Source organism: Paenibacillus agaridevorans, assembly GCF_018604145.1.
GTDB lineage: Bacteria > Bacillota > Bacilli > Paenibacillales > Paenibacillaceae > Pristimantibacillus > Pristimantibacillus agaridevorans.
Window position 1 is genome coordinate 3,675,001 of the sequence record NZ_CP075889.1, and the last position, 115,343, is coordinate 3,790,343.

Annotated in this window: 91 protein-coding genes and 1 riboswitch (2 of these 92 only partly in view); of the genes, 24 read left to right on the forward strand and 67 right to left on the reverse strand. The window is 52.9% G+C overall.

All coding sequences use genetic code 11. The features are described 5' to 3' along the window. Positions 1 to 541: the 3' portion of an endonuclease/exonuclease/phosphatase family protein gene (locus KJW29_RS15570; protein ID WP_214630471.1), read on the forward strand. 242 nt of this gene lie to the left of the window's left edge; the window shows 541 of its 783 coding nt (coding positions 243-783); its start codon lies off the left edge, out of view; it ends in the stop codon at positions 539 to 541. 43 nt (positions 542 to 584) lie between these two features. Further along, positions 585 to 1,547, forward strand: a complete 963-nt coding sequence (gene glsA, locus KJW29_RS15575; protein ID WP_108991800.1) for a glutaminase A — start codon at positions 585 to 587, stop codon at positions 1,545 to 1,547. A gap of 48 nt (positions 1,548 to 1,595) precedes the next feature. Here the strand turns inward: glsA and KJW29_RS15580 are convergent, their stop codons facing one another. From KJW29_RS15580 to fabI, 4 genes are all read right to left on the reverse strand, one after another. Further along, entirely contained in the window at positions 1,596 to 2,666 is a 1,071-nt protein-coding gene (locus KJW29_RS15580; protein WP_214630472.1) for an S-layer homology domain-containing protein, read from the reverse strand. A gap of 273 nt (positions 2,667 to 2,939) precedes the next feature. Further along, positions 2,940 to 3,848, reverse strand: coding sequence for an ArsR/SmtB family transcription factor (locus tag KJW29_RS15585; protein WP_214630473.1), 909 nt, complete (start codon positions 3,846 to 3,848; stop codon positions 2,940 to 2,942). Positions 3,849 to 3,950: 102 nt separating this feature from the next. Beyond that, a complete protein-coding gene (arfA, locus tag KJW29_RS15590) occupies positions 3,951 to 5,465 on the reverse strand; it encodes an arabinosylfuranosidase ArfA (protein WP_214630474.1) in 1,515 nt (504 codons plus the stop codon). 207 nt (positions 5,466 to 5,672) lie between these two features. Further along, positions 5,673 to 6,434, reverse strand: coding sequence for an enoyl-ACP reductase FabI (fabI, locus tag KJW29_RS15595; protein WP_181376455.1), 762 nt, complete (start codon positions 6,432 to 6,434; stop codon positions 5,673 to 5,675). A 205-nt stretch (positions 6,435 to 6,639) separates the two neighbouring features. Here fabI and KJW29_RS15600 point away from each other — a divergent pair, with 205 nt between their 5' ends. Both KJW29_RS15600 and KJW29_RS15605 read left to right on the forward strand, forming a co-directional pair. After that, the gene (locus KJW29_RS15600; protein WP_214630475.1) at positions 6,640 to 8,103 is read left to right on the forward strand and encodes an MFS transporter; all 1,464 of its coding nucleotides are present in this window, start codon (positions 6,640 to 6,642) and stop codon (positions 8,101 to 8,103) included. A gap of 74 nt (positions 8,104 to 8,177) precedes the next feature. After that, positions 8,178 to 9,641 (forward strand): SpoVR family protein, encoded by a 1,464-nt coding sequence (locus tag KJW29_RS15605; RefSeq protein WP_214630476.1) that lies wholly within the window; start codon positions 8,178 to 8,180, stop codon positions 9,639 to 9,641. Between the two features lie 68 nt (positions 9,642 to 9,709). On the opposite strand, the gene KJW29_RS15610 is transcribed toward KJW29_RS15605, so the two are convergent. Then, a complete protein-coding gene (locus KJW29_RS15610) occupies positions 9,710 to 10,105 on the reverse strand; it encodes a hypothetical protein (RefSeq protein WP_143810447.1) in 396 nt (131 codons plus the stop codon). Between the two features lie 253 nt (positions 10,106 to 10,358). On the opposite strand from KJW29_RS15610, the gene KJW29_RS15615 reads away from it, so the two are divergent. Beyond that, a complete protein-coding gene (locus tag KJW29_RS15615; protein WP_246608736.1) occupies positions 10,359 to 10,880 on the forward strand; it encodes a WGxxGxxG-CTERM domain-containing protein in 522 nt (173 codons plus the stop codon). 73 nt (positions 10,881 to 10,953) lie between these two features. On the opposite strand, the gene KJW29_RS15620 is transcribed toward KJW29_RS15615, so the two are convergent. The 3 genes from KJW29_RS15620 to KJW29_RS15630 form a co-directional block, all read right to left on the reverse strand. After that, entirely contained in the window at positions 10,954 to 11,466 is a 513-nt protein-coding gene (locus KJW29_RS15620) for a YhcN/YlaJ family sporulation lipoprotein (RefSeq protein ID WP_214630477.1), read from the reverse strand. A gap of 90 nt (positions 11,467 to 11,556) precedes the next feature. Beyond that, positions 11,557 to 12,561, reverse strand: a complete 1,005-nt coding sequence (locus tag KJW29_RS15625; RefSeq protein ID WP_214630478.1) for a globin-coupled sensor protein — start codon at positions 12,559 to 12,561, stop codon at positions 11,557 to 11,559. Positions 12,562 to 12,732: 171 nt separating this feature from the next. Then, entirely contained in the window at positions 12,733 to 14,628 is a 1,896-nt protein-coding gene (locus KJW29_RS15630; RefSeq protein WP_214630479.1) for a PrkA family serine protein kinase, read from the reverse strand. A 241-nt stretch (positions 14,629 to 14,869) separates the two neighbouring features. Here KJW29_RS15630 and KJW29_RS15635 point away from each other — a divergent pair, with 241 nt between their 5' ends. Next, positions 14,870 to 15,595, forward strand: coding sequence for a DUF2161 domain-containing phosphodiesterase (locus tag KJW29_RS15635; RefSeq protein WP_214630480.1), 726 nt, complete (start codon positions 14,870 to 14,872; stop codon positions 15,593 to 15,595). Here the strand turns inward: KJW29_RS15635 and KJW29_RS15640 are convergent. From KJW29_RS15640 to trmL, 3 genes are all read right to left on the reverse strand, one after another. Continuing rightward, positions 15,579 to 16,775, reverse strand: a complete 1,197-nt coding sequence (locus tag KJW29_RS15640; RefSeq protein WP_214630481.1) for an aminotransferase-like domain-containing protein — start codon at positions 16,773 to 16,775, stop codon at positions 15,579 to 15,581. The two genes, KJW29_RS15635 and KJW29_RS15640, sit on opposite strands and share 17 nt — an antisense overlap. Before the next feature lie 357 nt (positions 16,776 to 17,132). After that, on the reverse strand, positions 17,133 to 17,381 hold the full coding sequence (locus KJW29_RS15645; protein WP_179215969.1) for an AbrB/MazE/SpoVT family DNA-binding domain-containing protein: 249 nt from the start codon (positions 17,379 to 17,381) through the stop codon (positions 17,133 to 17,135). A 145-nt stretch (positions 17,382 to 17,526) separates the two neighbouring features. Then, the gene (gene trmL / locus KJW29_RS15650; RefSeq protein ID WP_214630482.1) at positions 17,527 to 17,994 is read right to left on the reverse strand and encodes a tRNA (uridine(34)/cytosine(34)/5-carboxymethylaminomethyluridine(34)-2'-O)-methyltransferase TrmL; all 468 of its coding nucleotides are present in this window, start codon (positions 17,992 to 17,994) and stop codon (positions 17,527 to 17,529) included. A 289-nt stretch (positions 17,995 to 18,283) separates the two neighbouring features. Between trmL and KJW29_RS15655 the strand changes: the two genes are divergently transcribed. Beyond that, positions 18,284 to 19,003: a response regulator transcription factor gene (locus tag KJW29_RS15655; protein ID WP_214630483.1), complete on the forward strand. Its 720-nt coding sequence runs from the start codon at positions 18,284 to 18,286 to the stop codon at positions 19,001 to 19,003. A gap of 89 nt (positions 19,004 to 19,092) precedes the next feature. Here KJW29_RS15655 and serC read toward each other — a convergent pair whose 3' ends face one another. The 15 genes from serC to thrS form a co-directional block, all read right to left on the reverse strand. Then, positions 19,093 to 20,178, reverse strand: a complete 1,086-nt coding sequence (serC, locus tag KJW29_RS15660) for a 3-phosphoserine/phosphohydroxythreonine transaminase (protein WP_214630484.1) — start codon at positions 20,176 to 20,178, stop codon at positions 19,093 to 19,095. Between the two features lie 195 nt (positions 20,179 to 20,373). Beyond that, entirely contained in the window at positions 20,374 to 21,798 is a 1,425-nt protein-coding gene (gene glnA / locus KJW29_RS15665; protein ID WP_214630485.1) for a type I glutamate--ammonia ligase, read from the reverse strand. A gap of 233 nt (positions 21,799 to 22,031) precedes the next feature. Continuing rightward, positions 22,032 to 23,093: a 3-deoxy-7-phosphoheptulonate synthase gene (gene aroF / locus KJW29_RS15670; protein ID WP_087572415.1), complete on the reverse strand. Its 1,062-nt coding sequence runs from the start codon at positions 23,091 to 23,093 to the stop codon at positions 22,032 to 22,034. Between the two features lie 394 nt (positions 23,094 to 23,487). Continuing rightward, the gene (locus tag KJW29_RS15675; protein WP_214630486.1) at positions 23,488 to 24,477 is read right to left on the reverse strand and encodes a 4-hydroxy-3-methylbut-2-enyl diphosphate reductase; all 990 of its coding nucleotides are present in this window, start codon (positions 24,475 to 24,477) and stop codon (positions 23,488 to 23,490) included. A 54-nt stretch (positions 24,478 to 24,531) separates the two neighbouring features. After that, positions 24,532 to 26,070 carry a sensor histidine kinase gene (locus KJW29_RS15680; RefSeq protein WP_214630487.1) on the reverse strand — a complete coding sequence of 513 codons (1,539 nt, stop codon included), beginning with the start codon at positions 26,068 to 26,070 and terminating at the stop codon, positions 24,532 to 24,534. A 3-nt stretch (positions 26,071 to 26,073) separates the two neighbouring features. Beyond that, entirely contained in the window at positions 26,074 to 26,766 is a 693-nt protein-coding gene (locus KJW29_RS15685) for a response regulator transcription factor (protein WP_214630488.1), read from the reverse strand. 103 nt (positions 26,767 to 26,869) lie between these two features. Beyond that, a complete protein-coding gene (locus KJW29_RS15690) occupies positions 26,870 to 28,528 on the reverse strand; it encodes a S1C family serine protease (protein ID WP_214630489.1) in 1,659 nt (552 codons plus the stop codon). 246 nt (positions 28,529 to 28,774) lie between these two features. Continuing rightward, the gene (locus KJW29_RS15695) at positions 28,775 to 29,188 is read right to left on the reverse strand and encodes a YugN family protein (RefSeq protein ID WP_214630490.1); all 414 of its coding nucleotides are present in this window, start codon (positions 29,186 to 29,188) and stop codon (positions 28,775 to 28,777) included. Positions 29,189 to 29,248: 60 nt separating this feature from the next. Further along, the gene (locus tag KJW29_RS15700) at positions 29,249 to 29,914 is read right to left on the reverse strand and encodes a response regulator (protein ID WP_214630491.1); all 666 of its coding nucleotides are present in this window, start codon (positions 29,912 to 29,914) and stop codon (positions 29,249 to 29,251) included. Next, positions 29,911 to 30,945, reverse strand: a complete 1,035-nt coding sequence (locus KJW29_RS15705) for a sensor histidine kinase (protein ID WP_214630492.1) — start codon at positions 30,943 to 30,945, stop codon at positions 29,911 to 29,913. The genes KJW29_RS15700 and KJW29_RS15705 overlap by 4 nt, the downstream gene beginning before the upstream one ends. A gap of 10 nt (positions 30,946 to 30,955) precedes the next feature. Next, complete coding sequence (liaF, locus tag KJW29_RS15710) at positions 30,956 to 32,020, reverse strand: cell wall-active antibiotics response protein LiaF (protein ID WP_214630493.1); 1,065 nt, start codon at positions 32,018 to 32,020, stop codon at positions 30,956 to 30,958. Positions 32,021 to 32,243: 223 nt separating this feature from the next. After that, positions 32,244 to 33,626, reverse strand: coding sequence for a methyl-accepting chemotaxis protein (locus KJW29_RS15715; protein ID WP_214630494.1), 1,383 nt, complete (start codon positions 33,624 to 33,626; stop codon positions 32,244 to 32,246). Positions 33,627 to 33,794: 168 nt separating this feature from the next. After that, complete coding sequence (locus KJW29_RS15720; RefSeq protein ID WP_179215971.1) at positions 33,795 to 33,962, reverse strand: hypothetical protein; 168 nt, start codon at positions 33,960 to 33,962, stop codon at positions 33,795 to 33,797. Between the two features lie 58 nt (positions 33,963 to 34,020). Further along, on the reverse strand, positions 34,021 to 34,542 hold the full coding sequence (locus KJW29_RS15725; RefSeq protein ID WP_214630495.1) for a 3D domain-containing protein: 522 nt from the start codon (positions 34,540 to 34,542) through the stop codon (positions 34,021 to 34,023). A 66-nt stretch (positions 34,543 to 34,608) separates the two neighbouring features. After that, positions 34,609 to 36,543 (reverse strand): threonine--tRNA ligase, encoded by a 1,935-nt coding sequence (gene thrS, locus KJW29_RS15730; RefSeq protein ID WP_187101246.1) that lies wholly within the window; start codon positions 36,541 to 36,543, stop codon positions 34,609 to 34,611. A 36-nt stretch (positions 36,544 to 36,579) separates the two neighbouring features. On the opposite strand from thrS, the gene KJW29_RS15735 reads away from it, so the two are divergent. Continuing rightward, the gene (locus tag KJW29_RS15735) at positions 36,580 to 36,780 is read left to right on the forward strand and encodes a hypothetical protein (RefSeq protein ID WP_214630496.1); all 201 of its coding nucleotides are present in this window, start codon (positions 36,580 to 36,582) and stop codon (positions 36,778 to 36,780) included. Between the two features lie 236 nt (positions 36,781 to 37,016). On the opposite strand, the gene KJW29_RS15740 is transcribed toward KJW29_RS15735, so the two are convergent. Next, complete coding sequence (locus KJW29_RS15740) at positions 37,017 to 37,952, reverse strand: putative sporulation protein YtxC (protein WP_108991823.1); 936 nt, start codon at positions 37,950 to 37,952, stop codon at positions 37,017 to 37,019. A gap of 173 nt (positions 37,953 to 38,125) precedes the next feature. Between KJW29_RS15740 and KJW29_RS15745 the strand changes: the two genes are divergently transcribed. Together KJW29_RS15745 and KJW29_RS15750 are read left to right on the forward strand one after the other, a co-directional pair. Further along, entirely contained in the window at positions 38,126 to 38,752 is a 627-nt protein-coding gene (locus tag KJW29_RS15745) for a TetR/AcrR family transcriptional regulator (protein ID WP_214630497.1), read from the forward strand. Then, the gene (locus KJW29_RS15750; protein ID WP_214630498.1) at positions 38,733 to 39,515 is read left to right on the forward strand and encodes an alpha/beta fold hydrolase; all 783 of its coding nucleotides are present in this window, start codon (positions 38,733 to 38,735) and stop codon (positions 39,513 to 39,515) included. The genes KJW29_RS15745 and KJW29_RS15750 overlap by 20 nt, the downstream gene beginning before the upstream one ends. Positions 39,516 to 40,220: 705 nt before the next feature. Here KJW29_RS15750 and mqnC read toward each other — a convergent pair. The 5 genes from mqnC to metA form a co-directional block, all read right to left on the reverse strand. Next, on the reverse strand, positions 40,221 to 41,357 hold the full coding sequence (mqnC, locus tag KJW29_RS15755; RefSeq protein ID WP_214630499.1) for a cyclic dehypoxanthinyl futalosine synthase: 1,137 nt from the start codon (positions 41,355 to 41,357) through the stop codon (positions 40,221 to 40,223). 146 nt (positions 41,358 to 41,503) lie between these two features. Beyond that, entirely contained in the window at positions 41,504 to 42,739 is a 1,236-nt protein-coding gene (locus tag KJW29_RS15760; RefSeq protein WP_214630500.1) for a glycerate kinase, read from the reverse strand. A 162-nt stretch (positions 42,740 to 42,901) separates the two neighbouring features. Further along, the gene (locus KJW29_RS15765; RefSeq protein WP_214630501.1) at positions 42,902 to 43,780 is read right to left on the reverse strand and encodes an NAD(P)-dependent oxidoreductase; all 879 of its coding nucleotides are present in this window, start codon (positions 43,778 to 43,780) and stop codon (positions 42,902 to 42,904) included. 363 nt (positions 43,781 to 44,143) lie between these two features. Beyond that, positions 44,144 to 45,304, reverse strand: a complete 1,161-nt coding sequence (locus KJW29_RS15770; protein WP_214630502.1) for an aminotransferase class I/II-fold pyridoxal phosphate-dependent enzyme — start codon at positions 45,302 to 45,304, stop codon at positions 44,144 to 44,146. A gap of 148 nt (positions 45,305 to 45,452) precedes the next feature. Continuing rightward, entirely contained in the window at positions 45,453 to 46,370 is a 918-nt protein-coding gene (gene metA, locus KJW29_RS15775; RefSeq protein WP_214630503.1) for a homoserine O-acetyltransferase MetA, read from the reverse strand. An 87-nt stretch (positions 46,371 to 46,457) separates the two neighbouring features. Further along, a riboswitch (SAM riboswitch) is annotated at positions 46,458 to 46,563 on the reverse strand. A gap of 420 nt (positions 46,564 to 46,983) precedes the next feature. Between metA and corA the strand changes: the two genes are divergently transcribed. The 4 genes from corA to KJW29_RS15795 all read left to right on the forward strand — a co-directional run bounded on the left by corA (position 46,984) and on the right by KJW29_RS15795 (position 50,474). Further along, positions 46,984 to 47,919, forward strand: a complete 936-nt coding sequence (corA, locus tag KJW29_RS15780; protein WP_187101256.1) for a magnesium/cobalt transporter CorA — start codon at positions 46,984 to 46,986, stop codon at positions 47,917 to 47,919. 190 nt (positions 47,920 to 48,109) lie between these two features. After that, on the forward strand, positions 48,110 to 49,012 hold the full coding sequence (locus KJW29_RS15785; RefSeq protein ID WP_087572389.1) for a LysR family transcriptional regulator: 903 nt from the start codon (positions 48,110 to 48,112) through the stop codon (positions 49,010 to 49,012). Between the two features lie 11 nt (positions 49,013 to 49,023). Beyond that, on the forward strand, positions 49,024 to 49,833 hold the full coding sequence (locus KJW29_RS15790) for a histidinol-phosphatase (protein WP_087572388.1): 810 nt from the start codon (positions 49,024 to 49,026) through the stop codon (positions 49,831 to 49,833). Positions 49,834 to 50,165: 332 nt separating this feature from the next. After that, positions 50,166 to 50,474 (forward strand): winged helix-turn-helix transcriptional regulator, encoded by a 309-nt coding sequence (locus KJW29_RS15795; RefSeq protein WP_281426364.1) that lies wholly within the window; start codon positions 50,166 to 50,168, stop codon positions 50,472 to 50,474. 63 nt (positions 50,475 to 50,537) lie between these two features. Here KJW29_RS15795 and KJW29_RS15800 read toward each other — a convergent pair whose 3' ends face one another. The 5 genes from KJW29_RS15800 to KJW29_RS15820 form a co-directional block, all read right to left on the reverse strand. Beyond that, positions 50,538 to 51,107: a PadR family transcriptional regulator gene (locus KJW29_RS15800; protein WP_214630504.1), complete on the reverse strand. Its 570-nt coding sequence runs from the start codon at positions 51,105 to 51,107 to the stop codon at positions 50,538 to 50,540. 4 nt (positions 51,108 to 51,111) lie between these two features. Continuing rightward, positions 51,112 to 52,680, reverse strand: coding sequence for an MDR family MFS transporter (locus KJW29_RS15805; RefSeq protein ID WP_214630505.1), 1,569 nt, complete (start codon positions 52,678 to 52,680; stop codon positions 51,112 to 51,114). 285 nt (positions 52,681 to 52,965) lie between these two features. Further along, a complete protein-coding gene (gene sdhB / locus KJW29_RS15810) occupies positions 52,966 to 53,730 on the reverse strand; it encodes a succinate dehydrogenase iron-sulfur subunit (protein WP_087572385.1) in 765 nt (254 codons plus the stop codon). 21 nt (positions 53,731 to 53,751) lie between these two features. Next, positions 53,752 to 55,506, reverse strand: a complete 1,755-nt coding sequence (sdhA, locus tag KJW29_RS15815; RefSeq protein ID WP_214630506.1) for a succinate dehydrogenase flavoprotein subunit — start codon at positions 55,504 to 55,506, stop codon at positions 53,752 to 53,754. 25 nt (positions 55,507 to 55,531) lie between these two features. Beyond that, positions 55,532 to 56,203 carry a succinate dehydrogenase cytochrome b558 subunit gene (locus tag KJW29_RS15820; RefSeq protein ID WP_087572383.1) on the reverse strand — a complete coding sequence of 224 codons (672 nt, stop codon included), beginning with the start codon at positions 56,201 to 56,203 and terminating at the stop codon, positions 55,532 to 55,534. 219 nt (positions 56,204 to 56,422) lie between these two features. Between KJW29_RS15820 and KJW29_RS15825 the strand changes: the two genes are divergently transcribed. Further along, positions 56,423 to 57,325, forward strand: a complete 903-nt coding sequence (locus tag KJW29_RS15825; protein ID WP_087572382.1) for a LysR family transcriptional regulator — start codon at positions 56,423 to 56,425, stop codon at positions 57,323 to 57,325. Between the two features lie 145 nt (positions 57,326 to 57,470). After that, positions 57,471 to 59,093 carry a CPBP family intramembrane glutamic endopeptidase gene (locus KJW29_RS15830; protein WP_214630507.1) on the forward strand — a complete coding sequence of 541 codons (1,623 nt, stop codon included), beginning with the start codon at positions 57,471 to 57,473 and terminating at the stop codon, positions 59,091 to 59,093. A gap of 44 nt (positions 59,094 to 59,137) precedes the next feature. On the opposite strand, the gene uvrC is transcribed toward KJW29_RS15830, so the two are convergent. Continuing rightward, the gene (gene uvrC, locus KJW29_RS15835) at positions 59,138 to 60,988 is read right to left on the reverse strand and encodes an excinuclease ABC subunit UvrC (protein WP_214630508.1); all 1,851 of its coding nucleotides are present in this window, start codon (positions 60,986 to 60,988) and stop codon (positions 59,138 to 59,140) included. Between the two features lie 193 nt (positions 60,989 to 61,181). On the opposite strand from uvrC, the gene KJW29_RS15840 reads away from it, so the two are divergent. Both KJW29_RS15840 and ant(6) read left to right on the forward strand, forming a co-directional pair. After that, positions 61,182 to 61,328, forward strand: coding sequence for a YqzM family protein (locus KJW29_RS15840; protein WP_087572379.1), 147 nt, complete (start codon positions 61,182 to 61,184; stop codon positions 61,326 to 61,328). A gap of 102 nt (positions 61,329 to 61,430) precedes the next feature. Further along, positions 61,431 to 62,282 (forward strand): aminoglycoside 6-adenylyltransferase, encoded by an 852-nt coding sequence (gene ant(6) / locus KJW29_RS15845; protein WP_214630509.1) that lies wholly within the window; start codon positions 61,431 to 61,433, stop codon positions 62,280 to 62,282. Between the two features lie 47 nt (positions 62,283 to 62,329). Here ant(6) and KJW29_RS15850 read toward each other — a convergent pair whose 3' ends face one another. The 7 genes from KJW29_RS15850 to KJW29_RS15880 form a co-directional block, all read right to left on the reverse strand. Then, a complete protein-coding gene (locus KJW29_RS15850) occupies positions 62,330 to 62,590 on the reverse strand; it encodes a YezD family protein (RefSeq protein WP_214630510.1) in 261 nt (86 codons plus the stop codon). Between the two features lie 55 nt (positions 62,591 to 62,645). Further along, on the reverse strand, positions 62,646 to 63,524 hold the full coding sequence (gene cysW / locus KJW29_RS15855; protein ID WP_087572376.1) for a sulfate ABC transporter permease subunit CysW: 879 nt from the start codon (positions 63,522 to 63,524) through the stop codon (positions 62,646 to 62,648). Positions 63,525 to 63,592: 68 nt separating this feature from the next. Continuing rightward, on the reverse strand, positions 63,593 to 64,426 hold the full coding sequence (cysT, locus tag KJW29_RS15860) for a sulfate ABC transporter permease subunit CysT (RefSeq protein ID WP_214630511.1): 834 nt from the start codon (positions 64,424 to 64,426) through the stop codon (positions 63,593 to 63,595). A gap of 41 nt (positions 64,427 to 64,467) precedes the next feature. Next, on the reverse strand, positions 64,468 to 65,577 hold the full coding sequence (locus KJW29_RS15865; RefSeq protein WP_214630512.1) for a sulfate ABC transporter substrate-binding protein: 1,110 nt from the start codon (positions 65,575 to 65,577) through the stop codon (positions 64,468 to 64,470). Positions 65,578 to 66,319: 742 nt separating this feature from the next. Beyond that, positions 66,320 to 67,276 carry a primosomal protein DnaI gene (dnaI, locus tag KJW29_RS15870; RefSeq protein ID WP_214630513.1) on the reverse strand — a complete coding sequence of 319 codons (957 nt, stop codon included), beginning with the start codon at positions 67,274 to 67,276 and terminating at the stop codon, positions 66,320 to 66,322. A 49-nt stretch (positions 67,277 to 67,325) separates the two neighbouring features. After that, a complete protein-coding gene (locus KJW29_RS15875) occupies positions 67,326 to 68,852 on the reverse strand; it encodes a replication initiation and membrane attachment family protein (protein ID WP_214630514.1) in 1,527 nt (508 codons plus the stop codon). Positions 68,853 to 68,958: 106 nt separating this feature from the next. Then, entirely contained in the window at positions 68,959 to 69,258 is a 300-nt protein-coding gene (locus KJW29_RS15880) for a YuiB family protein (RefSeq protein ID WP_087572365.1), read from the reverse strand. A 167-nt stretch (positions 69,259 to 69,425) separates the two neighbouring features. On the opposite strand from KJW29_RS15880, the gene hemQ reads away from it, so the two are divergent. After that, positions 69,426 to 70,172, forward strand: coding sequence for a hydrogen peroxide-dependent heme synthase (gene hemQ / locus KJW29_RS15885; RefSeq protein ID WP_214630515.1), 747 nt, complete (start codon positions 69,426 to 69,428; stop codon positions 70,170 to 70,172). Between the two features lie 54 nt (positions 70,173 to 70,226). Here the strand turns inward: hemQ and KJW29_RS15890 are convergent, their stop codons facing one another. Next, positions 70,227 to 71,339 carry a GntR family transcriptional regulator gene (locus KJW29_RS15890; protein ID WP_214630516.1) on the reverse strand — a complete coding sequence of 371 codons (1,113 nt, stop codon included), beginning with the start codon at positions 71,337 to 71,339 and terminating at the stop codon, positions 70,227 to 70,229. 156 nt (positions 71,340 to 71,495) lie between these two features. Between KJW29_RS15890 and KJW29_RS15895 the strand changes: the two genes are divergently transcribed. Continuing rightward, complete coding sequence (locus KJW29_RS15895) at positions 71,496 to 74,225, forward strand: alpha-mannosidase (RefSeq protein WP_214630517.1); 2,730 nt, start codon at positions 71,496 to 71,498, stop codon at positions 74,223 to 74,225. A gap of 77 nt (positions 74,226 to 74,302) precedes the next feature. After that, entirely contained in the window at positions 74,303 to 74,425 is a 123-nt protein-coding gene (locus tag KJW29_RS36495; protein ID WP_281426366.1) for a hypothetical protein, read from the forward strand. A 591-nt stretch (positions 74,426 to 75,016) separates the two neighbouring features. Here the strand turns inward: KJW29_RS36495 and KJW29_RS15900 are convergent. From KJW29_RS15900 to KJW29_RS15925, 6 genes are all read right to left on the reverse strand, one after another. Further along, positions 75,017 to 76,036, reverse strand: a complete 1,020-nt coding sequence (locus KJW29_RS15900) for an S-layer homology domain-containing protein (RefSeq protein ID WP_214630518.1) — start codon at positions 76,034 to 76,036, stop codon at positions 75,017 to 75,019. 19 nt (positions 76,037 to 76,055) lie between these two features. Continuing rightward, positions 76,056 to 80,417, reverse strand: coding sequence for a galactose-binding domain-containing protein (locus KJW29_RS15905; RefSeq protein ID WP_214630519.1), 4,362 nt, complete (start codon positions 80,415 to 80,417; stop codon positions 76,056 to 76,058). 72 nt (positions 80,418 to 80,489) lie between these two features. Beyond that, positions 80,490 to 81,599 carry a hypothetical protein gene (locus KJW29_RS15910; protein ID WP_214630520.1) on the reverse strand — a complete coding sequence of 370 codons (1,110 nt, stop codon included), beginning with the start codon at positions 81,597 to 81,599 and terminating at the stop codon, positions 80,490 to 80,492. Positions 81,600 to 81,655: 56 nt separating this feature from the next. Beyond that, the gene (locus tag KJW29_RS15915) at positions 81,656 to 83,380 is read right to left on the reverse strand and encodes a type 2 periplasmic-binding domain-containing protein (protein ID WP_214630521.1); all 1,725 of its coding nucleotides are present in this window, start codon (positions 83,378 to 83,380) and stop codon (positions 81,656 to 81,658) included. 116 nt (positions 83,381 to 83,496) lie between these two features. Next, complete coding sequence (locus tag KJW29_RS15920) at positions 83,497 to 85,104, reverse strand: response regulator transcription factor (protein ID WP_214630522.1); 1,608 nt, start codon at positions 85,102 to 85,104, stop codon at positions 83,497 to 83,499. After that, positions 85,079 to 86,851, reverse strand: a complete 1,773-nt coding sequence (locus KJW29_RS15925; RefSeq protein ID WP_214630523.1) for a sensor histidine kinase — start codon at positions 86,849 to 86,851, stop codon at positions 85,079 to 85,081. Before KJW29_RS15925 ends, KJW29_RS15920 begins: the two co-directional genes overlap by 26 nt. Positions 86,852 to 87,077: 226 nt before the next feature. Here KJW29_RS15925 and KJW29_RS15930 point away from each other — a divergent pair, with 226 nt between their 5' ends. Both KJW29_RS15930 and KJW29_RS15935 read left to right on the forward strand, forming a co-directional pair. Continuing rightward, the gene (locus tag KJW29_RS15930; protein WP_246608848.1) at positions 87,078 to 87,962 is read left to right on the forward strand and encodes an ABC transporter permease; all 885 of its coding nucleotides are present in this window, start codon (positions 87,078 to 87,080) and stop codon (positions 87,960 to 87,962) included. A 27-nt stretch (positions 87,963 to 87,989) separates the two neighbouring features. After that, positions 87,990 to 88,868 carry a carbohydrate ABC transporter permease gene (locus KJW29_RS15935; RefSeq protein WP_214630525.1) on the forward strand — a complete coding sequence of 293 codons (879 nt, stop codon included), beginning with the start codon at positions 87,990 to 87,992 and terminating at the stop codon, positions 88,866 to 88,868. Positions 88,869 to 89,452: 584 nt separating this feature from the next. On the opposite strand, the gene KJW29_RS15940 is transcribed toward KJW29_RS15935, so the two are convergent. The 10 genes from KJW29_RS15940 to KJW29_RS15985 form a co-directional block, all read right to left on the reverse strand. Beyond that, positions 89,453 to 90,685 (reverse strand): glycoside hydrolase family 88 protein, encoded by a 1,233-nt coding sequence (locus KJW29_RS15940; protein ID WP_214630526.1) that lies wholly within the window; start codon positions 90,683 to 90,685, stop codon positions 89,453 to 89,455. 63 nt (positions 90,686 to 90,748) lie between these two features. Beyond that, complete coding sequence (locus KJW29_RS15945; protein ID WP_214630527.1) at positions 90,749 to 91,792, reverse strand: Gfo/Idh/MocA family protein; 1,044 nt, start codon at positions 91,790 to 91,792, stop codon at positions 90,749 to 90,751. 44 nt (positions 91,793 to 91,836) lie between these two features. After that, positions 91,837 to 92,850: a zinc-dependent alcohol dehydrogenase gene (locus KJW29_RS15950; RefSeq protein WP_214630528.1), complete on the reverse strand. Its 1,014-nt coding sequence runs from the start codon at positions 92,848 to 92,850 to the stop codon at positions 91,837 to 91,839. 35 nt (positions 92,851 to 92,885) lie between these two features. Further along, positions 92,886 to 93,983 carry a sialate O-acetylesterase gene (locus KJW29_RS15955; protein ID WP_214630529.1) on the reverse strand — a complete coding sequence of 366 codons (1,098 nt, stop codon included), beginning with the start codon at positions 93,981 to 93,983 and terminating at the stop codon, positions 92,886 to 92,888. A 30-nt stretch (positions 93,984 to 94,013) separates the two neighbouring features. Further along, positions 94,014 to 94,634, reverse strand: coding sequence for an S-layer homology domain-containing protein (locus KJW29_RS15960; RefSeq protein WP_214630530.1), 621 nt, complete (start codon positions 94,632 to 94,634; stop codon positions 94,014 to 94,016). Positions 94,635 to 94,766: 132 nt separating this feature from the next. Then, on the reverse strand, positions 94,767 to 100,436 hold the full coding sequence (locus tag KJW29_RS15965; RefSeq protein WP_214630531.1) for a cohesin domain-containing protein: 5,670 nt from the start codon (positions 100,434 to 100,436) through the stop codon (positions 94,767 to 94,769). Positions 100,437 to 100,452: 16 nt separating this feature from the next. Further along, positions 100,453 to 103,887, reverse strand: coding sequence for a heparinase II/III domain-containing protein (locus KJW29_RS15970; RefSeq protein ID WP_214630532.1), 3,435 nt, complete (start codon positions 103,885 to 103,887; stop codon positions 100,453 to 100,455). Between the two features lie 123 nt (positions 103,888 to 104,010). Continuing rightward, positions 104,011 to 105,525 (reverse strand): ABC transporter substrate-binding protein, encoded by a 1,515-nt coding sequence (locus KJW29_RS15975; RefSeq protein WP_214630533.1) that lies wholly within the window; start codon positions 105,523 to 105,525, stop codon positions 104,011 to 104,013. Between the two features lie 75 nt (positions 105,526 to 105,600). Further along, positions 105,601 to 106,497, reverse strand: coding sequence for a carbohydrate ABC transporter permease (locus KJW29_RS15980; protein WP_246608737.1), 897 nt, complete (start codon positions 106,495 to 106,497; stop codon positions 105,601 to 105,603). 20 nt (positions 106,498 to 106,517) lie between these two features. Further along, complete coding sequence (locus KJW29_RS15985) at positions 106,518 to 107,411, reverse strand: ABC transporter permease (RefSeq protein WP_246608738.1); 894 nt, start codon at positions 107,409 to 107,411, stop codon at positions 106,518 to 106,520. A gap of 249 nt (positions 107,412 to 107,660) precedes the next feature. Here KJW29_RS15985 and KJW29_RS15990 point away from each other — a divergent pair, with 249 nt between their 5' ends. Further along, positions 107,661 to 110,048 (forward strand): AraC family transcriptional regulator, encoded by a 2,388-nt coding sequence (locus KJW29_RS15990; RefSeq protein ID WP_214630534.1) that lies wholly within the window; start codon positions 107,661 to 107,663, stop codon positions 110,046 to 110,048. An 84-nt stretch (positions 110,049 to 110,132) separates the two neighbouring features. On the opposite strand, the gene KJW29_RS15995 is transcribed toward KJW29_RS15990, so the two are convergent. From KJW29_RS15995 to nagA, 5 genes are all read right to left on the reverse strand, one after another. Beyond that, positions 110,133 to 110,969, reverse strand: a complete 837-nt coding sequence (locus KJW29_RS15995; RefSeq protein ID WP_214630535.1) for a PepSY domain-containing protein — start codon at positions 110,967 to 110,969, stop codon at positions 110,133 to 110,135. A 572-nt stretch (positions 110,970 to 111,541) separates the two neighbouring features. Further along, complete coding sequence (locus KJW29_RS16000) at positions 111,542 to 112,288, reverse strand: PepSY domain-containing protein (protein WP_214630536.1); 747 nt, start codon at positions 112,286 to 112,288, stop codon at positions 111,542 to 111,544. Between the two features lie 157 nt (positions 112,289 to 112,445). Continuing rightward, a complete protein-coding gene (locus KJW29_RS16005) occupies positions 112,446 to 113,870 on the reverse strand; it encodes a sensor histidine kinase (RefSeq protein WP_214630537.1) in 1,425 nt (474 codons plus the stop codon). Further along, positions 113,867 to 114,586 (reverse strand): response regulator transcription factor, encoded by a 720-nt coding sequence (locus tag KJW29_RS16010; protein WP_214630538.1) that lies wholly within the window; start codon positions 114,584 to 114,586, stop codon positions 113,867 to 113,869. The genes KJW29_RS16005 and KJW29_RS16010 overlap by 4 nt, the downstream gene beginning before the upstream one ends. A 150-nt stretch (positions 114,587 to 114,736) precedes the next feature. Next, positions 114,737 to 115,343, reverse strand: the 3' portion of a protein-coding gene (nagA, locus tag KJW29_RS16015) for an N-acetylglucosamine-6-phosphate deacetylase (protein ID WP_214630539.1). 593 nt of this gene lie beyond the right edge of the window; the window shows 607 of its 1,200 coding nt (coding positions 594-1,200); its start codon lies beyond the right edge, outside the window; the stop codon is at positions 114,737 to 114,739.

Sequence of the window (115,343 nt, forward strand, 5' to 3'; positions counted from 1 at the left end):
CTGCGCGATCTATTACGACAAACGTCAGCTCGCCTTGCTTGAAGAAGGACAATTCTGGCTGTCGGAGACACCCGGGCTACCTTCCGGGAAAGCTTGGGACGCCGATTATCCCCGATTCTGCACCTGGGCTCGGCTGGAATCCGTTCATCATTCCGGAAATCAGCTTTATCTCTTTAATACCCACTTCGACCATATCGGCGAGATGGCCCGCGCCCGAAGCGCACAGCTGATTCTGGACAAGATCGTTGACATCATCCAACCTTCCGAAGCCCCTTGCATCCTGACCGGCGATTTGAATTGTCACCCCAATGATGCCGCTATCCGCTTGTTGGCCGAACAATTAACCGACGCTTATGGCGCCATTACCGAACCCTTAGGACGGACCTTCCACGCATTCGAGGGGGGGACCCCGGGCGAGCCGATCGATTATATTTTTACAAGCCCTAATGTGACGGTAGAGGAGACCAGCATCATAAGAAGCAAAATAAACGGTCGATATCCTTCCGACCATTACCCTGTCGTCGCGAAGCTCTCATTCTAATTCATTAGCGAATGCACCCCATTAACAAGGAGGCTCCATTTTTATGAGCAGTACGAACTTACCACATCAAAGCGAGGAGCTCGAACGACTTCGCGCTTTGTTGCCGGGCTGGGTGAAAACAAGCAAAACGATGTGCCAGGCCGGCAAAGTGGCCTCCTATATCCCGGAGCTGTCCAAAGCTCCGGCGGATGCGCTTGGCATTCATGTCATCGACTTTTCCGGCAATTCCGTAACTGCTGGCGATTGCGGACTGTCCTTTACGATGCAAAGCATATCCAAAGTATTTACCCTGCTGCTTGCCTTGATCGACCGGGGTCCGGAGATCGTATTCGACAAGGTGGGGATGGAGCCGACGGGCGACAACTTTAATTCCATGCTGAAGCTCGAGCTGGTACAGCCGAGCATTCCTTTTAATCCGCTTATTAACGCTGGAGCGATTGCCATATCGTCTCTGATCGGGGGTGACGGTCCCGAAGAGAAGTCCGAACGCGTTCTGCGGTTTTTCCGTCGGTTAGCTGGCAACCCGGAACTTGCCTACGATCTCGACGTCTACCGCTCGGAGGCGCTCAGTGCCGATCTAAATCGCTCCATGGCCTATTTCCTCAAAGATAAAGGCGTCTTGAAGGGAAAGGTCGACGACGTCCTCGACGTTTACTTCCGCCATTGCTCCATAGCCGTTACCTGCAGCGATCTGTCCCGAATGGCGCTAGTGCTTGCGAACGACGGAACGGACCCCCTGTCCGGCGAGGTGCTGATCCCTCGCAGATACGTCCAGATCGCCAAAACCTTCATGGTGACTTGCGGCATGTACAACGCCTCCGGACAATTCGCGATCGAGGTGGGCCTGCCAGCCAAGAGCGGCGTCGCCGGCGGCATTTTAACCCTCGTTCCGGGTCGATACGGCATTGGCATCGTCGGGCCATCGTTAAATCCGAAGGGCAACAGCATCGCGGGCGTCCATCTGCTGGAGACCCTATCCCAGTCCCTTGACTGGAGCCTTTTCTAGAATAAAAAACCTCTCGCCCAAACAAATCGGGGTGAGAGGTTTTTTGCATTATTCTTCGAAGATGGCGTATACCTTCCAGGAGCCGTCTTCGGTTTTTTTCATGTAATAATGGCCATCGCTTGATACGGTCTCCGCCTGTTGCTGTCCATCGTATGCATATTTGAACAACCAGGAGCCGCCCGTCGACTTTACGATGGCATAACGGTCGGAGGCGGATACCAGCTCGATGCTGCGTTCCCCCGTCTCCTCGACGCTGATGGCAATGCCGTCGCCGACGAGTTCCTTCATTCCCTCAATATATTGCTCCAGCGAGGTGAGCTGGAATGCCGTATATTGTTTCCCCAGCAAGGACGACAGTCCCTCCAGTTCACCTTGATTAATGGCTGCAAGCTCCGCTTCGTCCGCAGTCAGAATAACGGATTTGAGCTGCTCGAAGCTTGGCAGATCGCCGTCCTGCTGATTTAAAGCCCTCTGAAGCATGACGACGGCCTCCGCTCGCTTCGCATGTTGAAAGGGCTTGAATTCAAGCTCCGTTATGCCGTTTACGATGCCTGCCCGGCTCGCTGATGCAATGGCATCGGCTGCGAAATAATCGCTGGCGGGAACGTCCTCAAATGGCGCAGCCTCCGATTCCGCTCCATCCTCTGTCTCCATCACGTCCGGGAAAGCGCGAACGACCATTGCCGCAATTTCGCCGCGTTCAATGAGCTGATCCGGTTTAAATTCAGTCGTTGTTATGCCGTTTACGATGCCCAGCGAGCTCGCGATTTGCACAGAATCGGCGTACCACTCCTCCGACGGAACATCCTGGAAAGCAGCCTGCGCTTTATCGCTCTTTAGTCCCAGCGAGCGTACGAGCAGCGTTACGAATTCCGCCCGGGTGATGCTCTGCTCCGGCCTGATCTCTACCTCGCCTTCGTCCGTGCGATATCCTTTTAGAAGATCGGCCACGACGAAGTTGTCGAGCTCCCGGTAAGCCCAATGGTTTTCTATATCGACGGGAAAATACATTTCAAGGGTATGCTCTGGAGCCGCGCTTGCAGCCGCAGGCAATATCGATGCAGCAATAAGCATCCCTGCCGCCAAAGCGACTGTGCCTTGCTTCATTGATTTTTTCATAACGAAGTCCTCCTTCAACTGCAGGATTGTTGATTCCTTAATTGCGAGTTCAAAAAGTTCGGTTTTCAGCACCGAGAAGATGGAATGAAAGTAGAAACTGAGGAGCGGAGCGTAGTGGAAGCTACGTGAGCATCGGAAGTTTCGCTTGCGTTCCATATTCGATGTCGAGTATGCTTCTTGGCATACTTCGTGATCAAAAGCGGACTTTTTGAACAACCTCTAAAGAAGGATATCAGAATCCGCAAGGCAGGACTACAGGGAAATACAGGTCGTTTATTCCGAATAGAACACTTTGAAAATAATATCCTGATTGTAATTGCCAAAGCCGCTTCCGAATAAAGTAACGCCGCCTACATGCTCGGCATCCGGCTGAACGCCGATACGGAACGTCCATTGGTTCCGATGCAGGGCGATCTCTCCCAGCGTCACGTTCGACATTCGCTGCCCGTCGATGTACGTCCCGTCCTCCTGTATCCGAATCAGCTTTAGCAGTCCGTATTGATTGACGGACTCAGGCCACCAGCTGGGCGAGAACTTCCCTCGTTTGTTCCCATAGTCGCCAGGGCTCGTCCATGTGCCAAGCTCGCATGTATTCAGTTGGAAGCTAATATCGGAAGGCCAATGCTCATTGACGCCCGGCGCCTCGGAGCCGATCTCGAGCATAATCTCAAGTGCCTCCGGCTGTTGGGAGGTCAGCAAATAATTCGGTATTTTGTATTCCACAAAGCCATGTCCGAACCATAAGATGCCCGCGTTCATTCGTTCGGGATCCAGGAAGTATCTTGGATCGTCGAATTGGCCGATAAAGTTCTCTTTCGTGGCGATGCCGCATGTCGGATGAATGTCGCATTCCGTATAATGGCCGATCGGAATCATGGTCTCATGCGATTTCATCGCTTGATCACGCTTGTGCGGGAGCTCGATTCGTATGTTTTGCTCCGCCAGCTCGCACATCTTGTGGGTGCCGCCATCCTTGCGCACCATGCGCGTATGCAATAATCCGGCAGCCTCGAGCTTCCGGATGTGCATCGTGACAATGGCGCTGCTCAGGCCAAGCGCAGCGGCTATATCTTTGACGTTCATGGCCTCCGCCGAAAGCAAATTCAATATCGCAAGCCGCACTTCGGAAGCCAGCGCTTCGTATAACGGCAGCCACTTCGCATCCGTATTCGCCTGTATCATCTATCCAATCCCATCCTTCCGCTTGCTACTATCATACAACAAAAGAGGACGGATAAGCAGCATCCCGGCTCCTTCTCCGTCCCCGTGAGAGTCGTCATTCAATTAGGATTGCAGTTTCAGGCGAATAACGTTCCATGACGCTTTGTTCAAAATGCTCTCCAGCTTGCCGCTCGCGTCCATTGTCGACCGTCCATCGGCATGGGGCTGCACTTGGTCAGGACGATGCTCCGTATTCGTCGCAAGCAGATCGTCGTTCTCGAGGACGATGTGCTCTACGATCGATGCCGCGCCGAAGCTTCTCAGATCGATTTCGAACGGAATCGCTTCCTCCAGCGAGCGGTTTACGGCGAACACAGTCACTTCGCTCTTTTCTTCGTTGTAGACGGCGACGGATTCTACGTACGGCACATCCGTGAAGTCTGCGCTGTCATACTTCGGCGATTGAATGAGCGGCACAAGCACTTGACCGCGTCCAAACACGCTTGCATGCATGTAAGGATAATAGATCGTCTGCTTCCATGCGGGACCGCCATTACGCGTCATAATAGGCGCGATGACGTTGACGAGCTGCGCCATGCAGGCCATCTTGACGCGATCCGCGCGCTTTAACAGGCTGATCAGCATACAACCGACAACAAGCGCGTCTTCGTGCGTGTAGACATCCTCGAGCTGCGGCGGAGCGATCGACCATGGGTCCAGCTTTCTGTCGTGATCGTGAGAATGGAACCATACATTCCATTCGTCGAAGGAGAGATGAATCTTTTTCTTGCTCCGCTTCTTCGCTTGCACGTAGTCGGCCGTAGAAATGACCGTATGGATGAACTGGTCCATGCCGACGGACTGGGCCAGGAAGTTTTTCGCGTCGCCCTTCTGATTGCCGAAATATTGATGGATCGATAAATAATCGACTGTATCGTAAGCGAGATCCAGTACCGTAGCTTCCCATTCCGGGAACGTCGACATCGTCCGGCTGGAGCTTCCGCAAGCGACCAGCTCGATGCCTGAATCGACAAGCTTCATCGTCTTGCCCGCTTCGTTGGCGAGACGTCCGTATTCTACCGCCGTCTTGCTGCCGATCTGCCAAGGTCCGTCCATCTCGTTGCCCAGACACCAGGTCTTTACGGCATGCGGCGTTTCATATCCGTGCGAACGTCTCAGATCGCTCCAGTAAGAACCCGATGCATGGTTGGAGTATTCCACCAGATTGCGGGCATCGTCGATGCCGCGCGTCCCGAGGTTGACCGCCATCATGGCTTCCGTACCCGCCTTGCCGCACCAGTCCATGAATTCGTTGAAGCCGATCCAGTTCGGCTCGATCGTCCTCCATGCCAGCTCCAGCCGTCTAGGACGATCCGCTACGGGACCGACTCCGTCTTCCCAATTGTAGCCTGATACGAAATTGCCCCCCGGATAACGGACGATAGGCACCTGCAGTCCCTTCACCAGCTCAAGCACGTCCTTCCGGAAGCCCTGCTCGTCCGCGTCGGGATGTCCCTCTTCATATATGCCCCCGTATACGGCTCTGCCCAAGTGCTCAATAAACGAACCGTATATCCGATCGTCTACCTGTCCGATTATAAAGTCTTTGTCCACTATCATCTTCGCCCGTTGAGTCATACCTGTTCCCTCTCCTTCGTTCAAGTTCAAGTTCAAGTGAGTTGATAGCTCTATTAAACTACATCATATGAATTAATTCAACAGCTAATTTTAACTATTATGAATTCATATTTTAATTAATCCATTTGAAAGATAATTGCACGTTCTCCTCGCAAAAAAACCATCAACCTTATGGTCAATGGTTCTAGGCGTAGCGGCGGAACCGCTTCAACCGATGATATGATAGCCGGCATCGACGTGAAGAACTTCGCCGGTAACCGCTCTGGACAATGGACTGAGCAAAAACAGAGTGGCATCGCCAACCTCGTCCTGATCGATATTCCGTCTGAGCGGAGCCTTCTGCTGGATCGTCGACATTATATCGTTGAAGCCCGATACCCCCTTGGCTGCGAGCGTTCGAATCGGTCCCGCGGATACCGCGTTCACGCGAATGCCGAATTGACCCAGATCCTCTGCCAAGTAGCGAACGCTGGCTTCCAGCGACGCTTTGGCCACGCCCATGACATTGTAATTGCGCACGACCCGTTCTGCTCCAATATAGGATTGAGTCACGATGCTGCCTCCTTCGCTCATCCACTTCCTCGCTTCGCGGGCCACGGCAACGAGCGAATATGCGCTGGCGTCCTGGGCAAGAAGGAAACCTTCGCGAGACGTATTGGCATATTCCCCCTTTAACTCATCCTTGTCCGCGAATGCAATAGAATGCGCGACTCCATGGATGATCCCAACGCGCGCCCCTATTGCGTCGAAGGCAGCCTGTATGCTGGCGTCCTCCGAAATATCGCAGCTTACGGTCATAAGCGGCTCAATGCCCTCCTCCTCCAGCAGCTGGGACAGCTTCTGAAAGGAACGTTCCTTCCGGTAGGTAAAGATGAGGCTCGCTCCTGCTTTATAAAGCGATCTGGCGATGCCCCATGCGATGCTTCTTTCGTTCGCTACGCCCATAACGACTATATTTTTGCCCGTCATCCAATTGCTCAATGCGATCACCTCGGATAAGTTATATGCTTGAAATTAGCACCTGGACTTAGTACCAGATACCAATTTATAAATATTGAACTTATCTTATCAATCTTTAACGTTTGGTGTCAATCCGCACTTTGTCAACAAACCGGAGGAGGAAGGTGATAGAATAGGTGCATCCATTCATTATTAACAGCTGAGGAGATTGCTCATGAAGATTCATCCGATTACCATTCTGCGCACGACGGGCCTGCTCGACGGAATATCGCTGCTCTTGCTGCTTGCCGTTGCCATGCCATTAAAATATGTATGGGGACATGACGAAGCCGTGACCGTCATGGGTAGCGTGCATGGCGGCATATTCGTCTTGTACGGACTCTCTATTTTGTATGCCGCCCTGAAAGTGAGATGGAGCTTGTTATGGCCGCTTGCCGCATTCGCCGCTGCCTTCGTTCCGCTCGGCAACTTTGTATTGGACTGGCAGCTCAAAAAAGCTCAGTCGAAATATGCCGTGGGATCGATCAACGTTACGCTGCTCGTATACAGCATCGTGTTCTTCTCATTCTTCGACTTGTTTGCGCAGTTGCCCGTCATGAGTACGTTCGCCACTTCGGTAGGGGCCAGCGCCTTCGTAGCCGGATTCGTCATCGGCTTGTATTCCTTGTCCAATACGATCGGCAACATTCTGTCCGGCTTTTTGACGGACAAGCTCGGCCCCTTCCGAATGCTCATGGTCGGCTTGCTCTTGTCCAGCGGGGCGCTGCTGCTCTACCATATCGTCGACAGTCCTGCTTTGCTCATCGCCGTCCGCATTATACACGGCTTCGTCGCCGGTTTGATCGTCCCTGCCGCCTTTACCTTTTCCGCCAACACGACGGCTGGCAACGAACAAGGCAAGAAGGTCGCTATTACCGGCACCTTCGTCGGCTTGGCGGCCATTGTCGGCCCCGCTTTCAGCGGGATTACGGCAAGCAAGACGTCCGTGCCGTTCGTGTTTGCTTGCGTCGCGGCGCTTGGCCTGCTGCTTACCGTGCTATCCGCGCTGTTCCTCAACCATTTAAAGTCGGCGCCGAACAAACAAAGCGATGGCGCTCTAACGCGGCAAGCAAGACCGTTTATTAACGCAGGTATCGCGAAGGCTTATGCCGGCGCCTTCTTCCTCATGTTTTCTCAAGGCGTAATCGCCTACCTGCTGCCGCTCCATGTCCAATCGCTGGGGTACGACTCAAGGTTAAGCGGAACGCTGATGAGCGTGTTCGGCATCGTTGCCGTACTCGTGTTTGTCCTGCCGACCAATCGAATCTTCGACCGGGTCCCTCCTGCCGTTACGATGGCTGTCGGAGTGGGACTGATGGGCGTCAGCCAACTGCTCATCGGACCATCCTCTTCTTCGCTTGCCCTGTATGGCGTTATGTCATTGTACGGCATTGGTTTCGGTTTCTTGTTCCCGTCCATTAACACGATGCTGATCCGCTCGACGCCGTCCGGACGAAGAGGAAGAGCCTACGGCTACTTCTACGCCTTTTTCTCGCTCGGCGTCGTGGCGGGCTCCTCTACGCTAGGATGGTTGTCCCTGGGCATACAGCAAGGGTTTTTGCTGACCGGATTTATTTTATTGGCGGTAGCCGTTATATCAGCCGTTGGCAAACGGAGCGAGCAGGCGCTCGGTTCCTAGAATCGCTTCATAACTTCTCCCCCGTCCACATAAGTATGGTATGAACCGTATTTCGGAATCCGGAGGGATATTTCATGAAACAAGAGGAGATTCGCGAGCTCGAACGAGCCATCGATGAAATAACGGAGATCGCCCAAGGTTTCGGTCTCGATTTTTATCAGATGAGGTACGAGATTTGTCCGGCCGACATCATCTATACTTTCGGAGCGTACGGCATGCCAACCCGCTTTAGCCACTGGAGCTTCGGCAAAACTTTTAACAAGATGAAGATGCAATACGATTTTGGCCTTAGCAAAATATACGAGCTCGTCATTAACTCCAATCCTTGTTATGCCTTCCTGTTGGACGGCAACTCTCTCATCCAGAACAAGCTGATCGTCGCCCACGTGCTGGCGCACTGCGATTTCTTCAAGAACAACGCCAGATTCGGAGTCTCCAACCGCAACATGGTCGAAAGCATGTCCGCCACGGCCGATCGGATCCATCAATACGAGATGCAATACGGCTCGGAAGCGGTGGAGAAATTTATCGACGCGATCCTCGCGATTCAAGAGCATGTCGACCCAACCCTTATCAAGCCCTATCAACTGGACAAAAAAAGGTACATCGAGATGAGCAATAAGGAGTTGGAATCCTCCACTGCCAAAGCTTCCGCTTCCGCAAGCGGGGGATCCTTCGACGATCTGTGGGACCTCGATACGGAAGCAGTCGCGGCTGCAGCGGCGGAGGCTGAAGCGAGAGCCCTGGAGGCAAAGCGGTTCCCTCCGCGGCCGGAGAAGGACATCGTCTGGTTCATCGAAGAATATTCGACCGTTCTGGAGGATTGGCAGCGCGATATTCTGACCATGCTGAGGGACGAGATGCTGTACTTCTGGCCCCAGCTCGAGACAAAGATCATGAATGAAGGCTGGGCTTCCTACTGGCATCAACGCATCATCCGCGAGATGGATCTGACAAGCGAGGAGACGATCGAATTCGCCAAGCTTAATTCTTCCGTCGTCGTACCGTCCCGCCATAGCCTGAATCCGTATTATCTCGGCCTAAAAATATTCGAGGACATCGAGCGCCGTTGGGATAATCCAACGAAAGAGGAACAAGAGCGGTTCGGCCGCGTGCCCGGCAGGGGAAGGGAGAAGATGTTCGAGGTGCGCGAGCTCGACTCCGACATCTCCTTTCTGCGCAATTACTTGACCAAGGAACTGGTCGATGAGCTGGACCTGTATATTTTTGAGAAGAAGGGGCCGGAGTGGAAAATTACGGATAAATCCTGGGAAAACATCCGCGAACAGCTCGTTTACTCCAAGGTGAACGGCGGTTTCCCCTCCCTTATGGTGAAAGACGGCGACTTCAACCGCGTCGGAGAATTATACCTCACTCATCAGTACGAGGGGACGGAGCTGGATCTCAAATACGTGGAGCGCACGCTTCCTTACGTCGTGCAGCTGTGGGGCAAAAACGTTCACTTGGAGACGTTTGTGGAGGATAAAAAAATCGTGTTTAGTTGCGACGGAAAAAAAACGAGCCGAAAATTCGTTTAATGCGAAAGGAGCAGTCTCGCGGGTCGGCAATCGACCTTTGAGGCGGCTCCTTTTATTTGCTTTGCCGTCTATTGAACCTCGACCGGCTTTTTTTTCGTAACGTGAAGATCGCCGGTATATAGATGGACGAACACTTCGTTAATGCCCGTACGGGTAAATGTGTAGTCTGTCTTAAAAGTGTTGTCTCCGGCAAACTCGGCATCAACGATTTCGGTCTCATCGCCGACGCGGATCTCGAAGGAAACGGTCGCCGACTTATCCAGCTCGATGCCCGTGAATTGTCCGGCCAGCTTTACTGCTTCGTTCCCTTTGGCAGGCGCCGGATCCGTCGTGACCGCAACGTCCACCGAGGCGGGATCGACGGAAGAAGCCGAGCCTCCCGAAGAGCATGCGGTCAGCGCCGCAAACAGCACGAGAGCCAGCAGTACAGGAGTAATTCTAGAGATGGGATTCGATGTCATCATGCACCAGCTTTCCAAATTGAAGTTCTGCTCCTATCTTACCATCATCGCCGGCAGCTTCGCATGCCTCCTACGGGCTATAGCTATGAACAACGAGTGAACATTGTCCGAATCGCCGCATTATGCCATGTATAAGCAAGGTCCGACCGCAAATACTTCCCATGGCAGAAGTGCTCCAATCGCGGGATAGCGACAGCGACTTTCGCCCAAGCTACTCATGAACCAATACTCCCATTTAGAAAGGATGTTTACGTTCATGAAGAAAGCAGGCCTGTTCGCAGCATTATTGACATGTTTCACATTGGCTTTCGCGGCGCCGACCGCGGATGCCAATCGCTACGAGGGTATCGAGCCAAGCGGTAACGCCAATATGAACGCCACTCGCTACAATGGCACAGAAACGATCGGGGAAGAAATGCGGGAAGGCTACAACAACATGAAGACTGGCATGCAGCGTGCGACGAACCGGGTTGAATACGACGTCGAACGCGCCGCTAACAGCGTGGGGAACGGCATGAATCGCGCCATGAACCGTGCCGAGACGGACGTGAACCGTGCAACCAATCGAGTCGAGAACGGCGTCCGCACCTATGATACACGAACTGATCATGGAACGGTCAACAATCGTTACCGTGCCATGAACACAACGAACAACGGCTACCGCGCTACCGCGACGACAACAACCAATCGCGGCTGGAGCTGGGGCTGGTTAGGTCTGCTGGGCTTGTTTGGCCTTGCCGGCATGAGAAGCCGGGATCGGGAACGCGATCGGGCGTAATGACGAAACGAAAAGCCTCCATAACCGCGCAGCCGCGGTTATAGAGGCTTTCTTCCTTCATAATGCGTGCTTGTTACCGCTTGATGTGCTGCGGCTTAATCATCGTTCGGGCGATCTCGTCGGCGATTGCGGAAATTTCGTCGTTCATCGCAATCGACTGCATCCCGTATTGGCCGCCGTTTCGATTCGCGCTTCTCACCCGTTCCACCAGCGATTCATCCGAGGTCACATAATAATCGTATTCCGGATATTGCCACAACAGCTGGGACATCACCTGCTTTTCGACGATACGGCGCTTGCCGGAATCGTCCACCGATAAGCCGACCACAACTGTGTCGCCATTTAACGCGACGATTGCTCCCTCGACACCCGGCACCTGCTCGGCGATCCGCGTCAATTGTTCGCTCCCAACCCTTGCCGTACCGTTCTGCGATCGTAAACCAAGCGGACCTATTCCTTTCGTTGCTTCCGGGCTCCTGGCCCCATAGCCGTCCCTCCGCTCCGGCGCCGTATCCCCGCAGCCGCTTTGCAGAGCGAGAATACCGAATAGAAGCAAGACGTACATCCCGTTTCTCCAAGGCATCATGGATTCATCCACCTCCGTCGTATGCTCTTAACATTCGCAGAGAGGGATGGAAATTATACATGACTTTCCTTACATCCAAAACGGCTGTTTCTAATCCGCCCTAAGACTTTTTAAATCCTGCGTAACTTTATCAACCATATGAACGAAGGAAGCAAGCTCCTCCGACAACGCCGCCTGATTGCGCGCTTGCTCCGAGGTCTGCTCCGACTCCCGCCGGACCTCTTTCAGCTTCTTGTCGATTTCCTCCAGCTTCTGCCCAATCCCCTCCATAGCGTTACGGGATGAAGCAGCCAGCTTGCGAACCTCGTTCGCAACGACTTCGAATCCGCGTCCGTGCTCGCCGGCCCGCGCCGCTTCGATCGCAGCATTTAGACCAAGCAGATGTGTCTGATCCGACAAGCCGCGGATTAGAATCCCCATCTCGCTAATGCCGTCAAGCTCGCCACGCAGCTCCTCAAGCAAAATATGCGATTTATCTTGAGATTGCGAAGTCGATATCGCGGTCGTCGCAATTTGATTCGCGCCTTCGTCGAGCTCTGTTATCAATGATGCCAGCTCCTGCACGGCTCCCGTAACTGTCGTTAGCATGGAGGCACGGTCGTCTGCAAGATCCTGGATTTTGACCTGCTCGTGCATATTGTAGGCTTCGAGTACGAATTGCGAATCCAGATTGAACATCTTGGTCATTGCGAACACAATCTGCTGCCACCGATCTGGCAAAGCTTGTCTCAACACATCGGTCGCGATATCCAGATAAATCATGTAAGTACCTAAATACCAGTCCGTCGTAAGTCCAATTCGCGAGTGCACGGCTCCGATCCGGATCCGATTTTCAATGTAAGCGTCGTCAACCCCGCCGTCGGCAAGCGACAGCCAATAAACGCGTTGCGTTTCTTTTAATCTATCTACAGTGCTGACCCTTTCGATTATGGCAACCAGTTCCGGCTCTTTCCCAATCCTGTCGTAGAAGCGGTCGACGACTTGCTTGACGACTTCCTCGAAGATTGGCCGACAGCCCTTCAACAATTGCAGATCCAACTCCGTAATTCCGGTAAAATCCAATTGTTTGCGACGTACAGCATTTACTTGTATCAATATACACGGCTCCTCTAATGTAATGCGATCACTCCTATTATATCGGCATCCGACAAATTTCTGTAGAGAATATTTGAGATTAAGTTCAACTTTCTTGACGACGGACAGCCTCTACCCTCGCTTATGGAGAAGGTAAAGGCTGCGTATAGGAATATTAAATCGGAGGACTACTTATCGATTCAACAGGCTTCCCACATAGCGCAAGAGCTCATTCGCGCAGACCGGGCAATAGGAATGTTCGTCGATAAGCCGCTTCGATACCTCGTTAATGCGCTTAAGCTGGCTTTCATCCGGCGTTTTGGTCGATGTCGTAATCTTTACAATATCCTTCAGATCGGTAAACAGCTTCTTCTCCACCGCTTCGCGGAGACGTTCGTGACTTGTAAAGTCAAACTTCCTTCCCTTTCGGGAATAGGATGAGATACGAATAAGAATTTCCTCGCGGAACGCCTTCTTCGCGTTCTCCGATACGCCGATTTGCTCCTCGATGGAACGCATGAGACGTTCGTCGGGATCAAGCTCCTCTCCCGTAAGGGGATCCTTGATCTTCGCCCAATTGCAATAAGCTTCGATATTGTCGAGATAATTCTCGAACAAGGTACGGGCGGATTCCTCGAACGAATAGACAAACGCTTTCTGAATCTCCTTCTTGGCGAGACCGTCGTATTCCTTGCGCGCGATGGAGATAAAGTTTAAGTAACGCTCGCGTTCTTCCTTCGTTATGGATGGATGCTGATCCAGTCCTTCCTTTAAGGCGCGCAGCACGTCGAGCGCGTTAATGCACTGCATATCCTGCTTGATCAAGGCACTCGATATCCGGTTGATGACATAGCGGGGATCGATGCCCGACATGCCTTCTTCGGCATACTCGTTTTGCATTTCCTTCAAATCCGCTTCCTTAAAACCCTCGACCTCCTGGCCGTCGTACATCCGCATCTTTTTGACGATATCCATTCCCTGCTTCTTCGTTTCCTTCAGCCGCGTCATAATGGAGAAGATCGCGGCCGATTTCAGAGCGTGGGGCGCGATGTGGATATGTTTCATGTCGCTCTGCGAGATCAGCTTGTCGTAAATCTTTTCTTCCTCCGACACCTTGAGATTGTAAGGAATCGGCATGACGATCATCCGGGATTGCAGCGCTTCGTTTTTCTTATTGCTGATAAACGCCTTGTACTCCGATTCGTTCGTATGAGCGATGATAAGCTCGTCGGCGCTGATGAGCGCGAAGCGGCCGGCTTTGAAGTTGCCTTCCTGGGTTAGGGAGAGCAGGTTCCACAGAAACTTCTCATCGCATTTCAGCATCTCCTGGAACTCCATCAGGCCCCGGTTCGCTTTGTTAAGCTCGCCGTCGAAACGGTAGGCCCGCGGATCGGATTCCGACCCGTACTCCGTTATGGTGGAGAAGTCGATGCTGCCCGTAAGGTCCGCGATATCCTGCGATTTGGGATCCGACGGGCTAAATGTACCTATACCGACCCGGTTGTCTTCCGATATAAAGACGCGTTCCACCATAACGTTTTCGATATGTCCGCTGTATTCCGTCTGGAGCCTCATTTGGCAGGACGGGCATAGATTGCCTTCGATCCTTACGCCAAGCTCCTTCTCGATCTCCTGCCTCAGCTCCTGGGGAATGAGATGAAGCGGATCCTCGTGCATCGGACATCCTTTAATCGCATAGACGGCGCCACGCTGCGTTCGCGAGTAACGTTCCAGACCTTTTTTAAGCATGGTCACGATCGTCGACTTGCCGCCGCTGACCGGTCCCATCAAGAGAAGAATCCGCTTGCGTACATCCAGCCTCCTTGCGGCAGAATGGAAGTACTCCTCCACCAGCTTCTCTACCGCTCGGTCCAGACCGAATATTTCCTGTTCAAAAAATTTATAAGTCTTGCGCCCTCCAGCTTCCTCGACCCCGTACGATTCGATCATTTCATACACGCGCGAATGCGCGGTCATTGCCGGGGAGGGATCCTGCCTGAGAAGTTCAACGTATTCTTTGAAGCTCCCAGTCCATGCCAGCCTCTCGCTCTCCGCCTGGTATTCGGATATTCGTTTGAAAATGTCCATGCCGTGTCTCCTCCCATCGCTTCCAATCTCCGCTATTCCTTCTCCGCTCGGGAAACATTTCCGCGCCAGCCGCCTTGTAGTCCAACATTTTGTGAAGTATTAAATACCTATGCTTATTTCACCTGGAAATTGACCATTATTTTGTTTGCCGCTCCGCAAATAATCGACAAGTTGCCGCAAGCCCCTGTTATAATAAGGAGATACGCAGATGCCGGAGCCTACCGGAAGGAGTTGGGTAATAATGGCAGTTATAAAGGAAGAGGAATTGTATCCTCCTATTAAACGTTATTACGAAGCGAGAGGATATACGGTGAAAAGCGAGGTGATGCATTGCGACCTGGTCGCCATTCATCCCGAGCGCGACGACACTGTCATCGTCGAAATGAAAAAGACGTTCAACCTCGCCTTGCTTCTGCAAGGGGTTGAACGTCTTCGGCTCCATGCCGACGTCGTGCTGGCCGTAGAACGCAATCGCAAAAAAAGCGGCGCCGTCAATCAACGATTCGGCGACTTGACGGAGCTGTGCCGGATGCTTGGTCTCGGTCTGATGACCGTCACTTTCTATAAGACAAAAGCTCCCGTCATTGAAATGTTATGCGATCCTGGCGATCCTCCTGTTCGAGGCGCAAGGCATCGCAAGCGGGATCGGCTGCTCACCGAATTCAGGGAACGCAGCGGCGACTACAACGTTGGCGGTTCCACAGGCCGCAAGCTTGTGACTGCCTACCGCGAGAAAGCTCTGCGCTGCGCATACGTACTGCAAGCGCGAGGTCCGTCGGCGCCTAAGACCGTAGCCGCCGCGACCGGCTTCAGCCGCAGCGGCCAGCTCATGCGCGAGAATCATTACGGCTGGTTCCGCAAGATCGATCGCGGCGTATACGCCTTGCAGCCGCAAGGGGCGGAAGCGCTGACGCATTATGGCGACGTGCTGTCGCGCTGGATCGCCGAGACTAGCTTCGAACCGTGAATTCCCCGATCGCCTCGACCAGGCGTTCTACCCCTTGAACCGTCCGGGCTCCCTTGTTATGCGTGAAATTCAGCCGCGCCGTATTGCGCTTCGGCTCGCCGGCATAGAAGGAGATGCCCGGCACAAACGCCACGCCTTTCCCTACCGCGCATCGCAGCAGAGCCTCGGCATCCATTCCCTCCGGCAGATCTACCCACAGGAACATGCCGCCCTTCGGTTTTACCCATGTCAGATCAGACAACCCGCTCTGCTCCAACAACGAGTGCATTTCCAGCATACGATCGCCGTATTCCTTAGAGATCAGCGCGATGTGCGCGTCGAGATCAAAGCTTCTTAGCAGTTGACTTAGGATTTGCTGATCCATCGTGCTGGAATGCAGATCTGCCGCTTGTTTCGCTTTGGCCATCATCCTGATAACCCGGCTGTCGCCGATTGCCCAGCCCGTCCGAAGCGCCGGTGCTACCGTCTTGGAGAAGGTGCTCGTATAGATAACGGGATTGTTCTCTGCCGGACCTGCGATGGAGAACAACGAAGGATAGTTCTCCTCGGACTTGAACTTGATGTCGCCATAAGGATCGTCTTCAATAACGAGAAGGCCGTATTGCTTGCATAACGCAACCATGCGCTTGCGGCGCTCCTCGCTCCAAACTTTGCCTGTAGGATTGCTGAATGTAGGAACAGCATACAGCAGCTTGGGTCCGTACTGCTTGATCAATGCTTCAGCCGCCTCGGGGATGATGCCTTCCTCGTCGGAATCGGCAGCGACGACCTGGAGACCATGCAGAGCGAACACCTGCAGGCTGGCGAGATAGGTCGGTTTCTCTACTAAAACGATATCTCCCGGTTCCGTCAGTACGCCGATCAACAAATCGATGGCCTGCTGGGATCCCGTCGTCAAAATCATTTCGTCAGGCGTAGCCGCCATGCCTTTGGCTGCCATACGGCCGCACAGCTGCTCGCGCAGCGGAAGGAAACCTTCCGTTAGTCCGTACTGAAGCGCCCCCGTTCCTGCCGTAAATACGCGATCAGCAGCTTCTCGAACGGCTTGTACGGGGAACAACTCTTCTGCCGGAAGCCCGCCCGCGAATGAAATCATATCTTTCCCTTGAGTCAGCTTCAGAATGTCGCGAACGGCAGATGATTTTAAGTTCGCTACATTTGTCGAAAATCGGTAATCCATCGGTTGTGCCCCTCTCCTGCATCTTTCGATAATTTTCTACATTACATTACTCATATCCTCTATGTTAACAATGTGTTCACAACTTTTAAAGTTTTCTTTTTCTCCACACTTGGTTATAATATCTATAGTTAACTGGAGGTGTCGATGGAATGCTTGGATTGAACTTTTGGATCGTTATCACCGTGTTCGTGTTGTTTATAGCCGCAATCTTGACGAGCTCATACAACGACGACAAAACCAGCGGGCTATAATGCGCTTTTTTTCCGCAAGTACGAATGAAGCTTCTGAACCAAGATCACTTGGCGCAGAAGCTTCATTTCGTTTGCGGGCATCGGCCGGCAAACTTGCCGTTAGCGGCTATCGCTTGAGAAAGCCCATCTCTCCCATGCATCCTCCGCAAACGTATCTTTCTTTAAACTCTTGAACTTCGTTCATGGAACCGCAGAACACGCATTTTGGGCGGTACCGCTCCAGAATGATGTGATCTCCTTGAACGAATATTTCCACCGGATCGCCTTCGTTCATCAGATACCGCTTGCGCAACGACTTCGGAAGAACGATGCGTCCAAGCTGATCTACTTTCCTTACCACTCCTGCTGGTTTCATCAGTTTCACCTCTTTATGCCTGAATTTATAGTTTTGCGAAACTTTTGCGGACCACCACAATTAATTAATACGTTCGCTAGTTGTAGAGATTCGACGACAGAAACAAATTTCCTTCCCCGCAAATTAAGTTGGAATTTTCGAAAAATTAATCCAAACCAATGAAATTGTTTTGTCGCAAAGCTTCATATATGACAATTGCAACTGAATTTGACAAATTTAGGGATCTCACATGATCGGTCCTCATCGGCATCTTCATGCAAGTTTCCAGGTTTTCGTCGATCAATGATTGAGGCAGGCCTTTCGTTTCCTTGCCGAACACAAAGAAGTCGCCATCCTGGTATTCGAAGTCCGTATAATATCGGGTGGCACGCGTGCTCGCGAAAAAGAAACGTCCTTCGGGATACAGCTCTCTAACCTCCTGGAAGGAATCATGGTACATAATTTGTACGGAATGCCAGTAATCAAGCCCCGCGCGCTTTAGCGTTCTGTCGTCCGTATCGAAGCCCAGCGGCCTGACCAGATGGAGGATCGTGCCCGTCGCCGCGCAGGTCCGTGATATATTGCCCGTATTCGCGGGAATTTCCGGTTCAACCAACACAATGTGAAATGCCATATGAATTGTTGCTCCCGTCTTCATGCTAGGGCGTGTCTGAGAACTCTGAGGAGAGCAAATTTTGCCGAATTTTCGTTCCATGCAAGGCGCGTTTGTGAAGGCGTACCGGGGGTACGTCAAGCAAACGGAACGAAGCAGGGGGCGAAAAGGCGGTGAAAGGTGCCACTGAACGGGTTTTCAGACACGCCCTAATCTGGTTAATTTAACATTCGCTTAACGTACCGTTAATCTTAAGCGAAATGTCGTCTCCCATAATGGTACTATAATTGGTGGCAAAGGAGACAAATTGATGCGAAAAAAAGTATTGGTCGTAGATGACGAACCATCTATCTCCATGTTGATCGAGTTCAACTTAAAACTTGCCGGCTATGACGTCAGATGCGTCGGCGACGGAGAGGCGGTATTCGATTTGCTCAAGCCTTTCCGCCCTGATCTGATCGTATTGGATCTTATGCTGCCCAAGATGGACGGCATTCAGGTATGCAGAGAGCTTCGCAAGCAAAATAACGCCGTACCGATCATCATGTTAACCGCTCTGCAGGACGTCACTGACAAAATCGCAGGCCTCGACAACGGAGCCGATGATTATATGACCAAGCCATTTAGCCCCCAGGAGCTCATCTCCCGGATCGGAGCCTTGTTCCGCCGTTTGCAGACGCTGCCTGGAGCAACGGAAGAAACCATCTATTCCATCGGCAGACTCCATGTCCTTGCCGATCAACGCGAAGTGATGCTGGACGGCAAGCCGATCGAGCTGACGCCCAAGGAATTCGAGCTGCTGCTGTTCCTCTGCAAGCACAAGGGGAAAGTGCTCAGTCGTCAACAGCTTCTGCACGGCGTATGGGATTACCACTTCCTCGGCGATACTCGTATCGTGGACGTCCATATCAGCCATCTGCGGGACAAAATCGAGAAAAACGCAAGAACGCCGGAATACATTACGACCGTCCGCAACGTCGGCTACAAGCTCAACGGCCCTGCCATTACCGAAACCTCTTCGCTGGCCTGAACCATGTACCGCATACGCGCCGAGACAAGGAAGCGCCCTCTCCTCGAACATTCGAGGGAGGGCGTTTTTTGAACTCGAACTTACAGTTCTTAACCGTTGCGCTTCTGGAAGTCGGCCATGAACTGAGCCAGCGCCTGGCAGCTTTCCAGCGGTACGGCATTATAAGTCGAAGCACGCAGACCGCCAACATCGCGATGCCCCTTAAGTCCAACGAAACCTTCCGCTTCCGATTGCTTAACGAACAGCTTCTCCAGCTCCTCGCTGCCCAAACGGAACGTAATGTTCATGAACGAACGGCTTCCCGTCTGAGCCGCGCCGCGATAGAAACCGCCGCTTTGGTCGATCGCGTCGTAGATCAGCTTTGTTTTGTCGCGGTTGTATTGCTCCAGTTGGCCAACTCCGCCCATGCCTTTAATCCAATTCAGCACAAGACCTACCATATAAACGGAGAAGGATGGCGGCGTATTGTAGAGCGAGCTTGCCTTGGCATGCGTATTGTATCTGAACATGGCAGGAATATCCTTTGGACTTTGTTCAACGAGATCGTCGCGAATGATGACAACTGTTACGCCCGATGGTCCCAGATTCTTTTGAGCGCCTGCATAGATGACGCCGAATTTGCTGACATCAATCGGTCTGCTCAGGATGTCGCTCGACATATCCGCAATCAGCGGGATATCGCCCGTATCGGAAAATTCATGGAATTGCACGCCGCCGATCGTTTCGTTCGAGGTCAAGTGCAAATAGGAAGCATCACTCGGAACGACAATTTCCGACAAGCTTGGCATTCTCATGTATTTGTCGGATTCCGTCGAAGCCGCGACGACCGTCTCGCCAATAAGCTGCGCTTCCTTCATGGCCTTGTCCGCCCATGCGCCCGTCTTCACATATGCAGCAGGACGCCCAGCCTTCAGAAGGTTCATCGGCAGCATCGCGAATTGCGTGCTTGCGCCGCCTTGCAGGAAGAGCACCTGGTAATTGTCCGGAATGCCGATCAATTCCTTCAACAGTGCCTGCGCTTCGTTGTTGACACCCTCGAACAGCGCGCTCCGGTGGGACATCTCCATAATCGACATTCCCGCGCCTTGGTAGTCAACGAATTGCTCTGCAGCTTGCTGCAACACTTCCAGCGGAATTGCCGCCGGCCCTGCATTAAAGTTAAATGCTCTTGCCATCTTTCTCTCCACCCTTCAGCTTTGTACACGATATGGCTATAATAGCAAGTTTGAACCGCTCCTTCAAGTAAAAATGTCATGAACGAACTCCAAAGTCGAACAAAAACAATAAAAACTTCAAATATTATTCGGATTTGCACAAAACCTAACACCAAAAAACGAGCCCGCTCGGGCTCGTTTTTGGTGTTGCGAATATTAGCAGCCGAAGTACAGGCTGTACTCGTGTGGGTGAACGCGAATAGATACAGCTTTTGCTTCTGCGCGTTTTAATGCAACGTAGTTGTCGATGAAGTCTTGGGAGAATACGCCGCTTTCTGTCAGGAAGCCGGAATCGGCTTCAAGCGCGTCAAGCGCTTCGTCCAATGTGCCTGGAACGCTGCGGATTTCTTTTTTCTCTTCTTCTGGCAGATCGTAAATATTTTTGTCGAATGGTCCGTAGCCCAAAGCAACCGGGTCAAGGCCTTTTTTGATGCCGTCCAAACCGGCAAGCAGCATAGCCGCAAACGCGAGGTATGGATTGGCCGTGGAGTCCGGCGTACGGAACTCGATACGGCAGCCTTTAGGCGTTACTGCAGCAATCGGGATACGAACGGCCGCGGAACGGTTTCCTTTGGAGAATACCAGGTTAACCGGCGCTTCATAACCAGGAACCAGACGTTTGAAGGAGTTTGTGCTCGGGTTCGTAATTGCGATCAGAGCCGGAGCGTGGTACAAAACACCTGCGATGTAGCTCATAGCGAGCTTGCTCAGGTTTGCATATTCTTTGTTGTCGTAGAACAGCGGCTCGTCGCCGTTAAAGATCGACGTATGAACGTGCATGCCGCTGCCGTTGTCGCCGAACAGCGGTTTCGGCATGAATGTTGCCACTTTGCCCCACTGGCGGGCTACGTTGTGAACGATATATTTGTATTTCATCAGGTTGTCTGCTGTTTTGGTCAGCGTATCGAAGCGGAAGTTGATCTCGGCTTGGCCGGCAGTAGCAACTTCGTGGTGATGACGCTCAACGCGAAGACCCGTTTCTTGCATCAGGCGAACCATCTCGCTGCGGATATCTTGCTGGGAGTCCACTGGAGCGACAGGAACGTAACCGCCTTTAACAGGGATCTTGAAGCCCAGGTTGCCGCCCTCTTCTTTGCGTGCCGTGTTCCAAGCCCCTTCCTCGGAATCAACAGAGAAGAAGGAAGTGTTCATCGAGCTTTCGTAACGTACATCGTCGAAGATAAAAAATTCGGATTCAGGCGCGAAGAATGCTGTTGTACCGATACCCGTTGTTTGAAGGTATTCTTCAGCTTTCTGAGCGATACTGCGCGGATCGCGCTCATAACGCTTGCCGTCTGGAGTGTAGATATCGCACATTACATTCAAAGTTGGATGGCTGGTGAATGGATCAACAAATACGGATTCCGGGTCAGGCATCATAACCATATCGGATTCTTCGATACCGCGAAAACCAGGGATCGAGGAACCGTCGAAAGCTACGCCGTTTACGAACGTATCTGCGTCCACCTCTGTAGAAGGCAACGTAATATGATGCGCGCCACCGGCAAGGCTGATAAAGCGGAAATCGACAAACTGGATGTTATTTTCTTTAATTTGATCCAAAACCTTTTGAACTGACATCTAAACTTCCTCCATTTCCGAACATTAACTTGTGTTTTAAAGACGAACGTTCAACAATCGCTCCAAACCATGTCGTAATTATAAAACTACCTTTTCTCTCCGTCAATACTTATGTCAGGTATTTTTTATCGCAATGTGAGGAATACTCACAAGTTTAAATTTCTGTTCACAAAACGGCTTTTAAATGCAAAAAAAGAACGCATGGCCATCTCTGCCATACGTTCCGAATCCTTCTATTTGATCCATTCTACAAAAGCGTCTGCGGGAGCTTTATCCGTTGCGAACTCTTTGCCCACAAGGGGAGCCAGTTGCTCCAGCTCCTTTAACAGCTTCGCGAATTGATCCGGGAACAGCGACTGAACGCCATCGCCCGTCATGGAGTTATCGGGATCCGTGTGCATCTCGATAATAAGACCGTTCGCTCCCGCGGCAACGGAGGCTTTGGACATCGGCTCTACCAATTCGCGTCGGCCCGTGCCGTGGCTCGGGTCGGAAATGACGGGAAGATGGCTAAGCGATTGCAAGACAGGGATTGCGGACAGATCCAGCGTGTTGCGGGTATATGTTTCAAACGTTCGGATTCCCCGCTCGCACAACATGACGTTAGGATTGCCGCCGGCAAGAATGTATTCCGCCGCGTTCAGGAACTCGTCGTACGTGGAGCTGAAGCCCCGCTTGAGCAGCACCGGCGTCTGAATCGTGCCCAGCTTGCGAAGCAGATCGAAGTTTTGCATATTGCGCGTGCCAACCTGCAGGATGTCGGCGTATTCTGCGCAGATGTCCACGTATTCCGGCGTCATGACCTCTGTAATCGTCAGAAGACCGTGTTTCTTGCCCGCCTCAGCCATCATGATGAGCCCTTCTACGCCAACGCCCTGGAAGCTGTATGGCCCTGTTCTGGGCTTGAAGGCGCCGCCGCGCAGTACTTGGCCGCCTGCGGCCTTGACCAATCTTGCGATCTCGTCGATCTGCTCCGGCGACTCCACCGCGCACGGACCGCCCATAATGACAAGATTGCTGCCGCCGATCTTGACGCCTTTTATATCGATGACCGTATCGTCCGGATGGAAATCACGGCTAGCCAGCTTATAAGACTTGGAAATTTTGATGACGTTCTCTACGCCCTGCATGGAGCGCAGATGCTCTGCAAGCGTAGGCATCGCATTGCCGATGATTCCGATAACCGTACGATCCGTCCCTTTGGATACATGAGCTTGAACGCCTGTATTCTCGATATAACGAACGATCTCACCAATTCTTTCGTCCGATACGCTGTTCCTAGTAATAACTATCATCGCCATCTCTCCTTTTGTATGGTAGTTCAAAAAGTCCGCTTCCCATCACGAAGAATCTCGAGAAGCATATTCGGCATCGAATATTGAATCCAACCGAAATTTCCGGTGCTCACGTAGCGCTGCTACGCTCCGCTCCTCAATTTCTAGTTGTATCCAATCTTCTCGGTGCTGAAAACCGGATTTTTGAACCTCATTTTAATTTTAAACCATCTAGAAACCAACTTTTCGCTTTCGCACTTAAAAGCTTTTAGGCTTTTAAGCTTTTATGCTTTTAATCGCTAAAGTAAATATACAGGATGGGACGACGTTTCGTCAACCCCTGTCGTAAATCTTATTTGTGCAAAGAAAGCGGCAAGCGACACCGTAGTGCCCTCGCCGCCTCTCCCTCATCCCGTTATTTCGCCACTGTAGCGGATTCGGAGCTGCCGCCGCTTTCGTTACTCGACTTGACGCGCACGTTCGGAAGCAGCTTGTTCATATTCACCGTCCGGTTGATCTCCCATGTGGATGGATCGCGATAATCGAACTGCTCCAGATAAACGATCACTTCCTTCGTAATCGGAGTTGGCGTGGACGCTCCCGAAGTAACGGCTACTCGATCCAGGCCGTCCAGCCACTCGCGCTTGATCTCGCTGACGTCGGATACGCGATAGGCCTTGACTCCCGCAATCTCCTCCGACACTTGCGCAAGGCGGTTGGAGTTGTTGCTGCGCGGATCGCCGACGACGATACAAAGCTGGGCTTCGCCCGCCTGTCCGGCCACCGCTTCCTGCCGAACCTGAGTAGCAAGGCAAATCTCGTTATGAATCTCTGCATGGGGATACTTCTCCTGCAGCCTCTTCATAATATGGCGAATATCCCATTGCGACATCGTCGTCTGGTTCGTAATAATGACTTTTCCTGCGGGCACAGCCAACGATTCGATCTCCTCTTCGCGCTCGATGAGATGGACGAGGTCCGGCGCGACGCCGATGGCGCCCTCCGGCTCGGGATGGCCCTTCTTGCCGATATAAATAATATGATAACCTTCCGCCGTCTTCGCGCGAATCAGATCATGGGTCCTGGTTACGTCGGGACATGTCGCGTCCACTAAGGTCAGACCTTTCGCTCTCGCACGCTCGCGTACTTCGGGAGAGACCCCGTGCGCCGTAAAGATGACGGTTCCTTCCTCGATCTGCTCCAATATTTCCAGTCGGTTCGCGCCGTCTAGGGTGATGACGCCCTCCCGCTCGAATGCTTCCGTTACATGCGCATTATGCACGATCATGCCAAGAATATAGATGGGTCTAGGCATCTCCAAATTTTTGACCGTCTGCAAGGCGATGACCATCGCGTCGACGACGCCGTAACAATAGCCGCGAGGCGAGATTTTCACAATTTCCATGCTGCACCTGCTTTCTGCGGACCCCTCTGGCCAACCGCGCTCTAGTTTCTGAGGCTAATCCTCGTCAAGGTCCGTTCCCTCCATTATAGACGAATCAGACCTTGGGGAAAAGTCTATCGGCAGCCAAATGATAAACGTTGTGCCGGCCTGCTCCAAAGTAGTGACTTCAACAGATCCGCCATGCTCGTCGAGAATCCATTTGGCGATCGACAGACCCAGGCCCGTGCCTACCGTCACCCCGCGAGATTCGTCCGCGCGATAGAAACGATCGAAGATATGCGGTATCTCATCCGGATTCATCCCGATGCCGGTATCGCGAACCATCCAGCCCACATGCCCTTCTCTACGAACCGAGCTCAGCTCCACATGGCCGGACGGCGTATACTTAAACGCATTTTCGATAAATATAAACAGCAGCTGCTGCACATAATCGTGATTTCCGTATACGGCGACATGATCCAACTTCGACAGATCGCCGACCTTCCACTCCGCATGGCGGGGCAAGAGCACTGCACGGCGAGCGACATCCTCGGTCAGTGACCTCAACTGCAGCTGTTCCTTCTCCATGACATAACCGGCATCCGCTCTCGCAAGCGCGAGCAGATCATTAACGAGCGTGCTCATGCGCTTTGTCTCCGCAGAGATGTCCGATATGGCTTCGGTGGAGATGCCGAAGTGCTCCGACGAGAGCGGCAGTGCAGAAGCTGCCGCGGCTCCGCTGCCGTTCTCCAGCTTCGCCTGGCTCCACATCTTCTCCAGCAGGTCGATATTGCCGCGAATCGTCGTCAGCGGTGTCCGCAGCTCATGCGACGCATCGGATACGAACCGGCGCTGCACCTTATAGGCATCGTCAAGCTCGTTGTAAGCCCGCTCCAGACGGGATAACATTTTATTAAGCGTATCCACCAGCGTTCCGATCTCATCCTGAGGACCGCCTTCCGGTATTCGGACGCTTAGGTCGGAGCCCTTCTCGATCTGGCGAGTGGCCGTAATGACTCTTTCGATCGGTCGCAGCGCCTGTCTGGCGATAAGCAGACCTACGGTGAAAGCGATCAGCACGACGGCGACGGACAGGAAGATCAGTATCGTGCGCAGCCCGCTCATTTGTTTGTCTTCGTTGAAGGTGAACGTACCTACTTGGAATATTCCGATCAGTTTCCCTTTGTAGGGAATCGCCTTTTGATACGTAATCATTTTATATTTTTCCTTGCCGATCGTGACGTTTTTCGTAAAAAAACCGTCTACGGGGTTCGACTGCGCATCGGGATAAGGAATAATGAGATCGTCCAGTTGCATGAGGTTTCGAGATCTGGTAATGTAACCATCCTCGTAATTATTTAGTTGAAGGTACATCTGTTTCTCTTGAATGCTGGCAAGCTGCGACCTGGACTCCCAATTCAAATCAATGGATCGCAACTGGCCGTTCTGAGTGATCAAAGTGAAGCCCAGACTGTCGCTAGTCGATTTCAACTGATTTTTCACGTCCGCGTAAGTATTCCAATTCATGAAGACATACAGGCTGATCCCGAACACAAGCAGCGTCGCCGCCAGAAGCCCCGAATACCATAATGTCAGGCGAAGCCGAATGGACATGCGTTACCCCGCCTCTCCCCTCAGCACGTAGCCCGTGCCCCGTACGGTTTGGATAATTCGTTTCCCTCCGCCTTCCTCCACTTTTTGGCGAAGCATGGCGATATAGACCTCCAACACGTTAGATTCGCCGCTGAAGTCGAAGCCCCATATTTTCTCCATGATGGCGTCTCTTGTCAGCACCCTGCGAGGATTCTGCATGAAAAACAGCAGCAAGTCGTATTCCTTGCTGGTCAGTTCAATCCGCCGGCCGCCTCGAATAGCCTCGCGCGCGTCCATGTCGAGCACGAGATCCTCGAAGCTGAGTCGGCTGCCGGTATCCTCCAGCTTATCGGACTTTCTGCGAAGCAACGCACGTACCCGTGCAAGCAGTTCCTCCAGCGCGAACGGCTTCACGAGGTAATCGTCGGCCCCGATGTCCAGCCCCTTCACCCGATCCGTAATATCATCCTTGGCGGTCAACATTAGAATCGGCACGGCGCTGCCGCCCTCCCGCACTCGCCGACAAACTTCCCAGCCGTCAATCTGCGGCATCATTACATCCAGGATCAGCAGATCCGGATCGATGCCGAGCAACATCTTTAGCCCTTCGGCGCCATTTGGCGCCGTCGTTACCTCATATCCTTCGAATGCCAGGCTTCTGCGCAGCATCGATATAATTCTTTCGTCGTCATCCACAACCATAATATGAGATCGCATAATACTCCAGCTCCCTTCCTGACGCGCGTTTGCAGCAAAAAACGCAGAGTTCTGACTCTCTGCGCTTCTTGCCTGCCATTCAAACCATCGTTGCTGCCGTGGATTACTGCGTTACTCCGAACTTGTTTTTATCGCCAATCGTAATCTCGAGATCCATCTTCTGGCCTTGACGGATAATATTGAACTGTACCTTCTCGCCGACTTCGCGTTTCTTAATCTCTTCAATTAGTGAGGTAGTCGTCGCATATTTTTTACCTTCCACGCCCACGATCAAATCATATTGTTTCAGATCGCCGAGATAAGCCGGAGAATTATAATAGACGCTTTGGACCAGCGAACCTTCCGACTCCTCGATCCCCAGTTGTTTCGCATAGTCTTCTGTCATATCCCTCAGCTCGGCGCCGATGAAAGGAACCGGCTCCTTCGGAATTTCCGTGTTGTTTTTCAGGTTATCCAAAACCTCATTGATCGTGCTTGTCGGAATCGCGAAGCCGATGCCTTGCGCCTGCGAGCTGACGGCCGTATTGATGCCGATAACCTCGCCCTTTACGTTGAGCAGCGGACCGCCGGAGTTGCCGGGGTTGATCGATGCATCCGTCTGGAGCAAATGCTTGTAATTGCGTTCGCCCTGTTGATCCTGAATGTCGATCGGTCTTTCCTTGGCGCTGAGCACGCCTACCGTTACCGTATGATCGAAGCCGTACGGATTGCCGATCGCCACGACCCAATCGCCGATGTTGATATCATCGGAGCTGCCAAGCGGCAACGTAGGAAACGCTTTGTCGCCTTCAACTTTAATGACGGCCAGATCCAGATCATAGCTGGAGCCGAGCAGCTTCGCCGTAAACGGCTTGTCGTAACCCTGTACCGTAACCCGGATTTCGTCCGACTCGCCGATTACATGCTGATTCGTCAAAATGTAGCCCGTCGAATCGAAGAAGAAACCCGTGCCGATGCCCGTCTGCTGCATTTGGCTGTCTTGTCCGTTCTGCTCCTCCTGCTGCTTCGGCGTCGTGTAGTTGTCGCCGAAGAACTGGCGGAAGAATGGATCGTCCAGCAAGCTGCCGCCCCCGCCGCGCGATTGGATCTTCGTAAATGTCTCGATCTTCACGACCGCCGGACTTGCCGTCTCGAACAGCTTCGCAATATTGTCCGGTCGGGCAGCGGCAGTGGAAAGTCCCGAGCCTGCTCCTCCAGCCTGGGCGGACTGGCTCGCGCCGCTGCCCTCCGTCTGGGTCGTCACCGTCTCGTTCGACGTAAACCAATTGCGTACGTCCGCCGTATACATCAAGCCTCCGACCAGGATGACACCCGCAAGGAAGGAAGCGAACACCGCCTTGAACGAGGTTCCGGTTTTCTTCTCCTTCTTGGCCTGCCACCCGTGTTTGCCCCCGCCATGAGATGGCGTGAACGGTCTGAGCTGCGTTGGCTGCGGAGGTTGTGCAGCAGCCGGCCCGCTATCCATTGAGGAACCGTAACGATCGGAATCCGCTGTGCTGCTGCTGTCTCTAGCCTCGTAATCATAAGACGAAGCCGGAGTAGAAGTAGCAGAAGCGCCGGAGTCGTTAGACATTGGCCCGTAAGAGTAATAATATGCCGGCTTTGATTCACGGGGGGCCTCTGGATCTGCCTTAGGACTATGATCCGCTTCTACCCCTGAGTTAGATTCGTTTTTGCTATAAGTGTCGCCGGGCTCATCGCTGCGTCCCCGGTTGTCGGAAGAAAAAAACTCATCATACCCTTTTTTGTTTTGATCATCCATCGTCGTTCTCCTCCATCCCGTTACTAGGTACTTGTTATAAAATGAATATTCGTTTTGTTATTTCTATCATGCACATTCTACCTTAAAACAAACTTAAAAACACCTGAATTCTAGATAATTTTCATTTTGGAAAACCATTATTATTAAGTTTTCGCGAAGGGGAAGCATAGTCGCAAACCCGGATAATCGCTTTAATCGAGGTTGAAATAGAAAAAACTCTCTATCGACTCGATAGAGAGCTCTGCTTTAGAAGGGAATGGCGCCCTCCACCTCGCGCATGACAGCTTCGCCGCGTTCCACCCAGCGAGGCTCGATATCGGCATCCGGGTCGATTGGCGATTGGAATTGGTCGAATACCGCCCCTACGACGCGTACGGATGCTTCCGGATCATTGCCTTCATTGTAGAGATGCCTCAAGACGTAAGGCTGTTGAAACTGTATCTGCGCGTTGTTCTCCGACAGCTCGCTGTCGATATTTCCATCGATCACCTGGAACGGGATTCGCAGCCAGATCTTATTCTCACCGTCGAGAGCGCGGTCGAATGAGCCATGATCGTAGTCCCAGTTGCCGCCAAGCGTAAATTGTCTATCCGCAAGCAGCGCCTGAATTTCCGTAAATTTTTTCTCCTGGCCTTCTACGGTGGAAGAGATTGGTATCATGACATTACCCTCCATCATTTGGTTCCTGCTAGTGGGTAGTATGTCCAGGCAAGCATGCCGTTATGTGTTTTTGGCCCAGCCTTTGCGATGAGCGAGGACGGCAAGCTGCGTCCGATCCTCCAGCTCGCATTTCATCAGCAGATTGCTGACATGGGTTTTCACCGTCTTGATGCTGATATGAAGCTCCTCCGCAATCTCCTTGTTGGATTGCCCATCCGCGATAAGAAGCAGCACTTCTTTTTCGCGCTCCGTCAGCTCCTCGTCGCCAGTCTGCGCATTGCGTTGGCGAAGTCCTCTTGTCAGCGCCTGGGAGACGTCCGCGGTCATGACCGGCATTCCTTTAAACGCTCCGTTAATGGCGTAGATCAGCTCTTCGGCGGACACCGTCTTGAGCACATAACTGACCGCTCCCGCTTCGATGGCTCCATATACCTTGTCATCCTCCAGGAAGCTGGTAAGCATGACGATCTTCATAGAAGGGTAAGTCGCCATAATGCTCCTAGTCGCTTCTATCCCATCCATCTCCGGCATCATGAGGTCCATTAAAATAATATGAGGGCGATCTTCTTCGCTCATGCTCTTGAGCTGGTTAATAGCACCAACGCCGCTTCCCGCCTCTGCACTCACTTCAAACTTCGGCTCCAGCATCAAATACGTGCGAAGGCCGATTCGAACCATATCGTGGTCGTCTACAATCATAACTTTAATGTTTTCCGCTGCGCTCATCGAATTTGCTCACCTCGGTATATTTTCGGTATCGTAACCCGGACTCTTGTTCCGCTTCCCAGCTTGCTGATGATTTCCGCCGCTCCGCCGAGCTTCTGCGCACGTTCTTGCATAGTAGAGAGGCCATAAGAGCCTCGCCTTACTTCATCCGCCTTAAAGCCGGCGCCGTCGTCGGATAACATCATGACGACCTGCCGCTCCGTATCGCTTAGCGTCAATGTGCAATTATTCGCCTTGGCATGTTTGACGACATTGGCCATCGCTTCTTGCACAATAAGGAACAACTGATGCTCCTTCGCCTCGCTAAGCTGATCGTTGAGCCTCCATTCCAGCAAGCCTTGCAACTTGTTCTGCCTGCAATAGTCGGGAAACCACTTATCGAGCGCCTCTTGCAGCGTCTTGCCTTCCAGCTCCATAGGGCGAAGCTGAGCGATGAAGTTGCGCATCTGCTTCTGGGCAAGATTAGACATCTCGATCAATTGCTCCAGCACGGACGCCGCCCGCGCAGCATCCGCCTCCAGCAGCTTGGGCAGAGAGGAGGCGCACATATGGATGGCGAACAGCTGCTGGCTGACCGTATCGTGAAGATCTCGCGCCATCCGCTTCCGCTCTTCCAATACGGCCGCCTCGTTGGAAGCCGATTCCGTCAATACCTTTTCTTCGCCAAGCTGTTGAAGCAGCTTCATCTTTTCTTCCATATTTTTGGAAAGTTCATTAAACTCCCTGTACAGTTGGACGAAGGAGTTCGATCCATTTTCGGGTATGCGAACCTCGTAATTGCCGTTGACCGCTTGCTTGATCGCGAGGAATAATATATCCATACGCCCGCCGAAGCGCTGCGCGGCCCAATAGCCAAACGCAGCGCTCACAAGAATGACGATGATGATTACCCCGATCTTCAGCTCCGCATGACCAAAATAATCTCCCATGAGATTCCAGAATAGAACAGCCGCCAGCAACGAAACGGAGGAAGCCAGCACGAACATGCCGACCAGCTCCCACTTCCCGCTTCGCAAAAATCGAACCATCATCTCGTTGTCGTCACCCCACCTTAATAACGCGGGTATCGCCGATGAAAGTGCTGACGACCAGCTTAATCTTTTTGTCCGACTCGGAATACTTAGGGGACTTCACGTTCACGTTCGTGAACAAGCCGCCTTCCTTCTGTCCAAGCACCTTTACGTCACCGATGAATGCAGAGGAGACAACCTGAATGCCAAGCTCGTAATCATTGGGCACGTATACCTTTACATCGCCGATAAAGGAAGAAATGTTGACTTTCGTCTCGCCGTAAGGAATATCAGCCTTCGTGAGATCCAGTACCGTGTCGCCGATAAAGTGGGAAATATTGAGCGGCTTGAGCTCCCAATAATCCTGGCCCATATGGATGTCGCCGATGAAACCGGATCGATTCATCACATTGGGGTCGCTGTGATTCCACCACTCCACATGATCCCGCTGTCCTTGATTCCAGCAATCCTTTTTTCTGCCCTTCTTATTGTCATATCCGTCGTATTGGCTATGACGCTCGCCATCGCGATAGCTGCCCGAAGCGCGTTGCTCGCGAGCATGCTCGCCATGGTGCGGAACACTCTGATCATCCGACGGGCGAAATCCCTTCTTCTCCTCCGCTTTAGGCGGGGGAACGACCGTTGGATCGGGATGCAGCGGGGGCGCAGGCGGGACATCCTCCGGATTTTTGCCGTATGGACGAAAAGAGGTCCAGTCGCTCTCGGGAGGAGCCTTCCGCTTCGGCTTTTCCGGCTTCCAGATCATACGGAAACCTACGATGATGACGATGATGGGAACCAGGAACGGCACAATGTCGCCAATCGACCAAGTGAACCATTCCAGGTTGTTGCCCAGGAAGACGAATCCGATGAGCAGCATGACCGCCCCCCACCAGCCGGAGCCTCCGTGGAAGCGGCCGCTAAGCAGTTGGGCCACCCCGAAATACATCAAGATGCAAGGCCAATAAGTAGAAAACAGCTCGCCTATACTAATACTCTCGAAAGGGGCTACCCCCAGTTGGCGAAGCAGGAAGAACAATCCAACCGCAACTACGATCAAGCCGGTAAACAGCCGGCCGGCGAAATTACCGTTCATTCCGCACAACTCCTTATGCATATAACATAGTTTAATCATTTGTAAACCCAGTATAACGTATCCTTCGACGATCAAGTAGGGACGACCGGTTGAATTTCATCTCCGTCTCCAGACCGAGAGACTGTCACTCAATGGGAAAGAACCGTTATACGGGGAGACAGCCGCCGGAGCACATCGGCTTCGGCGGCTGCAATAAATGAAGCTTGAGTTAGATGAGTTATAGCTACCGGACCGACATATCCGCGCCGACCACGCCGACAACTTGTCCGCTGCCATCGCGGATCGGCACGGCTACCGTCACGCACAACTGCTTGGATATGGCGGAAACATAAACTTCGGAATGGAAAGGCTGACCGGCTATCGCCCGCCTCCACCATTCTCTGTTTTTCGCGTTAAGCAGTCCAGCCTCAGGAAGCGAGAAAATAAAGGAGCCATCCCCGCGGTTGGACCAGATGGCCTCGACGTCTGTTCGCGAAGCCAGCATCGCGGTCAGCTTGCGTTCATGCGCGGCTTCGCCCAGCGCGGCGAGCTCCGGATCCGCCGCCGCACCGCTTAGCCATTGCTGTACGCCCGATATATTAACAGCTTCCGTGCTTCCGGAGCGCTTGATACCGATCCTTTCCACGGCTGTCGACAGGGCGGCGGAAGAGCGGCCGAGATTTACCCTCACCCGATCGAGCTTTCGCACCTGCTCTCGCTGTTTGTTCGCAAGCGCCAGCGTCTCGTCGACGCTGTTAATCGTTTCATTGACGGAGTTCACAACGTCCTTAAGCATTGCGGTAGAGCCGTTCATATGTATGGTCTGCTCGCTGCTGGCGGTGGCTGTTCGGCTAACCAGCTCGTCCACTTCCGTAATCTTCATAAAGATGGCGTCCATCCGCTGCTTGTTGACAGCCATCTCCGAGACGCTGCGCTCCACGGACTGCTTCTCGCGGTCGACGGCTTCGACGACCTGCTTGACTCCGCCTTCGATCTGCTCCACCATGCCGGTGGACCGTTTGACAGCATCCGCGCTTTGTTCGGCCAGCTTCTTGATCTGCGAGGCAACAACCGAGAAACCTCTGCCGTACTCCCCGGCATGCGCGGCTTCGATGGAGGCGTTAAGGGCTAGCAGGGAGGTCTGGGACACGATCTCGTGTATGAGGGCATTGATCTCGTTAATCTGTGACGTATGCTGAATCAGCTCCAGGATATGTTGCCCCATCGTTGCATTTTGTCGCTTAAGTTCATTCATGGCATCATCGGTGTCAAGCAGCGAGCGGCAAACGTCCAGCACAACTTCCTTCGTCTCCTTGCTCTTTTCGTTTAGATGCAAGGAAGCGCCGCTGATCTGCCCTGCTGCGGAAGCGACCTCCTGCAAGGAGGAGAACGCCTCCTCAATCCTGCTCATCGCGACGGAACTGGATAATCTGAGCTTTTGCTCCTGCGATTGCGAAGCGTCGGCAATAGACGTCAGTTGATCGATTGCGCCGTCTACCTCGTCAACCGCTGCCGTCAGTTGATCGGATATGACTACCGATTCATGGAGCAATATATTCATTTGGTCCTGCTTGGCGTCTTGGGAGTTAACGGTTGAACCTTTGGTGAACCAGCTTGCCGTTCGCATTCTTCTTCACCGCGCTTTCGTCGAATTATTGGATAGAGAATTAACCGATGTAAGGTTTCCCTACATTATATCCCTGTTTTCGACAATTGAAAAGAAAAAAGAGGCGCCGCAGGGGCTCCTCTTTCGTTTCTTTCATCATGTGCGCGGCCGTTAACGGCCGATCGCATGTTATTGGTTTTGTTGATTTTGCTGATTTTGTTGATTTACTTTTTGGTTTGCCGCTTTGCTGTTGGCAGCTTTAGCCTGATTTAACTCTTCAGCGAATTCAGCATCGAACTGATTGTTTTGAACTTGACCTTGACCTTGAGCGGCATTATTGTTTTTGTTTTTAGCCATTGTATTCACCTCCCCGTCCAAGTTTAGTATGGCTTCGCCACCGCAAACTATGCAGTCGTTAAGACTCCAAATACGCTTGCGGAATCGGCTTGCCGACTTGAACGGCTTGGTTGATGCTGTGCAGCCAGGACTCCGTCAACTTGCCATTGCCCCGTCTCAGCACCTGTACGCTGACACTCCGCTTCCCCCACTGTTCGTACACTTCCTTGATGGTCTCGAAATACAGATCGATACGCTTGCCCTTGATTGCCGAGCCTGTATCCGCCACGACGCCGTAGCCGTAGCCCGGAATATAAAGCAGCGTGCCAATCGGGAACAATTTGGGATCCGCCGCGATGGTAGATACCTGGTCCCTTCGCACCTTCACGCCTGAATATGTGATGCCATAGCCGGGGTGGCCCGGACGTTTGCCCGTCGATTCCACGCCTGCCGTGTAGCCTGTCGCAACCACTTCGATCTCGGCCGGCGCCGCGCTTGCCGGTAAAGCAGCAATGGTCGAGGACCAGACAACAACGACGGCAAGCCATACGAGAACGCTCCTGCGAGTCCATCTTAACCATAACAAAAAGCTTGTAGCCATCGGGATACTTTCCTCCTCAGAGGTAAGATTGCCCCAATGGCACAAGCTTTATTCGCTCATGTTTGGTTACTCCTTGGACGAAATTTGTCCTTTTAGCAATGCGACGAGCTCAGATGTCGGCATCGACCCGATATCTCCTTCTCCGCGTTTCCGTACCGATACGGCTTCGGCTTGCATTTCGTTATCGCCGACAACGAGCATATAAGGGATTTTCTCCAGCTGCGCTTCCCGAATTTTGTAGCCCAGCTTCTCGTTGCGCAGATCGCTTTCGACGCGAATGCCGCCAAGTTGAAGCTGTTCTTCCACCTTGCGCGCATACTCCTCGTAAGCCTGCGATACCGGGATCACCTTCGCTTGAACAGGCGACAGCCAAAGCGGCAGCGCGCCAGCGAAGTTCTCGAGCAGGAACGCCGTCATACGCTCCATCGTACTGATAATGCCCCGGTGAATAACGACCGGACGGTGTTTCTTGCCGTCATCGCCGACGTATTCCAGCTCGAACCGCTCAGGCAGCAGGAAGTCCAGCTGCGCCGTGGACAGCGTCTCTTCCTTGCCCAGCGCCGTCTTGATCTGAACGTCAAGCTTCGGACCATAAAACGCCGCTTCGCCTTCCGCCTCAAAGAACGGAAGCTCGAGCTCTTCTACGACCTCGCGCAGCATACGCTGAGACATCTCCCACATTTCGTCGTTCTGGAAGTACTTCTCGGTATCTTGGGGATCGCGGTAAGAGAGACGGAAGCGGTATTCTTTGATGCCGAAGTCCTCGTACACCTTGCGGATCAAACCGACAACGCGCGCGAACTCTTCCTTGATCTGATCGGGTCGGCAGAAGATGTGGGCGTCGTTAAGCGTCATCGCGCGAACGCGGTGCAGGCCAGTCAAAGCGCCCGACATCTCGTAGCGGTGCATCGTGCCCATCTCGGCGATCCGGATCGGCAGATCGCGGTAGCTGCGCATGTCGCTTTTAAAGACCATCATATGATGCGGACAGTTCATAGGGCGAAGGACAAGTTCCTCGTTGTCCAGCGCCATCAGCGGGAACATGTCCTCGCTGTAGTGCTCCCAGTGACCGGAGATCTTGTACAATTCCACGTTGGCGAGCACAGGCGTGTACACGTGCTGGTAGCCCAAGCTTTCCTCGAGATCGACGATATACCGCTCCATCGTTCTGCGTACCTTGGCGCCATTAGGCAGCCACAGCGGCAAGCCTTGACCGACTTCGCGAGAAAACGTGAACATCTTCAACTCGCGGCCCAGCTTGCGGTGATCGCGTTTTTTCGCTTCCTCCAGGAAATGGAGATGCTCGTCCAGCTGAGCTTTCTTAGGGAAAGCCGTTCCGTAGATACGCTGCAGCATCTTGTTCTTGGAGTCGCCGCGCCAGTAAGCGCCTGCGATGCTCAGCAGCTTGAACGCCTTGATGCGTCCTGTAGACGGCAGGTGCGGACCCCGGCACAAGTCGAAAAATTCGCCCTGATCATATAGCGTAATCTCGGCTTCTTCCGGCAAGTCTCGGATCAGTTCCAGCTTCAGATTATCTTCCAGTTTTGTAAAGATCGCCAGCGCTTCCTCGCGGCTGACGACACGGCGGCGGATATCCAGGTTTTCGTTTGCGATTTTGTTCATTTCCTTCTCGATACCAGCCAGATCCTCCGACGACAGAGTCTGCTCCATGTCGATATCGTAGTAGAAGCCGTCCTCGATAACCGGTCCGATGCCAAGCTTCACGGCTTTCTCGCCGTAAATGCGCTTTAACGCTTGCGCCAGGAGATGCGCCGTGCTGTGACGGTACACTTCAAGGCCGTCCGCGCCGTCAAGCGTCACGATCTCAATCGCAGCATCCTGCTCCAGCTTCGTATAGATGTCGACGACTTTGCCGTCGAGCTTGCCCGCTACGGCGTTTTTCTTCAGTCCAGGGCTAATGGAGCCCGCGATGTCTTCGATGGAGGAGCCTGCTTCGTATTCGCGCACGGCCCCGTCCGGGAACGTTACTTTAATGCTCATGTTCAACTTCCTTCCGGGTTCTGATAGGTATCAAGCATGGCAGTACGCCGACGCGCACAAAAAAAGCACCGCATCCCGCATAAGGGACGAGTGCTTGCGCTCGTGGTTCCACCCTACTTCGACCATTCGGCTCCGCGCTGCAAGATGCAGGCGGACGGACAGTCCTCGTATGATCTGGTAACGGAGATGTCCGGTACGGCTTACTGGCCAAAGGGCGGTTCAACCGTACAGCTATAGATGGGGTATATCCGACCGCGTCAGGAAGAAGCTTGCAGCCCAGGGCTTCTCTCTCTGCACAGGCGCCATGACGGATACTTGTCATCTGTCGTCGCTGTTAGACGTAACTATATGTCGTCATTATAGAACGTGCAGTCGGTCCCGGTCAAGCGGACAATTCAAATCGAAGTAATATTCGACGTCGAATACGCTTCTCGAGATGCTTCATTATGGAAAGCGGACTTTTTAAACATCCTTTACGGCTGGATCCATTCGTCGAGGGTGCTGGCGCAGGAAGAACATTGCACGCATACGTTGACCTTGCCGTCGAAGATCGTCTCGATCGTGCGGATGACCTGCAACTCCGGATGCCTCGTATGGACCGTAATCTTTTTGGGAGACACGGAGATAAGCGAGCTGATCACCATGTCCTCGATGTTCATCTCCGTCTCCAGCATCTCAGCGACGATGCGGTCAGCCGGCGGCTTATGTTCCAGCGTCCGAAAGCTTTCGTCGTACATCGAGAAATCGTGACCGCCCTTATGCAGCAGATGAACAAGCGGCACCTTGGAATCCTGCATCTGGACAAAATACTTCAGCAGCGAGATAAACTCCTGATATTGCTTGTCGAGCACATATTCGTCCAGAGCGTATTCCGCGATCTCGGCCAGCTCCGTACGATAGGCATGCAATCGGAACGTCGTGAAACCCTGCAGTTGAAGCAGCGTCTGATCCTGCAAATAAAGCTCCAGTTCCTCCGCGATTTTGCCTCTCCGGCGCAGTCTGTCGGCTTCGTGAAACTTTCCGCCGAGCCCGTCCCAATCTTTCCCTTGCAGCAGCTCATGGCAATACCGTTCGATGATGGCCGTGTCCATGGCTGGATTGTTGCGATGCTTGTGTCCTATAATGTCCGAGAGCATAGCAGGCTCCAACTGCTCGATAATGTAATCCGCAATGGCCCGAGAGGCGGATCTGTAGACGAATTGTCCGTGCAGCTTTAATTGAAACGCAGGCAGCACAGCCCGGCAGGTAATAATGCCGTCATCCAGCTCATATCGGGCAATTCCTCCCGACGCAGGATCTGCTTCCGTGTAATTATGTAATTCATCGTTCGTATGCTCCGTCATCAAGTCCAGCAACCGCTCGGCGGAATTATGCAGACTTGCCGGCAATGCCACTGTGAACAAGTCCATTCACGCTCACCCCTTTCCTTCCGTTACAGTATATGGTCCTAAGAGTCCGTATATACAAAGAAGAGATTGGCAGCCTGGATCATTCGCAAATCTTGATTGGCATTCGGACTCATACTTTGTTATATTTATTAGTAAGTGATCAACCACTTATTAATGAACGAGGTGAATCATCGATGGCGAGACCGCGCGAATACAGCGACGAACGAATACTGGGAGGCATATACTCCGCTTTAGGCAAGTATGGGTACGCCAAGCTGACGCTTGACAATATCGCCAAGGAAATCGAGATTTCCCCAGCTGCGCTTTCCAAGCGATTCGGATCCAAAAAATCAATGATCCTGTTTTATCTCGAGGCCGTTAATGAAGGGATGTCTGCAAGGTTCGCCGAATTACGCCATTCGCAGAACGCCAGCCTTCAGTCGCTGCGAACGATGTTCGAGGACGCCGTCATGAAAGTGGACGATCCCGTCATGCTCGCTAACTTGACATCCGTCTATATTGAAAGCGTGTCGGATCCCGAACTGCTGGAACGTTCGAGGCGGAGGCTGCGGATTATCGACGAGACGGTCCATTATTTTATCGGTCAAGCGTTGGATCACGGCGAATTGCGATCGGATAACCCGGAGGCGCTGGCAAGAGTATTGCAATCGGCTATTGCGGGTTCGCTCTTGATTAGACTTAACGACGATACGCAGCCGCTTAAAAATTGGGTGGAGGAATGTTTCGCTGTCGTGCTGAAGTCCACACCCGCTGCCGCTCCGACCGGAAAGGAGGATCCGCATGCCCGTTACCCGCATTAACGGTACCGATATCTATTACGAAGTGACAGGCACAGGGACGCCGATCGTGTTCACGCATGGGCACTCCATGTATCGCAAGCAATGGGAGCCTCAAGTAGCGGCCTTATCGTCCCGCTATCAGACGATTGTCTGGGATGTGCGCGGCCATGGCGACTCCGGCTTGCCGCCTGGAGAGGTCGACCCCGAGGATTTCAGCCGGGACCTGAAGGGACTGCTTGATCACCTGGAGCTCCGATCCGCCGTTCTGTGCGGCTTATCCATGGGCGGACATATTTCGCTGCAAACAGCCGTACGATATCCGGATTACGTGCAGGGACTTATTCTCATCGGTACGCCATTCACCAATACATTTAACCGTTTCGAACGATATGCCGCTCCGTTCAGCCAGTTTTCTCTTCGTTATCTCCCCTTCGGACAAACGGCGAAATGGACGGCAAGCGCCATGTCTAGCCATAATCCATCCAATCGCGACTTCGTGCTTGAGTCTTTCGGCAAGATGACGAAGGATGGATTCCTGCGGCATTGGAGCGGCAATTTGCGCATGGAAAGCAGGGACGATCTTCATCGAGTAGCTTGCCTGACATTGATTCTGCATGGAGAGCATGACAACATGGTCGGCAGGCAGCAGCCTTATTTGCGGGAACACATACGCAGAGCCATCTTTCATTCGATTCCGAACGCCCACCATCTGACGAATCGGGATAATCCCGAAGCCGTCAATCGTCACATCGACGAGTTTATGATGCGGCTAACGCAAGTCTAATGAAATCCAAGCACAAAAAGGGCTTGTCCGAGATGTGAACTTTTAAGGTAGCCCCGTTGTCCTTATGGCTCAAATATATGAGTAGGCTTTAATATAAAATCAACAAAATTAGCTCACCGGGGTACGTGTGTTTGAAAATGCATACACAATCAACCAAATAGGCCGGCACCTGGACAAACGTGTATGAAAATTCATACACAATTCACCAAAGAGGTCGGCATCTGGCCAACGTGTATGAAAATTCATACACAATTCACCAAAGAGGTCGGCATCTGGACAAACGTGTATGAAAATTCATACACAATTCACCAAAGAGGTCGGCATCTGGACAAACGTGTATGAAAATTCATACACAATCAACCAAACAGGCCGGCACCTGGAATAATGGCTATCCAAAAAGTCAGTGACATCGGAATGCCGGACGCCCCGCTTTGGTGAATGTTAAGTGGCAGGCATCCGACTCGCCACTTTCCTGAAAAAGCAGGTACACAAAAAAGTTGGACGGAAGATTTTTCCGCCCAACTTTTTATTTTTGAGACTTATTGGACAGCCCCGTTTAAGCTTTCGCCTGAATTTCTTAAGTCTCTACTTCTTAAATTTAGATTTCAAAACCACGATTAAACCGCCGATACAAATGCCAACTATGGCCCAACCTGCAATAAACAATACTGACTCCATGGTTCATGCCCCTCACTTGGCCCAATATTAGTTTTGCATGACAAAGTCCTTATCGGCCTTGTCGGCCTCGTGGAACATGCGCAAAATATTGTATTTGGTATCGCGCTGCGCCGGGATTTTGCCGGATTCGCGGATCAGTTGCAGAATCAGCTCGATGTTTACCTTATGTGTCGTGCCTGCAGCCGATACAACATTCTCCTCGATCATCGTGCTTCCGAAGTCGTTGCACCCGTAAGATAACGACAGCTTGCCCATTTCCGGCCCCATAGTGACCCAAGAGGATTGGAAGTTCGGGATGTTGTCGAGCATAATGCGGCTTACCGCCACTATACGGAGATATTCCTCCGGCTTCGCCTTCTCGAGCTTGAGATTCGTATTATCCGGCTGAAACGGCCAGGAGATGAAAGCCAGGAAGCCCGGCGAAGGATAACCCATCGCTTTTACTTTATCCTGCTCGTCCCGGATTCGCATCATATGAAGCGCACGTTCCTCGATCGTCTCGCCAAGGCCATACACCATCGTCGCGGTTGTATTCATGCCGTGTCGATGGGCGGAGTTCATCACGTCCATCCAATCCGTCCAAGAGCCCTTCATCCGACTGATCTTTCTGCGCGTGCGGTCATCCAGAATTTCGGCGCCGCCTCCGGGCAGCGAGTCCAGTCCAGCCGCATGCAGCTGGGCGACGACCTCGTCAAGCGACAGCCCTTCGGACACCACCTTCATCTTTTGAATCTCTGCCGGCGAAAAGGAATGCATAGTAATCTCAGGGAACCTCGCCTTGATTTTGCGAAGCAGATCGGTGTAATAAGTGAATGGCAGGTTAGGATTCGTGCCGCCTTGCATCAAAATTTCCGTGCCGCCGACGTCGATCGTCTCCTGAATTTTGTTCAGGATGACCTCATCGTCAAGCACGTAGCCTTCCTTGGAGTTCGGTGCGCGGTAGAACGCGCAGAACCGGCAATAAACATCGCATACATTCGTATAGTTAACGTTCCGACCGACCACGAAGGTCGTTATCGGCTCGGGGTGGCGCCTCAACATTAATTCGTTCGCAACGCGGCCCATCTTCTCGATCTGATCGGAGGCAAGCAGCTCCATGCCTTCCTCCTGACCGATACGCTCACCGCGCAAGGCTTTATCCAATATTCGGTCGATTGTGCTCATTCGCCTTCATCTCCCCCATCCGTGATAGTCATAATACTTAATCCTACCACACATTCGCGGGGCTAGCTATCATTCTGGGCGAAGGCAATCGTGACAAATTAGAGACAGAAATCAATAGAATGGATTAGTTGCCCTCCGCAAAACAGCTATGGTTGCCTAGCTGCTTCCGCGGAGCGAATGAGTCGAAACGTCTCTCCGACCGCCAGCTTTAACAGAGGTCCGGCTTGCTCTATGCATTGTTCCAGCTTTGCGGGTTCCTTCACGATGGAGAAGCAGCCCGCGAAGTGCGGAGCCAGATCCGTAATCCCGTCCCCCAGGCTGCCCGACATGAGAATGCAGCGTGCTCCGGACTGCCGCGCGGCTTCGGCAACTCGCATGGGCAGCTTGCCATGCAGCGTCTGCCTATCGCTTCTGCCTTCGCCAGTCACGATCCAGTCGGCGCCGCTCGCCCTGTCCGCGAACCCCGCTCGGGACATCATCCAATCCGCGCCGCTTGCCGCTTCTCCCCCGAGTGCCATGAGGGCGAAGCCAAGGCCTCCGGCGGCGCCGGCGCCGGGCCTGTCCCGTAGGAGCGTCCGCGAATGCGAGCTTGATTGCGATTGCGAAGCCGCTTGCAGCTGCATCTTTGCCACATGCCGACTTTGATAGGACGGCAGTTCCTCAAGCGCCTCTTCCAGCAAAGAGCCGTACAACAACATCGCTTGATCCAGCGGAGCCGCCAGTTCTTCCGTAACGCCTTTCTGCCTGCCGTATATGTACGTGGCGCCAAGCTCGCCGCATAACGGATTATCGACGTCGGTTGCGATCGTAATCCGGCATTCGGATAACCGTTCGTCCAGTCCCGCCAGCGACATGGACGCCAGCTTCAGCAGGTCGCCTCCGGAGCCGTTCAATCTGTTCCCGTCAGCATCGAGAAACTCGGCCCCAAGCGCGGCAAGCATACCCATTCCGCCATCATTGACAGCGCTGCCGCCCAGCCCGACCGCGAAGCGCCGTATGCCCATGTCCAGCAGTTCCGTAATAACCTCGCCGATTCCGGTCGAAGTGGCCGCAAGCGGGTCCAGCCTGCCTGCCGGCATCATCGTAAGTCCGCATATCGAAGCGGATTCCAGCACAGCCGTCCTTTCCCCGTCCCTATCGGGAATCAACGCGACAGGACTATTGACGGACTCTCTCAGCGGACCGGATGTCCGCAAGTTGATGAGCTCGCCCTTTGAGGCATACGCGACGGCCTCCACCGTGCCTTCGCCGCCATCCGCTAGTGGAATGACGTCGCATTCCGCGTCGGGATTGATCTCCCGAATGGCTTCGGCCGCGATGGTTCCCGCATCCAGCGAGCTTAAGCTCCCCTTGAACGAATCAAAAGCCAGCAGTACCTTCATCTCAACACTCTCCCGTTTCTTATGCTCCTTGCCTGACGAGCAACACCGACAAGCTCACCTTTGCTTGACGCTTGGCGCTTTCGATCGCAGCCAGTATCAATCAAGCCACGCTTGATTAAAGCGTGTATTGGCAGCTGCTTCTTCCCGGTTCCTTCCAATTTGTCAGTCCCAAGCCAGGTACAACGCATGCGTCCCCTTGTCCGCTAGTCCGGCATGCGCCAGTCGTCCATAGAGTTCCTTTGCCAGCGACAATCCCGGAAGCTCGATGCCCATCTCCGCCGCAGCGTCCAGCGCGATCCCCATATCCTTAATAAAATGTTTTACAAAGAAACCCGGCTCGAAATTGCCGGCAATGACGCGCGGAGCCAAATTCGAGAGCGACCAGCTGCCCGCCGCTCCGGATTCGATGCTGCGAAGCACGCTCTCCAAATTCAGGCCCGCGTGTTTGGCGTATACAAGCGCCTCGCAGACGCCGATCATATTGGAAGCGATCGCGATCTGATTGACCATCTTCGTATGCTGGCCCGCTCCGGGGCCTCCTTGCAGCACGATGTTTTTGCCCATGAGCGACAGAAGCGGCTGCACCTCCGTAAAGGCGGCCTCGTCACCTCCCACCATGATCGACAGCGCCGCGTTGCGCGCGCCGATATCGCCGCCCGAAACGGGAGCGTCGAGAGAATGTTGACCTGCAGCGGCCGCAGCTTCATGAATGCGAACGGCAAGCGCGGGGCTGGAGGTCGTCATATCGATCAAGTAGGTGCCCCGCTTGGCCGATCCGATAATACCGCCTTCGCTCAAGTAAATGTCCTCAACGTCGCTCGGATAACCGACGATCGTAATAATGGCGCCGCAAACCGAAGCCAGCTCGCCCGGCGAATCATGCCAAACCATGCCCAACTCCAGCAGCTCTGCCGCCTTCTCCTTCGTTCTCGTATAAATATGAACCTCGTAACCTCCGTTCAGCAGATGTTTCGCCATGCTGCTGCCCATAACGCCCGTTCCGACAAAACCAACCTTGGTCGCGGCAGGACTGATCGCCATCGCTATCCTCTCCTTTATCCAATCATTCTCGAAGTCATTGCTAACTTTCGTCTATTATCAGGCTAGCTTGACCGCTTCCCTTACGTCAAGTCGTTTCACCGTAAATCTCGGTCCCCAGTCCGCGTACTCGTACTCGTACTTGAAAGGCAACCCTGCGCCCCTTCCAGCTTTCTTAAACGATAACAAAAGCCGCCCGGAAGGGCGGCTGCATATACTTTTTAAATGTTCATATAAGAGAGCTTGTCCAGGAGAGCTCCATATCTTGCACTTGCTCCATTGCGGCTCTCTATTGCCCCACTATTGCTCCTCTGCAGCTCCACTTTGGCCCCACTCTTGCTCCTCTGAGGCTCCGCTTTCGGTCCTCTATTGCTCCTCGATCTCCAGCTTCGCCGCGTCGAGCGCCTGCGACAGGTCGGCAATGAGATCCTCGACGTGCTCGATGCCGACGGAGAAACGAAGGAGTCTGTCGTCAACGCCGACAGCCTTGCGGATTTCTTCGGGAATGTCCGCATGCGTCTGCATAGCCGGGTACGTCATCAGCGATTCCACGCCGCCCAGGCTCTCGGCGAACGCGATCAGCTTGATATGGCGGAGAATCGGCTCGACATAACGGGCATCCTTCAGACGGAACGAGAAGATGCCGGTGTTGCCGGAGGACTGGCGATTTTGAACGTCATGCCCGGGATGATGCTTCAATGCCGGATAATACACTTCCTCGATCGCCGGGTGCTCCATCAGATATTCAGAAATTTTCGTCGCGTTGAATTGATGGCGCTCCATCCGCAGAGCGAGCGTCTTCATGCCTCTCATAAGCAGCCAGGAATCCTGCGGTCCCAGTACGGCTCCGATGGAGTTGTGCAGAATGGCCATCTCCTTCGACAGCTCCTCGCCCTTCGTCACGATCAGTCCCGCCAAAACGTCGTTATGTCCGCCGAGATATTTGGTCGCGCTATGTATGACAATGTCCGCGCCAAGCTCGATTGGGCGTTGCAAGTAAGGCGTTAGCAGCGTATTGTCCACAATGGTCAACAGCCCTTTTGACTTCGCCCAGCCGCACACGCGCTCTAGGTCCGTAATCATCATGAGCGGATTGGTCGGCGTCTCGATCAAGACCGCCTTCGTGTTTTCTTGCAGCAGAGAAGACATGCCGTCGATATCGTTGGTGTCGACATAGGATGCCTTGACGCCAAATCGCTTCATAACCCTCTCGAGAAGGCGGTACGTTCCGCCATACAGGTCTAGGGATACGATCAGATGATCGCCCTGACTAAAGTAAGCGAAGATCGTCTGCAAAGCCGCCATGCCGGAGCTGCAGGCGAATGCCGCATCTCCGGATTCCAGCTGAGCTGCCGCTTCCTCCAGCACCGAACGCGTCGGGTTTTTCGTGCGGGAATAGTCGAAACCCGTGCTTTGCCCCAATTGCGGATGGCGAAATGCTGTGGATTGATAGACGGGAAAGCTGACCGCTCCCGTTACAGGCTCCTTGATGGAGCCGATTTGCGCCAATTGACTTTCGATTTTCATCTGTACGTCGCAACTCCCTTACATATCGAATTGAGGTACCTCTACCCCTGCCTCTCGGAGATGAGCGGCTTAGCTTTGAAGCTAAGCCGCTTCGGAAGCAAGGTTGTTTTTATCGCCAAAAAGAATGATCTTCTTTGCGCTTAAAATCTCAGATGCCCGCGCCCAGCTCGTAAGGCGTCTGCTGGTATACGTAATAGTTCAACCAGTTGGAGAAGAGCAGATTCGCGTGAGCCCTCCATGTCGACAAAGGCACCCGGTCCGGATTATCGCCCGGGAAATAATTGCGCGGCAGCTCGATGTCCATGCCCTTTGCCACGTCGCGATCGTATTCGAATTTGAGCGAATCCGGATCGTATTCGGAGTGACCCGTTACGAAGATTTGGCGGCCGTCGCGCGAAGCGACGATATAGATGCCGGACTCTTCGGATTCCGACAGAATCTCCAGCTTCTCGACGGCTTCGATATCTTCGCGGCGAACCTCCGTATGGCGCGATTGCGGAACGTAGAACAGCTCGTCAAACCCTCTTAACAGCGACACGTTGCGTTTCTCGACGGTGTGCGGGAAGACGCCGAATATTTTGGCATCCAGATTGTACTTCGGCACTCCGAAGTGATGGTACAAGCCAGCCTGCGAGGCCCAACAGATATGAAATGTCGATGTGACATGGGTCTTGGTCCACTCCATGATTTCCTTTAATTCTTCCCAGTAGTTGACTTCCTCGAACGGCAGATGCTCTACCGGAGCGCCCGTGATGATCATGCCGTCGAAATAATAATGCGCAATTTCGTCGAACGTTTTGTAGAACGACTGCAGATGCTCTGCCGACGTGTTCTTCGAAGTATGCGTACGGGGATGGAGAAGCACAACCTCGACTTGAAGCGGCGTGTTGCCGATTAGGCGAAGCAACTGCGTCTCTGTCGTTTCCTTTGTCGGCATGAGGTTCAATATCGCGATTCGAAGTGGACGAATATCCTGGTGGTAAGCCACGCTCTCGTCCATGACGAAGATGTTCTCGTTGTTTAGTATTTCCTTTGCTGGCAAGTGATCCGGCACTTTAATCGGCATATTGATTCCTCCTTGGTGTGCGAGCAACAAAAAAGACCCCTTCTGCGTGAGAAAAGGTCGTCTGCTCGGTAAAGAAGCCGTCTCCCTTTCTCATCTCTCAGAAACATTACGTCTCCGCAAGAATTAGCACCGTGCTATTACGCCGGTTGCCGGGCTTCATCGGGCTGGTCCCTCCGCCTGCTCTTGATAAGAAAGTAGTCTATTCAATTGTTGCTTGCTTAATTAACTTACACTTTAATGCATTCCGTTATTCCCGTCAAGAGCCTCTTTTGCATATGCTGGTATTCGGTATGTCTTCCCTCGGCATAGGCGCTATTGTTAAGGCATTATTAATCCTTGAATGTTGTCTTCCCACCGGAGTATACTAGACAAGGATTGGACCCGTATTCGACAAAATAAAGGAGTGAATGGCGATTATGGAAGGCGATAGACCAGAGCCCGAACCGAATCCCGGCATGGAGCCGGTTGGATCTCCAAGCGAAGCAATGTCCCTTCGATTACCATACGCTCCGACTTCGATCTTATGCAACCCGGAATGTAAGGCTTAACGAAGCGCTGCTCCCTTCTCCTGGGCGCCAGCCTGTCTCCTGCCACACGAGAGGAGTAACAGACGATGAAAATCAGACATGTAAAAAACGGCGTGTTCACAACCGTCGACAATATTGAAGAAACGCTCGTCGCGCCTTCAGAAGGATTTTTCTGGATCGACGCCGACGTGGAGGATCTTGCCGTTCTGCAGCCTCTGTTCGGCATGCACGACCTCGCTGTAGAGGATTGCCTGCAGGAAGAGGAGCAGCGTCCCAAGATCGAAATATACGAAGCTCATTATTTTATCGTTATTAACAGCATCCGATTCGACGATGAAGAAATTTTTCTGCGCGCGCTCAACATCTTCCTGGGCCGGCATTACATCATTACCGTCACGAAGCAGAAGATCAACGAGCTCCGTACCGTAAAGCCGATTCTGTGGGAGCAGGAGGTCTGCCGTCCCGACCAATTCCTCTATTATCTGGTCGACCTTGTCGTCGACAGCTATTTCTCCGTCGGGGACCGGATCGATACCCGGATCGAGACGCTGGAGGAAGACATTCTGATGCACACCAAGAAATCGCATCTTAACGAAATCATCGGTCTGCGCGGCGAAATCCTGTGGGTAAAGAAGGTGCTGGGGCCTCAGCGCGAGGTCATCTTTACGCTCAACAAGAAGGAATTGAAGCTGATCGACGATCAACTGCAGAAGTACTTCAGCGACGTATACGAGAATTCGCTAAAGATCGCGGAGTCGTTCGAAACCTACCGCGACCTGATGGGCAACTTGCGAGAGGCGTATCAATCCAGTCTATCCAGCAGGGCGAACGAGATCATGCGCGTGTTTACCGCGATTACGACCATTTTTATGCCGCTTACTTTCCTGACGGGCATCTACGGAATGAACTTCGACGCGATACCGGGCATCCATTATCGATACGGCGCCTATGTCCTTCTTGGCATTATGCTCCTGCTGGGATGCAGCATGTACTTCATCTTCCGCAAAAAAGAATGGCTCTAGCAGCGCTGCTGCTGGAGTTTTTTATTTTCCCCGATATTCAACTTACTGAACCGCCGCCAAGGATAGCGACGGATGTTTCACCTCGGTTTACGGATCATTTCCCCTTTTGCCGAAATCCGCGGTTGTAAGTTATAATAGATAATTATGCCCAGTGACATTCGGCAATGTCGAAAGGGGGAATCAACTGGACATGAACATGAGTCAGCTGGAAACCTTGCTAACCATATCCAAGACAATGAGCTTTCGCAAGGCAGGGGAACTGCTTAATTTGACTCAGCCTGCAGTATCAGCGCAAATCAAAAGTCTGGAGGACGAATTCAAGACGATTTTGATCGATCGTAATCAGCCCGTAACGCTTACGGATCACGGACAAGTATTCCTGGAGCATGCCGAGCGCATACTGGACATCGTCGAGGAGCTTAAACAGAAGCTCGATGATCTCAATCAGACGCCTCAGGGCCATATTACGTTAGGCACCACATCATCCATCGCCATTCAAATATTGCCACGCGTCTTATCGTACTTCCAGAACCAATATCCGCAGATCAAGACAACCATTCATACAATGCCTTCCTCACAGGTCATGGCCAGCGTGGAGAACGGATCCGTTGACGTAGGAATTACTTATCTGACGGAGAAAACGCCAAGTGTTGCTTCCTCCGTTCTTTATTACGACACTTTCGAGCTCGTCGTATCGCCTGATCATCCCATGAGCACTCTAACTCATACAACGGTCGACAAGCTTAAGGACATACCCATGATTATGCTGGCGCCGGATACGCTTGGACGGCGGTTTGTGGATGCAATCTTCCGCAAGTACAACATCGTGCCCAATATTGTCATGGAGCTGTCGAGCAGCGAAGAGATCAAGCGAATGGTCGAGATCGATCTCGGCGCCGCGATCGTATCGAAGCTGTCCATCCCATCGGAACTGAAGCGCGGCACGCTCAAGCTCATCAAGGTTCACGAGCTCGAGACAACCCATCCGGTAGGCGTCGTCTACAAGTCGGGCAAATATTTAAATACCGCCATGATGCAATTTCTGAGTGATCTGAGAGGCATGCCGGAACATCAATTCATCAGCAGCGAGTAGGAGTGATATCTGTGAAATTCGATCTACATACCCATCATATTAGATGCGGACACGCAGACGGCAATATCGAGGACTATATTCTTGCCGGCATCGAAGCCGGCTTGCAGGTAATCGGCATATCGGATCATTCTCCTTACTTCTATCACGAAGAAGATCAGCCGTCTCCCGGCATTGCAATGGCCAGAAGCGACTTCGCGAATTATGTGGACGAAGTGCTGCGGCTCAAGCATAAATACGAGGGACGGATCGAAGTGCTGCTCGGGATGGAATCTGACTTCTTCCCGGAATTCGCGGATGATTATCGAAGAGCGTACGACGGAGTCCCCTTCGACTACTTGATCGGCTCGGTACATCAGGTCGGAGGCGTCAGCATCTTCAACCGCAATCGCTGGAACAACCTTCGCCAGTCCATGCACGTCGCGGAGAAAACAAGCTATTACGATCTGATCAGCCAATCCGCCCGAAGCGGCATGTTCGACATTTTGGGCCATATTGACGCAATGAAGGGATATTACCCCGACTTCTCCCATATCCCCGCCCACGATGCCATCGATGATTGCTTGAAGACGATTGGAGAATGCGGCGTTTCCATCGAGATCAATACATCGGGAAGCACCAAAGATGTCGGCGGATGGTATCCTTCCGACGAAATCCTGGAGCGTGCGCTGCACTTCGGCGTAGGCGTAACGTTCGGCTCCGATGCCCACGTTCCGAGCCGGGTCGGCGACGAATGGGATCTTGTGGCAAAACGGCTGAAGGAGATCGGCTTCAAGCAGTGGCTGTTCTACAGAAAACGCAAGCCCGTCGCGGTTCCTCTTTAATAAAGGAATGGACGATTAACAAGCCGAATGCAAGGGCATTGCCTTGTGCATTCGGCTTTTTCGTGAGCATGGGATGGCTCGCATATGGGCAAAAAAAAGCGGACCCGCCAGCGGCAGGTCCAAATTGATATATGAAAAGGGGGTCTTGCAACTATAATACCCCCGGCATGTAATGGGCGTGTCACAGCAACATTTCAATTGTGTAACAAATTTCGGGAACGTGGATCATGCCACCATCGTTATGGACCGCTATCGGCGGCGGAATTTGATGGCACTTACTTTTTGTTCGTATATATGATACAATAGGAGTTACAAAAAGCGGGGTGATTTCGGTGGATTATTCGACAATGTGCCCAAGATACGAAGCAGCGGCCGATTTGTTAGGCAAGAAGTGGACTGGACGAATTATACGGGTATTGCTGGGCGGTCCGAAACGATTCAAGGACATGAAAGAGCAAATTCCCGAGATGAGCGATAAAATGTTGACCGATCGAATGAAAGAGCTGGAAACGCTCGGCATCGTAAACCGCCATGTGTATCCGGAGATGCCGGTACGGATCGAATACGAGCTGACGGACAAGGGCCGCGACCTGCAGCCCGTCATCGAATCGATTCAAGCTTGGGGCGAGCAATGGATGTAAAATCTTTGTACGCTTTAACCGCCAAGGACAATGTCCCCGGCGGTTTTTTCGTTTTTATTCCAGTCAGGAATCCGGGCTTGGAGGCTTCGGCTCGAATAGCCTGCCATTCTTGGCCTCTGCAATAACCTCCTCCAGCCATTCCTTCTCGGCCAGACTTAACTTCAGAATACCTCTAATCAGATGGACAGAACCGCGCGGCAGCGTCCCAGCCTTGAGCTGCTGAACGGCCTCCATCATCGAAATTCTTTTTTTACACGCCTCCAGCTGCGTATCCAAGCAACGAAGCGCTTCTATATGATCGCTGTGCCGTATAAACGGCAGTGCCGAGAGCGCTGGATGCTGAGGGAAGGCCGTCTCCCCCAACTGCTTGTTAAGCAGCTTCACCAGAGTCTCACGGCCTTTGGCGGTAATACGGTAAATCGTTTTGTCCGGTCTGTTTTGGCCGGGTGCTTGCACGATCTCCACCGCTTCGATAGAGCCCTCTTGGCATAACTGGTCTACGGCATAATACAACGATCCGTCGCGCACGTTAAAGGTGACATGCCAATTCCGAGCCTTGATCGTCTGTCGAATATCGTAGGGATGACGATCCCGTTCCATCATTAGTCCCAGCACGAGCAGCTTTACCGACATGCCCTTACCCTCTGCGCAGCGATGGTTTCGGCGGACGTCCGCCGCCCTCTTGGCCGGATGCGGATGGGGACGGCGCAGCTTGCGACCTGGCGCTTCCCATTAAAATCGCGAATACCAGCGCGGCGATAGGCAAAATAACAGACCATTGGAACACATGGACGATGGAATCGGCGAGCTTGCCAAGCAAGGAGGCCACGCTCTCTTGGCTGAGCCCCATCTGGCTCTGAACCACAGGATCCAGCAGCGCTTGACCGCCTTTGATCTGTTCGGCGATCTCGGGGCTAATATTCGGCACCTCTTGCAAACCCGATTGGAAGCTCAACTTCTGGATAACGCCGAATACGGTGATGCCAAGAGCAGAGCCGATCGTCCGGAAGAAGGTAATCAGGGAGGTTGCCGATCCCTTGGATTGCGGCGGCACGGAGCTAAGGGCCGATATGTTGAGCAGCGAGAAAGATACGCCCATGCCCAGACCTACGACGATCATATACATGGTGATAACGCCTCTGCTCGTCCCCGCATCCATTCCGTACCCAAGCAACAACGTGCCTGCGAGAAGCGTCAAGCCGGAGATGACCATCACGTTGCGAAACTTGAATTTGTCCGCCACGCGCCCGCCGATCTGGCTGCTCAATACGACCGCCAGCATCATCGGAATCAGGACGGTGCTTGTTTCCGTAGCAGACTTGTTAAAGACCCCTTGAATAAAGATCGGGATATACGTCGCCCCTGCGATCATGACACCGCCATAGAGCAAGCTGATCATCATGCTGCTGGTAAATACCCGCCTTCCGAACAAGCCCAGGTTGACGATAGGATCCTTCGCCTTGGTCTCCGCGTACAAGAACAGCGCAAGCAACACGCCCGCGCCCGCGAACAAACCGATCGTTTGCAACGATCCCCAAGCCCAGCCTTCCGTCCCTCCGAGCTCCAGTCCGAACATGAGCAGCAGAATGGATACGGTCAGCAGAATCGCCCCCGCCCAGTCGATATGCTGTTTTTTCGAGGATTTGGTCTCATGGTACGCCTTAAGTATAAACGCGAACGCAAGCAGGCCGATAGGCACGTTAATGTAGAAAATCCAGCGCCAGCTGAAGTTATCCGTTATCGCCCCGCCCATAATGGGACCGAATACGCTCGATATGCCAAACACGGCGCCGAATAACCCCATCATTTTGCCGCGTTTCTCCGCGGGGAACATCTCGAAAATAATCGTAAACACGATCGGCATGACAGCTCCGCCGCCGATCCCTTGAATCGCGCGGAAAATAATGAGCTGCTCCATGTTAATCGCCATCCCGCACAGAATGGAGCCTGCCACGAACAGTCCCAGACCAAGCAGGAAGAACTTGCGCCGCCCGTACATATCCGATAACTTCCCGAAGATCGGCGTCGCCACGACCATCGCGATCATGTAAGCCGAATATACCCAAATAAAATATTCAAAGCCGCCTAGCTGCTTGATAATCGTCGCCATCGCGGTCGAGACGATCGTCTGGTCCAGCGAAGCCATAAACAGGCCTAACATCAGGCCGGCTACGACCAGTTTCGTATTGCTTTTGTTTGCGTCCATCTTCTCACCTTTCCTTCATCGTTATCTCTTGTATATCCTTTCGTAATTATAATCAAATTTGAGTAATTTTCAACCTCAAATTTGAGTAAACAGTTTGTAAACCTTCGGTTCCCGATTGACAACAGGGTCGGTTTTTATTATGATGAAATCATTAATTGATAATAGTTATCAATATCAAATAGAGGGGGCACCTCATTCAAAAAAGCCCCGCAGCGGGTATCCGCATGCGAGGCTTGTGATCCGGCAGCTCGTGCTTAAGAGCTCCGCTTTTGTATGAAGGCTGGATTACATGCCAAGCCATTTCTTAAAGAGATGCGTCGTGGTGTCCTTGTTCATCGCCGCGATGGAAGTCGTCAGCGGGATGCCCTTCGGACAGGAACGCACGCAGTTCTGCGAATTGCCGCAGCCTTCGATGCCTCCGTCCGTCATCAACGCGTCCAAACGTTCGTGCTTGTTCATCTCGCCCGTGGGGTGAGCGTTGAACAGTCGAACCTGAGAGATGGCTGCCGGACCGATAAAGCTGTTCCGATCATTGACGTTCGGGCAAGACTCCAGGCAGACGCCGCAAGTCATGCACTTCGACAGCTCGTACGCCCATTGGCGCTTCGATTCCGCCATGCGCGGACCGGGACCCAGATCGTACGTTCCGTCGATCGGAATCCATGCTTTTACCTTTTTCAAGGCGTTGAACATACGTTCGCGGTTGATGACGAGGTCGCGTACAACCGGGAACGTGCGCATAGGCTCCAGACGAACGGGCTGTTCCAGCTGATCGATCAAGGCGCTGCACGCTTGGCGCGGCTTGCCGTTGATGACCATGGAGCAAGCGCCGCACACTTCTTCCAGACAGTTGGATTCCCAGCATACCGGCGAAGTTTTGACGCCGTCCGCAGTCGTAGGATTACGTTGAATTTCCATCAAGCCGCTGATAACGTTCATGTTCGGGCGATATGGCAGCTCGAACTCTTGCGTGTACGGCTTGGATTCCGGCGTATCCTGGCGGGAAATAATAAACTTGACGGTTTTGGATGCTACAGTCGTTTCGGCCATCGTTATTCTCCTTTCTTCTTATCAGTCTTTTTTCTTATCGGTCGAATAGTCGCGTTTGCGCGGTGCAATCAGGCTGACGTCAATGTCCTCGTAGGAGATCTTCGGTCCGTCCGGCGTCCAGTCGGCGATCGTCGACTTCATGAACTGATCGTCGTCGCGTTCCGGGAAGTCCGGCTTGTAATGGGCTCCGCGGCTTTCGTTCCGCATAAGCGCTCCGAGCGTCATCGCTTCGGACAGCTCGATCATATTCCACAGTTGACGCGTAAACGCCACGCCTGCGTTGTTCCATTGCGCCGTATCGTTAATGTTGATGTTCTGGTAGCGCTGCTTGAGTTCCTTGATTTTGCCGATCGTCGCTTCCAGCTTGTCGTTGAAGCGCACAACCGTCATATTGTTCGTCATCCATTCGCCCAGCTCTTTGTGGATGACATATGCGTTCTCCGTGCCGCTCATGCCGAGAATGCGATTGTACTTGTCGGCATGAAGTTTCGTGTCGCGATCGAATACGGAAGAGGAAATATCTTCAGCCGATTTCTTGAGGCCTTTGATGTATTCCACCGCTTTCGGTCCGGCCACCATGCCGCCAAAGATCGCGGACAACAAGGAGTTCGCGCCGAGACGGTTCGCGCCGTGGTATTGATAGTCGCACTCGCCGGCCGCGAACAGACCGGGAATGTTGGTCATTTGGTTGTAGTCGACCCACATGCCGCCCATGGAGTAGTGAACCGCAGGGAAGATCTTCATCGGAATTTTGCGCGGATCGTCGCCCATAAACTTCTCGTAAATTTCGATGATGCCGCCCAGCTTTACGTCCAGCTCCTTCGGATCCTTGTGGGACAGATCAAGATAGACCATGTTCTCGCCGTTAATGCCGAGCTTCTGATCTACGCAAACCGAGAAAATTTCGCGAGTCGCGATATCGCGCGGCACCAGGTTGCCGTAAGCCGGATATTTGTCTTCAAGGAAATACCAAGGTTTGCCGTCTTTATACGTCCAGATCCGTCCGCCTTCGCCGCGCGCGGATTCCGACATGAGACGAAGCTTGTCGTCGCCGGGAATCGCCGTAGGGTGAATTTGGATGAATTCGCCGTTCGCATACTTGACACCTTGTTGATAGACGGCGCTTGCGGCCGTACCCGTGTTGATAACGGAGTTCGTCGTCTTGCCGAAGATGATGCCCGGGCCGCCGGATGCGAGAATGACCGCGTCTGCGCGTACCGTTACAATATCCATCGAACGGAGGTCCTGAGCGGATACGCCGCGGCATACGCCATCGTCGTCAAGAACGGCGCCGAGGAACTCGAAGTGTTCGAACTTGTTGACCAGACCCGCGGCTTCCCAGCGGCGCACTTGCTCGTCGAGCGCGTAGAGCAGCTGTTGTCCCGTTGTAGCCCCGGCAAATGCCGTACGGTGATATTGCGTGCCGCCGAAGCGACGGAAATCGAGAAGGCCTTCGGATGTTCGGCTAAACATAACGCCCATCCGGTCCATCAAGTGGATAATGCCGGGCGCTGCCTCGCACATCGCCTTAACGGGAGGCTGGTTCGCCAGAAAGTCGCCGCCGTATACGGTATCGTCGAAGTGCTCCCATGGAGAGTCGCCTTCGCCCTTGGTGTTAACGGCGCCGTTAATGCCGCCTTGCGCGCACACGGAGTGGGAACGCTTGACCGGCACAAGGGAGAACAGGTCTACGTGAATGCCCGCTTCCGCTGCTTTGATCGTTGCCATCAAGCCGGCCAGACCGCCGCCGACAACGATGATTTTATTTTTTGCCATTACGCTTCGCTCCTTGTCTTCGATACTAACCGATATTCGTCCATGTCAGAGCCGCATTAGCAGCTTCTTTGAACTCGTCGCCCATGAACGCTACCAGCGAAAGAATGAACAGGGCAGATACGACTACGAACACGCCCATGCAAATGTAGGAAGAAATGCGCTGCGCTTTCGGTCCGATCGTAATGCCCCAGCTGATCAGAAATGCCCACAGGCCGTTGCTGAAGTGGAATACGGCAGCAAGAACGCCGATCAAATACAGCACGAAATAAGTTGGATCCGTTGCAATCTTATTCATGGTAGAGCCAAGTTCCTCGTGCGTGATATTGCCGAGATACACTTGCATGCGGGTCTGATAGACGTGCCAGAAAACGAATACAAACGTAATCACGCCCGTTACGCGCTGAGCCGTGAACGCCCAGTTGCGGCCATACTTGAACCGTCCCGTGTTGGAGTTCGACTGGTAGGCTACGTACAGACCGTAGATACCGTGGAACAACAACGGAAGATAGATCACGAATATCTCAAGCAACGGCAGCAAAGGCAAGCTGTTGATCAATGTAACGCCTTTGTCAAAGCCCTCCGGTCCACGCTCGAACGCTTGATAATTCGTGAGTCCGTGCACAACAATGAACCCGCCCAGCGGAATGATGCCGAGTAGCGAGTGCAGCTTGCGCGAGAAATACGAATTTCCTTTCATGTTTCCTTCTCCTTTCAAAACTTTAAGAGGTTGTTGAACTCTTACTTAAACAAACCATTCTACATTGTAACGCCCGCTCGTACCCCCGTCAACAAAAGTCGACACACATTTGCCACACTTCCATCCTACTCCTTTTCAACTTATAATGGAATTGCATATTTATTATAAACTCTTATAACCTAACGACATAAGAGGTATTCCTCAAAGGGGGCCTTACGCGTGTACGAAGAAATAGACGTGTTCCGTGTCATCGTGGAGCATTCCAGCATGAATAAAGCATCAGCGCAGCTCAATTTGTCGCAGCCGGCGCTCTCCCGCAAGATAGCCAAGATGGAGGATGAGATCGGAGCCAAGCTGTTCCGCCGCATCGGCAAGCGGCTCGAATTGACTCGAATCGGACAGCTGACATACGAATACGCGCTGGAGCTGCAGCAGCTTCACCGCACTTATCTGCACAACGTGTCCGAATATACGGCGACGGGCCGCACCTCGCTAACGATCGGCGCAAGCTTGACCACCTTGCAGACGACGCTGCCTGACCTGATCCAGCGGCTGACATCCACGCATCCCGAATTCGACATTAAAGCCATTACCGGCAAGACTCACGAGATTGTGTCCTACGTCCGCGAACATAAGGTCGATATCGGAATCGTCGCTTCGCGAATCGACGATCCATCCATTCGCTGCGTATCGCTATTCGACGATCATCTGCTGCTCGTGCTCCCCCGCAATCATGTCATCACGGACAAAGGCGAGCTTGGCATGGATGATTTAAACGGATTGCCCATGATTCTGTTCTCGAAAGGCACCTGGTATCGTATATTAACGGATGAGCTGTTCGAATCCCACCGGATATCTCCGGATGTACGCATGGAAATCGATTCGTTCGAAGCGATCCTTCGGCTCCTCCATACTTGCCGCGCTGCTACACTGCTTCCGAAGTCGTACATGAGGCAGCAGCTGCTGGAGGATAACGATCTGATCGTCATGCCGATCAGGGAGCTGGAGGAGGCGAAGCGGACAACCTCGCTCATCCATGTCGATCCCGGCGTACTAAGTCCGTCGGTCAAGCTGTGCATTAACGAAATCTCGGCCGTTTACGCCCAGCATCCTTCCATTTAGTTATTTCCATATGAGTGAAGGTTCATAAGGCGTCTGCCGCCAATCTTATGATGGGATCAACAAGAAGGTGCGTCGTTGGAACTAATGCCCATAGATATGATATGGTAATGAAAGAACGAAATCATAATCCTACCAGAGGTGAAACATGACTGAAATGATTACTCGCAAAGAGTGGAAGCGTTACGGAATCGCCGCTATTATATGCGGAATCCTGTTTACGCTGCTGGAAATCGTCCCTATGATCGTCTCGGTCCAGGATCATCCCTACGGAGGCAAGGTTGTCGATAAGGAAATCGTGCTCGAGAGGGCGGTCTCGTTCGCCGAAGAGTCCACCGGTTATGATGTGCGCGACGAAAAGGCTGTCCATCAATCCGATAAGCTGTTCAGCGGTTATCTGTCCAAAGAAAAGCTGTCTCAGAAATTCGAAAAAGAATACGGCGTCAACTTCCCGACCGACACGTTCCAGGTTAACTTGCGTTTCGCGGACCGTAAGGGTACCGGATTTGTGTATCTCAATATGTATACCGGCAGTGTAGTCGCCTGGAACTTTAATCTCAGGGAAGGCGATACCGTTGCCGAACAGGAGCAACGCGAGTTGCTGCAACAGTATTTGCAAAACAAACCATTGCCGGGAAGCTCCCCATCCGACTTAACCTTAAACAATAAAGGCGAATGGAGCTTAACGGCGAACGGCGATCCTTCCATCGTAGGCGAAGCCGATCTACACGTGTCGTTTAAGGTGCAGTCCGTCGACGGAGAGCCGATCATCACGAAATATAAACCAACCTTCGAAGTTCCGGCAAGCTATAAGTCTTATGTGAGCGGCCAAGATAAACTTGCCGGCTGGCTGACGGGGATCGGCTACGCGCTGATGAGCGTCATTCTCGGCATACTGGCAATCGTATACGCCATTCTGTACCGCAAATTCACTTCGTTCAAATATGGCTGGGTGCTAACCATCATCTTTACCATTGCATACGTGATTATGAATGTAGGCGTCATTGACGGATTAATCGCGTCACAAGGCGAAGCGCCGTTCGATGACAGCATCCTGCTGGTCACAATGGTCATTACCGTGCTCGTCTCCATCCCGATGGCGGCTTCCGTTTATCTGTCCATCGTCGCCGGCGACGGACTATGGAAGGCGCAAGGACGGCAGCTTTGGCCGCGGCTCGGCCAGCCGGGTTATGGCGACTACGTATGGAAGAGCATGGGATTGTCTTACTTGTTCGCGATTATTCTGCTCGGCATACAGCCGCTCCTTTTCCGTTTGCTGGAGGTTCTCATCGGGACATGGGGCACAAGCGACGTCACGATGTCTCCCTACAACTTCAGCGTGCTCTGGCTTATGCCCGTGCTGGCCTGGGCTGCGGCCATATCCGAAGAAGCCGTGTTCCGATTCTTTGGCATCGGCCTGTTCCGAAAGTGGTTCCGAAACACTTTCGCGGCAGCGATACTTCCGACTTTGTTCTGGTCGCTGGGGCATGTCATGTATCCGTTCTACCCTTCCACGACCCGCCTGTTCGAGCTTATGGTCGTCGGACTTCTGTTCAGCTTTATTTTCGTCCGTTACGGCTTTATTACGGCGATGTTCACGCATGCCATCTTCAACAGCATAGCCGTCGGCAGCTCGCTCATCATGGTGGGCGGAGCTGCAAATATTTCGTCGGCTGTCTTTTTCACCCTGCTGCCGGTATTGATCGCTTACGTGCTCCGGTATTGGGATAGGCGCAAGGCGAAAAGTCTACCTCGTCCTTTGGCGGAGTAGCGCGTTATATTCCGAGAAATTCAAAAAAAGGACGAATCCGCCGATTATGTCGACGGTTCGTCTCTTAGAGCCGCAATAATGTCCCCGGCGAGCTTGTCGCCGATCGAGAGAGGCCTGAAGTCTTCGACTGAGGCTTCTTTTATTTTTTTGAGCGAACCGAAATGCTTTAGAAGCTGCTTCCTGCGTTTCTCCCCGATGCCCGGGATGGCGTCCAAACGCGACTCGACCATGGACTTCGCGCGCTGCTCGCGGTGGAACGTAATCGCGAATCGATGCACTTCGTCCTGAATCCGCTGCAGCAGGTAAAATTCCTGGCTGTCACGGGGGAGAGGCACAATCTCTGCGGGATCCCCAGTCATCAACTGCGCCGTCTTATGTTTGGCATCCTTTACAAGACCGCATACGGGGATGTACAGACCCAGTTCGTTTTCCAACACGTCTAGCGCCGCCGATATCTGCCCCTTGCCTCCGTCCACTACGATGAGATCCGGCCGCGTTAATCCTTCCTTCAGCACTCGTTCGTACCTGCGGCGAATTACCTCCCGCATCGTCTCGTAATCGTCCGAGCCGACGACGGTCTTTACCTTGTATTTGCGGTACTCCTTGCGGTCCGGCTTGCCGTCCGTAAACACAACCATCGCGGAGACGGGATTCGTCCCTTGAATGTTGGAGTTATCGAACGCTTCGATCCGGCGAATCTCATCAAGGCCAAGCCAGCCGCCAAGCGATTGGGACGCCTTGACGCTTCGCTCCTCGTCGCGTTCAATAAGCCGGAATTTCTCGTCGAGACTATTGCGCGCGTTGTCCTGAGCCATGCCCACGACTTCGCTTTTTTTGCCCCGCTGCGGCATAAGCACCTTCACCTTCAGCCAGCTTCCCAGGGAGGAGATAACCAGTTCCTCTCCCTCCTTGTCGGTCTCAGGCGGCAGCGGCAGCAGGATTTGCTTCGGCAATGCGGGATTGTCGCTGTAATATTGCGTAACGAACGTCATAAAATCGTCGTATTCTTCCCCATAATAAGGGAAGGTCGTACCATGCCGCTCGATCAGCTTGCCGTTGCGCATGTACAGAATCTGAACAGCCATCCAGCCCTTGTCCACGGCATATCCAAAGATGTCGCGGTCCATGGAATCGGACATCGTAATTTTCTGTTTTTCCATAACCGCTTCTATCGCGATGAGCTGATCCCGGTATTCTTTGGCGCGCTCGAATTCCAGCGCCTCCGCAGCCTCCGCCATCTTGCGCTGCAGTTCTTCTTTGACGGCATCATGCCCGCCACCCAAAAAACGCGTAATCTCGCCGATCATCGTTTCGTACGTCGCCTTCTCGATTTTATATTCGCAAGGGGCGATGCATTGCCCTAGATGGTAGTATAGACATACTTTGTCGGGAAGCGTCTTGCATTTGCGAAGCGGATACAGCCGATCCAGCAGCTTCTTGGTCTGCTGGGCCGCGAACGCATTGGGATAAGGGCCGAAATATTTGCCTTTATCCTTAACGATGCGCCTCGTCACTTCCAGTTTCGGGTGCGCTTCGTTCGTAATTTTGATATAAGGAAACGTCTTGTCGTCCTTGAGCAGGACGTTATAACGCGGATGATGCTGCTTGATCAGGTTGCACTCCAGAATGAGCGCCTCCATGTTGCTTCCCGTAATAATAAATTCGAAATCGTAAATTTCTGATACGAGCCGCTGCGTCTTGCCGTTATGACTCCCGATAAAGTAGGAGCGGACCCTGTTCTTTAGCACCTTGGCCTTGCCTACGTAGATGATGACGCCGTCTCTGCTCTTCATCAGGTAACAGCCGGGTTTGTCGGGCAGCAGCGCCAGCTTGTTGCGAATGGCCTCCAATACTGCCTCGGGCCTGACCGAATTTTGTTCTCCTGTTATATCCATGCTTGTATCCTCCTCCCGCCAACCGAACACCTGTACACATTTTAGCATATTTCCGGGCAAATTTGCGTTATTATTGTCGCGGATGTCCTTTACAATCATTCGAAGTTTTGGGTATACTATTATCAGTATGTAGTCATAAGCGGAGTCTTACGACGATAAGTGGGACGTGCAGCTTTGAAGGGGGACGTTACGGATGGAAAATGTCAGAGATCCGCGCGAGCATGTAAATGAAGAACCGCGTGACGATTTGATGGATGTCGTGTTTGGATTCGGCGGTATGCTTGGTTTCATGGTCGTTGTTTTCGCCGTTGCCGTTATTGTGAAATTCGTCATTTCCTAATTTCGGATGACGTCATGGGGAGCCGTAACTGCCTTAATCAGGCGGCTACGGCTCTTGTCGTTACTTTCCCTATTTTGGTTTAAGGAGGCTTAAAGCTGCCCTATGAGAACCACAGATGAGATGATACAGATCTTCGTCGACTTTGCCAGCAACGACTCCCGCATTCGGCTGGCCGTACTGGAAGGATCCCGAACAAACGTCAACATCACGCCGGACGATTACCAGGATTACGACATCTCTTATTTCGTAACGGACATGGATGCTTACAAATCCAGCGATGACTGGCTGGATGCTTTCGGCAAGCGCTCCATGATGCAAAAGCCGGAAGCCATGGAGCTGTTTCCCTCCGAGCTTGGCACATGGTTTTCCTACATCATACTGATGGAAGATGGCAACAAAGTAGACCTGACGCTAATACCCGTAAACGAAGCAGATCGTTATTTTGAGGAATGCGACGGGTTAGTGGAAATCCTGCTTGACAAGGATGGGATTAGTCCGCCGGGTCTAGCCGCAACCGACCGGCAATATTGGCTTCGCCAGCCGACGGCGAGGGAGTTTGACGACTGCTGCAATGAATTTTGGATGGTATCGACCTATGTGGCGAAGGGACTTGCTAGAGGAGAATTGCTGTTCGCGATCGACCATCTGAACGAGGTCGCCCGTCCCAACCTGCTAAGGATGATGTCATGGGAAATCGGCGCGGAGCACGGTTACGGATTCAGCGTGGGGAAAAACTACAAGTTCATCGACCGTTATCTTCCGAACGAACATTGGCTTATTCTGTTATCGACTTATCGGCTGGATGATGCGGAGAGCGTGCGACGTTCCTTGCATAGCTGTTTCGACCTGTTCCGGTCATATTCCGCGACGCTGTCCAGGCGATTCGGCTACCCTTACCCGAATTACGACGAAGTCGTAAGTACATATGTGGAGCGAATCTTGCAAAGCCGCTAACGAATAAACACGCCTCCGGGGAGGCGTGTTTCCTAGCTTGCGCTATGTTATTGAACGGCTCTTAACGTTTCGCCGGGCTTGCCGGATTTGCCGCGCATTCTGTTTCCCGAAGCCAGCTGATCCTGGCCCCCGGCTTCCGCGGCGGTTCCCCTTGAAGCCGGAGCGTCGTACCTCTTCCTCTCCGTACGGTCGATCTGAACGATTTTTCCGTCATGGACCGTAATAACCACCTGACCGTATTCGAGACCGTTCACCTGCTCCAAGATTCTTTCTTGCCATACCTCATCCACTTCAAGCGGCTTTGCCATTACAATCCCCTCCATCATTGATTTTCCTGCCATGGTTTGAGCGTTAACATTCAACTTAATGGTTGCCGGCATGCGATGCCCCCGACTTCCACTCGACAATTCCTTTCACGATCAGCGTAATGACGGCAAGCATCACGAGCAGCGATGCGACCGCGAACGACGCGGAGAATTGATATTCGTTGTACAGAATCTCCACATGCAGCGGCAGCGTGTTCGTCTGTCCCCGGATATGTCCCGATACGACGGAGACGGCTCCGAACTCTCCCATTGCCCTGGCATTACATAGGATAATGCCATAGATCAAACCCCACTTGATATTCGGCAACGTCACCCGCCAAAAGATGGAGCCTCCCTTCGCGCCCAGGCTTGCCGCCGCCTCTTCCTGCTGAACTCCCTGGGCCTGCATAAGCGGTATTAGCTCTCTAGCGACGAAAGGCACAGTCACGAAAATGGTGGCAAGCACGATGCCCGGTACAGCGAATACGATCTGTATACCGCGATCATCGAGCCATGGACCGAAATAACCCTGCGCTCCGAACATAAGCACGTAGATTAGGCCGGCAATAACGGGGGACACCGCGAACGGCAGATCGATCAGAGTAATCAAGAAGTTTTTCCCCTTGAACTGGAACTTGCTGATCGCCCAAGCCGCGGCAACGCCGAACACCGTATTCAGAGGTACCGCTATGGCGGCTACGATAAGCGTCAGCTTAAGCGCCGAAAGCGTATCGGGCTCCGTCAGTCCTTTGAAATACAAGTCCGCGCCTTTTCTAAAACCTTCCACGAAGACGGATACGAGCGGCAGCAGGACGACGAGTCCCAAAAATAGCAGCGCGATCGCGATTAGAATCCACTGCACATATTTGGGTTCTGTTATGTGTTTCGGCCTTTGGGCCGTTTCTTTGTTTCCATAGACGGTTATGGCGCCAGCCATCCGAATCAGCTCCTTTGCATCCTATTTCATAATGATGGTCGGGCTATAACTGCAATCAAGCATGCAGCTTAATCCGGTATGGCGCGTCTGCTCATCCGCCATTGCAGCAGGTTGATGATAAGCAGCAGGATAAAGGATACGGTCAGCATAACCGCCGCGATGGCGGTAGCGCCCGCGTAGTCGTAATGCTCCAGCTTGGTCATGATAAGAAGCGGAGCAATCTCCGTCCTCATCGGCATATTGCCGGATATGAAGACGACCGAGCCGTATTCGCCGATTCCCCTCGCGAAGGCAAGTGCGAATCCGGTCAGGAGCGCCGGCATAAGCTCAGGCAGCACGACTTTAAAGAACGTGCGCCGTCTATAAGCGCCCAGCATAACCGCCGCTTCTTCCGTTTCCTTCTCCAGGTCCTGGAGCACCGGCTGAACCGTCCGGACGACGAACGGCAAGCCGATGAACACAAGCGCGATAATGATGCCTAGCTGAGTGTACGCGACTTTGATGCCCAGCGGCTCAAGCAGCGAACCTACCCAACCCGTTTTCGCGTAAATCGTTGTGAGCGCGATGCCCGCTACCGCCGTCGGCAGAGCGAAAGGAATATCGACGAGACTGTCGATGAACCTTTTGCCCGGGAACGGATACCTCACGAGCACCCATGCGACCAGAAGGCCGAACACCGCGTTGATCAATCCCGCCCACAGCGCCGTCGTGAAGCTGATTCGATACGACGCCAGAACCCTTGGATTCGTAATCGTGCTCCACAGTTCGGCCCAGGAGAGCTCGAACGTCTTGAAGAACACCGCCGCAAGCGGGATAAGAACGATAAGACTAATGTAGAAGAGCGTGAAGCCCAGCGACAGTCCGAACCCCGGAAGCGCCCTGCGGGCCTTGGAACCTTTCATGAGAAATCAGCTCCGATCCTATGAGAGAGAACGTTCATGCCTTAAGAACCTGGCGTATAAATTTGGTCGAAGATGCCGTCGTCCGAGAAGTGTTTCGTCTGCGCTTCCTGCCAGCCTCCGAAATCGGCGATCGTCAGCAGCTCAAGGCTTGGAAATTGCTCGCTAAACTCCTTCGCAATCTCCGGATTTGTCGGACGGTAGTAGTTTTTGCCCGCCAGCTTCTGCCCCTCATCCGAATACAGGTATTGCAGATAAGCTTCCGCCACTTCTCTTGTGCCGTGGTTGTCTACGACTTTATCGACGATCGCTACAGGAGGTTCCGCAAGAATGCTGAGCGAAGGGTATACGATGTCGAATTTGTCCGGCCCCAACTCGTTGATCGACAGATACGCTTCATTCTCCCATGCCAGCAGCACGTCGCCGATTCCGCGTTCTACGAAAGTTGTTGTCGAACCGCGAGCGCCGGTATCCAGAACAGGCACGTTTTTGAACAGATCCGATACGAATTGTTTTGCTGCCGCTTCATCGTTATTGTTCTGTTTCAGCGCATAACCCCAGGCTGCGAGGTAGTTCCAGCGCGCGCCGCCGGATGTCTTGGGGTTCGGCGTAATAACTTCGACGCCCTCCTTAATCAGGTCGCCCCACTCTTTGATGCCTTTCGGATTGCCTTTGCGAACGAGGAATACGATCGTCGACGTGTACGGCGAGCTGTTGAGATCGAATTGCTTCTGCCAATCTTCGTCCAATAATTTTCCTTCTTCTACGATCGCATCAATGTCGTAGCCCAGCGCCAGCGTCACAACGTCCGCTTTCAAACCGTCGATGACCGCTCTTGCTTGTTTGCCGGAACCGCCATGCGATTGATCGATTTCGACCTTTTGATTTTTTTCGGCCAGCCAATGCGCCGCGAATGCTTTGTTGTATTCCACATAGAATTCACGAGTCGGATCATAGGATACGTTCAATAATTTAACCGGAGGAAGAGGTTCTTTGCTTGCTTCCGGTGCTGCGGCCGAACCGTCCGAAGGCGCGTTCGTAGGCGATGGGCTCGCTCCGCCGTTACCGTTGTTTTGTGCGCCGCATGCGGCAAGTAAAGTGGAAATGACCAAGATAAGGACGATAGAACTGACGCGCGAAAATTTGTTTTTCATAGACGAACACCCCTATTCATTTAGTTTGCGTAGGGAAGTGTAAACTCCGGTTCGTCCGGTCATTTATCCATTATTCCTACCCGTTTAGTTGGTTATGAAAGAATATTACCAGCCGTCTCCGTACACTGTCAACCATTTATTTGCAAAGAAAACAAGGATCATAAGATATTCTTATAAACCCGAAATCCCTTGATATATAAGGATTTGAATCGCTTACATAGCAATTTCATACTTTCTTCCAATATGAGAAAATGTGCAAACATGTCCCTTTCGACGATTATCCCTCATTAAACGAACCGGGAAAAATAAAACGTCAGGACAGATCATCCTGGCGGTTCTTTTTTGGGCTGGAGTCATAAAGAAACAATGGCGCTGCTTGTTCTTCCTCTCCAATAAGGGGAAAAACTCCCTCTACTTGTCCCGTTCCCCGCCCTTGCATGCTCTTTAGAGGGAAATCCTCCCTCTATTTCTGGTCCGATCGCTGTTTTCGAGTCGAACCACCCTGATTATAGGGAGGTTTTCCTCTAAAAAGGAGCCGATATTCCGATTTCTCCAGATTATAGGGATTTTTTCCCTCTATTTTCCGATGCGATTTACAATGGTCACTTGGGATGAGCGACCTTAAACTTTGTTAACCCATAAAGTCTCTGAAGTTCTGTTGTCGCAATCGCGCACGTATGTACGCCGTAGCGGACAGCGACTGAACTTTCGCTCCACCCAGAAATTAAAAAAAAAACGCGAGCTACTTGCGCCCGCGTTTGTTCTCTCCCGTCACCATGACCACTTCCACATAAGGACGAACGCGATCCATCAGCCGTTGTCCCTTGTGAAGCTCATCTCCGTCCTTGCTCGTGAAGCTGAAATGCCGCTCCAAAGCGTCCAAATCATAGTTAGACGTATAGAAGGTCGGCTTCCGTTCCATCCGGTAATTTAATATCGCGCCTAACACATGATCGCGCACCCATGGATTCAAATTCTCCGCGCCAATGTCGTCGAAGATAAGCAGATCGGTCTCCTTCATCATCTCCACCGTTTCCTTCAGCTTGCCCGGCTCATGCATTAAAGCCTTCAAGTCCTCCACGAAATCCGGCATGTAGACGATAACGCCGGAATACCCCGCTTTCGCAAGCTCCTGCAGCAGGTAACACATCAGGAATGTCTTGCCGGTGCCGAACCGTCCGGCGAGATACAACCCCTGCTCCTGCAGGCCGCTCTCCTTTGTCCGGTCGATATAATGCAGAACCTGGCCGACCGCCTTGGCGCGCTCCAGATCCGTCGTCAGAATTTCATCGGATGAGTAGCCTCTCCGCAGCGCCGAATCATCTACGTAGAAGCTGCGAATCCGGCTGCGAATAGCATCCTCTGTTTGGCGGGCCAAATATTTTTTGCAGGATACCTTGCGGTCGTAAAGCTGAGTAAGCCCGTTCACAGTCTCCGAGCTAAGGAGCGTGTAATGACCCTCGTAGTCGTTCGGACACCTGTCGAGTCCCGGGCAGTTCGAGCAATTCCGGTATTCCGTCACGTATTGGTAGACGCGGTTCAGGTTCAGCCGGAGAACATCCTCGTTCAGATCGGGATACTTGTCCAGCAGCTTGCCGATGAGCGGCTCGCGCATCAGCTCCGCCAGTTTGCGCTCCGCTTGCTCCGTCAAGGATTGACCCGCCGGCCACGACTTCAACAATTCGCCTAACGATTCCATCTTCCTCTCCCCCTTCGTGTCGCCCGTTCAACAAACAACAAGCTGTCAATCAACCTTTGCCGTCCAGCTTGCGAGCCAGCTTGCGCAGCTCCTCCAGCTCCGCGGCCGATACGGACGACTTCTCCGCCTCTCCCACGATAGGAATAGACGGCTTGCGCGAGATGCCGGGTCTTCCGGAACCTCCGCGATTGCCGGCAGCCCTTCCGCCTCCGTAACTCCCGCCCGAACCAGCGCTTGCTTCCTTGCGTTTCTCCTTGTCCTGCTCCAGTTGGGCCTGCAAGCGCACGTACTGAACGGCCTTTTCGAAGGAATCCACGCCCTTCATCAGCATATTGGACGCGACATGATCGAGAAACGCCTTCGTAATCCGGCTGTCGTCCGTTCCACCGATAACATAATGGATAAGGACATTAATGACGGGCTCCGCCAGCCGATAATTCAGATCGATTCGCTCCATCACTTGCTCCAGCCAGCCGGGAATGGCTCCGGGGAAGAATCGGCGGATAAAGCGGGTATGCGGCTCGTTGCGCATCAGCATATTGTACTGCTGGATATCGCAGCGGCCCGCAAGCGCGTTCGGCACGGGCAAATAATCCTGCTCCGCCACCGCCACTTCCTCCGCCTCTTCTTCCACCTGCTCAGGCTCCGCGAACACCTTCGTCTTGGCCAGCACGCGCTGGCGGTCATCCTCGCGCTTCCGATCCTGGCGGTACATACTGCTCGCCTTGAGCTGCAGCTCGTCCACGTTCAGCTTGCCTGCGGCGTCGAAAACGCCGGATTCATCCAGCAGACGGCATATATTTACGACAGTCAGCGCATACTTGTAGGCAACATAGTTCACTTGTGACATGCCATCCGCATCTCCGCGAAGCCGCTCCACGTAGGCGCGATTGCCCGAAGAGCGGGGGAAGTGGAGAATAAGCTCGCCATAAGGTATGCCTGCCGTGGCAGTCGGGTCCGACCTAACCGCCTGTCGCGTAGGCGCCACCTCCGTCAGCGCTTGTTCCAGCTCCGTATCGAACGATTGCATATTCAGCTTGAACAGCTCGTAGAAAGGCACCGATATATTTTCCTTTGTTAACTCCGCGCCGGCCAGCTCGTCGGGTTCGTTCGCTCCGAACGACTCTCTGAGCTCGATAACGGCATATTTGCCGATTTTGTCCCTTAGCAGCATCGCGAGATGCATATTCCGGAAAAATTCGATCGGCGACAACGGCTGCTCCAGCTCGTATTCGTAGACAACCTCCGCCAACTCGGAGCCGCCTAGCCTGGATGTCTGAAGCAAGCCGACCGCTTCCAGCTTGGACGTCTGTTCGACCACGAACTTGCGGCTCTGCTCGTTCATCTCGAGACCGAGTCCAAGAAACAGTCTCCGCTGAGGCTCCAGGCGGGAGTAACCGGTTCGGTCCTCTGGAACGCCGTGATACAGTTGTCTATACAAGGCGATTGCGAAGGCGCCGACCATAGGTTGATAGATGAGAGACAACATTTTGTCATCTGTGCTGCTGAGCGTGAATCCGCGAAATATGTAATAGCGATGATGTTCCGTAAATTGCAATATATTCTGGATGCGCATTGCATCGACTCCATCCCTTGCGTACTACCTATCATTCTAGCATAAATGTCGATTCTTAGGACGGCTTTGAAAAATAGAAAAATCCCCCGGATGAGGGATTTTGTCGTCAAAACATTTTGTAGCCGCCTTTGCGCAGGGCCCGAATCGCCCAGCCGCTTACATAAGCGCCAATGAGCGCTCCCGTTATTGGAATATAATAGACAAGCGTGTAAGTGCCGATGTTGGCAAACGTCGGATTGTCCGCATCCGGCCACGGAGCCCAGATCGCAAGTCCGATCAGGACGACGACAAAAAGTCCGATTGGAAACCACGTCGTTTTGAGAAGCATATTCAGAATAAATCCGATGCCGAACATCATAACGAAAAACAGCACCGTCGCGATAATAATTTGGATGGCTTCGATCATTGCCTTACGACCCCTTTCAATCATTCTATCTAATTCTAATGAATGCTAAATATGAAGTCAATTGGCGCCCGCCAAATGTCACAAGTCCGTCATTTGCTCGCATGCCGCGGGTTACGTTACAATAGGGGCAACCAAATACAAGCAATCCGAGAGGAGCAATACGCAAGATGAGCGAAGCCGCACAAACATTAGAGGGCTGGTACGCCCTTCATGACTTTCGCAGCGTCGACTGGACCGCATGGCGCCTCGCGACGGAACAAGAACGAGCCACGGCGCTGGACGAGCTGCAAGGATTCCTCGCGCAATGGGCGGAGGTCGAAGCTCAGAAGAACGGCAGCACGGCTGTTTATTCCATCGTCGGCCAGAAGGCGGACTTTATGATCATGCATCTTCGCGAGACGCTGGAGGAGTTGAACGAGCTCGAGACGGCTTTCAATAAAACAACGTTCGCAAGCTTCACCTATCCCGTTCACTCTTATGTGAGCATCGTGGAGCTTAGCAATTATATGGCTCAGCCGGGCAGCGATCCTCTGGAGAATCCGGAAATCGTCGCTCGCCTTAAGCCGATCCTTCCAAAGTGGAAACATATCTGCTTCTATCCGATGAACAAACGCCGCGATGGCAATGATAACTGGTATATGCTCAGCATGGACGACCGCAAGACGATGATGCGCAGCCACGGCATGATCGGCCGCAAATACGCGGGCAAAGTAAAGCAGATCATTACGGGCTCCGTCGGTTTCGACAACTGGGAGTGGGGCGTCACTCTATTCTCGGACGACGCGCTGCAATTCAAGAAACTTATCTATGAAATGCGCTTCGACGAAGTTAGCGCGCGATTCGCCGATTTCGGAGACTTCTACGTGGGCAACTTTCTGGATAACGAGAAATTCGCTCATTTGTTGAAGATCTAGGCTTCACTTGTCCTTCAATTGAAGTGGTCCAAAAAAACGACAGTCCGACTACCGTCAGACTGTCGTTTTTGTCGTTCCGGGCGGCGTCGAGGTAGACTCCCGGACGACCAGCGTCGCGGGCAGGGATACACGCTGCCGCGGCGTCCCCGGATTATCGATCAGCCGGAGCATCATGGAGGCCGCTTCCCGGCCGATGGCTTCCGGCTGCTGTACGACACAGCTCGGCGGGATGCGGAACCACTCCGAATTTTCGAAGTCGTCGAAGAACAGGATCGAAAGTCCCTCCGGTATGTTCCTCCCCGCTCTCTCCGCAGCCTTAATGACCCGCAGTCCGATGTCGTTGTTGCATGCGAACACGGCTGTAATACGGGGCTGCTCCTTCAGCAAACGCTCCATCTTCTCCTCATCGAAGGGTTCGACGATCAGACTCCGGTCCACGGGGATCAGATGCTCCGACAACGCCTTCTCGTAACCCGTCAACCGATCCTCCAGACTGGTAGTGCCTTCAACGGGAGAGGAAACGAAAGCGACGGACCGATGCCCTAGCTCCAGCAAATACTTAACGGCCTCGTAGGAGCTCTGCACGTTGTCCGTGCACACGCAATTCGTCTCAACCCCGCGCAGATAACGGTCGATAATGACGACCGGGAACGGGGATAACGCCATCCGAAGGATGTCCTCGTTATAGGCTTCCCCCACCGCGGGATAGACGATGACACCGCTGACGCCGAGCTCCGAGGCTTCGGCCAGCAGCTCCTTCTCTTTCTCCGGGGAATCATCCGTGCTGCTGAACATCAGCTTGCAGCCCGCTCCGTCCAAGGTACGCTCGACCCCTCTTAGAATGCTGCTCGTAAACAAGTTGTTTACTCTCGGCATGAGCAGCCAAACGAAGGATTTGCGATGCTGCAGTCTCTCGGATGCATAAAGCCGGGGTTTGCCGTTCTCGGAAACGAAGGAGCCTTTGCCTTGAATCCGATAGACGACTCCTTCTTCGACAAGCCCGTCAAGCGCCTTTTTGATCGTGATGCGGCTGACCCCGAATTTCTCGGCAAGCTCGTTCTCGGAGGGCAGCTTCTCCTCCCCGCTCCATGTCCCGCCCTCGATTCCATCCAGTAGATATTCCCGAATCTGCGCATACATCGGCATGCTTTTGCCATTTCTGCTCATGGTCTCTCCCCTTTACATTACAAGTATACAAGTGAATGTAACATGCATCAACATTTTTATTTACAATGACGTCTTTATGAACTAATATAAAGCTTAAGTTGTCATACATTCAACATTCATTAAGTTGTATACTTGTATATTAAGGGGCGTGAAATCATGAAAAAGCAAATTCATATTATTTCGCATACGCACTGGGACCGGGAATGGTACATGTCGTACGAAAAGCATCACTTGAAGCTTATCAGGCTGATGGACAGCTTGCTGGAGCTTCTGGACCGCGATCCCGAGTTCAAGAGCTTCCATCTCGACGGGCAAACGATCATCATGGACGATTACTTGCAAGTCAGGCCAGAGCTTCGCGACAAGGTCGAGCATTATATTCGGGAAGGCCGGCTCATTCAAGGCCCTTGGTACATTTTGCAGGACGAGTTCCTGACGAGCAGCGAAGCGAACGTGCGGAATCTTCTGATCGGGCATAGAGATGCGGCAACGTACGGCCCCGTGTCCAAAATCGGCTATTTTCCGGATTCCTTCGGCAATATGGGCCAGGCTCCCCAGCTTCTGCTGCAGGCCGGCATCGACAACGCCGTCTTCGGTCGCGGGGTAAAGCCGACCGGCTCTAACAATTCCGTCGGCGAAGCCGCTTATGAGTCGCCTTTCTCCGAAATGTACTGGGAATCGCCGGACGGCTCGCGGGTGCTCGGCATCCTGTTCGCGAACTGGTATCATAACGGCATGGAAATTCCGGTGGAACCGGAAGAAGCGGCTCCGTATTGGGAAAGCCGCATTCGGAATGTGGAGCAATATGCGTCCACGCCCCATCTGCTGTTTATGAACGGCTGCGATCATCAGCCGGTTCAGATGGATTTGGCCGCTGCGCTGAGGACAGCCAGGGATCTTAATAAAGAATACGACTTTATTCATTCGAATTTTAACGATTACATCGAATCTGTCCGGGTAACGGCCCCCGACACTCTGGCTACCGTGCGCGGAGAGCTTCGGAGCCAGCAGACGGACGGCTGGGGAACGCTGGTCAATACCGCTTCCGCCCGCGTGTATATCAAACAAGCCAATCAGCACTGCCAAGCTTTGCTGGAGAAAGCCGTCGAACCTTTAGCCGTGATGGCCCAATCCGTCGGCGCTCTATACCCCCATCATTTGCTCACCTACAATTGGAAGACGCTCATGCAGAACCATCCGCATGATAGCATCTGCGGCTGCAGCGTGGACGAGGTGCATGACGAGATGATGGCCCGGTTCGCCAAAAGCCGTCATATGTCCGAAGGTCTTGCGGAAGAAAGCGCGATGGCCGTCGCCGGCGCCATCGATACATCGGCGTTCGCGAACGAAGAGGATGCCGTTCCATTCGTCGTCTTTAACACCTCCGGCTGGAAGCGATCCGGCCTTGTCAGCGTCGAGCTCGAGCTGTTGAGGGAGGCGCTGTACGAGCCGTCGCCGGCGGAGATCGCAAAGCGTCTGGAAACCGTTCGACTCCCTCTCGGCTCCGTAATAGACGCAAGCGGCAACGCGATGGACGCGAGCATCGAGGACCTTGGCGTCCGTTTCGGCTACGAATTGCCGGAGAATCGTTTCCGCCAGCCTTATATGGCGCGTTGTTTCCGCATTACATTGGAGGCAAAGGATATCCCCGCTCTTGGCTACGGCACCTTTGCATGGATCAAGGAGGAACGGCAGCCAAGCGCTTACGCGAAGGTCTCCGTAGCTTCCGAACCGGCGGCGAACACGATGGACAACGAACATTTGAAGATCACGATCCAGGAGGACGGCACTTTCGAGCTGCTCGACAAAGAGACCGGGAAAGTATACCGGGATCTGGGCATATTCGAGAACGTCGGGGATATCGGTAACGAATATATTTTCAGGCAGCCTCACAACGATATCCCTCTGACGACCAAAGGGCTGCGGGCGGATATCGTAAAACTGGAGCATTCTTCCTTGCGTACCGTATACGAAATCGTGCATCGCTGGGCGATTCCGGCCGGCGCCGACGACTTGCTGTCCCGTGAGACGGCGACGATGGTTCCGATTCAGGAACGCCAGGCGCAACGTACTGACGCGAAAGTCCCGCTTGTTATCGCGACGAAGCTGACGCTGGACAAAGGCGCCAAAGGGCTGTCCATCCAGGTCAGCTATAACAACCAGGCGCGCGACCATCGCCTGCGCATGTTGTTCCCGACCGATCTGACGTCCGAGGTGCATCACGCGGATTCCATCTACGAAACGGCCATGCGCGACAACGAACCTTCGGCGATATGGAGCAATCCGAGCAATTGCCAGCATAACCAAGCCTTCGTCGCAATCGACGAGCCGGAGGCAGGGCTCGCGGTTGCCCACAAAGGGTTAAACGAATACGAGCTGCTGCGGGACGGCCGCAACACGATTGCCATGACGCTGCTTCGCTCGGTTGGCGAGCTTGGCGACTGGGGCGTCTTCCCGACACCGGGCGCGCAATGTCTGGGCGAACAACGCGCGGAGCTGCTGCTGGTTCCTTATGCAGGTGAAAAGAACCGGCATGCCGCCGCCATTGAAGCCGCTATGCTCCATACACCGTGGACGGTGCGGCAAGCTGCAGTGCAATCCGGCCGACTCCCGGCCGAGCACTCCTGGCTGAACTGGTCGGGCGAGACGTTGGTGCTGACCGCCTTCAAAGCCAACGAAGAGCGCGGCGATACGATCGCCCGATGGTACAATCCAACGCTTCAACCGCAGACGCTCGTTATCCAGGCTGCCGATGCCGAGGCCTGGTACCGGAGCAACGTCCTGGAGGAGCGACAAGAAGGACTCGATGCCGTTGATGGCATCATTACGGTCCCTGTCAAACCCGCCGAGATTTTGACGTTGGGCTTCAAGGCGACGACGAAGTAGCGACTGTACGGTACGGCTGAACATACACCAATGTTATTCGGTATGTGGTATGTGGTATGTGGTATGTGGTATGTGGTATGCGGTATGCGGTATATGGTACGCGGCATTCGGTATCGACATTCGGCATCGGCATTCGGCATCGGCATTCGGCATCGGTATTCGGCAGCGGCAGTACGAATAGCGTGCTGCCTCCAGCCTAACGGACATAAACGACGCTAATCTTCGATTTTATAAGGTTTCTAAAAGCTAACGGACACACGCGATGTTATTCGCCTCATCACCGTGCTGATTAGCTTGTTTACGGCTAAATAATGTCGTCCATGTCCGTTAAAGTTAGTTCCAGTCAAAAAACGGGCAAATAGTGTCGCTGATGTCTGTTAGAGCTTGTTCAACCGAACCGTTTTTACGAAACTCGCTACAGTTCAGGTTTCACAATGAGAAAGGACCTCAGTCTCCAAGTGAGATAGAGGTCCTTTTATCCGTTACAGGGGAAGTTCCCCTGTCATACGTAAGGGGACATGTGCGCTGACGATGCCCGTTTTGCATCATTCCAGTAAACGCCCACGGCGTACGTTTGCATCAAACCAGTAGACGCTCCCAGCACACATTTACGCCAATCCTGTTGACGATCACGGCGCACGTTTGCATCAGTCCGGAGTCGGGTAGACGGGCTATCAGCGCAAGTTTGCATCAATCCAATAGACGCTCACGACGTCCGTTGCATCAGTCCAGTATCGTTTTCATCAATCCAGTAAACGCTGATGGCATCCATATGCATAAATCCAGGTCTCTCAACCGCCCGAAGCCAACAATCGCAATATCATCGTAACCGCTTCCGCTCGGGTCGTCGTGGCCACCGGGTTCAAGAGGCCGCCCCCCTGTCCCTGCAGTATGCCGCGCTCTACCGCCAGCGCCGTTGGACCCGCGGCCCAGCGCGCCAGCAGGTGGCGGTCCCCGAAAGCGGACAACACGGCGGCATTGCCTGTCGCGGAAGCATCCATCGCGCGGGCGATGATCGTAGCGAATTCCTGTCTCGCGATCGGCTTGGCGCCGCGGAAAGTCTCGTCATCATAGCCGTTCAGCCATCCGGACCTGACAGCCTCTTCCACATAAGGCAACCCCCATAGTGGAATGGCCCCAACATCCGTGAAGCTTATCTTCGGCGCTCCCGCTTCGGATACCAGCAGCGCCCTCCCCAGCAATACTGTAGCTTCCAGCCTGGTCACCGGCTCGTTGGGTCGGAAGGTGCCGTCACCGAAACCCGTCGCGAACCCAAGCTCCATCGCTTCGCGAACCGCTACCTCCGACCAATGACCGGCGACATCGGCAGGAAGCTTCGCCACGACGCCTGACCTCAGCATCATGTTTGAATTAGGCGCCAGCTCTTCCTTTTCCAGCTTGCTGTCTACGAGCTTGACCGATTCCAGCTTCACAAATGTATCGCCGCCTCTAATACGCTGAAATCCTACCACCGCCAGCTCGAGCATTCCGTTCCTGCCGGGCGTCTCGCCGACGCGGGTATGGGCAAGCCGCAGCTCGCCGCGAGACAACTTCGGTTTCACGGCAAAGCCGGAAAGCGATAACTTTGCATCTTCGTAGGCCAGCCTTACAGGATCAAACTTCAGGACAAGGTCGTAAGCATACATGTCCTTGGCATCGTTTAACGTAACGGTAACGTCTATCCGATCCCCGACTTCGGCGACGGACAGCTCGAAGCCGTCCGCCTCCTTTGCCGATGTCTGCCGCCCCGGCGCGATAGCCAGGCAGAGTAGCATGAACACCACGATTAACAAACTGCTTTTCCGAGACATAAGCCTGTTCACTCCTGCTTTATTGTTCATGGAACCAATCCGATAGAATCATACGGGCAATGGCTGCCAGCGATTGAATCGTGATTTCCCCTTGATCCAGCATGTCTGCCGCCTCTATGTCGCTCCAGCCTTCATCCGAAGCGGTTAACCCAAAGTACCCCGCGACGATCGACAATGTCTTTAGCGTTACGTTCGACTCGCCCGCTACAAGCGTAATCCGGCTGCCGCGGAAGACGGATGCAGCTTGCTCCAGTTGCGCGGCAGCTTCGTTTACCGCCTGCTGGGACTGACTGTCGTTGTATACCGAATCGGCGGTCGCAATCGCCGCGCCCAGCGCATCAGCCGCGGCTTGCGGATATTGACCGACCTTCGTCCCCGCCGACGAACGTTCCAGCAGCGAACGGGCTTCGTCCAGAACGGAATGCAGCTCCTCTTTGTTCACGGACGGCTGCTGAATGACGGAGTTTTTGAACAATTGAACTGCGGCCGACAACGACGCCAATGCTTCATTTACGGCAAGTTGGGTAGCATCCGACTGCGCGTAGACGGCTTCGGCAGCCATAACGGCTTGCAGCAATACGCCTTTCGAGCCGCTTGGATATTGTCCCGGCGAGGAACCCTCGACGGCTCCTTCATGTAAATCACGGGCAGCCGCGATCGCGCTTCCCAGCGCGGAACGATCTGCTGCCGTAACTTCGACAGCCGCAACTGCCGAATCAATCGGGATCGCATGAGACTCTCCGCCGCCATCGCCGATGATTTCGAATTTCGTCAATGACACATTTGTCGTACCGACGAGGGCATTCTCCGCCACTCTGCCATGCAGCTGGAACAGCTCGCCTTCTGCCGCAAGAGAGCCGCCGATTCCGCTAAGCAATATATTGATCAAACCTTCCGCTGGCTTGACGGCCGTTCCTAGCACGGTCAGCCCCGTTCGGGTTGAAGTAATCGCCGTGCCGGCCAGCTTGAGCAAGCCGTCCTCCGCTTCGAACGTATCGAACACGAACACCTGAGGATCGTATGCCGCGATTGCGTTAATCGTCGAGTAGTCATAGGTACTCTCCGAAACGGAGACGGACAAATTAATCGTTTGACCGGCATAGGCTTCCGCAGGAGCACTCAACTGAACAGCCGGAAGCAAGTCCGGTTCCTCGGAAGCCGCTGCTCCGTAAACCTCGATTTCGAACAATCTTGCACGTTCATCAGTGGCCGGATTGCCTTTTGTAATCGCCAGTCTCAGTCGGCTCGTCTCCACGGGCACAAAGCGGAGATCGGCATACTCGCCGACGTAATTATCCTCTTCGTTGCCGACAACGGACTTAACCGTCACCCAATCCGTACCGTTCCATGACTGAATCTCGAAATCGGCGAGCTGCATGCCTTGAGAGTCGATCTGACCGCTCCAGAGCCTGACCCCGTTCACCTTCTGCTTCGTATCCCACGCCAGCTCAAGCCAGTGCGGGCCTTCCGCGCCGGATACCCAGCGATCGGCTCCTCCATGTTTAATGCCGTTTACGGCAAGCGTTGGCGGGAAATTGCCGCTTTCGTGGCTGGAGCTTGCGGTCACGCTCGCATTTGTCGCAATGTTGGAATTGGGCTGCGGCTCCGTGATGCGAATAATCGCCTCGCCTTTAACGCCGGAACCGTCATTGGCTTCGGCCACAACCTTGACGGCGCCAGGCGACATGGCCGTCAACAAGCCGTTTCCGTCTATGGAGGCATGCGCCGTTGTCGTGCCGCCCAAACCTTCGACTCGCCAAGCTACCGTCCGATCATCCGCGTTTAACGGCTTTACGTCCGCCGACATAAGGAGCGTTGCCCCTGCGTCGAGCATGGTTCTCCGATTCTCGGAACCAACCTGCACGTCAAAGACGTATACGGGCGTAACTTCCGGTTCAACCGGGTTCGGTTCATGCTCCCATACTTGGATCTCGAACACGCGAGCTCCGTTATCGTTCGACTGCGCGGTTGTCGTGCCTTTCGTTACCCAAAGTCTGATCTTGTCGGTATGGATAACGGGAAACGCCAGGTCGTTGTGGGCGCCGGTGCGGCCATCCTTCGTATTACCCGTCACCGATGCGGCAACTTTCCATGCTCCGTCTTCCCAATACTGAATCTGGTAATCGCGGATTTGCCATCCCTCGGATCCGGCTCCGGCGCCGCTCCAGAGACGGACGCGGTCGATATCGTAGCTTTCCTCCCAGCTCAGCTCCAGCCAATGCGGGGCCTGGCTTCCTGCAAGCGTAATCCATCTGCTGCTTCCATCTAGCGAACCATCCACGGCCAGCGCCGGCGGATAAAGAGGATTGCTGGAGCTCGCAGTCAACGCAGCGAAGCGAGAGAGATCTTGTTTGCCCGGAAGCGGTTCCGGCGGCAATGCCGGCGGCACTGCGGGCGGCGACACCGTCCCGTATTCGTACAGCAGCATGTCATCAAAAATCACGCTGCCCGTTCCGCCTTGTTTGTAAAGATAGAGAATGGCCGTCGTATTGGAGCCGCCGGTCGTAAAGACGACTTCTCTTCCCGTAAACCCGGCGCCGCTGACATGGACGTCCTTGGCGGGATTGCCGTAGCTCTTTACGCCGATGACCGCGGAGCCGCCGCCTTCGCTTCTCGCGAAGCCCGACAGCTTATAGATCGTATTCGGCTTGACGGTCACCGTCTGCTCGATGCCCGATACGGCGTTGCTCAGGACTGCGGCATATTCGCCGCTGCGAGCTCCGTCACCCACGATGGCCGCGCCGCCAAACGTATTGCTCCAGCCGCCGAACTCCCCGTCTTCAAAGCCGGGATTGGCTAGCAGATTCTCGATCTCCGCCCCGGGAGGGATCTCTCCGACGGGAATGCCCGGTCCCTCGTAAGCGCCGATGTTCGGGTTTCCGACGGCCGGAACCGGATTGCCGTAGAAATCGAGTCCGCCGTTGCCCTCGATGAATTTGCCCGCGCCGATAGCGGGGGAACCTTGCAGCAGCTGATAACCCGCCAGCGTATCCCTGCCGATTCGGCCCGTGCCCGGAGCCGCAAGCAGCGGATCGCCCACAATCTTGTTGGCATCGGCATTAAGCACGTTCTGCGGATGATTGCCGTAGAACAGATTGTTGTCGAACACGTTATTTGTGCTGGAGCCGAAGTTGTAGCCGCCTGATCCCAGATTAACGATCAGATTGTTGTTGTACGTCGTATTTTTCGCCCAGCCGCCCCAGTTCAGCGTATCGACGACCTTGGTGCCGGAGTTCGGCGGGATGTACACGGTATTGTTGTAAATATGCGTATTCTCCGGCGTTCCGCTAAAGTTGAACACGGCGCCCAGATCGTTTTGGCTAATATTGTAGCGAATGACGGTATTCCGATTGTAGTTCGCGGACTGCGTGCCGTCATTGACCGCAAGCGACATGCCTCCGGCGTTGTTGTGGCTGTAGTTGTACTGAATAATCGTTCCTTCGCTTTTGTAATCCGAATCGTACGCCATCGCGTCGCCGCCCGGATACGTATTGAACACCTCGTTGTTCTGAATAACGGATTCCCTGGATTCGAAAAACCAGAGCGGCACATGATAACTCGTCGATCGCTTATGCGTATCGTATACGACGTTGCGTTCGATAAGGCCGTTCGTCGTGTTCAAGATAAAAGCGCCGTCGCCGCCGATGTCATAGATGACATTGTCGGCAACCGTGTTGTTGAAGGAAAACGGCCTGCTGCCGCCGTTTAGATAGATGCCCACGCTGTCCAGCGAATAGATCCGGTTGTTGCGGATCGTGACGTCCGTGACGACGTAATTCCAGCTGGGATCCCAGACGATGATGCCTCCGTTATGGGCGTAATCCATGGCCAGGCTGCCTTTGACGCTATGAATGTCCAAATATTCGAACACGAAGTGGCGGTACACCTTGGGATTGTTCCAACCGCCGCTATGGCCGGCTACATGGATGCCCCGGCGTTCTCCGGCTGTATTCGCATAATTCGTAATTTCCAGATTGCGCACTTCCCAATATTCCTGACTGTAGAAGTAGACTGCGGCGTCCGCGCCGTCGCCGGCAATTAGAGGTTTCGGCCCTTCTCCGTATTTGTCTATCGCGATCGGATTGCCGGAAGCTCCCGAACCTTTGGGATGCAGCGTTCCTTTCCAGACGCCGCCGGCTTTGAACAGAATGCGGTCTCCCGGCTGGAATACCGTGGCATTTACCTTGTTCAGCGACTTCCAAGCAGTCCCTTCGCTGGTGCCCGCCGCCCCGTCATCGCCTCCTGCAGCATCCACGTAATACACATTCCCCGTTTCAGCCGCCGCAACTATTCCGGCATCTCCTGCAGGTATCGCGATTGCCGAGAATAAGACCGCCGCAAGCAGCAGATTCAACCATCCTAGCTTGTTTATTCGCAACATGATCCGTCCTCCTATGTCATAGAGCCTTATCGGCTCAAATTAGTAACCGCTTTCATTTTGTGGAATCCTCGTTTACTCCACGCCTAACTTGGATTCGTAATAGGCAGGCAGCAGATGTACGACAGCCGCTTCTACCCTGGATTGCATATAAGCCGAATACCGCTCCTCCACATATAGTTTCCTGACAACGTCCCGCACCTCCTCGAACTTGGGGACCTCTGCAGCTTGCCAATCCGTCACGCGTACAATCACATATTGGCCCGCTATTGGATCGTCGATGACGGAAGTAATCGGCTGCCCCTCCGAGGCCGCTTGCAGCGCAGTATACAGCGAGTTGTTCGACTTGAACATTCGCGACGCATTGGATTCGTTCAGCTCCAACTTCTCCTCATAGGCTGCCGCCATGCCCGCCGGATAAGCTGCCTCCGCCAACACTGCCTCCGGTGCTGCTTCCCCTGCCAATAGTCGCTCTCGAATAACCGTTGCCATCCGGAACGCCTCTTCCATTCGTTTATCGCCGTCTTTCCCTTCATAACGATACGTAATGGCGATTTTGTCATACGTCATACTGTTGGTCATTGGCGACAACATCGTGCTTATCCTTTCGTAAAAGGAAACCAGCTCCCTCTCGTCCATTGGCGCGAACTCGCGCTCCGCCAAGCTTTCCTTCGACAATGTCGCCAGCTTGCCGCGGTAAAAATCAATGAACGTCCGCTCCTCGAACTTGGCCGGGCCATAAATCGGTTCACCGTTTGCGACGGCTTTCGCCCTGCGCGCGTTCTCCTTCTCCATCGCCTCGAGCAGGGAGGCATAGGAAACGTCGCTTGTCAGTCCCAGCTCATGCGCCAACTGCAGCTCCGCCTTCATCGCAACCGCATCCTCCAAAGCCAGCTCTCTCAACTTCTCGATCGGCGAAACTCCCCTGAAGTCACGCTGCCAGAAACGCGTGTCCATCGCAACGACCTCCTCCGCCAGGAAAGTTTCAATGACAGAAGCGCGATGAAGCCCCGCGAAGTAAGCTAGCTCCTCGGCGATAATGTTGTCGCCATTGACCGTCGCCACGACGATTTCCGCGGCAGGCGCCGCAAATAACGACTTGACCAGCAGCGCAGCGCTGGCTAAAACGGCCATGGCAAGCAAGGCGGTCGTTGACAGCTTAACGAACGTAAGGCGTCCTTCCATGGCGTTCTCCCCTTCTCTCAGAAGGAGCCCACCGCATCGCGCGGCGGGCCTTCCTTTTATTTTGTTTTTTGATACCACTCGTTGGCTTCCTTCGTAATGTCTTCGCCGCCGATACTCTTCCATTCCTTAACGAAATTGTCGAAGTCGTCGATCGGCTTCTTGCCGTAGATCATGCTGATGAACGTGTCTCCCTCAAGCTTGACGAGAATGCCGCTCTTCGACTGCATCGCCGGGGTCGGAGCTCCCGTAAATTGCTGAGCGATGGCATAGCCGTTTTTCCAGCCGTCATCTACGATTTCCGCCGCTTTCAGCGTGCTTGGATTCGACATGGCCGCGCGTTTCTCCGCCGATGTCTTCGGCTCTTCGCCTCTGCTGATATTCGCCAGCATTTCCAGATTCTTAAACGGATTTTTTAGATCGATCAGCACGTATTTCGCCACGCCGACCTTGCCGCCTTGAATATCCTCTTCGGCAACGGACACGCTGCCGTCGGCCAAGATCGTATAGTCGTAATCCTTCGCCCAGCCGTTCTCGAATTCGCCGCCAGGCTCTTGCGAGACGCGTCCGAAGATGCGGTTCAAGTACAGGAACAGGGCATCCACATGGTCGAAATCCTCTTTCACGAGCAGTCCGCCGCGCAGGAACGTCGTATCGCGGGCCGCGGATTTTCCGTTCAGCGTCGGCAGCGGGTAAGGCAGCATATCGGCGCCTTCCACGTTTTTCTTTAAATCCGGAATCGGCCAGTTCGGCAGCCAATATGGAGCGACGACTATGCCTACCCGGCCTTGTCCGATCAGTTCGGCCAGCTTGTTCTCGTCATGCAGTCCCGCTTCCTGCGAAATATAACCTTTGTTGTACCAATCGTTTAACCGGGCAAGACCGTCCTTCATCTCCGGCAGCGTGGAGCCGTGAACGAGCTTTCCTTCCTTCTCCAGCCACTGATAAGGGATCGTTCCATAAGGCCCGAATACCCAGGTGCTCTCGCCGAGCCATCCCGCGAACGGGTTCGGGTTGTTGCCGCCGGATCCCAGGCTGAGTCCCAATGGAATCAAGTTATTGGTACCTCCAGGTTTTTTGTCGAGGAAGGCCTGCATAACCGTCTCCAGCTCCTCGAACGTCGTCGGCGCCTGCAGTCCCAGCTCGTCGAGCCAGTCCTGACGGACCCACATGACCGCGTTATCGTTGCCGGCATGCGCGAAGTTCGGCAGCGCCATCTTTTTGCCTTCGTGCGTCACTTGGCTCCACATGAGCGGATGAGAGCTATACAGCTCTTTCATGCCATCTGATGCGTACTTCTCGAAGTCGTCTGTAATATCGCGGTAATGCCCCGACTGGATAAGCTCGTTAATGAGCGCCATATCCTCTGTCATCAGCACGTCCGGCAGCGTCTCCTTGGACGTGAGCATAAGGCGAACCTTCGTTGCAAATTGGTCGCCGGGCGACTCCCAGAGGTTTTTGAGCTGAATGCCCAGTTCCTCCAGCGCCCACTTCGTGTGAACGTTGTTTTCCAGATTCTCTCCGTTCTTGAACTTGAAGGTGCCGTCCGTCGCCTTGACTGTCGTGATCGTGACGGGCGGATCGAACTTGTGCGTCCCGTTGCGGATCGCCTCGGCGTTGGAGTCCTCCGATGGGGCAGGCGATTGCGTAGCCTCCGCGCTGCCGGTCGGACTGCTCGAAGCGCCGCTTCCTTGTCCCCCGTTGTTCGTGTTCGACGAGCAAGCCGCCAGCAGGGTAATCACCATGATTGCCGCGAGCGTAAGTAACATTGATTTTTTGGCCATGTGTCCGCCTGAACCTCCCTTGAATCTGCTGTATTGAGATGCAACCTAATCTTATTACAGCGTTTTCAGCCGGGTAAGAGATAAAGTTTTAAGATCGTATACTAAATTGTTAAGGTTCACTTCCCATTGCGTTCACGGTAATCCTGGGGCGTTACGCCGTAATAATATTTAAACAGCTTGCTGAAGTAGGGCGGGTTCTGGAAGCCTAGCTGACCCGACAGCTCGTAGATTCGAATGTCCGTCGTGCGGAGCAGCACGCTTGCTTTCTCCATCCGGTATCGCATAATAAAGTCGCTGATATTCTCCTTTGTCTCCTGCTTGTAGAGCGAGGACAAGTAAGCCGGGTGAAGGCCGACATGATCGGCAATCGCCTGCAGAGACACATCGCCCGCAATGCGGCTTTCGATAAAGCGGTGAATATTCGGGATAAGCGTGCCCTTGCCGTCTTTGACTTCTTTTACGTTGGCGGTCTCCAAGCTTCGAAGCGCCATGTCCGCCCATTCCATCACCCCGTCGAGACGGGTGAACAGGCCCTGCTCCGAGAGAATGTCGGCCTCGAAGCCGGTCAGCTCCAAGAGCGTCTTCCCTTGCAAGTGGGCCGTATACAAGAAGGCGTTCATGAGCGCGTACGCGACCTCCGTCACATGCTCCTCCGTATCCAGCTTTTTCTCGCGCATCTCCTTCTCCAGTTCGGCAAGCTTCGAGCGCGCATCTTGCCAACGGCCCGCCTCGAACAGCCCCTGGAAGCCTGGAGGCGCATAGAGGGAATCCAGAGAACGGTATTGCGAGCGGCTGTCTCTCTCCAAAATGACGATACCTTGTTCGCTGCGGGGGACCTTTCGAAACCCGTTTAACGATTTGCGGTACTGGTCCACGATCTCCAGCGGGAACAGACGGGGCTCGCCAACCAGCGCGGTGACGGTCCCGCGAAGGAATCTCCCGACTTTGGCTACCAACTTTCCGGCAATATTTTCCAGTCTCAGGGCAGCATCTTTATCCCATGTACCGTCCGGCTTCTCCTGAAGCAGGTAACACAGATACCCGAAGGAATCCTTGGTCCCCCAAACCTCGAATTCCGCTTCCAGAATTTCGCTTGCAATGTTGCGCACGGCATATTCGAGCAACGACGGATCGGGGATCGCGGATTCCGACTCGTCGATCCGAACCATCAGCATGGAGGTATGCCTACCTGTTGAGAAGCTCAGCCCGTATTCGTTCATCCGCTCGGCGAGAAGCGCGTTCGGCAGCAGAATGCCCGACAACAGATCGTTTAGGAGATTGGCCTTCAGCACAGGCAGATGGATTCGCAGCGTATGTCGCGCCCGCTGAACGGAATCCATCTCCTCCCATTCCCGCTCCAGCAGCTGTCTTAGGCGCCCCACCTCGTCCATTAACTCCTCATCCTTCACCGGCTTGAGCAAGTAGTTGGCCGTCCCGTAGGCGATCGCCTTCCGTGCGTATTCGAACTCGCCGTATCCCGACAGCAGAATGCATTTGGTCCGGGGGTAATGCTCTTGAATATGCTTGCATAGCTGCAAGCCGTCCATGCCGGGCATCCGAATGTCCGTCACGACAATGTCGATCGGAGTGGAGGCCAGTATTCCGATAGCCTCCAGCCCGGATCCCGCCTTATGAACACCCTCAATGCCAATGCTTGCCCAGTCGTTCGCCACCATGCTGCCTACAATCATCGGCTCGTCATCCACTAACAACAGCTGACTCATAACCCACTCTCCTCTTCTCCGTCTCCCATTCTTCGCTTCGCCACTTCAATGACACCCGGAGTCCTGTAAGCGCGTCCGAATGCGTAAGCGACAAGCCGGCTCCTGTGCCATATCGATGCTTGAGCCGCTGATGCACGTTCCACATCCCGCAGCCCGAAGCGTCGTCCATTGGGAGCTCCAGCCGTCCCGCAAGCGCCTTCATTTCGTCGTCGGACATGCCGTCTCCGCTGTCTTCCACGGTCAATTCGTTCCAGCCGTCCGCCATTATTTCCGTTATTCGCACAAATCCTTGCCCCGGTTTCGGTTCCACGCCGTGCATAATAGCATTCTCGACGACGGGCTGAAGAATTAGCCGCATCACATTCTCGTTAAGCATCTCGTCCGGGATCTCGATCTCGTAAGCGATTCTTTCCAGCCGGTATGTATAAATTTGCAAATAATGCCGAACCAGATCCACCTCTTCCTTGAGGATGGCCTTCTGATTCTCGACGCGGGTGGTATACCTGTAATAACCGCCCAGATGATAGGCCATCTCCTTGATTACGGCCGTCTGGCCCGCTTTGGCGCTAGCCGCGATAAACGACAGGCAATTGTACAAAAAATGCGGGTTGATCTGCGATTGCAGCTGCTTGAGCGTCGCGAGGCGAGAACGGTTTTGCTCTTCGTAGACGTTATGAACCAAATGCTGAATCTCGCGTCCCATATCGTTGAAACGGTGCATCATATAGTCGAATTCGTTATGGAATTTCTGACCGATCCGGAAGCCGTAGTCGCCGATTTCGAATTGCTTCAAACCCCGAATGAGGAGCGACAACGGTTTCTGCACATGCAGATATAGCAAATAAGACGCGGCTAACCCGAGAGCGATTAACAGAAGCATGCTGACGTAGAACAGATTGCGGCTGTCGATGACCGGCGCGTGAAATTGTTCGAGCGGAACGTAATCGACCAACCAGGCGTCCAACTGGGGCAAATACGCATAGCTCAAATAAGTACGCTTGCCGTCCACCGTCCGATCGGCGTTGCCGATGTCGTTTAGCCCTTCCGCAAGCAAGCTCGCGCCAAGCTCCGCGTACATCGCATCGCCGCCTTTGTCGACCGAAAACGTCTGGCCGGACGCGGTCAACAGGAAGTTGTGGCCGGCGCTTTCCGCATTGTAGTGCTCGAGCATCTCCCGCACGTTGTCCAGATCGAATCGCACCTCGAACACGGCGTTGACGGAATCGGGATCGCTCTTCGACAGATAAGGATCCCAGATCAGCATTTGATAATAGGCCGCTCTGGAATCGCCGCCGTCATGGAAGCGCCACACGCCGTTCTCCGACAGCTCCAGCAGCTTGGGATCGTAGGCGCCGTTCGGACTCGTAGAGATTCGGCTCTCGGAGCTCGGCAAATAGACGGACAGCTCGTTCGACCAGTGGCTGGAGAAACTTTGGAGATACAGCTTCTCTTTGACCAGCGACTGGTATTCGATCATGCGGTAATAATCCTTCGTCAGCATGCTGATATGCAGATCCAGAATCGAGGAATCCCTCGCCAGCACGTTCGAGGATAACGACAGCCGTTCGACGTTGGACTCGATCTGACTCTTGAGGAAGAGCAGTTGGCTCTCCTTGTACGCTTTCATCTGTTTGTCGATGACCTGGATGCTTGTCGTGCTGAAGTAGGTGTACAGAATGACGGCCGGTATTAGCAGAATAAGTATGACGCCGGTCATCTTGATAAAGATCGGCCTGCTCCGTTTCACGCGGGGTCCCCCTTAATATATTGACAGCCACCTTTAAGATGTGTTCTATACATCGATTGGCGGATGCCATACAATTTTCCCAGACAGACGGCCAACATCCGCCAATGCCAGGCACGGTATTACGCTGCGTTCGCCTTCCCGACCATCACATTCAGGAGGAAGCCTTATGAAGAATAACGACATTATAGCATCAACCGGCCGATCGTCAACCGCGCTGCGTTCAAAAATGCCATTCCGCAAAACCTGGAGGCTGCATCTGCTGCTGCTTCCCGCCGTCTTAATCGCGCTTGTGTTCAAATACGCGCCAATGCCGGGCATCATCATGGCCTTTCAGGACTTCAAGCCTTGGCTCGGCATAGGCGGCTCGCCGTGGATCGGCTGGGACAACTTCGAGCTGATGTTCACCTTAAACGGAACCGTCCAGGTCATCTGGAACACGCTGATCATCTCCGTGCTGAAAATCATTTTCGGCTTGGCCGTGCCGGTCCTGTTCGCGCTGCTGCTAAACGAGGTTCGCAATATGGGGCTGAAACGCTCCATCCAAACGATGGTTTATTTGCCCCACTTTATGTCCTGGGTTATTCTGGGCGGTATTTTGCTCGATTTGTTATCGCTCGACGGTATCGTAAATCGTCTGCTCACAACGTTGAACATAAAGCCTGTTATGTTCCTTGGGGACGGAGACTGGTTCCGCGTTACGGTTATCGTAAGCGATCTGTGGAAGGAATTCGGCTTCTCGGCCATCGTGTTCCTAGCGGCGTTATCCGGCATCAACCCGGATCTGTACGAAGCGGCCGAGATCGATGGCGCGGGAAGGCTTCAGCAGACGATTAACATCACCCTGCCGTCGCTCCTGCCCATTATGGTCGTCGTGTTCACGCTTTCGCTGGGCAGCATGCTTAGCGCCAACTTCGACCAAATCTATAATCTCATCAATCCGCTCGTGCTCGGCCAAGGCGACATTATCGACACGTTCGTCTTCCGCTCCTTCCAGGACGGACAATACAGTCTCGCCACCACGGTCGGCTTGTTCAAATCGCTGGTCGGCTTCATTCTTATCAGCGGCGGCTATTATGTCGCCTACAAGTGGGCCAATTACCGCATCTTTTAAGAATCCAACGACGGAGGTAGACCCGCCATGTATTACAAAGATCCATCGTACAGAGTGTTTTATTACATCAATCTGGCTCTGCTCATCGGGATTTCGATTCTGTGCATCCTGCCGATGATCCATATCTTCGCCGTGTCCCTGAGCGGGAAGTCCGCGGCCGAAGCAAATCTGGTCACCTTCTTCCCGATCGACTTCAACTTCGAGAGTTACACCAAAACATTCGAAAACGATAACTTCGGCAACGCCATTGTCACGTCGATTTGGCGCGCGATAACGGGGACCGTGCTTGGCATGATCGTGACGATCATGGCCGCCTTCTCTCTATCACGGAGCTCCGCGGAGTTCCGAGTCCGAGCGCTTTATGTCTGGTTTTTCCTGTTCATCATGATTTTTGACGCAGGTCTCGTGCCCAATTACTTGCTTGTACAGAAGGTCGGACTCGTCAATTCGTTCTGGGTGCTTATTCTGCCGGGGCTCGTCAGCGTATGGAATATGATTCTGATGATGAATTTCTTCCGAGCGCTGCCCAAGGAATTGGATGAGGCGGCCATCGTGGACGGAGCGACCTCGTTCCGCATTCTGTTCTCGGTGTATCTGCCCATCTCGCTGCCCGCGATTGCGACAATCTCGCTCTTCACCATGGTGGGTCACTGGAACAGCTGGTTCGACGGCATGCTCTATATGAGGACGCAGGAGCAATGGCCGCTCGCCACGCTGCTGCAAACGATCGTCGTCGTACAGGACTTCAGCAAAACCGGCATTACGCCGGAAGATCTGGAGATGATGTCCAACCGCAGCGTCAAGGCGGCGCAAATCTTCATCGCCATGCTGCCGATTCTCGCGGTTTATCCGCTGCTGCAACGTTTCTTCGTAAAGGGGATCGTGCTGGGGGCGGTGAAGGAGTAGGGGGGGTTGTCCCTAGAATAGAGTGGGGCTGTCCAATAAGTCTCAAAAATAAAAAGTTGGGCGGAAAAACGCAATGTTTTTCCGTCCAACTATTGTGTTCCTGCTTTTTCTAGAAAGTGGCGAGCTGGATGCCTCCCACTTAACATTCCACCAAAACGGGGCGTCCAGCTTTCCGTTTTCACTGACCTTGGATAGCCATTTTGCCAGGAGCGTTCTGTTTGGTGGAGTGTGTATGAATTTTCATACACGTTTGGCCAGATGTCAGCCTATTTGGTGGAGTGTGTATGAATTTTCATACACGTTTGGCCAGGTGCAGGCCTGTTTGGTGAATTGTATATGAATTTTCATACACGTTTGGCCAGGTGCAGGCCTGTTTGGTGAATTGTATATGAATTTTCATACACGTTTGGCCAGATGCCGGCCTTATTGGGTTTGTGTATTAGTTATCATACACACTTAACCTTAAAAATTCACTTTTCGGACAGCCCCCTCTCACAGATCCGGACTTGGAACTCCGCCAAGATCGACGCCTGACGGAGTTGTCGCCGTGAATATAGTTTCAATGATTCTCTATATTCGCTAGATTACCAGCACGTATCCAGCCCGTGAGTCTCATGCGCCAAAGCTTCCATAAAGAAATAATCGCCGTAACTCGTATATTCCATCCTTCCGTTGGAATGCGTCAGCAGGCCGTTTACGTGTTTGTCGGGATTGAAGTAACGATTCGCGAGCGACTCCAGCGCCGCTCTCTTGTAACGTTCGAACGCCGCATTCTCCCCGTGTTTGCTCATCCTCTGGATGGCGCACACCACGATGGCCGCCGCGGACGTATCCTTGTTGTAAGTCAGATTATTCGGATCGGAAGCATCCCAAGGGAAGGCGGATCGATTGCCTGATGCAATCGCCGGCGTCTCCTTGGGCAGGCGGAAGTCCCACACCGGCACGGCGTCTTCGCCAACCTGCTCCACGAACCGAAGGGCCAGCCGCTCCGCCAGCGCAAAATATTCGGGCTCAAGCGTATAATCGTAGGCGATGGCCAAGCCGTAGATGGCCCAGGCCGTACCTCTCGCCCACCAGGAATCCGTGGCGTAGCCGCAATAATTTTCAGGCTGGACAGGCGCCCCGTCAAACACCGAGAAGCGGTACGCATGGTTGACCGAACCGTCCCCCCTAATGAAATGCCGCATCGTCGTTCGTATATGCTCCTTGGCAATATTCGCATATACGGGATGTCCGGTTTCCCGGCTGGCCCAGAACAGCAGCGGCAAATTCATCATACAATCGATGATGGCGAGCCCTTCGCTTTGGGTAAAAAAATGATCCTTCGCCAGCTCTTCGTCCACATAATCCGGCGTTCGATTGTTCATTCTGCCCCAAGCCTGGATGTAGTGGCCGTTCGGAACATACCGCTTGATTAATTCATCGGCCGCTTTGACGCTCAGCTCCTTCATTCGCGTTTCGCCGGTCTGCCGATACAGGAACACGCTGTAGGGAGAATACAGAAACCCCAGGTCATGCATCGTTTCCAGCGAATCGCGGTTGACCTTGTTGTAAAAATAATCGTAGCCGGTGCGGAGCCAATTCAGAAACGATTCATCCTTGGTAATCGCATAAGAGATGCCTGCCATTCCGGCGAAAAAACCTTGCGTCCAGCAGAACACATGGCTGAGCGGTCTGCCCGGCTGCTGCGCATCGGAAAAGTAACGTCCGTCGAAGCAAGACTTCAACGGAAATTCCCGCCACTCGTTTCCCATCTCCCGCATATTTCTCCTTGTTTTCTCCACGCTCATCTTCAGTATCTCGCCGTAGCTCATCATTGCCCGCGCTCCTTATTCCGAAAATCCCGTTATTCTTGTCGATTCGCCCAGCCTGGTTCATGCTTACCGGCCACGCCAATCCAGATCCACAGACGCCCTGCGACGCGAGGACTCCATGATCGCAGCAATGATGACATCCACATAGAAACCATCGGTCTGGTTGGGAGCCCCTGGCTTTCGTTGAATTAAACAATCGTAAAAGTACTGCATTTCGACATGGAACGGATCGACGGCGTCATACCGATGTTCGGTCGATGTCCCGCTTTCATTGTCATAGTGAACGAGCAGGGCCGCGCGGTGCTCCGACTCATCCCATTTCGCCGTGTATAGCTGAATCCGCCCCTTCGTCCCATTCACCTCCATGAATTCATCCCATCCGTTGCGTTCGTAGCCGATCTTGTCGAGCGGATGAATCGCCGTCTCGTAGCTGGCCACTAGTCCATCGGCGTATTCAAACAACGCCGTTGCTTTGCGATCAATCTGCGTACCCGGGATAAAATCTACGTTGGCATACAAGCTCTTCGGCCTGCCTAACAAATGCAAGGTCATATCGATCATATGGCTGCCTGCGCATTTCACCACCGCACCGCCGTAGCCATCAAGCACCCATTGGTGTTCCGAACCATCCGTATGCTCGTAAAACTGTCCATCCCATTTCTGATAGGCGCGCACCTGAGCGCTGAACAATCGGCCCAATCGGGGCAACAATGCCTTCGCTTGCTGTACAGCCGGAAAAAAGCGTTTCATATACGAAGTGAAAAATAGCTGCCCCGAGGCTTCCGCGACACGAAAGATTTCCTCTGCTTCATCCGCGTCATTCGCCATCGTTTTCTCGCAGATCACGTCCTTGCCCGCAGCCAGCGCCGCCAGACAAATCTCCCGGTGAAACTTGGCGCTGGTAAGGACGCTGACAACTGTCACCTCCGGATTGGCGATGAGTGCGCGATAATCGGCGGAGTATGCGGCGCCAAAAGCCTCGACATAAGGCCTGGCCGCCGACTCATGGATATCCGAGATGTGGATGATATCCGCTCCCGCTCTTCTCAAGCCTTCAAAATGAAACCTCGAGATGTTTCCGCAACCAACGATTCCAAACTTAGGTTTCATACCCGTTTTCTCCTCTTCTTATCCCTCTATGTCTAGCAGTCGGATTACGCATTGACCATTACCATCTTGACTGTCGATTCCTTGTCCGCCCGCAGCAACCCCATCGCCTCGGGAAATTGCTCCAGACTGAAGGTATGGCTGATCAGCGCCTGCCCGTCAATAACTCCCGATCGCAGCAGCTCCACACATCTTGGGAAATAGAGCGCCGGCGAAGCATGCGAGGCTCGAAGCTGGAGCTTCTTGAAATGAAATTCGTTGGCATCAAAGATGATGCTTGCCCCGGCTCCATATTCGATCCCCAGAAAGGCTGCAATTCCTCCCACCTTCAGCGTACGCAGCGCCGGTGGAATCGCCGCAGGCGGAGCGGTGACTAGCACCCGATCGACACCGCCATCGGCATAGGGATACTGCTCGAGACTGACTTGATCCGTATATATGATCTCGTCTGCTCCCCATTGCTTGGCCAATTCGATTCTTCGGGTTGAATGCGATCGGGCAGCGGCATAGATTTTCCTGGCCCCCATAGCTCTCGCCAGCCGCAACGCCATCAATCCGATCGGACCTAAGCCCACGATCAACACATCATCATTCAGTTTCACATCCGCTGTGTACACCAGGTCAAGCGCGACACCCAGCGGCTCCAGCAAGGCAGCCTGCTCGAACGACAGTCCGCTATAGGGAACCACGCATGCCATGGGAACAATGATATATTCAGCAAATCCCATTGAGCCTTTCAGCCAAAAGTTCGGGCCCTTATTACAAAGATCGGAGCGGCCGTTGCGGCATTTGTCGCAAGTACGGCAACTAGTCCCCGTCTCCAGTGCGACAGTATCCCCGATCTTGGTATTCTCGACGCGAATGCCCACCTTCTCCACGATCCCTGCAATCTCATGCCCGACAGGCTCCCAATCGGATGCGCCGACTGCGGCGCTCGTCAAGTCCGTGCCGCAAATCCCGCATGCTTTTACTTTTACGAGCACCTCATCCGCTGCCAATTCCCGCAGCTCCACTTCCCGAAGCTCAAATTCAAACGGCGCTTTTATGTACGCAGCCTTCATTCTTGTCCTTCTCCTTTCCCGAGAACACGAGCCAATTATATTCTTTGAAGCATGTTCCAAATGGAGATACACCAAAGCATGCCAGCCTGCTGCTGCCCTAATAGGGTAAAATGTTGGCTGTTGGCCGTAACCGCGCGATGAATGCCGACACCTCCAAGAATATCCGTATCCGGCCCCGGCGCGAAGCCTACTGTATCCCACAGTTCATGAATGGCCTCGCGAATCCATCTCTCCTCCAGAGGTTTCGAATAAACCTCTGGATGCAAGGTAGATTTGGCGGGCATCCAGAGGAAAGAATGCTCCCATTGCCGTTCCAATTCGGTTTTGATCGCAATTAATCTGCTTATATAAACATCTGTTGGCGTAGCTTCAATAACATCCGATTCTCCCTGCTGCCAGAGCAACACTCTGAAATCCCCCACCGATTTCCCGGCATGGAGAAGTTGATGATATAATCGCTCGCCCGGCATCCACTGCCGGGAGGCTGTAGAACTGACAGCGACATTAACCATTCCGATCGGAACCCGGAGCAACGGAAGCAGATGATTCATCGCCGCCGGCCAAATCGTCCCCTTGAGTCTTGTGTCATGGATATCGCGTATTCTAACGCCAGGTTGCGGATCATGGGCTACTCTCCAATCCCCGGCGATGGAATCATAACTGCTGACCCTCCCCTCGGGATCTTGAATCTGAAGGTATTCATCATTGCAATTCTCGGCATACGATTGACCCGCAATGACAAAAACCTCTCCTACGCCTATAGGTTCAACAAAGGATTCAATCATGATATCGCCCGATTTGTCGGTGAGACGAAGCTCCAATCTATACCAACCCCCGGCGGGAACCTTTAACATTGTTTGAAATGTCGAAGTTCGCCACTCCACCTCCATTTTCATCCAGTCGACTGCTTCTCCATAAGCATCCTGCATAAGCACTGTCCTTGCTTCCAACTGAGCCATTTCCAAACTACAGGAAATATTGCCGGAAATGATTACAGTGGCATGCCCTGACTGTGGACCTCCCGGATGATTGGCATAGGATTTCATTGGATCATATCCATATCTTTGAATAACCTGGTAGGGTTTGGGCTGTTTGAGTGTTAATTTATAATCGTTGCTCGTAGTTGTTGTCATAGACAACCCCCTTCCGTATTCCAATCCTCTTTATTTCGTCGTGAGCAGATTATAAATCGCTTGCGCGGCTTCGGCGCGCGAGGAGATGCCCTTCGGAACGAATTGCGCAGCCGTCCTGCCGTTGATCAGTCGAAGCTCTGCCGCTGCGTTTACCGGATTGGACGCCCAGGATGAAACCTCATTCATATCGGAATATCGGGAAATCGAATAGCCGCCAGGCTCTTTGCCGTACAGGATGGCGTAGGCGCGCATCAGCATGACGACCATCTCTTCGCGAGTAATCCTCCCGCCCGGATCGAAACGTGTTGCGCTCTTCCCGCTCACAAGTCCTACTTTATGTGCTTTGGCGACCGCAGCGGCGAACCAATCCGATGGCTTGATATCCGTGAATGGTATCTTAGCCTCGTCGGAAAGCTGCAATGCGTTCACCAGCATCATGGTAAATTCCGCGCGGGTCGTGGCGCGGGTCGGTTCGAATGTTGTTGCGCCGGTGCCCGAAACAATTTGCTTCGCAACCAGTTCTCTGATCGCTGCATACGCCCAGTGGGTCTGGGGAAGATCGGTAAACTTCAATGGGGCGGGAGAGTCATCAATCGCAACCTTTGCCTGGAGGCCAACCGTTTGCGTTGTGGATGCCATGCGGCTGTCCACGAGCTTCACATCCGCGATTTCTATGGCGGCAGCTCCGGCTCCATTCTCCTCTTTTGACGGATAGAGGATGCGAGGATGGCAGTTCCGCCATCCTCTGTATACCTATCTGCCATTCTATTTGGAACCCGGTTGTTATCTGAGAAGCTTGACCGCTACCCTCGACAAGTCGACGATGTCGATCTGTCCGTCGTTGTTCAGATCGGCGATCTTGATCGCGGCCCAGTTGGCATCAGAGGACGTCTTGCCATAGTATCTGGCTACGATCGCCAAGTCGCCTATGGCAATCGTGCCGTCTCCGTTCAGGTCTTCCGCCGCGTGCACAATATCCCCCGCGATGATGCTGATGTTGAACGACACGTCTTGCAGCTGGATATCCGCATTTTCGCCATCGCCAACCGTTGCGTTCGTCATCGCAATGTTCGTGGCCGCGGCGGCCTCCAGCGACTTGGCTTGCCAAGCCAGCGTCACCAGATCGCGATCCGCCGCGATGCCGTTCTCATCGCCCAAGCTGGCGATAATCAGTTGGACTTCGCCTGCTTCGTCATCTTCCGCCTGCAGGATGGTAATCTGGTCTGTCAGCGCTGTCGCAGACACAAATTCCACCTTCGCCGGATCGTACTGGATCGTCAAACCCTGAGCGTAAACCGCGTCGGTCACATGCTGCAATCCGTATGCCATCGTAAAGGAGGCGCCGGCATTGACTGTGTCATCACCCGACAATACCGCAGACAACGATGTTGCGGCTGCATCCACGGTGACGCTGATGGTTGTCGTCAATGCGATCCCGTTCGGATTGGCAACCCCATCCGGCAAGGTAACGGTTCCATCTACGGTGAAGGTCTGCGCGGCCGTCAATGCCGGATCATAGCTTGCAGCTTGTACATCCCAGGCAACATCGGCATTTACGCTGCCGGCATCAGTTGCCAGCTCGACAGTGGAAGGCAGCCCAAGCGCTTCCGCCGTCTTGGCCGTTCCATGATCTACGCCTGCAATGGCAGACGGCGCTTGAATGGATACTAACGCTGCCTGAGGCTCCTCATTGTCGTCCGGGTCTCCATACGGATTCAAGTTCAATACGGCTGAACCAGTGGAAATAATGCCAAAGTATCCCTCATCCGTGATATAGCCATTCGTATCCAGATAATCAAAGATGGTAGTTCCATCAATTTTGACAATCAGCCGAACGCCATCGTTCACATCCAGCGCTCCGAACTGGACGGAATGCTCTGTACCGGATGTCACCAAAGTGTTGGGCACGGTGAGGGTCCCTTCCGGAAACGCTCCGGTTGGTCCGAAACGCTGCAATTCAAACGCGTTGTTCTTTGCAATGAACAAATAGCTGGTCGTGGTCCAGGGAGCTGCCGAAATACTTTGCGACCGAAGAGTGAAACCTTGCCAATTGTTGTCTGTAAAATCGAATCCCGCCTTGAATCCCCAGATCGCATAATTGGGAACCTTCAAATTATAGCCCGCAAAACCATTGCCTGACGGAGAGAACGTCAATCCGCCTTCGGGCGTAGTGGAGAAATAGTTCGGATTGTCGGCTGCCCAGTTGGATCTGTTCGTCAATAATTGTTCCAGATCGACTACGCCTTGAACCTGCTTTCTCTTAAATGCCGTTACACTTTGCACAAGCGCTGCCAGGGCAGAATCGATATCGTCCTGCGTAGCGTTAGCATCATTGATTACTGCGTTGGCACTGGCAATCGCCAGTTGAAACTCCGTCAATGCTTCTTCCGGGAACTGACCGGGCTCGGAGCCTTCAACCGAAGCCGCATGCAGACTTGCCGCTTCTGCAGCTTTGTTCATAAGCTCGTAGTTGTCGGTCACTTCGTTCATGGCAGTCGTAAACTGAGCTGAGCCCAAATCATTAACCTTGCTATCCGGATATAACGCCGAGTCGCTGATCGCCTGAACCTGCCAATAATAGTCCTTGGCGCCGTATTCCAGATTGTCAAGCTTCAGGTAATTTTCTGGCGCTTCCCCCTCATAGATAACGTCGATGAGCGAGCTGTCTGTGGCTACCGTGACCAGATAACGGTTTGCGCCGATTGCGGGCTCCCACATGAGCGTGATTCCGTGAGCCGGAATCTCAATGTCATTGTTCTGCGGATAGATAAGCTTGAAATCCGCAATTTCCGGGAAAGACGTTCGATATGCGTTCAACTTGAGCCCGATATCGCTGTACACAGGCGCCGTAAATCCGCCAATGCCGAAATTGCCCAACGGGTTGAAATTGTTATTTTCCGCATCTTCGAACAAGCTTGCATCGGTCACCATCACATTGTCCGTGAATGTCCCGGTTGGCAGCGCCGAATCCGGCACGGAAATGCCGTTCGTCTGAAACAGGACATTGCGGGTAAACGTATTGTATTTCGGTTTATAAGGCTCGTCGGCTAACAGGTTGGCCAGTGTCGGGAACCGCGATGTCCAGAGCTCGCTAGTTGCCGGCATGGCGATATACCTCGTATACAACGTGCCGTTAGGCGGTTGAACTAGCGGGCTTGCCGCTCCCCCGCTCAAGTTGAGCAGCTTGATCGATGAAGAAGTGGCTCTAACCGATTTGGCTACGATATTGCTGTCAACAACGTTATCCCTTCCGCCATGGATGAATACTGCCGAACTCGTGTTATAGAATATATTGCTCGTTATGCGGAAGCCGCTCAGCTGGTCATCCAGATAAATGGAATATCCGCCTGCGCCCTGCAAACCGGAAATATCATGCAGCAGGTTGTTCCGAATGAAATTGCCCTGGTGCGTATAGTCGCGTCCTCCGTAAATTGCGCCGGCGTCGGAGGATTGCTTGACAACCGAATAGATTTCATTGTTTTCAATGACATTATCGTTGCCGCTAATCCCAATGGCTTCATGAGGAGCCTCGTTCATTACGTTGTTCTGAACGGTAATGCCCACCCCGCTAATGGAAACTGCCGGAGAATAGGTTTTGTTCACCGTACTGAATCGTGTGAATACATTATTGCGAATTTGAATATTGGCGGGAGCCAACGTTGGCCGATATCCAACATTCGTCGTATATACGCCCCCCTTGCCGATATTGCTGAAATCAGAGTCGGCTACTTCTACTTTGAGGGAGCTTTCGATCACAATGGCAGTTGCGCCGATATTATGGAACCTGCTGGCCGCGATTAAGATCGAATCGCTTCCTGTCATTTCGATAGCCCGATGGTTTGTCTCCTCGAAATCAAGGCCGATCAATTGGAGATGGCTGGCATTCGTCATCTTTACTAGCGCCGTATTCAGGCTCGACAACTGGATATCGCTCTGCGAAATGTCATGAGGCGCGTACAAATACAGGATGCCGTTCGTTCTGTCAAGAAACCATTCTCCGGGCATATCGATTTCTTCGAGCAGGTTGAACACATAATACCTTTTGCCTTCCGCAACCCCGTACGGCGTTGTTTGCTCGACGGCTATCGTCTTTGCGGCGGTGTCCACATCGGTAACCCGCATCGAATCGATGTACCAGTCCCAGAACCAATAGCCCTCCACCCACAACTGATCCGCTTGTCCCCATGAGTTCGGCTGCTGCTCATTGTATTGCCACACCGCTCCGGAACCGCTCACTCCGGGAGCAGAGATAGAACCGGTCGTGACGAATCCCTGGTTCGGCCATCGGGCAATCGTCTGCTTCGTACCGTCAATATAAAGCGCCGCGCTGTCCGGAAGCGACTGGGTATTGGAATTTGTCCGTTGGATCGAACCGAGCTCGTTAGTGGTGAATCCTAATGCATTCAAGTCCGCCTGGATGACCTTGCCTGCATATCCGTCTTTCAATCTGCTTATGATGGCTTGATCCGTAACCGCGGAGAAGGCGCTGGAAGGAATCGTCTTCGCTCCCGACAGCTTGGCGCTCTGCCCCGGGTAGGATCTGTACGTGATTGGCGCCTTGGCCCTTCCCGAATCGGAGACATCGAGCGTAAACGTGTTGCTGCGGGAGTATTGTCCGCCCATGAGGTATACGGTGATGCCGCCTACCGGAATCCCCGTGGAGCCCTTCCGCTGCCTGACAACATCTCTTGCTTTTTCAAGCGTTAGGAAAGGCGCGTGATACGTTCCGTTATTCGTATCGCTTCCTTGCGGGGATACGTATACGCCGAAGGTCTGTTCAATGCCGGTCAGAAGGCTCTCATCGCCGGCCGTGAACAGATTCGCGTCATCGCTGACGGCATACAGCGTGCCATTGTTCCATACATATAAGTTTTTCTCGGCGGCTACCGCCTGTATGGAAACATAATCGCGTCCCTGGATCGTCTCGGCCGACGCGGATGTTGCGCCAAGCTTTGCCGCCACAAAGTCTTTCGGAAGCAGCACGTCGCCGTTCTGCACGACCGGCAGGACCGTATCGTCGTCATTCAGCTTCGTTCTGGTTCCGTCCACATAGACATCGGATGAATACAGGGACAGAAGTATGCCTTGAGGCAATCGGGTCTGCAGATCAGGCAGATGATCGACTTTGCTTTGCGCATTTTGCGTAAAAATCTGCTGGAGACGGGCAGCTGTCGTCGCATTGTATTCCTCGATGACAAGATCATCCAACACCATTTTCCCAGCGACATTAAAAGCAATGCCTTGCACCGAGTCTACCGGATTGGCAAGGCTCTGATTCATCATGACGACATTGTTGCCGTCATCGTCTCCGATATAAATATCTTGTGTGTCGGATACCGTATCGATGACCAGGCCGACCTCGTAATCGCGTCCGGCTTGCAATTCGGCAACGATCGTTGCGGTACTGTCGCTGATCGTCTCCAGCTCGCCGGAGCCGGTCAATCTGAGTGCAGGAACGATGTTCCCGGAGCCACTTGAATCGATAATACCGGGGAACCATTCGCTTGCTCCCGAAATTTCATTGATATGCAGCTTATATGTGATAATCACTTTGGTGGCGGAATATGGAGCGGCAAGCGTCTTCCTGACATAAAAATCGCTTGAACCGCCGTTCGCCGATTCCATGTACAGCTTCTGATCGTGTACTTCCGCTTTATAACCTGCCCCCATTCCGCTTGCGTTCGTCGCCCAGCCTTCGGCATCAGCCGGCACTTTCCACCCATTTGTATAAACAAAATGCTCCTCAAGCCGATTCAAATCCAGCTTGGGTACCGTAAACGTCCAGTCGGACAACCCGCCGCCCAAAATGCCGCCTCCCAGGTCCAAGCCCGTGCTGTCAGATACTTTCATGCCGCCGACGGCAAGCGTCAACGATGTAACTGCATTATTGTTAGGGAGGTTGTAAAACCCGGCTACGCCAACCCCTACCTTTCCGCTGGAAAACTCAGCATCGTTTGCTGACAGGATAAGGGTATCGTTGGCCAATACTTGAATGGCGCCGGACATCACTGTAATTTTGTAGCGAGTTGTTGTATCCAGGGCATGTTTCAAAGCGGTTACGGTGTTGTCTCCAAGCTTCATGGCAACGCCATTTCTCTTCTTGTATAAACCGATTGCGCCAGTAGCGCCATGAACGGAGATGTAATAATGATTGTTGGCGTTCTGATAACCAAAATAGATCTCGTGATGTGCCCAATTCGGAAAGACTGGATTCGTAGCAGGCTTCACATCCATCTCCAACACCATGTCCGCTAACGAAAAGTTTGCGGGAGCTATTCCCATCGTGTTGGTAGTACCGTGCGTCTTCAGCATCAACCAATCGACATTGCTTACATCCGTCGTTTTATACCACGTGCTGCTATTTGCCGCATGGGCGGTATTTGCGAACGGAAATAAAATGGCCGGGCATATCAAAGTCAGGACCAGCAAGAATACAATGACTCTTCGTTTCACTGTTCATTCGCCTCCTTTATAATAGAAGCTCTGTCCAACTGCCGCCGGACGTCCTGCACGGGAAACCCGATGAATCCAATGGCATCGCGACGATGGAGTGGGCATCCGTTCTAACCATGATCCTTCTCTCATTTCCCTTTTCACGTATCCTCATATTGACCTCTGTCGGAAATGACACTTTCGCTTTTCCTGTCAGGATACGATAAGGGGAACAAACCTCCTTGAGCATTTGCGTGTTCTCCTCGAATGTAAAGCCCGGCCGCCTGGTCATATAAATTTTGTGCAGGCCGTCTTTGCCTTTTTGCAATTTGTCGAACGGCAAATGCCGGTTGCTCTGCCCGTCTTGCGCTACAATGATATATTTTCCTTTATGCGGCTGCTTGTCATATTCCTCGGGGTATTGGGATAAATCCCCTCTTATGCTCAAATAATATCCGTTTTCGTCTTCCCCTGTCCCAACTAGCGTCTGGCTTGTCCAACCATTCAGCTCCATCTTCAAACCAGCAACGGAAAAACCGACTCCCGAATAAAAATCAACTTCCGTTTCTTTATCCGCTTCAGCAATCGTTTTTTCTTTGATGATCAGAAAGGAGCCATCCATGGATATTGGACCTGATACAAGGGGGCCGCTTGTTTCGCTTTTACGATAAAGAACCTGGATGACCGTATCTTCCGTCCGGATGCGCACACCTTCGCCGTCTATTCCCGCGATGCCGTCCATTCTTTCGCAGCTCTGTACGAACGTTTCATTCTGAAACGGCTCCCACAATGCAACGAATGTGCTGTCCAATTCGCTGCCGTCTCTACGAACAATGACCTTGGGCATCACATTCTGGTTCCAGTTGAGTGTCGCCTCCTGAAGGTTGGCCAGCTCCCGATGATATCGGTGTCTTGGCGCTTCGCACAGCATAACTTCCCCACCGGCTGGTGCGAGCCAATGCAGTCGAAGGCCCGGCTTAGGCTCTGCCGACGCCGCTCTGGCTCCTGCTCCAGGGAAGAGTTCGCCGTGCGGGAATGCCGGGGTCATCGTAATTTGCCAAGGCGTGTCATCCCTATACACGCTTACATTGCTGAAGGCGCCGTAGTAATGACTTCTTCCGCCAGGCTCGTCCCGCGGCAGCAAGCCTTCCCAATTGAAATCTTCGCCAGAAAGCGCGCCTGCCTCCGGGTTTAACGAAATGCCGTTATCATCAAGGTTATCCAGGTACCGGTCCGGTTGTAATGTCATTTCTGCTGTCTGCGAATAATCGGCGCAGCCATTGGCCATCCATTCATGACGATTCCCGCCGGACACCTCGAACAGGTCCAGGAAAACGCTCCGCCCCTTCGCAATCGGAATACCGATCACGGCACGCCGATACTTGCGAGCTTCAGGATACGCAATATGAGGCGCTTCCGCCTGCATGACCATCGTGCGACCGTCAGGGGAATGCCAATGGAGGAGGTTTCCGCCTTCAGAGCTGAAGGCCTGATTGTTGCCATCGACAACAACCAGATTATGCGCAGCTGCCGTATAGATGTATCCGCCGAGATGGGAATATCCGATATCCGACACCAATTCATCTCCGTGTGCCCACAAGGTGAAATTCAGCATATCCTCATGTGAATGATTCCAGTGTCCGGAATAATGCAGATGCCCTTCGGCACAATCCGTGCCTTCTCCCGACCCTATAATCGCATGTCCAAAATCAGGCAGAAGGAACGGTTCAGAGATGTTGCGGCGATTCAGATCTTTGTCAGGAATCTCATTCGAAATCCGCACTTGATGATATTGGCTGTACTGACTTTCGGCCCACGTATCGTGTATGGTCATTACGGAGCCGTCCGGATAAAACATTCTTTGCTTGCACAAATACATGATGTGTTTGTAGCCAGGCAAAACGTGCTCGGGGTCGAAATATTCAATATGGCTATCATCTAGTTGGGACGTATAGCCGAGAGGATCTGAATAACCCCGGATATGACGAAGCGCTTCATCAATATCCCCGGCGACATCGTGCAAATACGAGACGCTCTCCGGGAACATGCCGTCTGCCATAAACAAATAGCCGAAAGCGGCTTTGGCCTTCCCAATAACATAGTGAATAATTTCCGGACAGCCGATGGAGAGGGCCGCCATAACAAGTCCGTTCAGCTGCAGTCCGATTGTGTTATGGAAGTATCGCCAAATGTCGGTTCGGTAGTAAGCGTCAAACCTTAATGACATACGAACAATGTGCAGAATCCCGTCGATGACGTCTTCCCTGGCCTGAGGGAAACCCAGCTCGGAAACCTGCTTCCAGATGATCGGGCTTTTTAGTGGTTCAAATATCGCAAGCATTTTCTTCAAATGCGCTCCCGTTGCCGGAGTTTGCCAGAAGTGAGTATCGGCAATCCACGCAAACCATCTTTCATATTCATCCGGATCGAAAAAAGCTAGAATATAATGATAATTCCAGTCCGGCTTGCCAAAGATCGGCCAATGAGGGACGCTTCTCGCCAGCTTCAGCAGAATGACCGCCGCTCTAATTCCGGCTTCCATATCGCCTGTTGTATGATAGTATTCGGCGAGAATCCGCGCCGCTTCCTGGAAGCACTCCATTCGGGTGCTGACCATAAACCGATCCAGATATATTTTCTCGAATTGAGGATCGTAATATCTCTTTAAATCGTCGTCATCCGGTCCCGGATAGCTGGGAACAAAGGTGAATATTTCCTCGAGCGTTTTGTTCCACGGCCGTTTGTGATAAGGATATATCCATTTCTCCCCTGACGGTCCAATGACCTCGTCATACCCCGAAACCGGGAATTCTTCTTCATAGCGGACAGGCTCTCCGGTTGTTCGATCGATCAAGATGTCAGGCTTCCGGGGATCCCATCCATAATGCTCGGCATACTTCCCTAACCCTCTCCGGTCCGGAACCAGTTCATAAATGCTGCAAGGCGACAGCTCCAGATAAGGCAAAATATGAGACGGCAATTCTCGCCGCTCGGACTTGAGCTCGCCAACCTCGCGCTCATATTCCGTATGCGCTTTCAGATTGTTGATCCATTGCGGATAAGGCGCCCCTTGCACGACAGGATGATCCGGAAATCCGCCTCTTTGTGTCCGGATATTGCGAATCGCTACTTCTCCGGTCCCGAATAGCTTCAGCACGTATTCGAGTCTGATCATGTTTGCCTTCACGAATGCTTCCAGATACATCGTTTGCCAGCTGTCATTGACCCTCACTCTGGATGTATTCTGGTCATATAACATGTCATATTGCCTGTTTCTGACCTTAACGGTTTGATAAGGATTGGCATCTTCCTTGTAAGCCCGGAAACATTCCGGATGAACCACGATGCCGGGAGTCCCCCTAATCTCAAAGCTGATTCCTAATACATCCTCATTCCACCTCTCCAGTTCAAACGCCGGCAACATCCATTCCGCTTCATTCTCGATCGTCAATCCCAAGACATTAGTTGTCATCCCGTATAAACCACCTATAGGAAATAGTAAATTTCGTAATGTTGGGAGCGCATGACCAGCAACCTGCACCCCCAACGTTCTTCCAGACAATCAGAATGTGTCGGTTCCTTCAGTCTGTTCTTTTTATTCCTTTGTTTTACGCCATTCGTCTACCTGTCTCTGCGCTTCAGCAATAACCTTCTCTTCACCGGCAGCCTTGCGCTTCTCCTTCATGTCTGCGATTGTTTTATCGATATCGGCCATACCGCTGTACAGAACAGGTTTAAATTCGGTGAAAATCGCGTTCAACTGGGCGATTTCGTTCTCCACGCTTTGACGGTCAAAGCTAAAGCCGATTGTCGGATCAACAAGCGCGGTGTCATTCTGCGTCTTTGTTAGCTCCCATACATCATCCGGTTGTCCGGGAATCACGTAGCTGTTGAATTCATTGCCGAACAGCCAACCCGGCAGGGAATAACCGCCTGCGATAGGCTCGATGCGATTGTCGGACACCTTCGTGTAATCCTGACCTTCAATTCCGAATTTGAGCAGATTGAACAGCTCTTTATCCGTATTGACCAGGTTGATCAGCATCATGGCGCGGTCCGGGTTTTTGGAGGTAACGCTGATGGCGTTCATTGTCGTCTGGCCCGCTGTTTTCGGGAGGACCGCGGGTCCGGTTGCTTGTACGACAAAATCGAAGCCCATGGCTAACTTCAGTTCGGCATCCAGTCCAGGTTTAATCGAGGTATACCTGGAGAAAATTTTGCCTGCTTTGATGACTGACGTCTCATCCTTCATAGTAGCTACGTCTTGCGGAAAATAACCTTTCTGATACCAGTCGCGCATAATAGCAAAATTATCCGTTAAGGTGTAAGGCGCGTAATAGACCTGCCAGGTGTTCGGGTTAATCCTTAAGCCTTGCACGCCATCTACTGATGGAGCGAAGGTCAAGTAGGCTTCCGGAAGTCCTTCGCGCAAGGGGGAAACAGTCGGTTCGCCGGTTTTGATCGTTTGGAAGGCAGCCGTCCAATCATGAAGCGATTTGAAGCCGGTCGGATCAATCTGATATTTGTCCAAGAGATCCTTCTTGTACCAAACCCCGGGCGCGGTAGCCATGATCTGATTGTTCGGCACGCCATAAATTTTCCCGTTTACTTTGACCCCATCCCATATTTCCTGCCGCATGCTGTTTTTCAAGTCGGGGTATTGGGTGAGCAGATCGTCCAATGGGATATATGCTCCTTTGGATACATTATCCGAGTACGGATTCGCCCAGCTCGAAGTGAAGGCGATATCGTATTCTTCTCCCGAAGACATGACAAGCTGCATTTTGTTGACATAATCGCCCGGGTTAATAAATTTGAAGTCGACCGTAGCGTTAATCTTGTTTTGAATCATCTCGTTTGCTTTCTCGATAACCGTTGCCGCATTGCTAGGCTCCGCATTCCGAATGAACCATACCAGCTTTACCGGATCCAGCTCCTCGACCGCCTCCGAACCCGTCGGCTCCGGAGTCGCGCTGCCCGGACTGCCGGAATTGGCGGGATTGCCGCTTGAAGTGGCAGCCCCCTCATTGCTTGAGCAGGCTGCAAGAGCCACACTAAACATCAGCAATACAGTCAGTAATACGGTTCTTGAACGTTTCCATTTTTTCATTTTTGACACCCTCTCCAAGATGAATATAATCTATCTTAAAAATCGGTAATCCGACTTTTAATTCAGCCCTGGAAGCTAACCTTTAACCGATCCCACGGTTAACCCTTTGGCAAAATATTTTTGAAAGAAAGGAAAAACAAACAACATCGGCCCAATCGCGAGGATACACATGGCCATTCTTGCACTTTCCGACGGAAGGACTGCCAATTGCCCGGAATCGACTTGCACACCCTGCTGCAAATTTTTGAGAATTTCCTGAATGTTGTTCATCATGATCTGCAGCAAATACTGCAGCGGGTACATCTGTTGCTTGTCGATGAACAACAAGGCATGAAACCAGGAATTCCAGTAAGCAAGGAGCTGCAGCAGTCCTACGGTCGCCAATACCGGTGTTGACAGCGGGATAATAATCCTCGTATAAATACGCCATTCGCCTGCTCCGTCAATCGTGGCAGATTCGACAAGCGAACCCGGAAGTTGTTGAAAAAAAGTACGCATCAGGAAGATGTACCAGACGCTGCCGAGAAGCGGGATAATAAGGGCTGCATACGTGTTCTGCAATTGCAGATATTTCGTCATCAACATGTAATAGGGAACAAGCCCGCCGCTGAATAACATGGTGAAGAACAAATAAAAGGTAATGATTCTACGGTACTTGAAGTCCGATCGGGATAACGCATAAGCGCACATGGAAATCATCAATACGGAAAGCAGCGTGCCGACAGCCGACATGAAGATCGTAACCTTGTATGCGTCCAGAATCGTCTTCGGGCTTTTCAGAATGTACCGGTAGGCTTGCAGATCCCAATTTTCCGGAATGAGTCGATATCCAAAATTGGCGACATCCATTTCATTGGACAGCGAGATCGAAACAATCGACCACAGCGGTACGATAAACAAAATCGACATGGCGATAAAGATGATGTGCAATACGATCTTGGACAAGCTGAGCCTGGAGACGAGCGCCATCATGTTCTCCACCTCTCTTTCTATTAAAATAAGGAACGATCCGAATCTATTTTCCTTACGACCGCATTGGCGGTTACGATGAGTATAAATCCCAATACGGATTTGGTCAGATCTGCCGAGCTGGACATGCCGATATTGCCGAGATGCATTAAGGCCCTGAATACGTAAGTATCGATTACGTCCGTCGTAGCATATATGGTTGGCGAATCCATAGGCACTTGATAGAACAAACCAAAGTCCGCCGAGAAAATATGTCCAATAGCCAGAATAACCAGGAGCGTCATTAATGGATAGAGAAACGGCAATGATATTTTCGTAATAATTTTCCATTTGCTCGCGCCGTCGATCTTGGCGGCCTCGTAATACGTAGGGTCAACGCTTAGCAAAGCAGCATAGTACATAATGGCATTCATTCCGATGACCTTCCACAGATTAGCAATAGGAAAAATGTAAATCCAGGCCGACGCTTTATTGTACCAATCTACCGCTTCGAAGCCGAAGCCAGTCAGCCAGTCGTTCAATATTCCCGATCTCGGATTAAGAAAAGCGTAAACCATATACGCCACAACAACCCAGGATAAGAAATGCGGGAAAAACATAATGGACTGGTACATTTTCAACCATTTTTTGCTTGTCAATTCATACAGCATTAATGCGACGGTCACCGACACCACCACCGTACTGACAATGAACACCGCATTATATCCCAGTGTGTTGCGAACGATTCGGATGAGGTCCGGCGAAGTAAACAGGAATTTAAAATTACTGAACCCCACCCACTCGCTTCCCAATATGCCTTTATCGAACTGATAGCGCTTGAAAGCAACAATCGCACCGAACATTGGCGTGTAGCTGAATATAAACGCGTAAATCACCATTGGAAGCGTCAGTGCCAGCAGAAATCTGTTTTTTCGCAAATCTCTCAAAAACTGTCTTGTGTGTTTAATCGCTCTCTCATCTCCTGTCTAATTGATGGATGGTTGTGCTCGTTATGCTCTCATCCTAACCATTCAGGGTCCGTTCCATATAGAGGCAAACGCTGCGAATAAGTCGAAAATGCGGTCTAAAATGTGTGAATAAGTGCAAGAAAGCGCTTTTCCATTCCACAATTCGTCCGCGTCCTCTATAATAATGAGACTAAACGAGGGGCAGGGGAGCGATTTCTCATGAGACGAGCACTTTCATTCAAACACCCGATTTACTTTAATCACTTGCTTATCAAGATCACCATCTTGATTGTGCTCACCGTCCTGGCACTATCCTTGATTCTGAACTACAGCTTCAAGAGCTATAGTATCAGCCAGTTAAATTCGTCGAATGAAAAATTGATGAATCAAATTTTGCAGAATGCGCTGGCCATCAACGATTATGCCAAAAGTTTCGCCACATCCATGTTCAATGGCCCGGATGCGGCCAATTTAATGTACGGTCAGGATGTCCAGATCATTGATATTTTGAAAAGCATGCGAAATACGGATATTTTCCTGAGCAGCACGCCATATATGCATTCCGCTTACTTCTATAACGGGCGTTCCGGTACCTATTATCTGATCGGGCCGGATACCGGCATTCGAACAACTATGGATATTCTCGATCATGATTTTGCTCACATGATCGAGAACCCTGAACGAATCAAGAGTCTCACCCCCATTCCCAGAAGTATTCGCTTCTCGGAGGCGAATGCGGAAAAAAAGATAGAGGTATTTTCCTACATCCTGTCGGAGCACTTTCCAAACTCGAAAAAAGTGAAAAATGCACTCATCGTCAACCTCAGAATGGACTGGATTTTTAACACCCTATCTTCATATAAGGATACGAATTCTTTAGAGGGAAGCAATATTCTGCTCCTTGATTCCGAGGGAAAGGTCGTTACAAATTCAAATTCGGAGAACAAGCTGTTCGGAGTGGATTTGTCCGCCGAGCCCTTCGTCTCGGAAATATTGGCCTCCAAGCAAAGATCGGGATTCATGATCGCGGACTATCAAAATCAATCTTCTGTGATCACGTATGCCACTTACAACTCGGCTCCATGGACTTTGGTTAATATTACCCCCTATGAGCTCATCGCGAAAAGCATCGGAAAAGTAAAGCGTACGACGCTATCGATCGGCTTGATCATTATGATCCTCTGCACGTTTTCGGCTTTTCTGCTTGCCAGAAATTTATATGCCCCCGTACGCGATCTTCGATATATGGCCAGGAAACTGGATTATTTACAAAGCGAGAATCAAGATGAGCGGAACGAGTTCGATTATATTGCCAGTTCCCTTCAATCCGCTTCGCACAAGCTGATATCGCTTGAGTCCTTTCGCAAGTCAAACTTATCTATCCTTAAACAAAACTATTTGAGAGATGTGATATTAAACAACAATTCAAGCGAAGTGAACGATGAGACGCACTTCAAGGAGCATGGGATTGTCCTCAATCCGAAGAGCAGATTGGTTGTCGTTCTGTTCAAAATCGACCACTTCTCGGATTTTCAAGCGAAGTACAGCCTGAAGGATCAGACCCTCATGAAATATGCGCTGCAAAATATTATCAGTGAAATTCTATATTCTTCTTTCCCATGCGAAACATGGGATGAGGGGGGCGATACAATCTTCGCGCTGCTGAATGTGGAGCCGGATAACAGCGAATTGCAGCAATCTTTCTCTGATATCGATGAATTTAAAAAGCTTATTCGAGAGGTCCAAAATGTTTATACAACCTACTTCAAAACAGGCCTTTCCGTCTTTATAAGCCATTCGGGGGAGAGTTTGCGGGAAGGGAGACGTCTGTTCGAGGAGGCGGTCGAGTTGTCCAAGTACCGCATGACATTCGGGCACGGCAGCGTTCTGTTCCAGCAGGAAATGGATATCGATTCCTTGTCCGAATATAATATCGACAATGAACTGACCACACAATTTCTGGAGATGTTGAAAAAGGGCCGTCTCGATGAAGCTTGTATGTTATTGAATAGCCTTATGAAGAGCTTATCGAATTGCAGTTATAACAATATTATGTTTACCTTGTCGCACTTGTCGTCATCCATTTTTAATGCCATCAACCTTATGGAGAAGAACGGAACCGTTTTATTCGCGCTCGATTTTGTTTCATTCGACAACAGGATCAAAAACATGGAGACGCTTGAGCAAATCAATGCGGAATTTTTGAAGCTTATTGAGTCTATCGTGCTCAGAATGGAGCAAAGCCGGGATGAGAAGTCGGAGATCGTCGCATTGAACGCCATCAAGTACATTGAGGTCCATTATACGGACCCTTCTCTCACTACCAATCAGGTGGCCGATCAATTCAATATGACTCCCGCTTATCTTGGAAAGATGTTCCGACAACATGCATCCCGCTCCATCACGGATTATATTTCTGAAGTTCGATTGGTAAAGGCATCGGAGCTCTTGAAAGAATCTGCTTATAACATCGATGAAATCATCGACAAAATTGGCTGGGAAAACAAAAAGTACTTCTTCACTTTGTTTAAAAAACGATTTGGCACCACTCCAACAGAATATAGACTAAAATCCAGGTTGAATGAGATTTCAAAAACGGAACGTTAAAGTCTGACCGCGCATGACCTGGCGTACTGAAGGCTGCCCCCATTGACCTTTCGGGGCAGCCTTCAGCAATTTGTTCGGGTAACCTTAGTTGTCGTCCCGATCGTCGTCATACTGGTCGTCATCATCCCAGTCATCATCGTCATCGTCGTCGTCATCCCAGTCGTCATCGTCATCGTCGTCCCAATCATCCCGGTCATTGTCGTAATCGATGTCCAACACTTTGCCGCTTGAGGCGGCAATCTCCACCTCGGCCGTGCCGTTCGCCGTCTTTAACTTAACTTCATATTCCAGTCTGCCGTCGTCGCGTTCCGTCTCCACTCGAATCAGCTCGCCCTTAACGGCTTGCTTTGCAATCTCCACTGCACGCTCGACAGTAATGATATTGGCGGCAGTTGCAGCAGAGCCGCTGTTAGCTGAGCCTGCAGCCGACTTCGAATCGGATGACGCCGTCGATTGTGCTGGCTTGGTTGTCGCCGCGGGTTTCGAAGTCGCTGACGCGGAGGAGCTACCAGTTGCCGGCGCCGAAGGTTTCACTGTTGCTGCTGCCGACTGCCCTGTGCCGTTAGTCGCTTGTGCACCTTGCGCGCCAGTGCCTGCTTCGGCTACAGATTCGGATCGGCGGTCATCGTCGTCGTCATCTTCTACAATGCGCAGCACTTTGCCGCTAATCGCATCGATGTACACGTCGGCCTCCCGGAAGTCTTCCTTGCGGTCGATGTCGACCTCGTAATAGACCGTTCCGCTATGGCGCTCCAGATCAACGTCGGTTACCGTGCCGGGCACCGCCTGCAGAGCAATCTGTTTTGCCTTAGCCTTGCCGATGTAGTCTCCCGCGGGTGCTCCAGCCGCGAATGCGGCGCCGGCTCCTCCCAGAACCGCCACGAGTCCGGCTCCGATTATCCAGCTTTTTTTGATCATCATGTTCCTCTCCTTCACCCATTGTCGCTTCTGATGTCACTCTTGTTGCTTAACTACACTTTAACCGGGCAATCTGAGGGGATCATTACAGCAACATTAGAATTTGATGAGAGGATAAGAGGAGAAAAAGAAAAGTGACTGTCAGATTCGACAGATCCCTTTGAATGCTGTATGAAATTTCATACTCATGTGCCTCGAACGCACCGCTCCAGCGACATTGTATATGAAATTTCATACAGATGTGCCGCGAACGCCCCACTCCAGCGACATTGTATATGAAATTTCATACTCATGTGCCGCGAATGCAACACTCCAGCGCTATTGTGTATGAAATTTCATACTCATGTGCCGCGAATGCAACACTCCAGCGCTATTGTGTATGAAATTTCATACTCATTTGCCGCGAACGCCCCACTCCAGCGATATTGTGTATGAAATTTCATACTCATTTGCCTCGAACGCCTCACTCCAGCGACGTTGTGTATGAAATTTCATACTTATGTGCCTCGAACACACTTCCCATGTGACATTATACGACCTGGCGAAGGCATGATCGGCGTACATGGAGACGCATCCTAGTCATCATCGTCATCGTCGTCCCAAGCTACGGATACGATGGCGCCGGACGCCGCGTTAAGCTGGACCTCGGCCTCCCGGCCGTCGTTCGTCTCGATGTCGACGTAATAGTACCAGACCCCGTTGTCATCGTCCTTATCTACGTCCGTCACGGTTCCCGCAACCTTCGCCAGCGCCAGCGACGCAGCTTGCTCCTCGGTGATATGGACGGACGAAGTCGACGACGGCTTGCCTCCCGGCGTCCGGGTCGGAGGTTTCGTCGTTGCGCCAGCGCCGTTCGGCGACGAAGTTGGCGGCTTCCCCGCGCCACCCGTACCGCTGGGCGACGGTGTAGCGATGGGCGTAGCGGCAGGCGTCGACGAAGGCACAGGCGAAGCTTCGCTGCCCGAATCTGAAGGTTTTGCCGTCTCCGACGGTGAATTACCTGGCTCTACTCCCGTACCTTCATCGCCTGTGAAGCGCTCCAGCAGACGAATACTGTCCACGCTGCCCCTTGCTCCGCCTACCGTTACCTCGTATATCCCCTGCTCCGTTCTTAGTTCCACCAGATATCCGCCGTCTTGCGCCGAGCTGCCAATAATCTCTCCGCCATACTGCTTCAGAACCTCGCCTCTAGCTTCCTCCATCGTAAGCCCCGCAGCGCGGCCTTCTCTCGTTGAGAACAGCAGTACAGCGCCAATGAGAAGACAGAGTGCGACGCATGCGGCCGCGACTATCGTGCCGGTTCGCCATTTGCCAGACGACATTGCCATCATCCCTTTCCTCTACCTGCTGTTCATTGTAAAACCTCAATATTACAATTTCCTGAGAAAACGGGTCGCATCACATCATCTCCTCTAGAAAACGCGACATACCTCATCATTTTTCATGAGAAATCGCGGCGAATCTCAAAATTAGATTCCCTTAAGTGGCCGGAAGCCAAATCGTCGCGGTCGTTCCTTCCCCTTGAACGCTTGCCAGCGTCAGCTCCGCTCCAAGCGCCTTGGCCAGCTCCTTGGCCAAAGAGAGTCCGAGTCCCGCACCGCCGGTCGACTCTCCGTCGCGGCTCCGCGCCTTGTCTACTCGATAGAACCGTTCGAATACATGCGGCAATTCGTTCTCCGGAATGCCAATACCATTGTCGCGAACAGCCATATAGAAACGTTCCCCTTCGCTGCCCAAGCGAAGCTCGATAGGGCCATCGCTGTATTTGCGCGCATTGTCCAGCAAAATCAGAAGGAGCTGCTTCAGCATATCGGGATCCGTTTGAGTCGGCATGCCCTCCTCCCGTTCGACAACGGCATCGCCCAGCCGCCCAGCCTTTTCTTGCTGTTCCGGACCTGCCCCTCTCAGCTCAACCGTCACTTCCCGCTCGTAAACCTTGCCGAAAGTGGCAGCAGCCTGCCTCGCGAACGGCAAGAGATCTACCTTCTCCGTCTCCGCTTGCCACGCCCGTCTGGCGGTGGCGAGAAGCAACAGCTGCTCCGTCATTCCCTTGAGCCGTACGGCTTCGGAATGAATGGCTTCCACGGATTCTTCCAGCAGCTCGGGCCGATCCGCTCCCCTCCTCTTGAGCAGGCTCGCATAGCTCTCGATGATGGTAAGCGGCGTCTTCAGTTCATGCGAAGCGTTGGACACGAACTGCTCCTGGCGCACGAAGCTCTCTTCGAGCAGGCCGATCATCTCGTTGAACGTTTCTCCCATGCCCGCGAGTTCGTCCCTGGACTTTCCCTTCCGATTCAACCTCGCGAATTCGCCGCTCCCGATAATGCGGCGCATCGTGCGCGTCATATCGGCTATTGGCCGCATGAGCACCCTGCCGAGCACGCCGCTGGAAATGACGACGGGCACAAGCACGGCGGCGGAGACGCTAAGCAGCACAAGCCGCAGCAAGCCCAGCAGCTCCATCAGCTCTTCCATGCTCGCCGTAGCTTGCACGTTCACGATCGACCCGTCTGCGGCAATAACCGGGAGCGACACGAAGCCATAATTCCGCGATCCGATAACAAGCTTGTCTTCCCTTCGTTCGGGAAAAAAAACCGCCCCTTCGCGGCTTAACTCCGTCTCTCCCGCCGAAGTTACAAGATATTCGCCGCCTCGTCCGTCTCCGCTTACCAAACGCAGCATCCCTTCCAGCGGGACGTAGGCGCGCATCAGCTCCCGGATGGCCGCGGGCTCTGCTGTATTACGCAAGGCGGCGGCCGCGATTTCAGTCTCCGCAGCCAGCTTGCCGATCTCCCGGTCAACCATCGTGCCGGAGAAAACAAGATAGACGGTCGTATTGGCCGCGATCAACAAAAATGCAAACAAGACGGAGGAGTAGAGATGGATTTTGCTCCCCAGCTTCATGTCGCATCCCGGATGACGTATCCGATTCCCCTGATCGTATGGATCAACTCCGCCCCGAATCCTTCGTCCACTTTCTTGCGGACGTAACGGATGTACACATCCACCACGTTCGTATTGCCGGCGTAGTCATACCCCCAAACTTCCTCCAGCAATTGGTCGCGGCTTAACACAAGCCGTTTGTTCCGAAGCAGGCAAGCCAGCAGGTCGAATTCCCGCTGCGTCAGCGCAATCGGCACGCCTGCCCGCTCTACCTCGCGCGTGCTTTCGTTCAGCCTCAAATCGGAGGCGCTCAGCCATTCGCCTGGCTCTTCATCTTGAGCGTGCAGCGCTGCAGCTTGGGCCGCATGCGGTGCCGTCTGTCTGAGGAATGCTCTTATGCGCGCCAACAGCTCTTCCATCTCGAAGGGCTTCGTGACATAATCATTGGCGCCAAGATCCAGCCCCGCTACCTTTTCCTTCACCGCGCTTTTGGCCGTCAGCATCAGGACCGGCGTCGCGGAATCCACTTCCCGAATACGCCGCAGCAGCTCCAGACCGTCGATGCCGGGCAGCATGACATCCAGCAGAATGAGGGCAACACCTCCAGCTTTGTAGGCCGCCCAACCTTCCACTCCATCCGGCGCCAGTCTCACCTCATAACCTTCGCTCTCCAGCTCGATTTGCAGCAGGCGCGCAATTTTGCGTTCGTCCTCTACTACCAGTATCGTATCGCTCACCGCTATTCCTCCCGCTTAACAGCTTAACTCCCCTCAGCATAGCGCAAAAAGCACTGCCTCGTCTAATCGGCATTCTCGAAAGTTGAGCGCGGCGAAAAGTTAGGAATAAACGGAAACTCCTGTTTCAAGGAATGCGAGGATGGTTCATATCTATATCGCTTCTTTTATAGATCTACCGTGAACCCATACCACTTGAAGCTCTAAATCAGGAGAAAGAAGGAGAACATTAGCTTTCTTTCCATAAGCAAGGCTCCCCAGATCGGACTCAAGCCCAAGTAATTTGGCCGGATTCCCGCTTGCGAATCGACTTACCTGTGCGATAGTCAGTCCTACTTCTTGTACCATATATCGAAAAGCTTCGATCATTGTCAATGTTGAACCTGAAAGATTGCCCCCATCCTTTAATCTGGAAATTCCATTCTGCACGTTTACGTCAAGTCCAGCGATATGATAGCTCCCATCACTTAACCCGGCTGCAGAGATTGCGTCTGTAATAAGAATGACCTGATCACTTCGTTTCAGCTTCGTTAGTAGCCGAATACAGACTGGGTGAACATGATGCCCGTCAGCAATGATTTCTGCACTAATCCCGTTATGGCTTAGAACTGCACCTACAGTTCCAGGATTGCGATGGTGAAACCCCCTCATCGCATTAAATGTATGTACCGCATGGGTCAGGCCGTAATCCGCTGCTTCATTGATACATTCATAGGTTGCATCCGTATGACCACATGCAGATACAATTTTCCGATCTTTT

Bases quoted from the DNA above. Each gene is read 5' to 3' on its own strand.
- glsA (WP_108991800.1), top strand. From the start codon at position 585: ATGAGCAGTACGAACTTACCACATCAAAGCGAGGAGCTCGAACGACTT.
- KJW29_RS15580 (WP_214630472.1), bottom strand. From the start codon at position 2,666: ATGAAAAAATCAATGAAGCAAGGCACAGTCGCTTTGGCGGCAGGGATG.
- KJW29_RS15585 (WP_214630473.1), bottom strand. From the start codon at position 3,848: ATGATACAGGCGAATACGGATGCGAAGTGGCTGCCGTTATACGAAGCG.
- arfA (WP_214630474.1), bottom strand. From the start codon at position 5,465: ATGACTCAACGGGCGAAGATGATAGTGGACAAAGACTTTATAATCGGA.
- fabI (WP_181376455.1), bottom strand. From the start codon at position 6,434: ATGACGGGCAAAAATATAGTCGTTATGGGCGTAGCGAACGAAAGAAGC.
- KJW29_RS15600 (WP_214630475.1), top strand. From the start codon at position 6,640: ATGAAGATTCATCCGATTACCATTCTGCGCACGACGGGCCTGCTCGAC.
- KJW29_RS15605 (WP_214630476.1), top strand. From the start codon at position 8,178: ATGAAACAAGAGGAGATTCGCGAGCTCGAACGAGCCATCGATGAAATA.
- KJW29_RS15610 (WP_143810447.1), bottom strand. From the start codon at position 10,105: ATGATGACATCGAATCCCATCTCTAGAATTACTCCTGTACTGCTGGCT.
- KJW29_RS15615 (WP_246608736.1), top strand. From the start codon at position 10,359: ATGAAGAAAGCAGGCCTGTTCGCAGCATTATTGACATGTTTCACATTG.
- KJW29_RS15620 (WP_214630477.1), bottom strand. From the start codon at position 11,466: ATGATGCCTTGGAGAAACGGGATGTACGTCTTGCTTCTATTCGGTATT.
- KJW29_RS15630 (WP_214630479.1), bottom strand. From the start codon at position 14,628: ATGGACATTTTCAAACGAATATCCGAATACCAGGCGGAGAGCGAGAGG.
- KJW29_RS15635 (WP_214630480.1), top strand. From the start codon at position 14,870: ATGGCAGTTATAAAGGAAGAGGAATTGTATCCTCCTATTAAACGTTAT.
- KJW29_RS15640 (WP_214630481.1), bottom strand. From the start codon at position 16,775: ATGGATTACCGATTTTCGACAAATGTAGCGAACTTAAAATCATCTGCC.
- KJW29_RS15645 (WP_179215969.1), bottom strand. From the start codon at position 17,381: ATGAAACCAGCAGGAGTGGTAAGGAAAGTAGATCAGCTTGGACGCATC.
- trmL (WP_214630482.1), bottom strand. From the start codon at position 17,994: ATGGCATTTCACATTGTGTTGGTTGAACCGGAAATTCCCGCGAATACG.
- KJW29_RS15655 (WP_214630483.1), top strand. From the start codon at position 18,284: ATGCGAAAAAAAGTATTGGTCGTAGATGACGAACCATCTATCTCCATG.
- serC (WP_214630484.1), bottom strand. From the start codon at position 20,178: ATGGCAAGAGCATTTAACTTTAATGCAGGGCCGGCGGCAATTCCGCTG.
- glnA (WP_214630485.1), bottom strand. From the start codon at position 21,798: ATGTCAGTTCAAAAGGTTTTGGATCAAATTAAAGAAAATAACATCCAG.
- aroF (WP_087572415.1), bottom strand. From the start codon at position 23,093: ATGATAGTTATTACTAGGAACAGCGTATCGGACGAAAGAATTGGTGAG.
- KJW29_RS15675 (WP_214630486.1), bottom strand. From the start codon at position 24,477: ATGGAAATTGTGAAAATCTCGCCTCGCGGCTATTGTTACGGCGTCGTC.
- KJW29_RS15680 (WP_214630487.1), bottom strand. From the start codon at position 26,070: ATGTCCATTCGGCTTCGCCTGACATTATGGTATTCGGGGCTTCTGGCG.
- KJW29_RS15685 (WP_214630488.1), bottom strand. From the start codon at position 26,766: ATGCGATCTCATATTATGGTTGTGGATGACGACGAAAGAATTATATCG.
- KJW29_RS15690 (WP_214630489.1), bottom strand. From the start codon at position 28,528: ATGGATGATCAAAACAAAAAAGGGTATGATGAGTTTTTTTCTTCCGAC.
- KJW29_RS15695 (WP_214630490.1), bottom strand. From the start codon at position 29,188: ATGATACCAATCTCTTCCACCGTAGAAGGCCAGGAGAAAAAATTTACG.
- KJW29_RS15700 (WP_214630491.1), bottom strand. From the start codon at position 29,914: ATGAGCGCAGCGGAAAACATTAAAGTTATGATTGTAGACGACCACGAT.
- KJW29_RS15705 (WP_214630492.1), bottom strand. From the start codon at position 30,945: ATGATGGTTCGATTTTTGCGAAGCGGGAAGTGGGAGCTGGTCGGCATG.
- liaF (WP_214630493.1), bottom strand. From the start codon at position 32,020: ATGAACGGTAATTTCGCCGGCCGGCTGTTTACCGGCTTGATCGTAGTT.
- KJW29_RS15715 (WP_214630494.1), bottom strand. From the start codon at position 33,626: ATGCGAACGGCAAGCTGGTTCACCAAAGGTTCAACCGTTAACTCCCAA.
- KJW29_RS15720 (WP_179215971.1), bottom strand. From the start codon at position 33,962: ATGGCTAAAAACAAAAACAATAATGCCGCTCAAGGTCAAGGTCAAGTT.
- KJW29_RS15725 (WP_214630495.1), bottom strand. From the start codon at position 34,542: ATGGCTACAAGCTTTTTGTTATGGTTAAGATGGACTCGCAGGAGCGTT.
- thrS (WP_187101246.1), bottom strand. From the start codon at position 36,543: ATGAGCATTAAAGTAACGTTCCCGGACGGGGCCGTGCGCGAATACGAA.
- KJW29_RS15735 (WP_214630496.1), top strand. From the start codon at position 36,580: ATGGCAGTACGCCGACGCGCACAAAAAAAGCACCGCATCCCGCATAAG.
- KJW29_RS15740 (WP_108991823.1), bottom strand. From the start codon at position 37,952: ATGGACTTGTTCACAGTGGCATTGCCGGCAAGTCTGCATAATTCCGCC.
- KJW29_RS15745 (WP_214630497.1), top strand. From the start codon at position 38,126: ATGGCGAGACCGCGCGAATACAGCGACGAACGAATACTGGGAGGCATA.
- KJW29_RS15750 (WP_214630498.1), top strand. From the start codon at position 38,733: ATGCCCGTTACCCGCATTAACGGTACCGATATCTATTACGAAGTGACA.
- mqnC (WP_214630499.1), bottom strand. From the start codon at position 41,357: ATGAGCACAATCGACCGAATATTGGATAAAGCCTTGCGCGGTGAGCGT.
- KJW29_RS15760 (WP_214630500.1), bottom strand. From the start codon at position 42,739: ATGAAGGTACTGCTGGCTTTTGATTCGTTCAAGGGGAGCTTAAGCTCG.
- KJW29_RS15765 (WP_214630501.1), bottom strand. From the start codon at position 43,780: ATGGCGATCAGTCCTGCCGCGACCAAGGTTGGTTTTGTCGGAACGGGC.
- KJW29_RS15770 (WP_214630502.1), bottom strand. From the start codon at position 45,304: ATGAAAATCGAAAGTCAATTGGCGCAAATCGGCTCCATCAAGGAGCCT.
- metA (WP_214630503.1), bottom strand. From the start codon at position 46,370: ATGCCGATTAAAGTGCCGGATCACTTGCCAGCAAAGGAAATACTAAAC.
- corA (WP_187101256.1), top strand. From the start codon at position 46,984: ATGAAAATCAGACATGTAAAAAACGGCGTGTTCACAACCGTCGACAAT.
- KJW29_RS15785 (WP_087572389.1), top strand. From the start codon at position 48,110: ATGAACATGAGTCAGCTGGAAACCTTGCTAACCATATCCAAGACAATG.
- KJW29_RS15800 (WP_214630504.1), bottom strand. From the start codon at position 51,107: ATGTCGGTAAAGCTGCTCGTGCTGGGACTAATGATGGAACGGGATCGT.
- KJW29_RS15805 (WP_214630505.1), bottom strand. From the start codon at position 52,680: ATGGACGCAAACAAAAGCAATACGAAACTGGTCGTAGCCGGCCTGATG.
- sdhB (WP_087572385.1), bottom strand. From the start codon at position 53,730: ATGGCCGAAACGACTGTAGCATCCAAAACCGTCAAGTTTATTATTTCC.
- sdhA (WP_214630506.1), bottom strand. From the start codon at position 55,506: ATGGCAAAAAATAAAATCATCGTTGTCGGCGGCGGTCTGGCCGGCTTG.
- KJW29_RS15820 (WP_087572383.1), bottom strand. From the start codon at position 56,203: ATGAAAGGAAATTCGTATTTCTCGCGCAAGCTGCACTCGCTACTCGGC.
- KJW29_RS15830 (WP_214630507.1), top strand. From the start codon at position 57,471: ATGACTGAAATGATTACTCGCAAAGAGTGGAAGCGTTACGGAATCGCC.
- uvrC (WP_214630508.1), bottom strand. From the start codon at position 60,988: ATGGATATAACAGGAGAACAAAATTCGGTCAGGCCCGAGGCAGTATTG.
- KJW29_RS15840 (WP_087572379.1), top strand. From the start codon at position 61,182: ATGGAAAATGTCAGAGATCCGCGCGAGCATGTAAATGAAGAACCGCGT.
- KJW29_RS15850 (WP_214630510.1), bottom strand. From the start codon at position 62,590: ATGGCAAAGCCGCTTGAAGTGGATGAGGTATGGCAAGAAAGAATCTTG.
- cysW (WP_087572376.1), bottom strand. From the start codon at position 63,524: ATGGCTGGCGCCATAACCGTCTATGGAAACAAAGAAACGGCCCAAAGG.
- cysT (WP_214630511.1), bottom strand. From the start codon at position 64,426: ATGAAAGGTTCCAAGGCCCGCAGGGCGCTTCCGGGGTTCGGACTGTCG.
- KJW29_RS15865 (WP_214630512.1), bottom strand. From the start codon at position 65,577: ATGAAAAACAAATTTTCGCGCGTCAGTTCTATCGTCCTTATCTTGGTC.
- dnaI (WP_214630513.1), bottom strand. From the start codon at position 67,276: ATGGAATCGTTAGGCGAATTGTTGAAGTCGTGGCCGGCGGGTCAATCC.
- KJW29_RS15875 (WP_214630514.1), bottom strand. From the start codon at position 68,852: ATGCGCATCCAGAATATATTGCAATTTACGGAACATCATCGCTATTAC.
- KJW29_RS15880 (WP_087572365.1), bottom strand. From the start codon at position 69,258: ATGATCGAAGCCATCCAAATTATTATCGCGACGGTGCTGTTTTTCGTT.
- hemQ (WP_214630515.1), top strand. From the start codon at position 69,426: ATGAGCGAAGCCGCACAAACATTAGAGGGCTGGTACGCCCTTCATGAC.
- KJW29_RS15890 (WP_214630516.1), bottom strand. From the start codon at position 71,339: ATGAGCAGAAATGGCAAAAGCATGCCGATGTATGCGCAGATTCGGGAA.
- KJW29_RS15895 (WP_214630517.1), top strand. From the start codon at position 71,496: ATGAAAAAGCAAATTCATATTATTTCGCATACGCACTGGGACCGGGAA.
- KJW29_RS36495 (WP_281426366.1), top strand. From the start codon at position 74,303: ATGCGGTATGCGGTATATGGTACGCGGCATTCGGTATCGACATTCGGC.
- KJW29_RS15900 (WP_214630518.1), bottom strand. From the start codon at position 76,036: ATGTCTCGGAAAAGCAGTTTGTTAATCGTGGTGTTCATGCTACTCTGC.
- KJW29_RS15905 (WP_214630519.1), bottom strand. From the start codon at position 80,417: ATGTTGCGAATAAACAAGCTAGGATGGTTGAATCTGCTGCTTGCGGCG.
- KJW29_RS15910 (WP_214630520.1), bottom strand. From the start codon at position 81,599: ATGGAAGGACGCCTTACGTTCGTTAAGCTGTCAACGACCGCCTTGCTT.
- KJW29_RS15915 (WP_214630521.1), bottom strand. From the start codon at position 83,380: ATGGCCAAAAAATCAATGTTACTTACGCTCGCGGCAATCATGGTGATT.
- KJW29_RS15920 (WP_214630522.1), bottom strand. From the start codon at position 85,104: ATGAGTCAGCTGTTGTTAGTGGATGACGAGCCGATGATTGTAGGCAGC.
- KJW29_RS15930 (WP_246608848.1), top strand. From the start codon at position 87,078: ATGCCATTCCGCAAAACCTGGAGGCTGCATCTGCTGCTGCTTCCCGCC.
- KJW29_RS15935 (WP_214630525.1), top strand. From the start codon at position 87,990: ATGTATTACAAAGATCCATCGTACAGAGTGTTTTATTACATCAATCTG.
- KJW29_RS15940 (WP_214630526.1), bottom strand. From the start codon at position 90,685: ATGATGAGCTACGGCGAGATACTGAAGATGAGCGTGGAGAAAACAAGG.
- KJW29_RS15945 (WP_214630527.1), bottom strand. From the start codon at position 91,792: ATGAAACCTAAGTTTGGAATCGTTGGTTGCGGAAACATCTCGAGGTTT.
- KJW29_RS15950 (WP_214630528.1), bottom strand. From the start codon at position 92,850: ATGAAGGCTGCGTACATAAAAGCGCCGTTTGAATTTGAGCTTCGGGAA.
- KJW29_RS15955 (WP_214630529.1), bottom strand. From the start codon at position 93,983: ATGACAACAACTACGAGCAACGATTATAAATTAACACTCAAACAGCCC.
- KJW29_RS15970 (WP_214630532.1), bottom strand. From the start codon at position 103,887: ATGACAACTAATGTCTTGGGATTGACGATCGAGAATGAAGCGGAATGG.
- KJW29_RS15975 (WP_214630533.1), bottom strand. From the start codon at position 105,525: ATGAAAAAATGGAAACGTTCAAGAACCGTATTACTGACTGTATTGCTG.
- KJW29_RS15980 (WP_246608737.1), bottom strand. From the start codon at position 106,497: ATGATGGCGCTCGTCTCCAGGCTCAGCTTGTCCAAGATCGTATTGCAC.
- KJW29_RS15990 (WP_214630534.1), top strand. From the start codon at position 107,661: ATGAGACGAGCACTTTCATTCAAACACCCGATTTACTTTAATCACTTG.
- KJW29_RS15995 (WP_214630535.1), bottom strand. From the start codon at position 110,969: ATGATGATCAAAAAAAGCTGGATAATCGGAGCCGGACTCGTGGCGGTT.
- KJW29_RS16000 (WP_214630536.1), bottom strand. From the start codon at position 112,288: ATGTCGTCTGGCAAATGGCGAACCGGCACGATAGTCGCGGCCGCATGC.
- KJW29_RS16005 (WP_214630537.1), bottom strand. From the start codon at position 113,870: ATGAAGCTGGGGAGCAAAATCCATCTCTACTCCTCCGTCTTGTTTGCA.